This is a genomic window from Clostridium beijerinckii (assembly GCF_008705175.1).
Classification (GTDB): Bacteria; Bacillota; Clostridia; order Clostridiales; family Clostridiaceae; genus Clostridium; species Clostridium beijerinckii.
Genome location: NZ_CP043998.1, coordinates 4,477,501 through 4,592,843, shown reverse-complemented (window position 1 = coordinate 4,592,843; position 115,343 = coordinate 4,477,501). Strand labels below are relative to the sequence as shown.

Below are 115,343 nucleotides of genomic sequence, written 5' to 3'. Positions count from 1 at the left end.
GATGAGAAAAGACTAAGAGAATTAGTGATTAAAGCCATACAATTGCTTCAAGCCGAAAGCTCTATACAGAATTTGTTTATTCCCCGAAAGAAACTGTATGTGATATTTACTGAAGAGTGGAATAACAAGTATTCATCTCTATTTGAAGAATTAGATAAGCGAAACGAATATGAAGTTTATGCAGTATTACCAGATGGAATATATAATGATTTTCACCTAAGTAATTTGAAAAAATTTAGTGTATGTAAATCCGTAATAAGTAGAAAGAATGCTGACTTTGATGAATCATCAGAATATCTCACGGTATTTCCAGTAGTTCCTAGAGAAATCGTAGTTAAAACAGCATTATGTATTGATGATATTTTTGAAAGTAGATGGATTTTTAAAAGTATGGAAAAGGGACAAAGAATTATTTTACTCAGTTCAGGACTTGAAAAATTTACTGGCAAAGAGCCACCTAGTTATATTAATAAGATATTAAATTATTACAAGACTTTGTTGGAATTTAATATTGAAATAACAAAGGATATTTTTCAAATTGAAGAATATGAAAATAAATTTAGTGAAAATAGTTCCGTGGTCTATGAAAGTACAGAATATAATGAGGTTTTAAATAATAAAGATGGCAAAAGAATAATTACTGTTCAGGAAATAGAGAGATATAAGAATGATAAAAAATTATTCTTATATTCAGGAGATATAATAACTGAGTTAGCTAAGGATAAGGCAAAAAATTTAAACATTCAAATTATTAGAAGAAGTTAGAGTATATTCAAAGGTATCGTTTAGTATAATAAAGATTTTCATAGAATGCGAGATTACTCGTATTTTATGAAAATTGTAAAAAGATGCACACATTAATAAAGATTAAAGTGAGGTGACAAGATGAAAGAAGCATTAGGTTTAGTTGAAACAATAGGTTTATCAACTGCTATTTTAGCTGCAGATGCTATGGCGAAAACGGCTAATGTTAATATAATTGACCTTGAAAATACTAAGGGATCCGGGTACATGACGATAAAAGTTTCAGGAGATGTTGGAGCGGTAACAGCTGCAGTTACAGCAGGAAGACAAGTTGCTGTTGAAAACAACGCATTTGTTTCATCTAAAGTAATTCCAAGACCTTCTAATAATATAGAAAGCGCTTTTTGTCAGCCTAAAAAGGAAGAAGATACTTCTTCTATCACAGAGAATAATATAACTGAAGAAAGTAATGTAAGTGAAGAAAATAATGTTATTGAGGAAAATAATACTGTTGAAAACAAAGAAGATTTAGAAAATCACGTAGTTGTATTAGAAGAGGCTTTAACTGAGAAAGTTGAAAAGCTGGAAGATAAACAGGAAGGAAATACTTCTCAAAGTGAAGAGACAGTAGTTGAAAATAATGAAGACATCAATCAATCTGAAGAAGATGGTATTCAACTTAAGCAATCTGATATAGAAATTTCTCAATCTCAGTCAGAAGAAAAGAGAACTAGAAAAACTAGCAGTAGAAAAAAAGGAAAATAATAAATAGCACTTTTTAAGCTGTTAAAGGAAAGGACTGTGATTATTATGTATATGGCAAAAGTTGTTGGTAATGTTGTAGCTACAAGAAAAGATGATTCATTGGTTGGATATAAGTTAATGATTGTAAAGAGAATAGATGTAAAAGAGAATTTTATTGGCAACGAAGAAGTTGCAGCAGATTATGTCGGAGCAGGTATAGGGGATTATGTATTACTTTGTAAAGGGTCAGCTGTACGTGTAGAGAAACAAAAGGTTGCTATTGATATGGCTATTATTGGAATCATAGATACAATTGATGTCTAAAAATTCATTTATTCCATAATCAAGAGAGGAGGTTAACATGGATATAAATTATAAATTTTTTAATAACGAAGAATTAAAAAGTGGTGTTTTTTCTTCAGTGAACGATGCAGTTTTAGCAGCGGTAGGTGCATATAATCAATATAGCAAATTTACTTTGAATGAAAGACAAGAGATTATTGATTCTATTAAGGAAAAGCTTTTATCTAGGGTTGAGGAAATAGCTTATATGACAGTTGAAGAGACTGGAATGGGGAATGTGCATGACAAAATTGAGAAACTTATTCTAGCGATTAAAAAAACACCAGGAATAGAAGACTTAATTACTGAAGTGAGAACAGGAGATAATGGGATGACATTATATGAACTATCATCTTATGGTGTTATCTGCGCTATACATCCATGTACTAATCCATGTGCCACATTAATTAGTAATACAATAGGGATGCTGGCAGCAGGAAATGGAGTTGTTCATTGCCCACATCCAAGAGCAATAAAAGTGTCAAAATATGTTACGGAGATAATCAGTATTGCAATAAGAGAAAGATGTGGAATAGATAATTTAGTTGTAACCTTAAATGAAAATTCAATTACTTGTACTAATGAAATTATGACTCATCCAGATATTTCAATGGTGGTTACGACAGGTGGTAATAATGTATTGCGGCAAGCAATGGCATCTGGCAAAAAAGTTATTGGAGCTGGACCTGGTAATCCTACGACTATTGTTGATGAAACTGGTGACATTAAAAAGGCTGCAAGAGATATTGTAAGGGGAGCTTCTTTTGATAATAATATAATGTGCATTTCAGAAAAAAGCATAGTAGCTGTTTCAAGTATTGCTGATTTATTAGTAGAAGAGCTTGTTAGAAATAATGTATACTACGTAGATAATGATGAGGAAATGCTTAAACTCACAGTAGCTACATTAACAAGCGACATGACCTTAAATAAGACTCTTGAAGGTAAAAGTGCAAATGAGATTTTAAAGGCTGCAGGAATTGTATGCGAGAGAGATATTAAGCTTATTGTAGTTAATACTATAAAGCAGCATCCATTTGCAACAGTTGAAATGCTTATGCCACTTGTACCATTAATAAGAGTAAAGAATTTTGAAATAGCCTTGGATACAGCACTTGAAATAGAACAAGGATTCAGGCACACAGCAACAATTCATTCTCAATCAATTGAAAGATTAAATGTAGCAGCAAAAGTAATGCAGACGGCAGTATTTGTTAAAAATGGTGCTTCACTCGTAGGAATTGGATGTAATGGTGAAGGTGATACCAGCTTTACAATTGCTACAATCACAGGAGAAGGCACTACTACAGCAAGGCATTTTGCAAGAAGAAGGCGATGTTCCCTAACAAATGGTTTTTCAATTAGGTAGGAAAGGAGAGGAAGTTTTGAAAAGTGTGTATATTAAAACAAAAATATATTCAGGAGAAAATTCTCTGAAGCGCCTAGAGAAATTTAAAAATACAGACATCTGTGTGGTATGTGATCAATTTCTTGTGAAAAACGGCAGCGTAAAAGGTCTATTGAGTTTTATTAATGACAGTAATAATGTTTCTGTTTTTGATGAGGTTATTCCAGACCCGCCACTAAATGTAATTGGAAAAGGTGTTGCTCTTATTAAGAAAAATAATCCTAGCATAGTTATTGCGTATGGTGGAGGCTCTGCTATAGATACAGCAAAGGGAATTATTTATTTCGCAAAACAGCAAAACTTTATCGATAAAGTTAATTTTATAGCAATTCCAACTACAAGTGGAACTGGATCTGAGGTAACGTCAGCGACAGTAGTTACTGATACTGAGACAAAAACAAAGCATATTATTTTTGATGATGTGATGCTACCAGATGAAGCGATCTTAGATGCCAATCTAACAGTTTCTGTTCCAGCAGACATTACTGCAAATACAGGAATAGACGTTTTAACTCACGCAATAGAAGCATATGTTGCAAAAGATGCAAATGTATATTCAGATGCATTAGCTGAAAAAGCTGTTGAATTGGTCATTGAATCTTTAGTACAGTGCTATAAACAAGGTAATGACATCGCAGCAAGGAAAAAAATGCATGAAGCATCTAATTTGGCAGGTATGGCTTTTAATATAGCGGGTCTTGGTATAAATCATAGCATTGCTCATCAATTAGGAGGTAGATTTCATATTCCACACGGACTTGCCAATTCAATCTTGGTGAATATTGTAATAGATTATAACTGTGAAGATCATGAGATTTTAAAGAAATACGCTAAATTAGTTTATAAAACTGGTATGGTGGAAAAAGCACAAAGTGATGAATTTGCAGTTGAAGTTTTAAAAACATATATTAAAACACTGACGAAGATTATGAACATGCCTCAAAACTTAAAAGAGTGTGGTGTAGATAAAAATGAATTTGACAATGTAAAATCAATTATAGCTGAAAATGCACTAAAGGATGGATGTACACAAGCAAATAGAAGAGAAATTACAAAATTTGGTATGGAAAGACTGATTCAATTAGTGTACTAACCTAATCTTAGTATGATAGAATATATTTAGAAAAATATATTCTTGTGATGTATGAAGGAGTGGGTTAAATGCATGAATTCCATGATAGAACAAAAGGTGAAATCGTTGACAGCAATACGCAGATTGATGAGAATTTAATTAATAAATTTAATATAATCAATTTATTCGGCAAAGAAACATTAGAAGATATCCAGGAAAAGATATCTAGAGCAACAGGCCTTGCATTTGTTACTGTTGATTATAAAGGTGAACCAATTACCAAAATGACTTCTTTCACAGAATTTTGTAGCGAGATTAGAAAAAATAAGAAAGCAGAATGTGTCTGTAAGTCTTCCGATGCTTTTGGTGGAATTCAGGCAGCAGTTACACAAAAGAATTGTGTATATTTTTGCCCTTGTGGATTACTTGAAATTGCAATACCTATAATCGTTAGAGGCCATTACCTAGGTGGCTTTATTGGCGGACAAGTGAGATGCTTAGATGCACCTTCAGGAGTAAGTAAACTTGAAAATGTAATAAAACATTCTCAAAATTATAGGGAAGATAAGCATATGTTAAGTTTGTTTGAGTCTGTTCAATTATATGATTATGAAAAATTTATGAGTGTTGCGGAATTAATTTCTCTTATTATAAATCAATTGGGAGAGAAAGAAGCATATAGATTAATGCAAAAAAACTCATTAAAAAAGGAAGTTGAGGAATTAAATAATTCTAGAAAAGAACTTGAAATAGAAAATGCATTGAAAAAAAATGAACTTATAAATCTCAGAGCTCAATTAAACCCACATTTTTTAATCAATGTTTTGAATTCGATTTCTAATTTAGCAGCTATTGAAGATTCACCTAAGACAAATGAGATGATTGTAATGTTTGCAGATTATTTAAAGCAGAGTTTAGGTAGTCAAAAGAGCTATACAAATTTATCAGATGAATTCGAAAATATTGAAAAATATTTGAAGATTCAGAAAGTTAAGTATGGAGATTTGCTTCAATATTCAATTAACATGAATGAAAAAATGCATTATCAAAGAATCCCAAGCCATATTATTATGCCATTTGTGGAATATGCTGTTTTTTATGGAATTGCAACAAAGAATAACGGTGGAAAAGTAGCGGTAACTTCTTATTATGAAGGTAAGGATGTTGTTATATGTATTTCTGACAATGGATCTGGATTTAGTGATGAGGCAATAGCTAAGAAATTCAAGATATATAAAGGTGGTTATGAGGGAGAATCTATTCAGATAAGCATCTCCAATGCAAGAGAAAAGCTCATAACATTATTTGGTGAAAAGTATGATACTTTTATTGAAAATACTGAAGGAGAAGGTACAAGGAGTATTATAAGATTTCCAATAAAATTTGAAGAAAGGAATGTCTAGATATGTATGGAGTATTAATTGCGGATGATGAACCACTAATGAGAGCATCTTTAAAGGTTATGATATCTAAAGTTGAAGGATTTGAGGTCTTATATTCTGTTGGTAGCGGTGAGCAGGCAGTTGAGATATGTAAAAATAATAAAATAGATATTGTTTTTATGGATATCATGATGCCTGGTGAATCAGGGATAGAATCTAGTAAAAAGATATACACCATTAATCCAAGTACCACTATTTTTATTGTATCATCTTATAACAGTTTTGATTTTGCAATTGAAGCTTTAAAAACTAAAGTTAAAGAGTATATATCAAAACCTGTATCCTTTTCTCAAATAGAAAAATTATTGAGCAATTATAAAGATGAGAATCAGAATGTTAAAAGTGAGATAGAAGGGAATAAGTATGACAGTCTACTTTTAATAATTAAAGAAAAAAATTACAAAAAAATGTATTATGAAATTCCTAAGATAATAGATGAGATATGTTCTTCTAAAAAGTCTGATACAAAGTTACTAAGAGAAGAATTTATGCAAATAGGAGAAAATCTTATTAATTCTGTCCAACTGCTAAACAAAAAGCCCAAAAAGCTTAATGAGCTATTTCCGATGGAAGAAGATTTAGGCAATGAGAAAAGATTTTTAGAATTTTGGTTATTCAAGGTTATGAATTATGTTTTTCAACAAAATAGCATAAAAAAGTATTCAATATTAAATGATGTGTTTAGTTATATTGAAAATAATATTGAAGAAGAGATTGGATTAAATGAGATAATTAATAATTGTTCAGTAAGCCAAGGTTATTTAAGTAGAATTTTTAAAAGGCAGTTTAACATAAGTGTTATGGAATATTTGCATATGAGAAAGATTAATATGGCGAAAAGTTATTTTTGTTTTACTGATTTAAGTATTACGGATGTTGCATTTAAACTTGGATATAATGAGAGCAGTTATTTTAGCAAAGTGTTTAAGAAGTATGAAAATACAACGGTTTATAAATATAAAAAAATGTTGTAGAATCAGAAAATCAAGGTAGGTGGTAAAATATGAGCGAATATTTTGTTACATCAGAATCTGTAACAGAAGGACATCCTGATAAAATTTGCGATCAGATATCGGATGGAATCTTAGATGCGTATTTAGCACAGGATAATAATTCAAGAGTTGCAGTAGAAACAATGGTCTCAAAGAATACAATTATGATAGCAGGAGAGGTTACTTCAAATGCAAAGGTAAATATTGTTGAGGTTGCAAGAGAGGTTGTAAAAAATATTGGTTATACGAAAGAAGAATATGGTTTTGATTATAAGACCTGCCTAGTGTTTACAAATATCAATAAACAGTCTCCAGATATTGCTTTAGGTGTTGACAAAATAGAAGAAAACAGGAAGATTACTAAAGCAATATTAGGAGCTGGTGATCAAGGAATTATGTACGGGTATGCCTTTAATGAGACTGATAATTATATGCCATTAACGTGTGATCTAGCTAATAAACTTACAATGAGGTTATCTAAACTTAGAAAAAGTGAAGGAATTCCTTGGATTCGTCCTGATGGTAAATCTCAGGTTACAATGAAATATGATAGTAATGGGAATCCAATTAACATTTCAAGCATAGTAATTTCAATTCAACATGATCCGGATATTGACTATGATTATATGAAAAATGTTATTGAATATGAGGTTATTCGTAATGTTATTGATAGCAAGTGGATTAAATATGATACGAAGATACATATTAATCCTACCGGAAGATTTGTTATAGGTGGTCCTGCAGGCGATACTGGTTTAACGGGACGAAAAATTATGGTAGATACTTATGGTGGAATTGGAAGACATGGTGGTGGAGCCTTTTCAGGAAAAGACCCCACAAAAGTAGATAGATCAGCAGCATATATGGCAAGGTATGTGGCAAAAAATATAGTTGCTGCAAAGCTGGCTGACAAGGTTGAATTATCCTTAAGCTATGTAATTGGAGAAGCTGAACCAGAAGCAATAACTATTAATACATTTGGAACTGAGAAAATAGATATTAAAGATATAAGAAAAATAATTAAAGAGACTTTTTCTTTTTCGGTTGCTAACATCTTAGAGCAACTTGATTTAAAGAAACCACAATTTTTTAATACAGCCGCCTATGGTCATTTTGGGCGTGAAAATAAAAATTTTAAATGGGAAAAAACTGATAAAATGGAACTTTTAAGAAAGAAGGCAATGCAATGTGTTTTGGAAAATTTTAAATAGTATTTAAGGAGTTTGATGTTATGAATATCTATGCATTAATAGCAGCATTTGGTGGAGGAGCTTTAGGAGCACTTCTTGGATCAATACCTGCTTTTATTTTAACGGGAATTTTAGCAGTTGTTGGAGGAATTTTAGGATTAGCAGGTATTGCTGAACCAACGGTTGGAAATATTACTTTTGGTTCTTTTTTAGGTCCTCATATTGCATTTGCAGCAGGAGTAGCGGCAGCAGCATTTGCTGGGAATAAAAGAAAAACATTGAGCAATGCAAACGATGTATTAACACCATTATATTCAATTAATGATTATACAGTAATACTCGTTGGAGGCCTATTCGGAGTTATAGGTTTCTTATGTCACTATGTTTATGGTGCAGTATTGAACTTTAAAACAGACCTTCCTGCTATTTCTGTTTTCACCGTTTTGATGATTTCGAGATTAGTATTTGGTAAGACAGGTCCGGTTGGTAAGTATACTGGGTCAGGCAAAAGAGATTGGCTTCCTGATACAAAAACATTAGTTAATCATATTGTGCTTGGATTAACAGTTGGAATTGTTGTAAGCGGTATTGCTATATCAATGGTTAATTCGGGTGTATCGCCTAAAGTTATGTCTATGTATCCTATCGTTTGCTTTGGAATTAGTGCAACTTCATTGATTTTCTTGCAGACTGGTTTTGGAGTTCCGGTAACACATCATATCACTTTACCAGCTGCAGCGGCTACAGTTATGACAGGAAATATATTTATAGGTGTTTGCGCAGGAATTGCCTGTGCAATAGCTTGGTTAATTGCAGGAAAAGTTATTAACAGTTATTGTGATACTTATATAGACCCACCAGCTACAGTAATATTTATTTCAATGTTTATTATTAATGCGATGTTCATTTAGATTTATATGTTAAAAAATAAGGAGGAATTTATTATGAATAATGAAGCTTTAGGAATGGTTGAAACAAAAGGCTTAGTTAGTGCAATAGAAGCAGCTGATGCAATGACAAAGGCAGCGAATGTTATGCTTGTTGGATATGAAAAAATTGGATCAGGGCTTGTAACTGTAATGGTTCGCGGGGATGTTGGAGCAGTAAAAGCGGCTGTAGATGCTGGAGTTGCAGCTGCAAGAAATGTTGGCGAAGTGATTTCGCAACATGTTATTCCAAGACCACATATTGATACAGAAAAGATATTACCAAAAACTTTATAGAGTTTTTATAGGATATCTAGAGAGTGAGTTGATAAAATGCATAGCGAAGATGTAGTAAAGTTAATTACTAAAATAGTTGTAGATAAAATCAAAGCATTAGAGAATTATAAAATTCCTATTGGCGTATCAAATAGGCATGTGCACCTAAGTCAAAAGGATTTAGATATTCTATATGGTCTAGGATATAGCTTAACTAAAAAAATTGATTTGAAACAACCAGGACAATTTGCAGCTAATGAAACTGTAACTATTAGAGGTCCTAAAGGTGAATTTGAAAATGTCCGTATTTTAGGGCCTATAAGAAGTGAAAGTCAGGTTGAAGTTTCAATGACAGATAGTTTTAGGTTGGGGGTAAAACCTCCAATTAAAGAATCAGGACAACTAGAAAATACTCCAGGACTTGAAATTATAGGACCTAAAGGGAGTGTGAAAATTCCAAACGGAACAATCATTGCTTTAAGACATATTCATATGACACCTGAATATGCTGAGAAAATGGGAGTGAAAGATAAGGAAATTGTTGAAGTGGAAACTATGGGCGAAAGACATGGTATCTTAGGTAATGTTTTAATAAGGGTTTCTGATAAGTCTTCTCTTGAAATGCATGTAGATGTTGATGAAGCTAATGCTTGTGCTTTAAAAAATGATGACTTTGTTATCCTGCATAGGAAGTAAGCAGTTAGTTACAAATTAATTATGATAGGAGAGATAAGAATGTTAATAAATAGCGACATATTAACAGAATTCTCCAATTTGATTGCTGAAAATAGAAGTAATTCATTTGAAGGAGAGCTTAAAACGGGAGTAGACCTAGGAACGGCCAATATTGTTGTATCAGTTGTGGATTCTAATAATAATCCTATTGCAGGAGCTACTTACCCTTCTACTGTTGTTAAAGATGGAATTGTAGTAGATTTTGTAGGCGCTATAAATATAGTTAAAAGTTTAAAAGCTGAGGTTGAAGAAATAATTGGTAGAGAGCTTCTAACAGCAGCAACTGCTGTACCACCAGGAATTATTTCCGGTAATGTAAAGTGTATATCCAATGTTGTAGAAGCAGCAGGATTTGAAGTTATAAATGTTGTGGATGAGCCAACAGCGGCAGCTAGGGTGATAGACATTAAGGACGGTGCAGTTGTTGATGTTGGAGGTGGAACAACAGGAATTAGTATATTGAAGGATGGACAAGTAATTTTTACGGCTGATGAAGCAACTGGGGGTACACATATGACACTTGTACTTGCAGGATATTATGGAATATCAATTAAGGAAGCAGAAGAATTAAAGAAAGATCCTAAGAAAGACAAAGATATATTTCCAATTATTAAACCTGTAGTTCAAAAGATGGCGTCAATAGTAAAACGATATTTAAATGGTTATGATGTTTCGGAAATTTATGTTGTTGGAGGAGCTTCATCCTTTGAAGAATTTAACGATGTTTTTGAAAAAGAAATAGGTATTAAAACCATAAAGTTTAATGAGCCTTTATTAGTAACGCCTTTAGGCATTGCAATGAACTGTAATAGAGGATGAAAATTTTAAAAAGAGGTGTATATAAATGGATGTAGATGTAGTATTAGTTGAAAAACTTGTTAGGCAAGCAATAGAGGAAGTGAAAAATAAAAACTTATTAAATTTGGATAAATTTGAGTCTGTAAAAAATTACGGTATTTTTGGAACTATGGATGCGGCAGTTGAAGCATCATTTGTAGCACAAAAACAATTATTAAATGCTTCTATGAAGGACAAACAAAAATATGTGGATACTATAAAAGCTACTATCTTGAAGAAAGAAAATTTAGAATTGATTTCAAGAATGTCTGTTGAAGAAACAGAAATCGGTAAATATGAACATAAGTTAATTAAAAATAGAGTAGCAGCTGAAAAAACACCGGGAATAGAAGATTTAACTACAGAGGCTATGACAGGAGATAATGGACTTACTTTGGTTGAATATTGTCCATTTGGAGTAATTGGTGCTATTACTCCTACTACAAATCCTACTGAAACTATTATTTGTAATTCTATTTCTATGATTGCGGGCGGGAATACAGTAGTGTTTAGTCCACACCCAAGAGCAAAAAATGTTTCAATAAAATTAGTAACTATGTTAAATAAAGCATTAGAAGAGGCAGGGGCTCCTGATAATCTTATAGCAACAGTTAAGGAACCTTCTATTGAAAATACAAATATTATGATGGAGCATCCAAAAATCCGAATGCTCGTAGCAACTGGTGGACCAGCCATAGTTAATAAGGTTATGTCTACGGGGAAAAAAGCTATTGGAGCGGGGGCAGGAAATCCTCCTGTTGTTGTTGATGAAACTGCTGATATAGAAAAAGCTGCTATTGATATTGTTAATGGATGCAGTTTTGATAATAATGTCCCTTGTATAGCTGAAAAAGAAGTCTTTGCGGTTGATCAAATATGTGATTATTTAATACATTACATGAAACTGAATGGAGCTTATGAAATTAAAGATAGAGACTTGATTCAAAAACTTTTAGATTTAGTTACAAATGAAAATGGCGGACCTAAGGTTTCTTTTGTAGGAAAGAGTGCACCATATATCTTAAATAAGCTTGGTATTTCAGTAGATGAGAATATTAAAGTAATTATAATGGAAGTAGAGAAAAATCATCATTTCGTTTTGGAAGAAATGATGATGCCTATTCTACCTATTGTAAGAACAAAAGATGTAGATGAGGCTATTGAATGTGCTTACGTTGCTGAGCATGGAAATAGACATACAGCTATAATGCATTCAAAGAATGTTGACAAGCTCACTAAAATGGCAAGACTTTTAGAAACAACTATTTTTGTTAAAAATTCACCATCTTATGCTGGAATAGGTGTTGGTGGGGAAGGAACTACAACATTTACTATTGCAGGTCCTACTGGTGAAGGTTTAACAACAGCTAGGTCTTTCTGCAGAAAACGCAGATGTGTTATGGTAGATGCATTTAATATAAGATAATCTAGTCAATTATGATAATATATTTCCCTTTATACTTTGTCACTATGTTTATCTAGTAGATTACTATTGGAAAACATACTTCATTGTTTAATGGGAAATATTTATCATATTATGGAATTAATATTTTCTCTCATATATCTTAAAGAAAAAATTTGCGATAAAGAGAAGATGTGTGCAGGCGGTACTTTTTCAATGAAATAGAATTGGAGTAGAGAAGTTATGGAAAAAAGCTTTATTGATTTAATAAAAGATGCTGGAATAATTGGAGCCGGTGGAGCTGGTTTTCCAACACATGTGAAATTAAATGCAAAAGTTAAAACCGTAATAGTGAATGGTGCAGAATGTGAACCATTGCTAAAGGTAGACCAACAATTGATGGATAAGAAAGCAGATGAAATTCTTTACGCATTAAACAAAGTTGTTGATGAGACCGAAAGTGAGGTAGGGATAATTGCGCTAAAAGGGAAATATAAAAGCGCAATAAATACCTTGAATTCAAAAATCAAAGATTATCCTAAATTACAACTGTTTATGTTGGAAAATTTTTATCCTGCTGGAGATGAGCAAATTCTTGTATATGAAGTTACAAATAAGATTGTGCCAGAGGGTGGAATACCTCTAAATGTAGGAGTCATAGTAATTAATGTAGAGACACTATTGAATGTGTATAATGCAATTAATGGTATTCCTGTCACTGAAAAATATTTAACCATCACTGGCGAGGTTAAGAATCCAATAACAGTTAAAGTACCTATAGGAATTTCTATTGAAGAAGCAATTGAAATTGCAGGCGGCAGATCTATAAAAGATTTTTGCGTTATAGATGGTGGACCAATGATGGGAAAAATAGTAGAGGATATTCAAAGTCCAATCAAAAAAAATACAAAGGGGCTAATAGTGCTTAAAAAGGAGCATAAAATAGTACAATCTAAAATAAAGAGTATACAAGCTACCATAAGAGATGCAAGAATAGCGTGTTGTCAGTGTTCCTTATGTACGGAAGTATGTCCGAGACATTTGCTAGGGCACAAAATTGAACCATCTAAAATAATGAGAATTGCTAGTTATGGTAAGACTTGTAGTACAGAAATCTCACCTACAAACACTTTTCTTTGTAGCGAATGTGCTATTTGTGAACAAGCATGTATTATGGGATTACAACCTTGGAGGTTAAATAAATTCTTTAAAGGGGAATTAAGCAAAAATGGTATAAGAAATCCTCATAATAGGATACCCGAAAAGGCTGATGAATTTAGAAGGTATAGAAAATTTCCTGTTGAGAGATTAAAGCAAAGGCTTGACATAAATAAATATAATTCAGATTCACTTTTAGAAGAGAAAGAATACGATTTTCAAAAAGTTACAATATTACGATCACAACATATAGGGGCAAAAGCTGAACCTATAGTTAAAATTGGAGATAAAGTTCAAAAAGGTGATTTGATAGGAGAAATTTCAGATGGGAAGCTAGGAGCTAAGATCCATGCAAGCATAGATGGAATTATAAAAGAAATAACAGATGAAAGTATAGTTATAGTTAAATAATATATTCATTATTAATCTATGAAAGGGGAAGAGAAAGCAATGAGAAGGTCTATTGGATTACTTGAATATAAAAGTATTGCAAAGGGAATGGAAGCATGTGATGAAATGCTTAAATCTTCAAATGTCAAATTAGTTTTAGCTTCACCAGTATGTCCTGGGAAATACATAGTGATATTATCTGGAGATGTAGGGGCAGTTGAAAATGCTGTTAAGGTAGGGATTAATATTGGAGGCAGTTATCTTATAAGTGATTATTTGATAGCAAATGTTCATGAAAATGTATTCCCTGCGATTACAGGAACAATTGATATTGGAAAAATCGATTCGTTGGGAATTGTTGAAACTATATCAGCAGTAGCTTCTATAATTGCAGGCGACGTAGCATTGAAAGCTGCAAATATAGATTTATTAGAAATAAGAATTGCAAAAGGGCTTTGTGGAAAAGGATATATGTTAATGACTGGAGAAGTGTCCGCCGTAAAATCTGCAGTTGAAGCTTGCGAAAGTAGACTTATAGAAACTGGTGAAATCATAAGTACAGTTACAATACCATCACCAAGCAAGGAATTGATTTCAAGCTTGCTTTAGGAATAGGAGTGAATATAAAGTAAAGATATATGCTTATCTATTTACTACTTTTTATATAAAGAGATAGTCTGTATTTACTTGGCTTAATAATGCATTGCATAATCTTCATAAAGTTTATTAGACTATCCCATAAACGGATTTGTGATTTTCCACCATATCTCAATTTATTCGTTAGAAATTTGTTTTACTACCTACAATAAATGCACCTAATTTCTTATCTTTTGAGCTGATTGCTTGCATTATAATGCAATCATCCTCTATATCCATAACTAAATAGTAGTATACAGAGATTAGAACAACTACTATTCCTTGCTTACCTTTATATTTGTCTATAAGCTTTTCGCTACTACCAGTTATTGATTAATTTTTACATCCCAGGCTTGCTAATCCTTCTATAATTAAAGTTAAATATATAGTTTTATTTTTCATTGATTGAGTAGCATAAATCTAAACAAGCGTATCTTTTAACAATAATCCCTTATCAATAAATTAGTATCAATATTAGCATATTATTAAAAGGATGTTTTGATATATTAAAAAATTGTAGGTTTTATGCGTTTAAAGATTATATATAGTCATAATACTGAGAAACAATAATAAAATATTATCAGCATGCAATTTATAAGCGTTTTTAGAAGGGAGGAATTTTATGATTTATAATATTTTAATTGGAGGAGCAGCTGGGCTAGGAATGGAGACCATTTCCTCTATATTAGAGAAAGTTTTAAAAAGAAAAGGATTTGAAATATTTACTATACAGGACTATATGTCAAGGGTAAGAGGCGGACATAATTTTTTTCAAATACGCTTTGGAAATGAGCAAATAAATTCTCATTGGGATGATATTGATGGAATAATCGCTTTAGACAAAGAAACAATTGATCTTCACATCGGCAGATTAAAGGAAGATGGGTTTATAATTGCTGACGAGCAAATTAAGCTTGAGGATAAAAGATTCTTTGGCCTTACTCTTAAAGCTTTGGCTAAAAGCATTGGAAATCCAAAAGTATATGGTAGCATAGCTTTGGGCGTTTTTGTAAAGTTATTTAATTTGGATTTAAGTGGCATTAAGGAAGTATTAGCAGAAAAGTTCAAAGAGGAAATTGCCAATAAAAATTTCAATGCATTTGAAGAAGGATACAAGCTAGTTGCACCAAAGTATCAAATTCAACCTAAGAACAATGATGAGAGTATTTTAATTGGAGGAAATGATGCTATTGCTCTTGGGGCTATTGCAGCAGGATGTAAGTTTTATTCTGCTTATCCAATGACACCATCTACAAGTATAATGAATTATCTTGCCTCAAAAATGAATGAAGCAGAAATTGTAGTTGAACAGGCTGAAGATGAAATTGCTTCAATAAATATGGCTATTGGAGCCTCTTATGCAGGTGTTAGAGCAATGACAGGATCGTCTGGAGGAGGATTTGCGCTAATGGTAGAGGCGGTAGGCTTATCCGGAATGCTTGAGGTACCTCTTGTAATAGCAGAGATACAAAGGCCTGGGCCTACTACAGGTTTACCAACACGAACAGAGCAAGCAGATTTGAAATTTGTTATAGCCTCATCACCAGGGGAAATACCTAAAATGGTAATAGCATTAAGGGAACCAGAAGATGCATTTTATCAAACTATAAGAGCATTTAATCTTGCTGATAAGTATCAAATACCAGTTATTTTACTTGGAGATCAGTTTTTAGCTGATAGTATAAGAACTGTAAAGCCTTTTAATTTTAATAAGATTAAAGTAGAAAGGTATTTAAAAGATGATGAATATATAAATGCTAAAGATTATAAGCGTTATGAATTAACAAAGACAGGTGTTTCGCCACGTATAACTCCAGGTAAAATACCAGGATTAACAGTATTGGTAGATAGTGATGAACATGATGAATATGGACATATTACTGAATCAGGTGAAGTAAGAAATAAAATGAATGATAAGAGACTAAGGAAAATGGAATATTTAAAAGAAGAACTTTTAGAACCTGAATTCATCGGTGAAGAAAATGCAGATACTTTACTTTTAGCATGGGGATCATTATATAGTCCGGTTAAGGAAGCTATAGAACTTCTTAATGGACGTTCAGGAAATAATAATAAATACTGCTCATTAGTATTTGGAGATGTCTGGCCTTTACCTGAGAAAAATCTTAGGAAGTATGCAAAAAAAGTAAAAAATATAATAAACATAGAGCAAAATGCGACAGGACAACTAGCAGGACTTATTAGAGAATATACAGGCATTGAATGCAATAGCAGTATCTTAAAATATGATGGAAGACCTATTTCATCTCAAGAAATATACAGTAAGCTAATTGGAGGTGAGCAATAATGAATAATGAAATATTTCTAACATCAGAAACAGCTTGGTGTCCAGGATGTGGGGATCATAATATTCTTGATGCTCTAAAGCAAGCACTTATAGATTTAGGTAAGGCTCCACACGAAGTGCTTATTGTTGGTGGAATAGGTCAAGCTGCTAAAACACCTCAATATATAAATACTAATGGATTTTGTGGCCTTCATGGAAGATCATTACCACCTGCAGTTGCAGCAAAGATTGTAAATAAAAGATTAACTGTAATAGTAAATACAGGAGAAGGGGATTCTTATGGAGAAGGAGGAAATCACTTTATTCATAATATTAGGCGTAATGTAGATATAACACATTTTGTTCACGATAACCAAATATATGGGTTAACAAAAGGACAAGCATCACCTACAACTGACATCGGACATGTAACAGATGTTCAGCCAAATGGGTCAAATAACATTCCTATGAATCCAGTAGCGCTTGCAATAACGCTTGGTGCCGGTTTTGTTGCTAGAGCATTTAGTGGAGATAAGGAGCATTTGAAGAAAGTTATGATTGAAGCTATTAATCATAAAGGATACGCTCTTGTTGATATTTTACAGCCATGTGTGTCATTTAATAAAGTTAATACATTCCAATGGTATAATAAAAGAGTTTATAAACTTGGAAAAGAATACGATCCAAGCAATAAATTGAAGGCTATTGAAAAATCAATGGAATGGGGAGATAAGATTCCTTTGGGAATTTTATATAAAGAAGAGAAATCCAACTTCCATGACAAAGTTAGCTTTTTAAAAAATGGAGAATCACTTGTTGAAAGTGAAATTAAAATAGATAAGATCAAGGAATTTATGAAAGATTTTATATAAAAATAGTATAGGAAAAAATTAATAATCAAAAGTAATTACATTTTAGTAATCAAGGCCCGATTTTTATTAGATTGGGCCTTTTAAATACGAATGATCGTTATAAATAACATATATTTTTTTAAGCAGATAATTTCTAATGAAATCTGAGTTTCTATTTTAATAAATGTTATATTTTTATATTACATTTATCGAAATAGATGTAAATGAAAGTATATTATTCAGGCTTTAAATAAAAACTTATAGAGTAAGATATGCTATAATTATGATAATAAAACTTAAGGAAAAATGTGGAGGAAAGCAAAATGAATACAGATACATTAAGAAAATATGCAGAGCTAGTTGTTAAGAAAGGCATAAATTTACAAGATAAGCAACAATTGCTTATAAATTCACCAATAGAATGTGCAGAGTTTGCTAGACTGATAGCAGAAGAAGCTTATGAAGCTGGTGCTATTAATGTTATAGTTGATTACAATGATGAAGAACTTGCCTTGATAAAATACAATAAGGCTCCTATGGAGAGTTTTAAAAGGGAGCCAAAACATGCTGTATTATCAAGAGAGCAACTTATAAAGGAGAAAACTGCATTTATAAGTATTTCTGCTAGAGATCCAGAGCTATTAAGCGGAGTAGATCCTAATAAGATTTCCACTTTAGCAAAAACAGCAAATAGAGCTATGAAAGATGTTAGCGCTGCCATGATGAGTAATGAAGTTCAATGGTGTGTTGTTTCAATACCTACAAAGGGATGGGCAAGAAAAGTATTCCCTGATTTATCAGAAGCAGATGCAGTAGAAAATCTTTGGGACTCAATTTTTAGTATAGTAAGAGCTGATAAGGAATCACCTATTGAAGCGTGGAATGAACATTTAGAAAAATTAAAAAATAGAAAAGATTATTTAAATGAAAAGAATTTTAAATATCTTTATTATAAATCAGAAGGCACAGACTTAACTGTAGAACTTCCAGAAGGACATCTATGGTTAAGTGGTGAAGAGAATTCTAGAGATGGTATTAACTTTGTTGCTAATATACCGACAGAAGAGGTATTCACTCTTCCAAAGAGAGATGGAGTAAACGGCTATGTAACTAGTAAAAAGCCACTGAACTATGGAGGAAATTTGATTGATAACTTTAAGTTGACATTAAAAGATGGTAAGATAGTTGACTTTACTGCAGAAAAAGGAGAAGAAATATTAAAAGGATTACTAGATACAGATGAAGGGGCTAGATATTTAGGTGAAGTTGCTCTAGTTGGTTATAACTCACCTATATCAAATTCGGGACTAATTTTCTTTAATACATTATTTGATGAAAATGCATCATGTCATTTTGCTTTTGGAAAAGCGTATCCAACTTGCCTAAAAGATGGTGACAATATGTCGGAAGAAGAACTAATAAAAAATGGAGCTAATGATTCGTTAACTCATGTAGATTTTATGGTAGGATCAGAGGAGCTTGAAATAATAGGTGAGACTGCTGAGGGAGAAAAAATCCAAGTATTTAAAAACGGTGATTGGGTTATATAATTATATTATCTATATAGATTATTAATGCAAAAAATTGACAAGAAGTTAATTTATATAAATAAAGATATGCATTTATTTAGTTTGGCGAAGATTCAGTGTTTTGTTATTCTATTGAAAAAATCAAAGTTGTTAAATTTGGGCCTAATAATTAAAAAGACTGTTAAATATCTAATAAATTTTGATATTTAACAGTCTTTTTAATTATTGGGGATTTTATATTAATTTATAAAAGTTGCTATTTATACAAAATGGGCATAAAAAAATACCATTGACTTTCCATATAGCCGATGATAGAATTAATTATTAGAAATATATTTAGATTATCTATATATAATAATCATAACATATTTAAAAAGAGAAGTCAATACTTAAAAATAAAAAAGTTTGGATGGTGTTATTTATGAAAAATTATCTTATGTCTATTTCTGATTCTATAATAAGTAAACAAACTTTTGAAGAGATTTTGCAGTGTAATGAGGAAACAGTGGAATATGGATTAAAGCTGAGTGAAGAAAATGTTAAAGAGATAGTTGAGATAAGAAGCGAAGCTTTAAGTAAGAATGGCAGAGTTGAATTTGGTGGAGGTATAATAAAACAAATAATATCAACCTTTTGCGATTCGCCATATATTTCTCAATATAATTATATTGAAACTATAGAGGAGCTAATAGAAACATTTTATTATTATAAAAATGAAACTATGGAAGAAATAGGTGACATTGAATTAATTAATTTAATGAAAGGCTATTTCGATAATGAATGCCAAGGATCTTTAGAGCTACTTAGATATAAGTATTTGGATACTATAGCTCATAATATTAAATATGGGGTTTCTGATTATTTAAATGTGGATGGAGATGAAGAGCTATAGTGGATAATTATATTATTGACAGAAATGATACCATTGAAAATTTATTAAGTAAGGAACATTATTTTCAATCGTTACTACAAGTACTTCATTCAAATGATATATTAAATAATAAAGAACTAGAAAATATTCAAGTTCAAATATTAGATATTTTAAGAGAAACTGCAAATTATTATACAAAAGCTGAAAGCTATTCGGTAAGAGTTGAAGTTGCAGAGCAAATAATGTTATCAATTTATTATACTATAGGTAGCGTTCTAAAAGGCAAAACATCAATAAAGGAAAAGATTACGTTAATAAAAGAAAATGCAATGAAATATTTGTTTTCTGAAGGGGAAAAAGTTTTAAAGATTAAAATAGAAGAAAGTAAAGAACTATTAAAGAACGTGCAAAAAAGTAAATTAAAAACAAGTAATTATGCGTATATAGATACTATAGATTACGGGATTCCATTATTTTTTATAGAATATGATAGTAGGTTTGCGGCTCATGAAACTCAGGGATCTATAGATTATCCATTAGCTATAGATGAGATGGAGTTAGTAGGAATAGAATATATAAACGAATATTTAAAAAAAATAGACTTTGAAAATCAATTTTGTTCCCACTTTGATAGCTATGAAATTGAAAATTTGCTTAAAAGTTTTGATAAAAATTCAGATCATATATTAATAAATATCTTTGAATTGGTTCTGACTAATTATTTAGGATGTATGCTATTAGGGAAAGGAGGTATAACTCTAGATATAACAGATATTGAAAGACGTTATCTTAAAAATAAATTAGGAGAACTGAAAGAAGCGGAATTTAATGAAGTAATATCTAGGATAGTTGAAGATATTTTCAAGGAGTTTACTATAAATGATATAAATTTTATTAATTATATAAATAAAACCATTTACAAGATTATGCCAAATATTAAGAAGAATATTGAAATTAATAAATTGGAAAATACATTTATTACATTTAAAAATGCAAATGAAAATTTAATTAGATATGAAGATGGAGAAAGTCTAGAGAACAGCAGATTTAAGGATATAACTGAAGAAATCAGAGATTGTGATAAAGTTGAGAATAAGATACAAATTATAAGGGAGGAAATTCACAGTCTTAGGGATTTAGTAGATGTTCTTGGCTCTGATTGTATATTTGATTATGAATTCATTGAGATATTTAAGGCCTTAGATGATTTTGAAATATCATTGTTACTTAAGAATATTCCAAGCGATTCAGTTATGGATGCGGATTATGGAACTGAAAGTGAGAAGGAGTGGCATGAAAAGCTTAAGGAATATCTTGACACGATTAATGAAGAGAAAAAAAGTAAAATAATTACTGAATCCTTGAATATTATATTGTAATACTAGTTTAGGCATATATAGGCAGTGATCTATGTCCCAGGTTTATATCACGAAATATATGCTGACTAAAAATAAGAGCTACGTATAATATGATTATTATTTGGAACTATTGCTGATAAAAATAATGTGGATTATTATGTTATTATAAAGATATTTCTGTTAGAATAAAACATTAAATATAAGGAGTAGAGAAATATATGAGATTAATAATGAATGCAGATGATTTTGGTATTTCAAAAGCAATTAATTTAGGTATAATTGAAGGATTCAAAAATGGAATAGTAACATCTACCACATTAATGTGTAATATGGAGACAACGGAACATGCGGTTAATTTGGCAAAAGAAAATTCTAAATTAGGTGTAGGAATTCACCTGGTTCTTACCGCAGGCAGACCTTTATCAAAGAACGTGAAAACCTTAGTTGATAATGAAGGGAATTTTTTAAAATATGATAAGATGGTTGAGTCAGCGTGTATTGAAGATATAAGAATAGAATTTAGAAACCAATTTGAAAAGTTTTTATCTTTTGGGATAGTTCCAACACATATAGATACACATCATCATGTACATTCTATTGAGAGTGTTTTTGAGGTAGTTGCTGAGTTAGCAAAGGAGCATAATATACCAATTAGACATATTAAGGCGATTGGAGAAGAAAAGTATGAAAGCATTAAAACAACAACTAAGTTTGTTGATAGTTTCTATAATCTTTCTATGATTGAACCTCAAATGTTAATAAACCTTTTGGAAGATAATATTAATGTAGATTCTTTAGAAATTATGTGCCACCCAGGATATCTTGATTCTAAGATTATTAGTAGTAGTTCATATGCATATCCAAGAGTAAAGGAATTAGAAACATTAACTAATAAAGAAGTAATACAGTTTATTAATGAAAAAAACATCGAATTAATAAATTTTAAAGATATATAACTAAAAATTATTGTTATATATAAAGCAAAACATTTAAAGGTGCCAATTACTAGGAAATAGTAGTTAGGGCTTTTCGTAAAGATATTGTTAGAATATTGATAAATAGTATTTTACAATTACGGTGCTCTATATTTAATAAAAACACAACTGTACTAGTACAGTTGTGTTTTTATATTATTGAATAGAAGATTATATTGAGTTACGATATAGAAAACAGATCTGTTAGAATTTTATGAAAATAAGAGAAAATACAATTTTTATATAAAGAATAGAAGAGGAAATTTCTTATAAGAGTATCTAAATAAATTGCTTAAAGAATAAAAAATAAGTATACCAAATATGAACAAATGCTTAAATTATTAAATCAAAATTTAAAAATGATTATGCTTATATTTTATATAGGTTGTTGAATAACTAATTTTTACAAATGGTTATTTAAGAAAATATTCTTAGAAATTATATATTCCAAGGATATTTTCTAGTTTTTATTCCTTGCTGCTTTTTGTTAAATTCATCTATTAAGTACGCTAATAAGACCCATTTTATATGACGTTCGTATCGGGCTTGCCCATAAAGCCTTGGGTTTTCTAAGTTATATAATCCCTTTAATACAGAGAATAATTGCTCTATTTTCAATCTGTTTTTATATAATTTTGATCCAATAGGAGATTGAATAAACAAAGCATTTTCATATCGTTTATCAGTAAATGACTCAATACTTTTAGCCTTACGCATATTTATATCAGTTAACAAATTAAATTCTAAGCTAGAAGCAATTTCAAACCATTCTAATGAATCATATGCTGCATCTGCAAGTATTAAAAATGGATTATAAATTTTAGCTTCATATAGTAAATCTGAGACTTGATTATCATAAACATTAGCTGTTGTTAAATAAAAAACTAGAGGAATTATAATATCACTAACTGCTGCAATACAGTGTAATTTATAACCTTTATAATATCCAAGGCGGGTACCCTTACCGGATTTAGCTTCGCTATCGTATTTTGAACTTCTTAAAGCAGTTCCATCTATTGCACACAGTCTAGTTTCAGGATTGATAAGTTCAACAAGCATAGCATAAATACCATAATATATATGTTTCTCTAAAATTTTAGTTCTTAATGAGAATGTAGAATAATCTGGTACTTGATTGAGTTGAATTATAGACTGAAACACATAGTCTTGCTTTATACGATATTCAAGCTCTCTTAAACTGAAAATACTACTTTTAACGCCATATAATATACATGCAACTATTTGTTCATCTGAATACTTACGTGGTCGCCCTTTAGTACTTTTAATATTCGAATTTAATTTAGCAAATGCAATTTTAACAGCTTCAAAAATTTTATAATGGTCATTTTCACTTTTAATATTTGATGATATAATCATATTTGAGTCATTCCTTATGTGATATATTTGGGTTTTTCGCGAAATTATTATATCACAAAGGGATGACTTATTTATTTTTTACAAATTCTGTTTATTCAACAACCTATTATAATATATAGGAGGATATCTGATGGAAAAAGGAATTAAAATAGTAACAATTGGTGGGGGATCGAGCTATACTCCAGAATTAGTGGAAGGATTTATAAAAAGGTATAATGAACTTCCGGTAAGGGAATTATGGCTAGTTGATATTGAAAGCGGAAAAGAAAAATTAGATATTGTAGGGAAATTAGCTAAAAGAATGGTTAAAAAAGCTGGCGTGCCTATGGAAATTCATTTGACTTTAGACAGAAGAGAAGCATTAAAGGATGCGGATTTTGTAACTACACAATTAAGAGTTGGTCTGTTAGATGCTAGGATTCAGGATGAAAGAATACCATTAAGCCATGGCGTAATAGGACAAGAAACAAATGGTGCAGGAGGTATGTTTAAAGCATTAAGAACAATACCTGTGATTTTAGATATAGATAAAGATATGTCAGAGCTATGTCCAAATGCATGGCTTATAAATTTTACAAATCCTGCAGGAATGGTAACAGAGGCTCTTCTTAGGTATGGAAAAAATAAAAAAGTTATTGGATTATGTAATGTTCCAATTGGTATGGAAAAAGCAGTAGCGGACATGCTTGAAGTAGATCATAACAGAATTACTATGGATTTCATGGGATTGAATCATATGGTATTTGGTAGAGAAATTTATTTAGATGGTGAAAAAATTACTGATAAAGTAGTAGACTCACTAGCAGAAGGTAAACTGGGGTCAATTGTAAAAAATATTCAAGATTTAGAGTGGAATCCAGAATTTATTAAAGCTCTTAGAATGATGCCATGCCCTTATCATAGGTATTACTTTCAAACAGCAGATATGCTTGAAGAAGAGTTAAAAGAATTTTCTAAGGGAGAAACTAGAGCAGAAGTAGTTAAGAGATTAGAAAATGATTTATTTGAACTATACAAAGATGAAAATTTAGATATTAAGCCACCGCAATTAGAAAAAAGAGGTGGAGCATATTATTCAGATGCAGCTTGCAGATTAATTAACTCTATTTATAACAACAAGGGAGATATTCAACCAGTTAATACTAAAAACAATGGGGCTATTGAAGGAATAGAGAATGACTCAGCAGTCGAAATTTCATGTATTATAACCAAGGATGGACCTAAACCTATTGCTATGGGGAAATTACCAGTAAGTGTAAATGGATTGGTTCAAACAATAAAATCATTTGAACGTCTAGTGGTTGAAGCAGCAGTTGAAGGGGATTATCATAAAGCACTTCTTGCATTAACTATTAATCCATTAATTCCATCAGAGAAAATGGCAAAAATATTATTGGATGAATTACTAGAGGCACATAAAGATTATTTACCACAATTTGCTTAATATAATAAAAGATTTAAGGGAGAGAATATAACCCTTAGATCTTTTATTATTGTATTTGTGATAATTTTAATATTTCATCATAAATAATATTTAATGCTAATTTCAAATCAGCAGAATTAATTCTAGCGATACTAAGTCTTAGACTATTGTCAAAATTCTCTGTATTATAGTATGATGCTGAATTATGGGCTAGAAAGATATTTTTGCTTTTTAAGTTGTCTAATAATTTATTACAGCTGATATGAGGAGCTAATCTTATAGTAGAATAATAACCAGAACTTCCGCCAAGTATCTTAACTAAATTTGAGTCCCAAGTAGAAGTTATTTTCCTAAATAATTTTAAAGTGTCCTTTAAATTGTTAGAAAGAATAGTTACATGCTTATTATATATAGAGCTTTTTATATATGATTCAAGTGTTGCTTGAGACACCAATGAGGGCATGTAATATGAAAAATAATATGAGTATCTCATCCATTCCCTAAAGCCATTAATTAAATCATCAGGAATTATAGCTACACCAATTCTTATATAAGGTATTGTCTTTGAAAAGCTTCTAAGGTATATACAATTCCTAAAATCCGAGTAATAGTAAAGAGGTGAATATCTTGACAAGGTGCTTAAATCTGAAAAATAATCATCTTCGATAATATATACATTGTAAGTATGGGCAAGCTTCATTATTGCTTTTCTTTGATTTAATGAATAATAAGTGCCTAAAGGGTTATGATTTCTAGGAATCGTATAAAAGAATTTAATATTTTGGGTTTTAAATATTTTTTCAAGTTTATATAAATTAATTCCATTCTCATCTCTTTTTATAGTTTTAACTTTCATATTCTCATACTTTAAAAAGTTTATATAATAAGTATAAGATGGATCCTCGATAAGTATAGTATCATTGCCGTTTGGAAATTCCATCTTTGAAAAAAGAGTTAATACTTGTAGAATACCTTGAGATAGAATTAAATTTTTGCTTTTAGAATATATATCATCCTTCATAAGTAAATCAGTTAACAGTTCACGTAGAGAAGGAAGTCCTTCTAAATCCATATTTAGAGACATGTTGCCATGGAGCTCTAAGGCTGAGTTTAGACAATGCTGAATGTCCTTTAGTGGGATATTGCTAACTAAAGAGTTACCAGTCGATAGGTCATAAATATTAGTTTGATTTGTATTAAATCGTACAAGGTTATCAGCAACGTAAAATCCACTCTGAGGTGAAGAGTAAACTATATGTTCATTGCATAGGTTATCGTAGGCTTTAATCACAGTTCCTTTACTGCATTTGTATTCTTTGCAGAGGGATGTAATTGATGGTAGTTTAGCACCTTGAGGCATTTGATCAAGTATTATTTTTTGTTTTATATCACATGAAATTTGTTCGTATATCTTCAACAATTTAATCCCCCCCTTAAATTTTTATAAAATTAGTTTAACATATATAAAAAATTTTATAAATAATCTCTAAATGACTATTCGAAAGCATAATATATAATTTCTATTTGAAAATATTACATGATAAGTTCACTTAAAAATAATTTGAGTACTTATAGGACGAAAAATAATGTGATGTTGTATTTAATGTTAATAATTATATATATTAATACATTTATTTGTATTAAGTTTAAAAATTCGATATTTTAATGAAAGAATATGTTATAATTTTCTTGTTAAAATGGAGAATATTTAAATAAAATATTGAAGTTGGAAATAAGATAATGTAGACAATATATAGTAAAAAATAATCATTAAATTATATATAGTTAATAAGTAGGATGATTTGTTTAAAAACAAACTATTTAGTATTAGTAGCTTAGGAGAAAGCAATGGAAAAGAATTCAGTTGGATATACCAAAGTTATAAAAACGATAAGAAAAAGATATATGTTAGCATTGTGCATAATTATTTTGGCATTATCACTAAGTCAAATAATAGTGCAATATAATATAAATAATGAAATGAGCTATTCTCGGATAATCAATAAAGATTAAAAATAATAGAAGATTCAGATGGTAAAACATATAAACTAGAAATAAGTTTTGCATCAACTAGCTATAAGCTGAGTGAAGCAGATAATTTAGAGGAGCTGTTAAGGAAAGCTGATTATAAAATGTATGAAAATAAAAAGTTGAAAAGAGTTTCTAGGTAATGAAATATATGCCTCTTATAATCTCAATGAAGGAGGTATATATTTCATTATAAATCTGGAACACGTGTGCAAAAAGCGTTATTTAGTTAAGATACATATGAAAGGCAAGCTACATGCAAAAGTGAAGATTATATAATGAATAAGAATCTAAGCATGGTAGGAGAAAGTAAAAATGATAAAATATTTACAATCTAAAACTCTTAAAATGGCATTATCAGCTACAATAGCAATTATTATATCAAATTATGTTGGTTTACAATTTGGAGTGACTTCAGGAATTATTGCAATCCTAAGTATTCAAGATACAAAAAAAGAATCTTTATTAGTTGCAGGGAGAAGAATAATTGCTTCTGCATTAGCCATTCTTTTGTCGTTTATGCTATATTTATTACTTGGAAATAACCCAATCATATTCGGATTATTTTTAATTATATTTATACAAACAACAATAATTTTAAAAATAGAGGAAGGAATGGTAGTTGGATCTGTATTATCAACACATTTACTTACAAGCACAAATATAAATATTTCATGGATTATAAACGAAGCACAATTAACTGTAATAGGAATTGGAGTAGCAATGATGTTTAATTTATATACCGCATCATTGGAAGAACAATTTGAAAAAAACAAAGAAAGAATAGAAGATTATTATAGAGCTATATTATCAGATATGGCAGTAAGCCTTGTTACTCAAGCTGTACCAATTTATGAAAAGCAAATATCAGTGAGCGTTGAGGAATTAATTAATAAGTCTAAATTTATGGCGCAGATAATAAATAATAACCATTTATTTAAAAAAAATGATTATTATTTGAGTTATATAGAGATGAGAATAATACAGCTAGATACAATGAAAAGAATGAAGAGGCATTTCTCGAGATTTTATATGACTTATGATCAAACTAGAATATTATCAGAATTTACAAATGAAGTTGCAATGAATCTTAAGGAAGATAATGATTGTGTAGAGCTTATAGATAAACTAAATTTGCTTAGGAAAGATTATGAAAAAATGGATTTGCCTAAAAATCGAAACGAATTTGAAAATAGAGCGTTATTATTTCAGTTTTTGAATGATTTAGAAGATTTCCTAGTTATTAAGAAAGAATTCAAGGAATCTTTTCAAAATAAGTAGAAATTATAAATATAACTTACTAAAATTAGTTTTAATGCCATTAATGGTAAAAATATTGGTATAAATATTGAAATTTATCAAAAATAAGTGTAAAATTATGCATATCATATGCATTGATAATAGCACACTTGCCGAAAGGTAGGGCCGCAAAGCTATGGGTCTAAAGAAATTCATTTTCAATGATTGCCAGGTTGCCAAAATGTAGTTATATAAACATTAGTCATTTGTTTATTTTTGGTGCCTATTAATAATTAATAGGTACCTTTTTATTTTGATACAAAATCATTGAAATATGTGTATATGGTAACAATTTAAATAAAGAAAGGTTAGGTGTAGTAAATGAAAAAGTATCAACTGTCTTTGGACAAAGCAAAAAAGGAGATTAATATAAGGATATGGGGAATGTTTGAACCAAACGATGCCAATAGTTTTGTTGAAGATTTTAGAAAAGAACTATCTCCTATACAAACTTCAGAATATGTATTGAATTTTGACGCAAGAGAGTTAAACGTTTCAAGACAAGAGATGTTACCAATGTTAGAAGGATGTTTTCAAATGTACAAGGCTTGCAAGTTTGTAAAGGTTATAGCAAATGTTGGTAGCAATATTACTTTAAAGATGCAATTATCAAGAATAAGTAGGAACACTGGATTGGTAATTGAAATAATTTAAAATGATACATAATTTATAATATTAAATTGAATTACATTAGCTAGGAGATTATTATGGGAATAAGACTAAGTTGTATTGATGTTTGTCATGCATCAGAAGTTGTTTCAAATGATATTTATTTAAAACATTTTGAAAAACAAGATAAAGATGTAGAACATTTATTAGTAGATATAATGGGTAGAGATAAACGATTTATGTTTAATGAACAGGAGACAACTTTATCTCTAGCAGTAAAAGTAGCAAAATCAGTATTAGATAAGGCTAACTTGACAGGTAGTGATATAGATGTACTAGTTTATTCATCTATATTATCGGAATATGTAGCACCAGCAACATCTATTTTAATACATAAGGAATTAAATGCAGGAAGAAATGTAATGTGTTTTGATATGAATGCTAATTGTGCTGGCATGACTGTTGCATTAGAAAATATGTCAAATTATTTAGAATCGTCGAAGCGAGCTAAAAGAGCATTAATTATTGGTTGTGATGATGTTGATTCATTAGCTGACCCAAATAATGAGCTTTGCTATGGAAATTATGGACATGCTGCATGTGCAATAATTTTAGAAAAAGTTGAAGAAGAGTGTGGGATAGTTGATGCAGAATATTATATAAACACAGAGGAAAGTCATAACATTATGTATCCAAGTGAAGGATTCTCTAATTTTTTCAAATCAAAAGATGTAAGCGAACTTTATTTGAAATGGTTGCCATTTGATGGTGGGGCATGTGTTTATCCCGCAGCAGAGATTGCTAAAAAGATGCTGAAGAAAAATGGCTTAGAAAATGAAGATATTAAGATGTTTTGCTTTTCTCAGTTTGCGTTTATAAATATAAAAAATATAATACAACTTTTAGATATAGGAGAAGATAAGAGTATCTATATAGGAAATAAATATGGATATACTGGAACTACTAGCCCTTTCATAGCATTGTATGAATCGATAAAGGAAGGTAAAGTTAAAAGAGGGGACTATGTAATTTTCTGGACTATTGGATCTGGTTCTCAGAGTATAGTTATGTTATATAAATATTAATATTAGAAAACGCACTTCATAAATATAACCTTCTGTAGTAAAATCTATAGAAGGTTATATTTATGAGTTTGATGCTATCATATGAAATGCAAGTAAATATACTTCGGATAAATATATATTAGAATATCACTAATTTAAGAATAAATGCTTATAAAGAATTTAATGAAGTAGAAATATATATGTAGATAGTGTTAGAACTTAAAAAATACTATATTAATTAAAGAATAACAGGGGAGATGGTTTGATAATGTACGATTATCCACTATATAGGCCTCCAAGTGAAAGTAATAGTCTTATAATACAAGTAACTTTAGGGTGTTCTCATAATAAATGTAATTTTTGTAATATGTATAAATCTAAAAAATTTACAATAAAATCTTTGGAAGATATTAAAGCAGACGTAAATTACTTTAGAGAAATGTATTCTTATGTAGAAAAAATATTTTTGGCAGATGGTGATGCTTTAATCATTCCAACGGAAAAATTAAAAGAAATATTAACGCTTATAAGAAATACATTTTCTGAATGCAGGAGAGTAACGCTTTATGGGTCACCAAAATCAATATTAGGTAAAACTCATCAAGAGTTGAAAGAACTTAAAGATTTAGGTTTATATATGATATATATGGGCGTTGAAAGTGGAAGCGATGAGGTTTTAAACGATATAAATAAAGGAGTGAGTAGTAACGAGATAATTGATGCTGCTAGAATAGTTAAAAATGCTGATATCTTACTATCAGTAACAGTTATAGCTGGAGTTGGTGGCATTGAAAAGAGCGATATTCATGCAATCAAAACAGGCAAATTAATAAGCGATATGGCTCCAAATTATTTAGGCGTATTAACTCTTATGGTTGAAGAAGAAACGGATTTGTATAATAAAATATTAAAGAAAGAATTTAAACTTCTAAGTGATAGAGAAATATTAAATGAGATAGGGATATTAATACAACATATTAATGTCAATGAATCAGTTACATTTAGATGCAATCACGCATCAAATTATGTTTCTCTAAGAGGAAGTTTACCAGAAGATAAAGAAAAATTGCTTAATCAAATTAACTACGATTTAAAAACTAATCAAATAAAACAAGAGGAATATAGAAGATTGTAAGCAAACAATTGAAGTTAATAATCCAGCATTCGATGTTATTGGGATAAAATCTATTGATGGAGCAGGAGAGTTTAGAAGTGATACAGATGGTAGAATGCAGAACTTTAAGGCAGCGATTAAACAGTTAAAGGATATAGGGCATACTCAGTATATAAAAAATATCGATGAGAGTGATATTAGAATAATTGGAGCTGTAGTGGTTGGAAGTCCAAAAGAACTAAAGGCAATCGAGAACAATCCTATTATAGAACATGCTGTCTTAGGTACTGTGGTTGATAAATATTAATTAAAGGGAAAAATTTAATTTTAGTAGTAATAGTGTAATAGTTGATTATAAAAGTAACTTTTGGTTCTAGACTGAAAGTTACTTTTTTATTCTATATGAATTCATATTGTAATGAAATCTGTGGACATTGTGTTCCTTGTGGGTGCAAGTTATGGAAAAGGCTGATTCACATTTTTAAGAATGTATATATTTTTCAAGCTAAGGTTAATATAGTAAATGATTTTATGAAATTAAAATATTAAGTATATTACAGGGAGAGCAAAGTATGAGCATGTTTAGAACAAAGTTAATTGATAATATTATAGGGCTTGTTGAAAAATGTTACTACATTATATTAATAGTTATATTGTTAATTGCATCCTTTAATATATTTTACAATTTAGGTGTCATTCCTATATATAGCTGGGATGAGGCACGACATGGTGTTAGCGCTTATGAGATGATAAAAAATAGCAATTATATAGTAAATACATATGCTTATAAAAATGATTATTGGAATTTGAAACCACCAATAAGCTTTTGGGCAATAGCTATGGGATATAAAATTGCAGGATTTAATGCTTTAGGACTAAGAGTATTTTCTGCATTTGCAGCAATAATAACTATAGTACTTGTAGCAATTTTTAGTTTCAATATATATGGGAGATTGACATCTCTGATTGCGACAATTGTTTTAACAACAACAATACCATTTATTACAGAGCATTGTGCAAGAACCGGAGATGCAGATGCCATATACGTTTTATTTTTTACAATATCAGTAATGTCTTTAATTTTAATGGAAAGGAGTACTAAATGGCTATATGTATTTGGATTATCATTTTCAGCAGCTTTTTTAAGTAAAAGTTTTCATGCAGGTAATATCTTTTTTATAGGAATATTATATTTAATATTTAGTAAAAATTTATTTAAATTAACATTAAAGCAAATTCTGGCATTAGTATTAAGTGCATCTTTTCCGATTCTTATATGGGCAATCTTGAGATATTCCAATGACGGAATAGCTTTTTTTAAGACTATGATAGAATTTGATTTGATGGCAAGAACATCAAGACCTTTAGAAGGACATATTGGAGGAAAGTGTTACTATATTGAACATTTGCAATGGTCATATTTTTACTGGAATCTTGTATTTGTAGGTGTTAGCATGGCATATTTAACTATAGCCCATAGATATATTACGGATAGGAAACTAATAAATTGTAATTTAATAATATGGCTGTCGATGATTATTCCGTTTATATTATATACTATTTCAAAAACGAAAATTTCATGGTATGTTTTACCGATATATCCTGCCGCAGCAATATGGATAGGATATGCATCAGGTTTTATATTAAAAGAGCGTAATAGAAATTTTGCTACACAAATAGTATTGGTTGCTATGATTATATTATCGATATATAAAAGTGAAGAAGTTATAGTAACTAGAATTTTAAATCCAAAAGAGGACTTGAGTCAAGAGCTTATTAAGGAAATCGGAAACTTGCCAGAATATTATGGAGAAAAAATATATGTAAATCATTTTGAGCAAAGCTATTGGCTGGATAGTGAGCTTTATGCAGATTTGACTCCGCTAGAAGGTGGTATAGAAGGATTTTTGAAAGATAATGAAGATAAAACATTATTGTTTATTAAAAAAGAAGATTTCGACTCACTTGGAAATGAAAAAGATAATTTAAAAGTTATACTTGAAAATGATGAGGCCTATATTTTTGCAAAATAATATAATTATGGTTTTTGTTGACGAAATTCATTACGAATTATACAATAGAAAAAGTGTTTTATTTAATATTATATATATAAAATTTAAAATTGAGTCAGGAGATGACTAGCATGAATGAATCAACGCAAAAGAATAAGGAAACTGTTATTCCTAAAGGTTTAAAAAAAGAAATAGGACTTATTGAAGCTATTACTATAGTTATAGGTGTAGTTATAGGGTCAGGAATTTTCTTTAAGGCGTCATCAGTATTTAAAAATGCAGGTACCCCAACTCTGGGAATAATGGCTTGGCTGATTGGTGGATGTATAACTATAGCTTCAGCTTTAACCGTTGCTGAAATTGCAGTAGCAATTCCTAAGACAGGTGGAGTTTTTGTTTATATTAAGGAATTATATAGTGAAAAATGGGCATTTTTATTTGGTTGGATGCAGACTTTAATCTATGTGCCAGGGGTGGCAGCTGCATTATCAATAGTTTTTGTTACTCAAGCAACGTATTTTATTCCAGATCTAACACCAATGATGCAGAAAATATTCGCTATATGCATTCTATTTTTTGTAATGGCTTTAAATGTTCTATCATCAAGACTTGGTGGGAAGGTTCAAGTAATTTCTACAATTGGTAAGCTTGTTCCAATAATTTTTATTGTTATATTTGGATTAATAAATGGTACAGCTCATGATTTCTCGACAACTGTATTTGCTTCAAATACATCAGGAGCAGCAGGATTCGGAGCTGCAATACTGGGGACTCTATGGGCTTACGACGGATGGATTAGCGTAGGAAATATGGCTGGGGAGCTTAAAAATCCAGAAAAAGATCTCCCAAAGTCAATAATAATGGGATTAATAGCAATAATAATAGTGTATATATTAATTAATGTAGCAATAATAAATATAATGCCAGTTAACGATGTAATACTTTCTTCCAAGCCAGCTTCAGATGCAGCGGTAATATTGTTTGGAAATATGGGAGCTGCCTTAATCGCAGTAGGCATAATGATTTCTATTTTTGGAGCGTTAAATGGATATCTAATGACAGGGGTTAGAATACCTTTTGCTATGGCTCAGGATAATCTTTTCCCTTTTCCTAAATTTTTTGGGAAAATCAATGAAAAATTTGAGACTCCTATAAATACATTTGCTTTTGAAGTATTACTAGCAAGTTTATATGTATTAAGTGGATCTTTTGACAAACTTACAAACTTGGCTGTGTTTGTAATGTGGATATTTTTTGTTATGTGCGTATGTGGGATTTTTATATTGAGACGTAAACATAAAGAATTAAAAACTTCATACAAAGTTCCTTTATATCCAATTGTTCCATTGATCGGAATAGTTGGTGGGTTGTACATATTAATAAGTACTTTTATAACAGATTCATTAAGTGCAATATATGGAATAGGAATAACTTTAATAGGTCTTCCGGTTTATTTTTATATAAGAAAAAAATATAAAAGAGATTAATATTATATAGCAATACAGACTAAGTAATTAAAATCAATCGCTTAGTCTGTATTTTTTATCCTTAATTATGTAAGAAACAATTATATTTTTATGATTAAGCACCTTTAGTAATATTTTCATTAATGGTATTGGTCCATTTTCCACAGCGATCTCCAAAGCATCCTATTATTATACTATCATCTTCTATTCGTACAACTTCGCACCTATTAGAGCAGCCTTCACATTCAAAGCTAGTGGATATAAAACTAGAATCAGCAATATCAAAGCCTCTAAAGTTAGTAGCGCCGGTCTTGTCAACAGTTTCTTTAGCAATAATTGCGGCACCTATGGCGCCCATAACATTATAATGTTCAGGAATGTATACTTCACATCCTAAAGCTTTTTCAAAAGATGCCTTCATACCCTTGTTAGCTGCTACACCACCTTGAAAGAATATTTTAGGGCATATTTCTTTTCCTTTCCCAATATCATTGAGATAATTTCTAACAAGGGCTTCGCATAACCCGTTTATAATATCAGGCTCATTATAACCAAGCTGTTGTTTGTGTATCATATCAGACTCGGCAAAAACTGCACATCTTCCAGCTATTCTTAGTGGAGTTGTTGATTTTAAAGCATAATCTCCGAACTCTTCTATTGGAATTCCTAATCTTTCAGCTTGCCTATCAAGGAATGATCCAGTTCCAGCTGCACAGACATTGTTCATCGCAAAGTCTATAGCAACTCCATCTTTTAATATTATTATTTTTGAATCCTGTCCCCCTATTTCTAAAATTGTCTTAACATCGTTATCTATAGCAAGTGCAGCACATGCGTGAGCTGTTATCTCATTTTTTACTGCATCTGCTCCAAGGATAGAGGATGCGATTTGTCTTCCACTACCTGTAGTACCAACAGCTTTAATTTGTTCATCATCATATTTCTCTTTCAAGATTTTAAACCCCTGTTGGATCGCATTTATTGGCTTTCCTTTTGTTCTTAAATATAGTTTATCTACGACATTCAGATTATTATCTAAAAGAACAATGTCAGTACTTACTGAGCCAACATCAACACCTAAATAATACATTTTTGCTTTCTCCTTTCCAATAGATCTAGGAATGCTTCTATTCTTGTAATATATCCTGTTTCACCCGTCATTTCGTCAACTACAAGAGTTAAAATAGGGAAATTCTTATCTTTAGATATGGAAGGAAGCACAGCTTTGCAAACAATTTCTGGCATACATCCCATAGGGAATATTTGTATGGCACCATCAAAGCCATCATGTGCCGCCATTACTGCTTCTCCAATGCATTCTCGTGCGTGTCCTCCAATATATAATGGAAGATATTCTTTAGAAGCTTTTCGTATGTCTAAAGAATTCATTCCAACAACTGACATAATAGAGTTTTTAGCCCACCAACTTGGCGTAAGTTTTCTTTGGGTTGAAACTCCATATTCCATAAGTTTATCCTCAATAAAAAGGTTCGAAAATGGCTCTATTATTGTATAGATTTCTCCTATTATTGCTACTTTTATTGGATTCCTATCACTACATACCTCTAGGGAATCTAGTCTTTTATCATATTTGTTTAGTATTTTTATCATATCATTAGGACTATTACTATTTTCGGCATCAATTTTACAATTGCTTAAGAGTTTTTTACATTCATTTTTATTTTTTTCATACCCTGCTAAGTAATGTGCTTTTGCCTCTATTTTATCTATTAGATTTAAAACTTTAAATCCTATGCGTAATGCATTTAGCTTTTGCGGCATATTTTTATCGCTGCTAGATGAGATGGAAGATATCCTATTTAGAAATTCTTTTGGGCCTATTTCTGACGGTTTATCTAATACAATAAAATTTAAATTATGTCCTAATTTTTTTAGAGTGTTTATTTGGAGTTCGCAATATTCTCCATATCTGCAAGGTCCGCAGCTTCCAGTAATTATTATTGTATCTGCGCCTTGTTCGATTCCCTGTATGTAATTTCCCATCATAAGTTTAAATGGGAGGCACATATCATCTGGAGAATACATAGATCCTATTTCTAATGATTTTTTACTGTTGAATTCCGGAATTATATAGTCTATACCAAGAGTATCAAACACTGCTTTAGTAACCAGATATGTATTTCCTAAATGAGGCGTCATAATTTTCATAACATTACTTCCTTTCTAACATGTCGACAAAGGCTTCTATTCTTGTGTCAAATCCAGATTCTCCAGTATGTTCATCAACTTTTAATACTAAGAAAGGAAAATCTTTCACTTTTTGTTTTATAAGATCTATAACAACAGAATCAATACCACAAGCAAACGAAGATATGTATACTATACCGTTAATTTTTTTATTTTCTGCTAAGTATGTAGATGCCCCATAAGCATTTTTTGCAAATGTCCAGAAAGGTCTTTTAAATAATTCAGTTGTTTTGTCAGCAATAGAGGCTTCGTCTATAAATTCTTCCGTTATAATACCAACACCTAATTTATTTAATTTTTTCACTAAATTCATATTCACAAATTTATCATAAATATTGTAAGGATGGCCAATTAGAGCTATATTTAATTTATATCCATCGCTTTTAATTCCTATTTCATATTCATCTTGTGCTATTAAAGCTTTATCATAAGCATCCCGAATTCTTTTTTTGTTTGTTGTTATTAGGCTTCCAGTTGAAACTATCCATTTATATAATTTTTCTTTTGACGTTGCATAAATAGGAACCATAGTAACTTTTGGCATATTGGGAATGCTATTTATGATCATTTCAGGTAAGCCGCAAAATTTTGGACAGATAAATTCATGTTCACTTAATTGCATAATTCTAGGGATAACCATTAAATCACAGTTATCTTTTATTGCATTTACATGACCGTGAAAAATTTTAATAGGCAAACATGCTTCATTTACACAATTCTTTACACCTTCATCTAATATTGTTTTGTTTGTATCTGGTGATCTAACAATATCTGCACCAAGTTCAGAAAAGAACTTCTCAAGGAAAGCAGAATATTTGTAATTTAATAATCCATTGGGAATTCCAACCTTCATATACATTTCACTCCTATAAAATTCATACTCATTATTATATTTTTTTCAAAATTACTAGAATTATTCATAAAAATTGTATTAATTTATATTTTACTTTAAAGTTTTACATTAAATTATTAAAATACCATTTTATCTAATATTAAAAACAAGAAAGTGCTTTTAGATATATCTATATAAATTGTTGTAGATGGTATTTTTTTATAGTATACTTACTTGGAAATTTATATATTTTTAAGGGATCTATAATAACTTTTGAGTTCTTGACCTCTTAAGTCCATATTTTAAGATCTATGTACAAGGAAGGAAATGACATAAATATGAAAAATAAATCACATATAATTCCATACTTTACTGCTATAATAACTAATTTTATTTTTGGATTAAGCTTCTTGTTTTCGAAACAAGCATTAAGTGTAGCTACACCTATGGAATTGCTTTCGTTTAGATTCTTAGCAGCTTTGCTAATAATGACAATTTTAATATTTTTAAAAGTAATAAAGGTAAATTATAAAAATAAGCCTATGAAATGGCTTGTTATTTTGGCTGTTATAGAGCCCATAGTTTACTTTATCTTTGAAACTTATGGAATTAAGAAAACATCTTCGTCTTTAGGTGGACTTATGATTGCTCTTATACCTATAGTTGTAACAGTTTTAGCTGTATATCTATTAAAAGAAAAACCATCTGTAAAGCAAGTTATAAGTATAATACTTTCTGTATCAGGTGTAGTACTTATAATTCTTATGGAAAACTCTAACGATGCAGGAGGGAGCACTCTATTAGGAATTATCCTTCTAGGAGGAGCCGTGTTTTCAGCTGCATTATTTAATATAATAGCAAGAAAAATATCACAACAATTTACAGCGATTGAAGTAACATACTTTATGATGCTTGTCGGAGCTATATTTTTTAATATCGTTTCAATTACTAATCACGTAATAAATGGAAATTTATCAGAATATTTTCTACCATTAAGAAGCATAAATTTTATAGTATCTATATTATATCTTGGAATATTATCTTCAGTTGTAGCATATTTTTTGGCTAATTATACGCTTTCTAAAATGGAAGCATCTAGATCAGCCGTATTTGCTAATATATCAACTATAGTATCTATCGGAGCTGGTGTGCTCGTATTACATGAAAACTTCCAATTATACCATGTAATAGGATCAGTGATGATTCTAGTGGGTGTATGGGGAACAAATTATTATCAAAAAAAGCTTGATTTAGAAGAGTTTACACCAACTGTTGGTTCTTTTGAACAATAAGCTATATGAATGCATTAGTCTTCTTTCTAATGCATTAAAGTTAAAATTTTCAAATTCTTCTTTAATTATGTAAACTATTCTGGTAATATTTACTATAGAGGGGGGATGAGAAAGTTGGATAATTTTAAGGTGAAATTAGTTACTTTCGTACTTGGTTTTGCAATAGTGTCAAGTTTGGCTCCAGCAATACGTGTACAAGCATCAACATTAACACAAAGCACTTTAAGCAACCAGGCAATGACCGCTATAGCTAACCTTGATAAAAAGAAAAAGACAATAGTGGTTGATCCAGGTCATAACTACGGTGGTGATCTAGGAGCTGCATCTACAATTAAAGGCATAACGTATAAAGAAGTAGATTTAAATATGCAGGTTGCATCTAAGTTAAAAACGGAATTAGAGAAAAGAGGATATAATGTTGTAATGACTAGATATCCTAAGGAAGTACAAACGATAGGGACCAATCAGAGTCTTAAAGATAGAATTACAATTGCCAATACAGCAAATGCAAGTTTATTTGTAAGTATACACCATAATGCTGTAAAGGATGCTCCAGATGCAAAAGGGGTAGAAGTTTATTATAGTTCGGCAGAGCAAAGTCAAAGTTTTAAAGGTGGGGTATCTCCTAACAAGTTAACGATAAGTAAGAACGTAGCAACAGTTATTGATAAAAACATTGTTAAGAATTTTAATTTTAATGATAGAGGTGCAAAGGATAGCAGACTATTCATAAAAAGCACAAATATGCCATCAATAATTGTGGAAGCAGGATTTATAACTAACGAGGAAGAGGCGAAAAGGTGCTCGGACCCAGTGAGTCAGCAAAAATTAGCAGAAAACATTGCTGAATCTATAAAAACTGTTATATAAATATAATAATGCAAATAAAGAACATGTTTTGGTATTAAGTTGATAAATACTTATATGAAACATGTTCTTTTTAATGTGAATAAACTAATATATAGTTTTTAGATATATTGTTGTAATTTTATTTTGAATTATAAATGAAGATATTCTATAATTAAGCTTCATTCGCAGAATATAAAAGATCATTTAGCATTTTTTCGGTGAATGTTCCATTACTTAAGGTAGTGAATCTTCCTATAGGAATATTTTTAAAGTAATTTATAAGCTTTTCTTGCGCATTTGTATCAGAAGTTATGGATTGAGCAGCGCTGCTTAATAAAGGTTCTACAATTGCCTTAGTTTTTGGATTAATGAGAAAATCTTGTGCGAGTGTATCTCTAGTATAATTAGTCTTAGGTAGATATGGTGACTGAACATAAATGTTTTTAGATAAAGGAAGATCTCTAGAAGATTTACCAATTAAAATTTCATAAGGACCGCTTTCAATTACCCAGCTATTTGTGTTTATATCATAGTGAGAAAAATCTTTTGTATCAATCAAAAAACTCACCTCTTTTTCTTCATCTGGAAAAAGAGATACTTTTGTAAAGGCTTTTAATTCTTTTTCAGGTCTTAAAATGTTACTATCAGTATTCTTTATATATAACTGTACAATTTCTTTACCAAAATATTTTCCAGTATTTTTTACTTTAAGTTTAATTTCTAATGTATCATTATCAGTTAATATATCTTTATCAAGAGTTAAGTTGCTATATTTAAAAGTAGTATAGGACAATCCGAATCCAAAAGGAAATTCAACATTTATATTTTTTTTATCATAATATCTATAGCCTACAAAAGGCCCTTCTTTATACTGTAAATTATTTTCTGAATCTATATAATCTAAATATGTTGGAGTGTCTGACAATTGTATAGGGAAAGTAGTTGGTAATTTACCGGATGGATTAGCGATACCAAATAGGATTTCTGCAAGAGCACCTCCACCTGCTTGTCCTAGAAGCCAGGTTTCTAAAATAGAATCAGCATATTTGGCCCAAGATGATATAGTAACTGGAGATCCATTGCTAAGTACTACAATTAAATTTTTCTGGACTTTACCTATTTCCTTAATTAATTTCACTTGATCAGTGGGGAGATCTAGATTTACCTTGTCAGCATATTCTTTATCATAGTATTGTGGAGTTCCTACAAATAATATAACTATATCCGCGGTACGTGCAGTTTTTCTTGCATCTGCAAGAAGTGTGTTATTATCATCTTCTGAATTTTTAGAAGTATTATAACCTTTTTCATAATATATTTTGACGGAACTTCCGACGAGTTTTACTATTTCATCATAGGCATTTTCAAACATTATAGGTATGACATTAGAATTACCATCACCTTGACATCTTGTTTCTTTTGCATATTTTCCAATTATGGCTAATTTCCTATTTTTCAACCTATCTTTTTTTAAAGGTAAAAGATTACGTTTATTTTTCAAAAGGACAATGCTATCTTCAGCAACTTCTCTTGCTAAATCATTATGCTTTTCTTTGTCATAAATAGTGCATTCACATTCTTTTACAGGTTTAATAACTTTAGATATAGTATTTAATATATTTTCAATAGCATTATCAAGGATTGATGAATCTAAAGTACCACTAAGTACAGCTTCTATAATTTGTTTTGTATTATTAAGTGAGTTTGGAAATTCTAAGTCTAATCCAGCCTGTAATGAATTTATTATTGAATTTACTGCATATAAGTCTGATAAAACCAATCCGTCAAAATTCCATCTATTTCTTAAAATATCGATTAACAAATAGTCATTTTCGGTACAAGGTATTCCATTTATTTTATTGTAAGCAACCATTACAGCGAAGGGATTAGAATTTTTTATTACCCGTTCAAAGTTTGATAAATAAATTTCATTTAAAGTTTGTTCATCAATTATGTTATTAATATTTTGTCTATGTGATTCCTGGTTATTTCCAATGTAATATTTAACACATGCGCCAATGCCCTCACTTTGGATTCCATTTATAAAAGCTGCACCCATTTCACCACTTAGAACTGGATCTTCTGAAAAATATTGAAAATTTCTTCCGCTTAATGGAGAACGTTGAATATTTACAGCAGGACCAAAGAGAATATTAACATTTTCAGCTAAGCATTCTTCACCAATAGCTTTTCCGACAGAATAAGCAAGATTAACATCCCAAGTTGCGGCCAAGGCAGTAGGCGTTGGAAAACATGTAGTTGGAACAGGGTCATAAAAATCACAGTCTATTTTTGATAATCCATAGGGACCATTCGCAAAAGTTATTGAAGGAATTCCGAATCTTTCAATTTCTTTAGTTTCCCAAAGGTTTTTTCCAGAACAGAGAGAGGCTTTCTCTTCTAAGGTCATTTCATTGATTAATTTCTTTATATCCACTCAGATACCACCTTATCTTTCTTAATAGTATTAATTTATACATTTGAAATTAAATTGCAACATATTTTAAGGAAAATTTAGCTCTCATTATTATATATTTAAAGTAAATAATATATATTACCTTTAACTTTTTTTGTTATTAATGTATGATATAGTTGTGAATGTAATTGTTTTTTAAGGAGGTAAGAATGGAAAAGAAGGCAGTTTTTTTTGATATAGATGGGACACTATATAATCATGAAGTTGGTGTGCCAAAGAGTACAATAAAAGGTATTAGGCAGCTAAGGGAGAATGGGCATCTTGCTTTTATATCAACTGGAAGGGCAAGAGCAATGATTTCACAAGATCTAATTGATATTGGGTTTGATGGAATACTCGCATCTTGTGGTTGTTATGTAGAATATGATGGAAACGTAGTTTATAACATAGATTTGGAAAAGCAAATAGCGGATAATGCAATAAGTGCTTTAAAAAATAATAAAGTATTTTGCATTCTAGAAGGACAAGATTATTTATATATGGATGAGGAGGAATTTATCGATGATAAAAGATCTTCAATAATGATGTTTAAAAATAAATATAGGGAAAAAATAAAGCCAATAACAGGAAATGAACATAGTTTCAATAAAATTACATGCAGAACATATGAGAATAGTAATTTTAAAGAAGCATATTCAATAATAGAAAAGGATTTTGACTGCATATGTCATAGTTCAGAATTTATTGAATTAGTACCAAAAGGATTTTCTAAGGTAAAGGGAATAGAGGCGATTATAGAGCGTTTAGAAATTGATATTGAAAATACATATGCATTTGGTGATAGTTTAAATGATATAGATATGCTAACATATGTTAAATATGGAGTTGCAATGGGAAACAGTAGTCCTGAGATTCTTGATGTTGTAAAATATAAAACAGATAATATTGAAAATGATGGTATTTATAAAGGATTAAAACAGTTTAAATTAATATAGTAATATAATTAATAACTGAGTATGATATTGAAATTATGTCACTAGTAATTTTAGCAGTACTAATATAAATTATATATTTTTCACTGTATATAAATTTATTTAGAATTAAAATATAAGTAAAATTAGTTGAGAGTTATCAGCCAAATATAAACAACTATCCAATTAGAGGGCAATTGGATAGTTGTTTTATTATTTATACTGGCTTATTTTACACTTTATGTTTGATTTGATAAAAAATAATATTATGCTAAAAAAATATTGTAAATATGAAACATTGGTATAGTAAGAATATACAAATATGCTTAATTTTTAGAACAAACAGACAGAATAATACAAGCATTGACTTTTAAAGATAAATCATTTAAATTATAATCAGATAGTTGTTTACATAATACAACCAATTTATGCAAGTATTTCACCTATAAACGTTTGCAAATAAAATATGCTTGCAATTATTTTTAATATAATTTATAAAAGGCTATTATTTAAATGGATTGGAAGGATTTTGTAGTAATATAGATTGAAATATTATTATCTTAATGAAGTTATGATGAAACTGGAGGGGATTATTTATGAAAAGAATACTTGTAGTTGATGATGCTGCATTTATGAGGTTATCTTTAAAAACAATGCTTGAAAAAAATGGTTATGAAGTTGTTGGGGAAGCAGAAAATGGTCGTAAAGCTGTTGAAATGTATAAAATGCTAAACCCTGAACTTGTGACAATGGATATTACGATGCCTGATATGGATGGCATTGAGGCATTAACTGAAATAATGAAATTTGATTCAAAGGCTAAGGTAATTATGTTAAGTGCTATGGGGCAAGAAACCAAAATTAGGGAAGCTGTAATTCAAGGTGCTAAAGGTTTCGTAGTAAAACCATTTAAAGAAGATTATCTTGTTAAAGCATTAAGCAAGTTTTAAGAGTGTTTACTAAGGAGGACAAGCATGGATACTAGAGAACCGATGCTAGAAATGTTTATATTCGAAACATTTGATATGATAGAACAACTTCAGCAACTCATTATTGATAGTGAAAAGAATAAGAGACTAGAAACAGAAGCTATAAATGAAATATTTAGAATAATGCACACAATTAAAGGTTCTTCTGGGATGATGATGTTTGATAACATTTCTAATCTTTCTCACACTATAGAAGATTTATTCTATTTTATTAGAGAATCAAAGCCAGGGAAAATAGATTATTCAAAACTTACAGATTTAGTTTTAGAAGGAAGCGATTTAATAAAAATAGAAACAGAAAAAATAAATAATAATAAAGACACAGATGGAGATTTTACTTTATTTATAGAGAAAGTTAAGGGGTTTTTAAAACTCCTTAAAACATACGATGAAAATTCAGAAGATTCGGGAAATGGCGGGTCAGATGAATTAGTAAGTGAGGAAGATGTAGAACAAAAATATTACTTAAGCACTGATAGGGTAAATTCGAACCTTAATTTATTTAGTGCTACTTTGTTTTTTGATGAAGAATGTGATATGGAGAATATAAGATGCTTTACTGTTGTGCATCAGCTTAAAGAGATTTCTGAAGTTTCATATTATTATCCTGAAGATATTATTGAAAATAATGATACGTGTGAAATTATAAAGAAGCAGGGATTTAAAATATTTTTCAAGACAAATCAAAGTATTGAGGATATTAGAACACTTTTGATGGAAAATGCTTTTTTGAATAATGTTGATATAAACAAATTTTATAGTGAAATTGAATTCAGTGAGCAATTTAGTAAGAAGAACGAAAAACCACAAGAGGATATTATAAAGTCAATTAATAATATAGTTAATGATACAAATGACAATGAGAAAGTAGCTTCTAAAAGCTTATCGTATAAACAAAGTTTAATTAGCGTAGATGTAAATAAATTAGATAAGTTAATGGATTTAGTAGGAGAATTAGTTATTTCAGAAGCGATGGTAACTAAAAATCCAGAAATATCTGAATTGCAATTGGATAGTTTTAATAAGGCAGCGAGGCAGCATAGAAAAAGGCTTTCTGATCTTCAAGATGTTGTTATGTCAATAAGAATGGTATCACTTGCCCCGACATTAACTAAAATGAATAGAATAGTTAGAGATATGTGTAAGAAATTGAATAAGGAAGTAGAACTTGAAATAATAGGACAAGAGACAGAAGTAGATAAAAATATAATTGAGCATATAGGTGATCCATTAATGCATATAGTAAGAAATTCAATGGACCATGGAATAGAAACCAAGGAAGAGAGGTTAGCAAATGGGAAACCTTCAATTGGAAAAATAACTATTGAGGCTAAAAACACTGGTGGAGAAGTTTGGATTATTATAAAAGATAATGGTAAAGGCCTTAATAAAGATAAGATATTAAAAAAGGCAAAAGATAATGGACTACTAAAAGTAAAGGAAAACGATTTGACAGATAGAGAGATATATTCAATGATTTTTCTACCTGGTTTCTCAACCAAGGAAAATGTTACAGAATTTTCAGGACGTGGGGTTGGAATGGATGTGGTTACAAAGGAGATTGAAAAAATCAGGGGGATTGTGACAGTCGATAGTATACCTGGTGAAGAAACAACAACTTCTATAAAAATTCCATTAACTCTTGCGATTATTGATGGGATGACAATAAAGGTAGGAAAATCAGTTTTTACTATTCCTGTTACTTCAATAAGGCAATCATTCATTATAAAAAAGGAAGATATTATAAGAGATATAGATAATAATGAAATGATATTAATAAGAGGAGAATGCTATTCTATATTAAAGATTCATGAGTTCTATAATATAAAAACTAATGTAGTAAATATAGAAGATGGTATTGTAATTATGGTTGAAGATCAAGGTAAAGCAAAATGTATTTTCGCAGATGAACTTATTGGAGAGCAACAAGTTGTTATTAAGGCACTTCCAGAATATATAAAAAAGGTGAAAGCAATAAGTGGTTGTTCATTATTGGGAGATGCAACTATAAGCTTAATATTAGATATATCTGAAATTGTTAACTTATAAAATTGCGTTATGGGAGGATTAGAATGTCAGAGTTAGTGGATGTAATGATTGAAAATGAAGAAGATACTCAAAAGGATAAATATCTAATATTTTCGATCGGTCAAGAGTGCTATGGAATTGATATTAAATATGTAATAGAAATAATAGGAGTTGAGCCAATAACAGAGGTGCCGGAATTACCTAAGTATATTAAAGGTGTAATAAATCTAAGAGGAAAAATAATACCAGTGATGGATGTCAGGATTAAACTGAAAAAAGAGGAAAAAGAATATGACGATAGGACATGCATTATTGTAGTTGAAATTGAAAATATAGATATCGGTTTAATAATAGATAAAGTTATAGAGGTTGCCAATATTGATGAAAGTAATATTTCTCCTCCTCCAAAAGTAAATTTAGAGAAGCACAATTCAAATAGTTATATAAAGGGTATTGGAAAGATTCAGAATGAAGTAAGGCTTCTTATAGATTGTAATAGGCTTTTAGAAGATGATGAAATAGAAGAATTAAAGAATGGAGAAAATTAATAATTGTAAGAGCATATTAAGTAAGTTTAAATCAAATTACGTTCAGATAAAATTTGAAGAAGATGAGAGGTAAAGAATATGAAGTGGTTTTTGAATTTAAAGATAAGGAGTAAAATTTTAACGGCGTTTTTAGGAATTGTTATATTAATGGGAATTGTAGGATCGGTGGGGATTTTTAATTTACAAAAAATCAGTAAATTAGATAGCGATCTATATGAAGACAACACAAAAGCTATTAGTTTTGCCAGTACTATACAGGTAAATTTACAAAAAAATAAAGTATTGTGTAGAACTTTGTTAATTGAAACTGATACATATAAAAATAATGAAAGTAAGAATATAATATCTAAAAATGATGAAGAAATAGATAAAGCTATGGAAGAGCTTAAGCTCACCCTTAAAGATCAAGAATTAGTTAATGAATATAATAATTTAAAAGTAAATATGGATAAATACAGACCACTTAGAGATAAATTTATTGATTTAGCGTTGCAAAATAAAGATACAGAGGCTGTAGGTATCATGAATGGTGATGCAGGCATATTCTCTAGTAATATTGATAATTCAGCTACCAAACTTATTGAGCTAAAAGAAGCAGAAGGTAAAGTGAAGGCTGACATTAATTCAAAAGCTGCGAGTAGTGCAATTATTATAATGCTTGTAGTAATTTCTATGGGAATAGTTATTGCCTTAGTATTTGGAATTATAATATCGGGATTAATTAGTAGACCGATAAATAAAGTATTAACTATTCTTGGTGAAATGAGTAAAGGGCATCTTGGTGAAAGAGTGGACATATCAACTAACGATGAAATAGGACAAATGGCTAAGGTTATGGACTCGTTTTCTAACACATTACAGAATGATGTTATAGGGGCTATGAATAAAATAGCTAAAGGTAACATGGATATTAATATAGTTGCGAAAGATGAAAAAGATGAAATAGCTCCTGCATTAAATAAGGTTGTAGAAAATGTAAGGATGCTAGTGACAGATGTAAATATGTTATCAAATTCGGCAATAGAAGGAAAGTTTGAAACAAGAGCTGATGCAGGAAAACATGAAGGAGATTTCAGAAAAGTAATAGATGGAGTAAATGGAACTTTAGATACTGTAGTAGATAAGGCTGTTTGGTATGAGGCTATTATAGATGCTATACCTTTCCCAATTCATGTTACAGACAATGATATGAATTGGACGTATATGAACAAGTCATTTGAAAATTTAATGATTAATCAAGGTGTCATTAGAGATCGAAAATCTGGTTACGGGTTGGCGTGTAGTCATGCGGGGGCTAATATATGTAATACTGAAAAATGTGGTATAAAACAGCTACATAAGGGAAAATCAGAAAGTTTCTTTGAATGGTGTGGCATGAGCAATAAGCAAGATACGTCTTACTTAAAGAATAAAAATGGTGAGAATGTAGGATATGTGGAAGTTGTAACTGATTTAACACCTATTATTAGGGTAAGCGATTATACAAAGGGTGAAGTTAAGAGACTTGAGGGAAATCTAAAGCTTTTGGCATGTGGAAATACTAATTTTGACTTAAAAATTAAAGAAGCAGATCAATTTACTAATGAAGTTAGCAGACAATTTGAAGGAATATCTAATAGTTTAAAAGATGTTAAGAGTGCAATAGATAATCTTATATTTGATGCTAAAATGCTGTCAAATGCTGCGATAGAAGGAAAATTAGATATAAGAGCAGATGAAACAAAACACAGTGGAGACTTTAAACAGGTTGTAGAGGGTGTAAATCAATTGATTGGAGCTATGGTAGAACCAATTAAGGAAGTTACAAGTGTTATGAGTGAAATATCTAAAGGGAACCTTGATGTTCCAGTAAGTGAAAATTATAAAGGGGAGTTTGGAATTCTAGCTAAAGCTGTTAATGAGACTGAAAATGGATTAAAACGTGTTGTTGGAGAGATTTCTGATATAATAGGAAAAATTTCACAAGGTAATCTCAATATTGAAAATGCAAAAGAGTTTCATGGTAATTTTAATAGCATATCAATTTCTCTAAATACAATAATAGATTCATTAAATTCAGTTCTTAGTGAAATAAATAATGTGTCAGAACAAGTTTATACAGGTGCGAGTCAGGTTTCAGACGGTAGCCAGTTATTATCACAGGGAGCTACAGAGCAAGCAAGTGCGATAGAACAATTGACATCGTCAATAACCGAAATTGCAGCACAAACTAAGGAAAATGCTTTTAATGCGAATCAGGCTAAGGAGTTAGCTCTTGAAGTAAAAGTAAATGCAGAACAAGGAAGTAGGCATATGAATGAAATGCTTAAATCTATGAGTGAAATAAATGAATCTTCAGCCAATATTTCTAAAATTATAAAGGTAATAGATGAAATAGCATTTCAGACCAATATACTTGCGCTAAATGCAGCAGTTGAGGCCGCAAGGGCAGGACAACATGGAAAAGGCTTTGCAGTAGTTGCTGAAGAAGTTAGGAATCTAGCAGCTAGGAGTGCAAATGCAGCGAAAGAAACAACAGCTCTTATTGAAGGTTCCATAAAGAAATCGGAAAATGGAACTGAAATTGCTAATAACACAGCAAAAGCTTTATACGAAATAGTTGATGGGGTATCTAAAGCAGCGACTCTCGTATCAGAAATAGCGGCATCTTCAGATGAACAGGCTACTGGAATATCACAAGTAAATTTAGGAATAGAGCAAGTATCACAAGTTGTTCAAACAAACTCAGCAACGGCGGAAGAAAGTGCGGCAGCTAGTGAGGAACTTTCAAGTCAATCAGAATTGCTTAAAGATTTAGTTTCTAGTTTTAAACTTAAAAATGATAGCTCGAGAGGAAGAGTAAGCAAAAATAGTAAGAACTATATATTGAGACAATCGTATGATATTGGAGACAACTCGCTAGATAAAGAAGTGGCAGTTACTTCAAATAAAAAAAGAATAAAACTAAGTGATAGTGAATTTGGTAAATACTAATCTACAAAGATAAAGGTAGGAAGAGAAAATTAAGAGAAATTTTTGTTTTGCTTCCTACCTTAATTATATAGAATGAGATAAGATAAGCGGTTTATTCCTCTAAAATAAGGATAGTATTAAAAGGAGTTAATATATCTAAAGGGAAAGGTTGGGGAATATTGTGGGGAATGAAAGAGAAAATGTGTATAAGTTTGACCGAGCACTGACAAAAGAAGAACTTTTCAAACTTAAAGAAGCAGCAGAGGCAGCCAATAGAGCTAAAAGTGAGTTTCTAGCAAATATGAGTCACGAAATAAGAACTCCATTGAATGGAATAATAGGTATGACAGATTTGACGCTTTCAACTAATCTTACAGAAGAGCAGAAAGAAAATCTGAGTATTGTAAAAAGTTGTGCTCATTCGTTATTATCATTAATAAATAATATTTTAGATTTGTCAAAAATTGAAGCAGAGAAAGTCTTGATTGAGAATGTGAATTTTAATATACAAGTTCTTATTAAAAATGTAATATATACTAACTTGCCAAAGGCTAATGAAAAGTATATACAACTTCACTATACGATTGATGAGAATATTCCGCAAGTTTTAGTTGGAGATGTATATAGACTTGAGCAAGTATTAAACAATTTAGTTTCTAATGCTGTAAAATTCACAGAATCTGGATTTGTAATTATAAAAGTAAGAAAGATAAACAAAAGTAAAAATGAATATGAAATTCAGTTTGTGGTCGAAGATGTAGGGATTGGAATTAGCAGAGATGAGATGCAACACCTTTTTAAGAGTTTTAGTCAGGTTGATGGATCTATAACAAGAAAATATGGAGGAACGGGACTTGGACTTTCTATCTCCAAAAAACTTGTAGAATTAATGGGTGGGAATATAGAAGTAGAGAGTGAAAAAGGAGTTGGAAGTAAATTTTACTTTGCCATTAAATTAGATAAGGCAATGGATGATATTGGAGAATTAGATCATCAAAAAATAAATGATGAAAATTCTAAGAGTGAAAAAATTCTCGTAGTAGAAGATGATAAGATCAATCAGATAGTGATTAAAAAAGTGTTGAAAGAGCTGGGATATATTAATATAAAGATTGCATCAAATGGAGTTGAAGCTTTGAAGTTTATTGAAAATTACAGATTTGATTTAATTCTAATGGATGTACAATTGCCTGAATTAGATGGAAGTGAAACTGTTAGGATAATTAGAAAAAATGAAATAAAAACAGGAGGGCATATTCCTATTGTAGCGATGACAGCCTATGCTTTGAAGGGAGATCGAGAAAGATTTTTATCACAAGGCATGGATGACTATATTTCAAAACCAATAGATATAAATAAACTTAAAAAAATTTTAGAAAGGACTCTAAAGAACATCGACTTAGAGGCAAAAAGCACCATTCAACTATTCTTAAGAAATACTACATATAATAATAGTTTTATTATAGTTGATAAAGAGATTAAGGAGACGTTGTTAAAATGGTTATATAGCATGGAGAGATATTTTATTGAAGAAAAAACGCTAGAAGATTACATTAAGATTGAAAATATAGCTCATGAAATAAAAGAATATTGTGAAGAAAACAGTCTGAATAATATTAAGATTTTAGCATTTAAAATTGAACTTGCGGCAAGAAAGAAAGATGAGTTGGGAATTAAAAATAACTACGAGAAAATTATAAATAGTGTATAAGTTTTATACTATATATTTTATAAGGGGGATTAACAGTGAAAATTTTAATAGTAGAAGATGATCTTTCAAGTAGAAAGCTTTTGTTTAAATTTATGTCTAAGTATGGTGAGTGCGATATCACACTTGATGGAATGGAAGGATTAGATGCCTATTTAATTGCATTAGATGAAGGCGAACCTTATGATTTGGTGTGCTTAGATATAATGATGCCAAAGGTAGATGGAGTGAAGGTTCTAAAGACTATTCGAGAAATAGAAAAGCAAAAAGATATTGAGAATAATAAAAAAGTTAAAATAATAATGACAACAGCTCTAAATGATGCGGACTTAGTCAAAAGCATTTTTAACAATGGTTGTGAAGTATATGCGACAAAGCCTATTGATATAAAAAAAATGGATCTTGTAATGGAAAAATTGAACTTTAAAAAGATAGAATAAGGCTTTTAAATGCATTAAGTATATTATTCAATGAGAAGTATAAAATATATCATAAACAAATAATTAATAATATATATATTCAATGATAAATCTAATAAAACTTTTATCACACTAAGTGATAGCTAATTACAGAATGTAGAGATTTAATTGCAAAATAGATATTATAGAATGATTGTATTTTTGAAGAAAAATTCTTTATTTTTTTTAGATAAAGATATATAATGTTATTAGTTAATAATTATTATTTGTAAGTAAAAATTATTGAAATATTTCAGGAGGATATGATATGAAGGTTATTGTAATTGGATGCACACATGCAGGAACAGCTGCTATTGTTAATTTAAAGGAATTATACCCAGATAGTGATGTCATAGTTTATGAAAGAAACGATAATATATCATTTCTTTCTTGTGGAATTGCGTTAAGTATAGGAGGAATAGTTACTGAAACAGAAAAATTATTTTATAATTCACCAGATAATTTGAGCTCTTTAGGAGTTAAAACAAAGATGAAACATGATGTTTTAGATATCGACTTTGATAATAAAATTGTTAAAGTTAAGAATTTAGAAAATGATGAGATATTTGAAGATAGTTATGAGAAGTTAGTTTTAACATTAGGGTCTTGGCCAATAATACCTAAATTTGAAGGCGGAAATTTACAAAATATTTTATTATGTAAAAACTATAATCATGCAAAAGAAATTGAAGCTAGACGCAGTGATGCAAAGAATGTAGTTGTAATTGGTGGCGGATACATCGGTGTGGAACTTGCAGAAGCTTTCAAAATTCAGAATAAAAATGTTACATTAATAGATGCTGAAGAGAGAATAATGTCTAAGTACTTGGACAAAGAATTTACTGATATTGCAGAAAGGGAATTTAGAGATCATGGAATAAACCTAGTTTTAGGGGAAAAAGTTAAATTGTTCAAGGGAGATAATGATAAAGTTTCACATGTAGTAACTGATAATAATGAATATGAGGCAGACTTAGTTATATTATGTATTGGGTTTGCACCAAGCACTGCTCTTGTAAAAGGTAAATTGGAGACACTTCAAAATGGTGCAATTATGATTGATGAATATATGCAAACAAGTAGAAAAGATGTATTCGCAGCAGGAGATTGCTGTGTTGTTAAGTTCAATCCGGCTGATGATACACGATATATACCTTTGGCAACAAATGCAGTGAGAATGGGAACTTTAATTGCTCATAATATAGTTGAACCTAAATTAAAGTATATGGGAACACAAGGCACATCAGGAATTAAGATATATGAAAAATGCATTGCATCTACAGGATTAACTGAAGAAGTTGCAAAAAATACAACATCATTTAATGTAGGAGCAGTTTCTGTTACAGATAATTATAGACCAGAGTTTATGCCTACTTACGAAGAAGCATTATTAAAATTAGTTTATGATAAAGATAGTAGAAGAATACTTGGAGGTCAAATAATTTCGAATTTAGATTTAACACAATTTATGAACACATTGTCAGTAGTAATTCAAAATAAAATGACTATAGAAGAACTTGCAATGACAGATTTTTTCTTCCAACCACATTTTAATAAACCTTGGAGTTTACTAAATATAGCTGCTTTGCAGGCATTAAAAAATATATAGGAAAAATTCTTATAATAGGTGTTAAATAAAAAAATCATTGGCCATAATTTTGTGGCAATGATTTTTTTACTTTAAGTAGATACTAATTATCCAAAAGTCTTATATTTTTTCCTATTATCGCAATGCCCTTTTTTATATTTTCGTCACTTACTCGACCAAATCCAATTCTAAAAGTATCATAGCCTTTTAAGCTTTTTTTTCTATGGCTAATAGGCTTGTTATCATCTGTTTTAGTATGAAATTCTACATTATCATTGGAATTTTCATAAAAAATATCACCAGGCATAAATAATACATTATCTTTATAGCAGAGTTCTAGAAGAGTTCTTGCATTTATGTTGTTCTTTAGCTTTATGAATACATGAAGGCCACCCTCACCAGTTATATATTCATATGGAATATATTTTTCAACCATATCGAGTACAAGATTGTATTTATCTCTATAATATTTTCTTACATTTTTAACATATCTGTTGAAAGCACCACTTTTTAAATAATAGAAAAATGCGCTTTGATCTAAAAAAGAAGAATGAATATTTCTTCCACGTTTTACACTTTCTAAGGTTTCTATAAGCTTATCATCTGCGAATATCCACCCTATTCTAAGACCTGGAAACAGTATTTTAGAAAGACTTCCTATATATATGACTCCATTACCAGTTCCGCATAGTGATGCTATTGGATCAATTGGGGAGCTTGAGTAGAGTAATTCTTCATTAAAGCCATCTTCTATTATAGGAACAGAATATTTTCTAAAAAGTTTATATATTTCCTTTCTTCTTTCAGTTTTAGTTACGATTCCAGTTGGATTATTGTAAGACGGGATCAAATATCCGAACTTTGGATTATATTTATTTAAAGCATTTTCAAGAGATATTAAGTCTAGACCTTCTTTATCCATTTTTACTTGAACTATCTTTAATCCATAGCTTTTCATAATTTTTAAAGCTGTATTATGTGTTGGCTCTTCGCATAAAATAATATCACCATTATTTGTTAGCGAACTAATTACTATATCAAAGGCTTCGGTAAATCCATTAGTTACTAAGATATCTTTGTTATTAGTATCAACTCTTTTATCTCTCATATAATCTAAAAAATAATCTATTAATGGCTTATATCCTTTAGCATAACCGTAATTTAATAGATTGGCTTCTTCGTAAGTCCAAGCATCTAACAGAGATCTTTTAAAATCATCAAGATTAAAGAGATGACTTTCAGGAGAAATGGATTTGAATGATATCATTCCCTTTTTATACGGCAATTCACTTTTTATAATATCAAACTTTTTTAAGGTAGTTCCATAATTGTTAATCCTTTTAGAAAAATCTACATTATATTCATAACTTTCATTTTCACTTTCTATGGAGATAAAAGTACCTATCCCTCTTTTTGTTGTTATTACTCCTATGCTTTCTAATTCTTCATAGGCTGAAATTACAGAATTTCTACTTATATTCAAAAACTTACTTACTTCCCTTGTAGATGGAAGCTTACTATCTTTCTTTAATTCACCGTTTTTAATGCCTTGTTTTATATGTCTTTCAATTTGAATATAAATAGGCTCATCTTTATTTATATTAAGATTAGAAAATATCAATACTGAATCACCTCACTACTTTAGATAAGTAACAACAAATCTAATAAGAAAATACTTAATGTTTAAATTATATTGTTAATACTAATATCTAATGAATTTTATAAATGCAATTAAACTGTATAGAATTAATTTATTTCAATTATTTTAGATTTACCATACTATTTCTTTTGTGTCAATAAAATGGTGCGATGGTTATTAAAAATAAAGATATGAAGATATTAAATAATAATATATATTAACTAGTAATATATTTACTGACTAAAGGAAATAAGTGTATAATTATATTATACAATAACGTGAAATATGATAAATGGCATGAAATACTGTTATAGAAAAAGAGAAAAGGAGGTAATGTGTTTATGAAAGGGACCGTTGTATCAACATGGATGAAGACAAATAGAAAGTTGTTTGGAGACTCAATTGTCAACGAAGCAATGGATTATATAGGTTGGGGAACAACAAAAATATTTTCACCTATTGAAAATGTAGACGATGGAGAAGTTAAGAAAATAATATCATACATAGCTAAATCTCAAAATATAGAGGTAGGAACTCTTTGGAGAAAAATTGGACAAGATAATATAAAAGCTTTTAGCCATGATTATCCAGCATTTTTCAAACATGACAATGTATATTCATTTTTAAAGTCGATGTTTGATGTACATGTAGTGATGACAAAAAAGTTTGCAGGAGCGAAGCCACCTTTGGTATCTATAGAACCAATATCGAGTAGGGAAGCTATCTTTAGCTATAATTCTTCTAGAGGAATGTTTGACTATTTTTTAGGTATGCTTCAAGGGACTTGCGAACACTTTAACGAAAAAGTGGATATAAAAGAAATATCAAGAACGAGCAGTGAGCTTAAATTAAAACTTACTTTTGAAAGAGACGTATATTACAATAAAAAATACTTTTTTAATAGAGTTTTTTCTTTGGGTATTATAAAAAGTTTTGGGGCAAAGGCAGGAGTATTTTCATTCGTAATATCGGCTATAGTTTTTTTGATAATGTTAGGAATAAATGATATTACAAAGGTTTTAATAGGAAGCTTAGTATCCGGTTTAGCTACATTTGTAGGTGTTTCTTTAATGATGTCACCTATAGGAAAAATAAAAGAGGAAATAGAACGAATAATTAAAAATGAATACAATATTGATGGAAAAATTACCACTAATGATTTCTTTGAAGAAATTTATGATTTACTTAAGGAACATAAAAAAGTAATTCAGGCAGATTTCGTTGGATTTAAAGGTGTTACAGATGAAATGAATACTTTTGTAAATACAATAAACAAGATTTCTGATTCGATGAATCATACTTCAACAGAAATAAGTGGCGTTGTTGAACAGGTTGCGAATGGGGCTGTTACACAAGCTCAGAATACAGATAAAGCTGTACAAGCACTTAATGGAAACATCGAAGCCTTAAGGAATATAGTTGAAAACGAGAATGAAAATAAATCAGAACTTGAAGATGCCATGCTTAAAATTAATAATAGCTATGAAAATGTTGAAAATGCAAGTAAAAATATTTTGAAATCTTTACAGAGTTTTAATGAAGTTAAAGAGAAGGGAACACAGCTTGAAGGAAGGGCTAAAGATATAAATAATATTGTATCTATAGTATCAGGAATAGCAGAACAAACTAATTTATTAGCATTGAATGCATCCATAGAAGCAGCTAGGGCAGGAGAACAAGGGAAGGGGTTTGCTGTTGTTGCAGAATCAATAAGAAAACTTGCTGAACAGTCCAAAGAGGCAGTACTTGATATTAACTCTAATTTAGCTCAATTTGTTAAAGAAATAGGTTTCTTAGTGGATCACATAGATGTTCAATATAATGTATTAGAAAAAGAAACCAATAACTTAGACGTCGTACGAAATATTAGCTATGAAGCTAATCAATCAGTACAGAGTGTAGCAACTTCTATGATTGAGACTATAAGCAAGTTAAATATTGAAGCTGATTCTATATCTGATGTATATGATAGTATAGAGGCGTTAGCAGCCATTGCGGAAGAAAATTCAGCATCATCGGAAGAAGTAAGTGCTAGTGTAATAAATTATACAAATGAGATAAAAAAACTTATAGATAATATATCTGATTTTAAAGGTATTACAAAAACCTTTAAAAATGATCTAGAGAAATATAAAATTTAAATTCATGATATATATAAATACTTACTAAAAGAAAATCATTTACTTTTAGTAGGTATTTTTATTAAATATTAATTGAACAACTTGGTTGTAAATTAAGAGTAGCTCCAAATTTTTGAGAAGCTGTTATAAAGCATATTAGAGCAATAAGCTCTGAAATTTCTTTTTCAGAAAGTTCATTATTTAAAGGGATGAAATCCTCATCGCTAACTACAGAATTTTTTGAAAATGAATTTGCAAATTTGGTAGCTGCTAAAATCTTTGAATCGTTTATGTTATTGAATGGCTTACCTTTAGCCATACAATATTCACAGCCATTATTAAATGCCAAAGTACGTCTTACCTGTTCTTTTAATTCAGAAGTGAATGTATTGGTAGAGAAAAGAAGATTCTCTAAATCGGACCACTTTAACATAATATCTTTATTGTGTCCTAATAGTTTTTGAAATGGTGTATTTCCTTCTTTTGAAAAATTGATTCTTGCCATAATAAATCTCCTTTTATATAATATTAACAATTAATATTATATAGGAGTTATAGTATTATTTACATTCTAGATGACATATAATACTAATGATAAGGTTATATTTGGAACAAAAAATATACTAGGAGCGTTACATATGAAATTTGATGAAATAGATATATCAATATTATCAGAGTTGCAAAAAAATAGTAGGTTATCAATAAGAGAATTATCTAAGCGTATAAATTTATCACCTCCCTCCGTTACAGAGAGAGTGAACAGACTTCAAGATAGTGGTATTATAGAAGGCTATACAATTAGAATAAATAAGAAAAAGCTGGGATTATCAATTGATTGTATAATGAAGATTACAATGAAGAACGGAGAATATAACAAATTTAAAAATTTTATTAAAAATCATAAACGAAGTGAATGGGGATATAGGATAGCAGGGGATGGATGTTTCTTAGTAAAATTATCTGTAAAGAATTTAGAAGAGATAGAAGAGTTTATAAATGATATATCAGAATATTCACTGACAACAACAATTATTGCATTTTCAGAAGTAGAAATAGATAATAACATAAATAAGTTTATGGAACATATATAAATAAATAGTTATTAATAAATATGCATGAACTTACATATGAAGTTTTAATAATAGCTAGGAGATACAGTATGTATATAGCAAATAATAATATTATTCAAAAAGGGTTTAGTGGATTTTCTTTGAAGATAATCGCATTAGTATTAATGACAATGGATCATATGCATGAATTCTTGGCATCGACTGGAATTCCAATTTGGTTTAATTGGCTTGGGAGATTATCGGCTCCACTTTTTTTCTTTACAATGGCAGAAGGCTTTTTTTATACAGGGAATAGAAAAACTTATGTTAAAAGATTATATTTATTTTCAATAGTAATGTCTTTAGGAAAATTTATTTCATGGAAGATATCAGTTGATGATCCATCATATTTTCCAGTGAGTAATAATATATTCGAGACATTCTTTTTGATAGCATTAAATATATTACTAATTGAATATTTAAGAGATGAAAGCAAAGATTTGTATAGGAAAATTTATATTATTTTTTTAGCGATAATGTTTGAAGTTGTATTACCAATAAGTACTTATTCAATATTTTCAAAAAACATAGCTGGAATTATTATATCCTTTTTACCTTGTCCATTGCTTTGTGAAGGAAGTGTTTCATTTGTTGCTCTCGGAATAATATTTTTTTATTTAAGAAATGACAGAAAAAAAATGATGATTGTTTATGCAATTTTTTCAGTATCGTTTTTTCCATTTGCGAGTTTTTCATTTAAGAATATATTTTATGGTTACAATCAGTGGATTATGATTTTCGCTATACCGCTAATGATGCTTTATAATGGAAAAAAGGGACGTGGATTAAAATATTTATTTTATTTTTATTATCCTATCCATATATTCATATTATTTTTATTTGGAGGAATTACACATATAAACTGAAGTTAAATAATGGCTTATGAAAATGCAAAATGGAGATCGTGTTCAAAAGAATAGGATCTTCATTTTGTTTTTTTATTTCTAGGATATGCTTTTTTTATATTTGCATAGTACATAAGCTAATATGTCTAAAAAGATATTTATTGATGCTATGTGAAAAAGTTATTTAGGACAATTAAAATACTCGTTAAAAAAAACACAAAGTATTCTTAATTTACTAAACATAAATTAAACTTACTTAATATTTTAAATTTTCAGACAAAATGATATTATCTAGTTACACCAAACAACAGCAAAATATTAAATATCAAATGTAAATGTTTAAATATAGAGGGGATGTTTTAAATGAATTATTTTGAAGAAAGTTTAAAATTACATGAAGAAAAACAAGGAAAGATTTCAATCACATCTAAGGTTAAGGTTGAAACAAGAGATGATTTAAGTCTTGCATACACACCAGGAGTTGCAGAACCATGCAGAAAAATTCATGAGAATCAGGAAAACGTCTACAAATATACATCGAAAGGAAATCTGGTAGCAGTAGTAACAGATGGAAGTGCAGTGTTAGGACTAGGAGATATAGGGCCAATGGCAGGAATGCCTGTAATGGAAGGAAAGTCAATTTTATTTAAAGAATTTGCAGATGTTGATGCTTTCCCTATATTAGTAGATTCTAACGATGTTGATGAGATAGTTAATACAGTTAGATTGATAGCGCCAACATTTGGTGGAATAAACTTAGAAGATATTGGAGCACCAAGGTGCTTTGAAGTTGAAGAAAAATTAAAGAAAGTAGTTGATATACCTGTATTTCATGACGATCAACACGGAACAGCAATAGTTGTTCTTGCTGGTGTTATAAATGCACTTAAAGTAGTAGATAAGAAGCTTGAAGATATAAAAGTAGTAGTAAATGGAGCAGGGGCTGCAGGAACTGCAATAGCTAAGCTTTTATTATCATCAGGAGTAAAAAACTTAGTTGCTTGCGATAAAGTAGGTATTTTATATAGAGGCATGGAAAAAATTGATGATGCTAAAGATGCTTTAGCAGAAATAACAAATCCAGATAATATAAAAGGAAGCCTTGCAGATGCTTTAATTGGTGCTGACGTATTTGTTGGCGTGTCTGCTCCAGGAATATTGAAGCCTGAAATGGTTAAAGCAATGAATAAAGACGCAATAATTTTTGCAATGGCAAATCCAACACCGGAAATTATGCCAGATGAAGCAAAAGCAGCTGGAGCTAGAGTTATAGGAACAGGGCGTTCAGATTTTCCAAATCAAGTGAACAATGTTCTCGCTTTCCCAGGTATTTTTAGAGGTGCCTTAGATGTTAGAGCAAAAGAAATAAATGAGGAAATGAAACTTGCTGCAGCATATGCCATAGCTGGATACATTAAAGATGAAGATTTAAGTGAAAATAATGTAATTCCAAGTGCTTTAGATAAAAATGTTGCTACAAAGGTAGCAGAAGAAATTGCAAATGCTGCAAGAGAAAGTGGGGTTGCGAGAAAATAGCTGGATTCGATTTGTACATGTTATTAGAAAGTAAGAAATTAGAATTACTATATTTGTGACATGTACAAATTCTAAATAAAATACGATTATAACTAATTATATCTAACAAAATTATAAATTAGGATGGATTGTTTAAGTAGAAGTTTATCGCAAGATATATGTAAAGGTTTAAAAATAAAAAACAAGATTTTAGGAGGTATATATATATGCAAATCCCAATTAAGAAAACACTTGATAAAATACCGGGTGGTATGATGCTTGTTCCACTTTTTTTAGGAGTACTAGTTAACACTTTTTGTCCGCAATTTCTTAAAATTGGTGGATATACAACAGCACTATTTAGTTCGACGGCATCATCAACAATTCTGGCTTGCTTTATGTTTTTAATTGGCTCACAAATTAATTTCAAATTAGCACCTAAAGCACTAAAAAAAGGTGCGCTGTTAATATCTGGAAAATTCATAGTGGGTGCTGGTATCGGTATAATTGTAGGAAAAGTTTTTGGACCAGCTGGTGTATTAGGTTTATCACCACTAGCGATTCTTTCAGCACTAACAAATTGCAACGGTGGGTTATATGCATCTCTAGCTTCACAATATGGTGATGAAACAGATGTAGGTGCTTATGCTCTATTATCTTTAAAAGATGGTCCATTTTTCACTTTGGTTGCATTAGGTGCATCAGGGCTTGCTCAAATTCCATTTATGTCACTTGTTGCAGTGTTAATTCCAATAGGAATAGGAATGATTTTAGGAAACGTCGACCCTGATATGAGAAAGTTTCTTGGAAGCAGTAAGTTGTTATTAATTCCATTCTTCTCATTCCCATTAGGTGCAGGAATGAATCTTGATACAATTGTAAAAGCTGGAGGTCCTGGTATATTATTAGGAGTGATAGCTGCATTTACTGGAATAGGGGCATATATACTTTTAAAATTATTTAGAGAAGAACCTATAATTGGACTTGCAACAGGATCAACAGCAGGAAATGCCGTAGCCACACCAGCAGCTGTTGCAGCGGCAGATCCAACATTGGCTGCAATAGCAACAATAGCAACAGCACAAGTTGCAGCGGCATGCGTAGTATCTGCTATTGTTTGTCCATTCATTGTTTCTTATGTGTTTAAAATGCTTAGAGCAAATAAAGAAAAGAAATTGAGCAGAGAAGCAGTAGTACAATAAATAATTATTAGTATTGGGTTAAGAGCTATAGTATGAATTAATAAAATTAATTTTAATATTGAAAAATACTTGCTAAAGCTGATACCTACAGAGTATAATTTAAAAACAGGTTTTGTATCTGTGTTGATAATAATAACAATAGATGCAAATACTATAATTAAATATAACGTAGGGGAGGAAAATGTGTGAGTCATAAATTATTAATTATAAACCCAGGTTCCACATCAACTAAAATAGCAGTATATGAAGGTGAAAAGGAAATTTTTGAGGAAACACTTAGACATTCATCAGAAGAGATAGGAAAGTTTAAGTACGTAGTCGATCAACAAAGCTTTAGAACAGATGTTATATTAAAAATACTAGAAGACAATAAAATAAATATAACTGAAATGGATGCAATAGTTGGAAGAGGTGGACTTTTAAAGCCTATAGTTAGTGGTACCTACAGTGTAAACGATAATATGTTAAAAGATTTAAAAGAAAATGTTCAAGGAGAGCATGCATCTAATCTTGGTGCTATAATTGCCAATGAAATTGCGAGGTCTATTAATAAACCTGCTTTTATAGTAGATCCAGTAGTTGTAGATGAAATGGAAGATATAGCAAGACTTTCAGGAGTGCCAGAACTTCCAAGAAAAAGTATATTTCATGCATTAAATCAAAAGGCAGTGGCTAAGAGGTATGCGCAAGAAAATATGAAGAACTATGAGGATATAAATGTTATAGTTGCTCATATGGGAGGCGGTGTTTCAGTAGGCGCACATAAAAATGGAAGAATAATTGATGTAAATAATGCTCTTGATGGAGAAGGCGCATTTTCACCAGAAAGAAGTGGTGGTATACCATCTGGTGATTTAGCTAGAATGTGTTTTAGCGGAAAATATACTTTAGAAGAAATATTGAAGAAGATAACTGGAAAAGGCGGCTTTGTAGCATATCTTGATACAAACGATGGGAGAATAGTTAGACAACTTGCATCAGAAGGAGACATGAAGGCAAAGTTAGTTTATGAAGCTATGGGATATCAAGTAGCAAAAGATATAGGTGCAGCAGCTGCGGTTTTATGTGGAAAAGTAGATGCGATAATTTTAACTGGAGGCATTGCCTACGAAAAAATGATGGTAGACATCATAAAAGAAAAAGTGGAATTTATTGCTCCAATAACTGTTTATCCAGGTGAAGATGAAATGCTTGCTTTAGCTCAAGGTGCACTAAGAGTTTTAAACGGGCAAGAAGAAGTTAAAGAATATAAATAGACTTCTGTATATACTAAAGATTAGAAAGTAGTTGAAAAGATAGCATTAGTATTACTATAATTATTGAGTATTAGTTTATTGGCTTTAATAAATCATGAATTAAGAGCGGATTCCTAGGGATACGCTCTTAACTTTTTGTGGGAAATTGCTTTGATAAATAGCAAGTAAACGTATTACTAAGGAAGTTGTACTATTTTGTAATAAGGAATTATTTATATATAATGTAAGTGAACTAAAATTTAGAATTAGATAGAGGAGATAAAATGAAGCTAAAAGGTAAAATAATATCTCTTGTAATAGCTATCCTTGTAATTTCAATTGGAAGTATAACAATACTTTCTTTTATTGAAATGAAAAAGTTATTAAGAGATCAAATAGATAAAAATATGTTGAATATAGCGGATTCATTTGCATCAACCTATGAAGTTAAAGAATATTTGAAAGGAAATAAGGCAATTCCGATTGATCTGTTAAATAGTGAGATAGAGAAGGCCCGTATAAAGACAAATGTAGAGTTTATCGTAATTATGGATATGAATGGCATAAGATATTCTCACCCAGATAAAAGTAAAATAGGGGAAAGATTTGCTGGTGGAGATGAAGATAGGGTATTAAGCACAGGAGAGCAATATATATCAACAGGAAGTGGTACACTTGGTATTTCTGTAAGAGCATTTGCACCTATTTATGATGATAGTAATAAGCAGATAGGTGCAGTTGCTGTTGGTATGTTGTATAATAAATTTGATAACGAAGTCTATACGAAAATGTATAAATTTATTCCTATAATATTAATGGGATTAATATTGGGTATATCGGGAGCTATAGCTCTATCTTATAATATAAAGAAGTCAATATTTGGACTTGAACCAGAAGAAATAGCCTTGGCTTTAAAGCAAAAAGAAACTGTAATTGAAAATATAAAGGAAGGTATAATAGCTTTAGATAATAATGGATGCATAACGCTATTTAACGGGCAAGCTAGTAAAGTTTTACATTTGAAAGAAAATGATATAGGGAAGCCGATTACTGATTTTACCTACGAAAGTATGGCTCTAAAAGTTTTAAACAGTGGGAAATCTATGACTAATATTGAGATAAAAGTTCGTCCTGGAGTAAACGTTATGTGTAAATACAGTATTATAAGAGGATTTAAAAAACAAATTCTTGGATTAGTTGTAACATTTGAAGATTTAAGTGAAGTTAGAAAAATGGCTGAGGAGTTAACTGGTATAAAGAAAATGGCATGGTCACTTAGAGCACAAAATCATGAATTTATGAATAAACTTCACACAATCTCAGGACTTATACAACTCGAAGAATATGATGAAGTAATTAAGTTTGTTAATGTAATAGTGGAAAGTAAAAAGAATATAACTACTATAATATCTGATAAAATAAAAAATGTATCTTTGGCAGCGTTAATACTATCTAAATATAGTAAGTGTGAAGAAGCTAGAATCAATTTGATAATAGATGATGACTCAAGAGTAATTAAATTACCACAATATATGACATCAGAAGAGTTAGGATCTGTTGTAGGAAATCTAATAGAAAATTCTATTGATGCAGTTAAAAATGATGGGACTGGTGAAATATATATGAAAATTTTTGAGGAAGATGATCAAATGAAAATTATGGTAAAGGATAATGGCTGTGGGATACCAGAGAATATCAGAAATTCTATTTACAACATTGGAATCACAAGTAAAGAAGGGGAACGAGGATTTGGGATGTATATAGTGAAAAAGATCATTGATGAAGCTAAAGGAGCTATTAAATTTAAAGTTGATGATGGTACTGAATGGGAGATATCTATACCTATGAGGAGGAGTTAAATATATGATTAAAACTATGATTGTTGAAGATGATCCGATGGTAAGACAAATTAATTCTAAGTTTTTGAAAAAAATAGAGGGATTTTCACTGGAAAAAGCAGTTGCAAACCTTTCTGAAGCAAAAGAATTTTTGATGCAGAAGCAGGTAGATTTAATTTTATTAGATATTTTTCTTCCTAATGAAAATGGCATAGATTTGCTAAAGTGGTTAAGGCAAAATGAAATATTATCTGATGTTATATTAATTACTGCTGATAAGAGTGTAGAGAGAGTAAAGGATGCTTTTAGATATGGAGTTGTAGACTATTTGATAAAACCCTTTACATTTGAAAGGTTTAACGAATCTCTCAATATTTTTAGAGAAAGATTAAATAGCTTTGAAAATAGCCAGACTATGGAACAAAGCGATCTAGATAAGTTTATTTTGAGTAATAAAAATAAGAAAACAAACAATAGTGAAACAAAACCAAATCTAGAAAAGGGCTTGAACAAGTATACTTATAATTCAATTGCTAATGAGCTTAATAATACTAAAGAAGAGTATTTTACTACTGAGGACTTATCAGAAAAGTTAGGCATTGCAAAAGTTACTGTAAGGAAATACCTTGACTATATGAGCAAACAAGGCGAACTGGAGAAAATCATAGAGTATGGAAAGATTGGAAGGCCATTGTATAAATATAAAATAAAAGGTCTATAATGTTACGGTTTATGAATTCACGGATACTCTAAAAATTAGTAATAGAGTATCCTTTTTATATTGAACTAAAAAAAGTTTTCTACTAGCTGCATTTATTTCAGAAATTGTTTCGTTTTTCCCATCATGTATGCAACTTTAATCATTGACTTTTCATCTTTAGTCAGTTCTCTATTATACATTTTTTCAAATTGCTTTAATAAAGCTTCAGTATCAATTACTTCTTTGGGTTCTGTAGTTCTTTTTGCTGGTGAAGGAACGTAAGTTTCAGGCTTCATGTATTTGTTATAAATACGCTTAAAAATTTCAGAAGTATAGTAAGCATCATTAAGTGCATCATGAAATTCACCATAAATTGGTATATTTAAAATCTCAACAGCATTTCTTAAACCAATTCTAGAATTTTTGGGTGCTTTAAGATATTTTGAAGCATACTTCTGAATGTCAATATATTTTGAAATATATGAAGTAGATAGATTATAAAATCCCAAGTTTCTGTAGAGTTCCTTAATGTCACCAACTCCCCATACACAGAGTAGTACGTCATCATCTCCAATAAATTCTAAAAAAGCTTCATGGACATTAATAAAGTTTTTGCAAGAAGAAACTTTATCACAAGTTATTTTAGTTAAATTCTCAACATATGGATGAATGGTTTTATATAGAGTTGGTTTGACTAAGGAATTGAATGTAGACACTTTTTGGAAATTGTTATCTAGTTTTATAGCACCAATTTGAATTATTTCAAAAGGAATAAGTGGTATGTTAGTATCAGCATTAAATTTTGAAAAATTAATATTATTGCAATCTTCAGAGGCATTACTTTTTTGGTTAAATTCTAAATCATATATTACATAATACATACTTTCACCTGCTTTTTGGTTAAGAATAAGAATACTATTTATATTATAGCCAATGAAGATGTGAATAATATAGGCATAATAAAAAAGATTCAAAAATTTTTGAACCTTTTCAATATATTTATAATAATAATTTATATTTATCAAAGAACTTTATCTATTATTCCATAAGATAAAGCCTCTTGAGCAGACATAAAATAATCTCGTTCCATATCTCTTTCAATTTCCTCTATTGGCTTTTTGGTTTTTTCACTATATATTTTATTTATTTTATTTTTTGTCTTTAGCAGCCATTCAGTATGAATCCTAATATCTGTAGCTTGACCTTGAAAACCTCCATGTACAGATGGCTGATGGATTAGAATCTCACTATTTGGAAGAGCATATCTTTTTCCAGGTGCGCCTGCTGCAAGTAAAAACGATCCCATACTTGCAGCTAATCCTAAACATATTGTTGATACGTCAGGCTTTATATATTGCATTGTATCATATATTGCCATTCCGGCTGTAATAGAACCACCGGGGCTATTTATATAAAAGTGAATATCAGCATCTGGATTTTCTGATTCAAGAAATAGTAATTGTGAAGTAATTATACTTGCGGTAGAATCGCTTACTTGATCGCTTAGCATAATTATTCTTTCTTTTAGCAATCTAGAATAGATATCATAAGAACGTTCTCCTCGACTTGTTTGTTCAATAACCATTGGTACATAGCTCATAAAGATTCACTCCTTAAAAAATGTTTTTGATGAATTCTAAGCAGCCATAGAAAGGTAAGTTGTAGAATTCTTTCTTGAATGTATTGTTGTTAAATTTATTTTGTTTTTCCTAAATTCCTTAGGGGGGATTCCATAAAGCCTTTTGAAAGCCTTAGTAAATGATTCCTGATTACTAAATTGATATTTTAGCGCTATATCTATAATCTTATTTTCTGTAGTTAATAGTTCATTTGCAGCTTCCTCTAATCTTTTTTTACGAATATATTCAGCAACAGGTTCTCCAACCACTGAATGAAAAACCCTATGAAAGTGGTATTTGGATAAAAAGGCCTTATCTGCAAGTTCCTTTAGTTGTATTTTCTTATTTAGATTATTTTCTATATATTCAATGGACTTTTTTATACAAGCTTCATAATTCATGTAAGGCGCTCACCTCATTTAATCTTTTCCTATATTATATAGCAACATTTTATTTAAATCCTGTCTTTTTTTGCTCATTAAATATTTAAGAAACGATCAGAGTCAAGAGTTTATGTTCATTTTTAAATGATAGTTTTCAGTTGCTATGAAAAATTTAAATAATTAATAAACTAGATATAGTAATAATAAAAGAAGATAAAAAGTAATTATAACTATAGAAATGAATAATATGGAGAAATTTATGGGAAAGTCAAAGAAAGCCAATAGAATTGAAGAGGATAATATAATACAAATAAACAAGAAAAAATGTATTGGATGTACTGCATGCGCTTTTACGTGTGCTCAAGAAACTAAGATGGCGATATTAAAGGAAGTAGATTCAGGAAGGAAAACTGTGGATACTAAAAGTGGAGGATTTGGGGCTTCTGGATGTCTATATTGTGGACAATGTACACTTGCCTGTCCAACAGAAGCGATTGATGTAAGAAATGACGTAGATTTAGTTAAAGAAGCCTTAAGTAGTGGGAAATATTTAGTTTTAACGGCCTCTCCAGCAGTCAAAGCAACACTAGGAGAAGAATTTAATCTTCCAATAGGTACTTATGTTGGAGGAAAAATAGCTCCATCCGCAAAGAAATTAGGTTTTCAAAAAGTATTTAATACTGAATTTGGGAATGATATGACAGTTGTAGAGGAAAGTAGTGAATTCATTAAAAGAATTGCTAATAAAGAAAAACTTCCTATGTTTACGTCTTTCTGTCCTTCTTTCATACGTTACGCTGAAATATATCATCCAGAAATACTGGATAATATATCTACAGCGAAATCTCCTCAGCAGATGATGGGAGCAGGAATAAAAACATATTTTGCAGATGTTTATAATATTTTGCCTACCAATATAGTTGTTGTATCTGTACAACCATGTAGTGCTAAAAAATATGAGGCTGATAAAGAGGATATGGGGAGAGATGGTTACAAAGATATTGATATTGTTCTAACTGTAAAAGAATATGCAAATCTCTTAAAAGAGAAAGGCATAGATATAACTGCTATACCAGACGAAAAACCGGATGATTTTATGGGGGAATATACTGGGGCAGCAGCTCTTTTTGGTATGAGTCAAGGAGCAATGCAAGCAATTTTTAGAACCGTGATGAGTTATTTAAAGAACGATATATCTGAGGCTGAAAATATGATATTAAAACCAGTAGAAGGATATAAGGGAATAGAAGAAGTATCGGTTATTTTAGGTAATAAGAATTGTAAAGTAGCAGTGGTAAATGGTCTAAAAGAAATTGAAAAATTTTTAGTCAGTAACAAATGGAAGGAATATTATTTCATTGAAGTAGTGGCATGTAACGGAGGGTGCATAAATGGAGGAGGGACTCCTAGAATAGGTGCAAAGTCTCAAATTAATGAAAATCTATGCATATCGTGTGGTACTTGTATACAAAATTGCCCTGTTAATGCGATACAATATAATGTTAGAGGGAGGGCAGAGGTTAAAGAAGAAGAGTGTGTTGGCTGTAAATTATGTAATAACGTCTGCAGAGCTAAAGCTGTACAGGTAAAATGTTATAATAAATCCTCAAATGAGTTGTTAGGAAAAGATTATAAAATATTGAGAGCAGATATTCTAAGGAATATTGATAAAAAATCAATAAAAAGAGTGTCAGACGAAAATGAAAATCTTGAAAATATGTATAAGAGCTATATAGGAGATCCTAATAGCACAAGGGCAGAATCTTTGTTTCATAACAGCTATATTGATAAATCCAATGAATTTAGAAATAATAATACAAAAAAGAGACGAAGGCACTAACTGGATAAAGGAGAATGAATGACGAAAAACAAATAAGAAATATATTAAAATATATGGCGTTTATTGTTGAAATATGTTAATATATAGTCATACAAAAGATATAAACCCTCTCCCATTTATACCCACGGATAAGATAGACTATTCTTAAAAGGCTAGTCTATCTTATTTTTTTTGACATTTTACTTTATAGCTAAATTTTTATTATAGAATTCTTAATGAATTTATAAGTATGCTTTTTTATTAAAATTTAATTTAATAATATATATTTATGTTGTTATAGCGTTTATCAAATCAATGATTATTATATTAGGGTTTACTAACGATGATATAAATAACATAAAGATAATATTATGGTAAAATAAATATGCAAAGTTAGTGAAAAAAATATATTATAGTTTATGTTATAATTTATTAATTCATATCAGTAGTGATTTTGTTATTATATGCTTTTAGTGGAGGGAAATAACAATGAATAGTGAAAAAATCCAATATTATATTAATAAGATATCTGAATTTTTGGCAGTTAGAGATATTAACACGTTAAATCCTAAGGAACTAGAAAGAAAATTTGGATTAAAAAGAGTTGATGTATTAGTCTTATTAGGGAATTCTATACCTTATACAGTACAGTGTGCTGTGAATGCATGGAAGAATAATATATGTGATAAGATTTTAATTAGTGGGGGGATTGGACATTCTACCCAAATACTAAGAGATGAAATAAGGAGAAGTTCAGAGTTTAATTCGATTGAAGTAGATGGTAGGCCGGAAGCTGATATATTTTTTGATATAATGACTAAAATTTATGGTGTTAACTCAGATAAAATTATTATAGAAAATAAATCTACGAATTGTGGAGATAATGCTAAAAAGACAATAGAATTATTATGGAAATTAAATATAGAATATGAATCTTTAATTTTGATTCAAGATCCTACTATGCAGCTTAGAACTTTTGCTTCATTTTCTAAGTATACATATAATAATATTAAGTTAATAAACTATGCTCCGTTTATTCCTAAGATTGATATAAATCTAAAATTAAGTAATATTGGAATTAATGGAATCTGGGAAGATAAAAGGTATTTGGAACTTTTGATGGGAGAGATATCAAGATTAAGAGATAATGAAAATGGATATGGACCTAATGGAAAGAAATTTATAGTCCATGTTGATATACCAAGAGAAATAGAAGAAGCATACAATAGTCTAAAGACACTGATTAATAATGAAGATTTTTACCGTAGATGTTGATTTTAGCAATTAAAATAAAATACATAATATATGGAAAGAGAGTTGTAAGTTTATGAATGATATTTTAAATGAGACCATGCTGCTTTGCCCTGTTTGTAAGGAAAAGTTAGTCAAGGATATTTCAAATAAGATGTACAGATGTAGTAACAAACATACATATGATATAGCAAAAGAAGGGTATGTAAATTTGTTAATAAGCAATCAGAAAAGAAGTAAGAATCCTGGTGATTCAAAAGAAATGGTTTTATCAAGAATAGATTTTTTATCTAGAGGATATTATAAAGCACTGTCTGATAAAATAAATGAAATAATAGTTGATGGGATGTCAGATAAAATCAGCAACAAATTGAATATTGTAGATCTAGGATGTGGCGAAGGGTATTACTTAACAAACCTAAAAGATTATATGAATAAGAAAAATATTGAGGCTAATTATTATGGCTTAGATGTTTCTAAAGAAGCTGTAAAATACGCAAGTAAACTAAACAAAGATTGTATTTGGGCGGTTGGAAACAATTTTAACATACCACTTGGGGATAAAACAGTGGATTGTATTATTTCAGTATTTAGTCCTATAGATATTGATGAGTGTAATAGAGTTTTAAAGGATGATGGAATATTTGTTAGAGTGTTACCTAGAACTAATCATTTAATACAACTTAGGAATATTATTTACTCTGAGGTTCATTTAAATGATAAAGTTTATAAAGCAAATGCAGAAGAAAATGATTATATAGAGGAAGCTAATGTAACATTCGATATAACATTAAATAAAGAAGAATTATTGAGCTTATTAAAGATGACACCTCATTATTGGAAGTCTACACCAGAGAATAAAGAGAAGTTAGAAGATTATGAATCCTTAGTTATAACTATAGATATGAGAATAGGTATATTTAAAAAGAAAATTTAATTGAGTAAAACTTAATCTAAATTTAATGTAAGCTTATATAGGCAGTGTTTGTCTTAGGAGTTTTATAACTAATATATTAAATTGATCCTTTTGTAGGCAAAGATATAGAAACTGTACAAAATAGGTATTATAATATATATTAATGTGCATAATAATTTACTTATAATTCATAATTATTAGTTTTATTATGATGCATATTATTATTTGAAAATTAAAAAAGTAAATTTGATCACGGAGGAAACATGCCAGAAACAGTATTACTTACATTTTTTTTAGCAAAAATTAGAGGATACAAAATATGTCCGTTATTTAAATCATGGGCTATTTATCCCCTAATTGTATTTGAAATATTCACGTTTGTTGGACAAGTTGCTACTTTTTCTGGCAATTATGTGATTATAAGAACCATAGGGAGATTGACACCTATTTATTTAATTACATATTTGTTTTTAATATTAAAATATGAATTATACATAAGTTCGATAATTGGATCGCTTTTTATGATTTTAGGCGGCGCATTAAACGATATTGCAATAAAAACTAATTGTGGATTTATGCCAGTTTACCAATCATTATCACGCCTTACAGGACGTTCATTAGAGAATTTTCAAGGAATGAATGATATTCATATATTAGGAGATTCACAAACTAAATTAAAGATATTAACTGACTTTATAGACTTAGGATACACTATTCTTAGCGTAGGTGATATATTTATAAGAGTATTTGTGTTTATAGTAATTTATAGTGCTTTAAAGAAAATTAATAATCAAGGGAGAAAAGAAGATGTTGAGATTAACAGTATTTGAATTTATATTTAGGTTAGTTCCAGAAGCATTTGTATTGATACTAGCAATGATAGCGTTATCTAATGTAAAACTTAATTCAAAAAGATATATAATTTCGAGTTTATTATTAGCAGTATGCGAATATGGAATACGACTTCTGCCTATAAATTATGGAGTGCCAACCATACTTGATATATTTGTAATGATTATTATTATGTGGAGTATAAATAAAGCAGATGTGGTTTTGTCTATAAAGTCATCATTAATAACAACTATAGTTTTATTTATGTGTGAAGGATTAAATATGCTACTATTAAACATTGCGTTTAGAAATAGTTTGGATGTTATAATGCTAAATCCAGTATTAAAAGAAATATATGGGTTACCATCTCTAGTATGTTTTGCAATTATAACATTAATTTATTATTTAAAAAAAGGAATGCTTAGAGATGTTTAAAATTGAGAATATATGCAAAAAATTTTCTGGTTATATTGCACGTGAATTAAATCTTAATGATGATAGAAGATCAGTAATAAACTATGGAATATTTGCTTTTGCCCAAATTATGATTTGCATAGCATTAGTTATGATATTTGGAATTGTTTTCAATGCAATGATTGAAGCACTTATCGTATCATTTACAACAAGTATGCTAAGGAAAAGCTCAGGGGGAGCTCATGCAAGTTCACCTGAAAAATGTGCGATTATAGGAACTGTTGTTAGTGTAGGAATGGGAATAATAGCGAAATATGCACATTTTGATTTGATTTTGATTATAGTGGTAGGAAGCATAATATTTGCATGGTCGTATTATATTATATATAAATTAGCTCCTGTTGATAGTGTGGCAAAACCAATTAAAAGTTATAAAATGAAAAAAAGGCTAAAAAAAGTGTCTATCATAACGTTGAGCGTTTACTTAACTATTGTATTAATTTTTATTTTGTCATATTTGCTAACAAAGAATCTTACTTTATTAACATATTCTTTGTGTATTTATATAGGCTTGTCGTGGCAGATTTTTTCTTTAACTAAAACTGGACATTTAGCATTGAGGTAGTTCGGACATTAAAAAACTAGGTTACTTAATTTAAAGGAGGTGAAGTTAATGAAACGAAAAATTTTAATGGTAGTAGCAACAGCAGCAACACTTATCGCATCAATTGTTTCTACTTCTGCATGTATATGGGGACATTATCAGCCAGAAGAGCCTAAGTGCTTAAGAGAAGAATAATTTACAAAGTGAGACCGGCATATTGGGTCTCACTGTAACTATTTATGAGGGATATGATATGAAGCGTGTAAAAGATGACAAAAAAAAACAAGTTAATGATATAATATCTGTAGTAAAATTATCTTCACTTTTATTCGTGGGTATAATTTTATGTAGAGAGTTTATTAAAAATACTAACTCGCAAGTATGGGAAATTAGTTACTATTATCAATATGTATTTCTTTGTGCTCCATTAATGATAATAACTTTAGTTTACTGCGCATGGACATTTTCAATAAAAAATAAGATTAGATGGAGGCATGGAACTATATTCAATAAAATCGAAATAGCAGTATTTATAATAGTGTTTTCGATAATTGTATTTATATGTGGAGTAAATGAAAGCCAATATAAATTTTTGTATTTGTTTATAATAATAACAACAACAATTCAATATGGAATGAAACAAGGTATTATAGTTTCCTGTATTTCATCTCTAATTATTTTAGCTATGGATATATTTATGGAACCTAATGTAATAGTAAATACATATTTTGAAAATGATTTAATCTTAGCAGGAGTATTTATTTTGACTGCATGGCCCCTGGGATTCTATGTAAAGATAGAAGCAGAACATATTAAAAAGTTAGAGGAGTTAATAAATATTGATGGACTTACTGAACTTTATAATCATAGATACTTCTGTGACTCGTTAGCAGAGAAAGTTAAGAATGGAGATAGGAATAGCAAACCTGTATCCATGATTTTTATAGATATAGATTATTTTAAGCAATATAACGATACTCATGGCCATCAAAAAGGTGATTACGTTCTTAGAAGAATTGGTGAAATTATTAAAAGTAACATAGGAGAGGAAGATATTGCAGCAAGATATGGGGGGGAAGAATTCTCAATAATACTGCCTGATGCAAATGAGGAAGAAGCAATTCAGGTGGCAGAAAATTTAAGAAAAAAAATAGAGTGTGCACGTTTTTATGGTGAAGAAAGTCAGCCTAAAGGGAAAGTTACAGTTTCAATAGGTGTATCAGTTTATCCATATAAAGCGAGAAATGATATAGAATTAATAAAAAGCGCAGATGATGCACTATACAGAGCAAAATTTTTCAATAAGAATAGGGTCGAAGCATATACATCAATTCTAGATGAAATCAAAAAAAATATAGATGAAAAAGATATTGAACTTGTCGCTTCGATAAAAACCTTGATTAGTGTTATTAATGCTAAAGATAGATATACTTATGGTCATGTAGAAAGAGTTGTAGTGTATAGTAGAATGATTGCTGATAAACTCAAATTAAGCAAAAGAGAAAAAGAAATTTTAATTTATGGCGCTTACATGCATGATATTGGCAAGATTAACATCAATAAAGAAGTGTTAATGAAAAAAATGAGATTAACAGATGAAGAATGGGAATTATTAAAGCAACATCCTGCTAATGGAGTTGAAATTATAAAATCTGTAGATTCACTTAAAGATATCATACCTTTAATCATAAGCCATCATGAAAGGTATGATGGAAACGGATATCCTAATAAACTAAAGGGCAAAGAAATACCTTATCTAGCAAGAATTCTGACAGTTGTGGATAGTTTTGATGCAATGACATCAAATAGACCATATAATACTAGAAAAACTTATGAGGAAGCTGCAGAGGAACTTGAAAAATGCAGCGGGACACAATTTGATCCTGAGATTTCGGCAGCTTTCATTGAAATAGTGAGAAAGAATGATGGAGAGGCTTTTATAGAAGGCGTAAGCGATATAGGAGAAATACACATATAAATAAATCATAAATATCTATTTTAATCAAATTGCATGTTAATATTAGTTTTAGAAACTTAATAGTAGTAATTCACCTATTTGCTGTAAAAGAATAAGCTGTTTTTAGAAAGAAAGTTTATTAATGGAGGCAATTTGTATGGGTTACTATATTAAAGTAGAACCAGATGTTAAAGTTTATGTAGAAGATCTTAATGAAGAAGGAAGAAATACAATTGTATTTTTACATGGTTGGCCAGGAAGTCATAAATTATTTGAATACCAGTTTAATATCCTTCCTAAAATGGGATATAGGTGTATTGGGATAGATCAAAGAGGGTTTGGCGAATCAGATAAACCATGCAGGGGGTATGACTACGATAGATTAGCAGATGATGTTAGAAGAGTTGTGGAAGTGCTTAATTTAAAAAACTTTACATTGTTAGGTCATTCTACAGGTGGAGCAATCGCTATTAGATATATGTCAAGATATGATAATGACAAAGTTTCTAAGTTAGTTCTTTGTGCAGCAGCAGCACCAAGCCTTGTTCAAAGATCTTATTTTCCTCATGGGTTACAGAAACAAGCTGTTATTGATATAATTAAAGGAACATATAATGATCGGCCTAAAATGCTTCAAGATTTTGGAGATATTTTTTTCTATAAGCATATTACAGAGAGTTTTTCAAATTGGTTCTTTCAGCTTGGATTGCAGGCAGCAGGTTGGGCTACAGCAGAAGTTGCTAATACTTGGTTAGGTGAAGAAAGTTTGTTTTCGGATCTTGGAAAAATTAATGTTCCGACATTGATTCTTCATGGTGTTCATGATCAAGTTTGTTTATTTGCTTTGGCTAAAGCTCAAAAGCAAATCATTAAGAATTCCAGAATTATACCATTCACTGATAGTGGACATGGATTATTCTACGATGAAAAAGAAAAATTTAATGAAGAGCTAACAAAATTCATTGAACAGTAATATTCATGAGAGGTAAGTGAATGTTATTAAGTGATATTTTGATTTTGAGTTGAAGATAGGAATATGGCATAGAAATTATATTTTTTATAAGGTTACAAATTCTAAAGAATATATATTGTTTAGAATAGTACCTTATATTTTCTTTTATGATGATTAATATAACGTAAGTAAACTTGACTAATTCTTATTTTATTGGTAAGTTAAATAAATGGTTACTAAATTAATCTGTATATATATAGTAAAAGCAGAAATATTAATTATAATCTAGGAAGGATGATATGCTTTGGAAGAAAGTACTAAAATAGAAGAAAAAGGTAAGAAGAAAAGTGATTTTGTTAAAGATTGGATAATACCAATATTTTGTGCTTTAGTAATAGCGTTTTTACTAAGACAGTTTGTATTTTTTAATGTATATGTGCCAACAGGATCAATGATTCCAACTATAAATTTAAATGATAAAATTTTAGTAACAAGAATACATAACTTTGATAATCTAAAAAGAGGAAACGTAATTGTATTTTATTCAGATGAACTTAAAGAAACTTTAGTAAAGAGATTAATAGGTTTGCCAGGAGATAAGATAGATATAAAAAATGGGATAGTATTTGTAAATGGAGAAAAATTGGAAGAAGATTATGTGAAAAATAAGGATGATTATAATGGATCGTTCGAAGTACCACAAGGAAAGTATTTTTTCTTAGGAGATAACAGACCTGTATCATTAGATGCAAGGTATTGGAAAGAACACTATATAGACAGCTCTAAAATAGAAGGAAAGGCTCAGTTTATATTTTATCCTTTTAAAGATTTTGGAATGCTAAAATAATTTAAGAAAACCACTCGAGAGAGTGGTTTTAACTTATACTTATAAAATTAGCAGCTATTTCTCCATTACCGATTATTGATACTATATCACCTTTAACCATAGGACCTAAGTTAATCGTTTCATTGACTGTATCGAATCTCTTAAAAAATTTTATATCTCCATCAGGATCTATAACAATTAAACTTGTAATGTTATTAGGAGTTATAAGTTTTGCAGTATAATTTTCCTTGCTGCTTTCAGAAATTTTATATATACCTTGCTTGTAAGTATTTGCTATTGTAATCGTTGCATTAGCATTGCTTATAGTAAAGATAAAAAATATTAAGAGAGTTGCTAAGAAGTTTTTTATTTTCATTATTTATACCTCGCTTTAATGCAGTTATAATTTTTTAAACGCAGCCAATAAAATACTGGCTGCGTCTTTAATTAAGTTAATTAGAGGAATAGAGATTAATGCATTAAATATATTTTGCAAAATCGTTATTTATTATACTTAAATATTAAATTTATAAAAATATAATAAAAACAATAGAATATTTTGTCGGATTATGTTAATATATAAGTGTACAAAAGAGTATGTCTCAAATTATATAAAACCTTAATAATCTCATAATCTCTTATAAATATAGATGCGGCTAAGTTGGGCCGCATCTTTTTTTGTACCTTCTTAATAAATACTAATGTCATGGTATAGTTTATAAGAAATTTTAATTTAACATTCACTAAAAATTATTTATATTATATTATCATAAGAAAAGTGGATTTTAAGGTCGGTATTTCATAATATGTGTTATAAAATAATATTGAAGGAAGTATATAATGTTAAAAGCAATTTTAAAGCCAGTGGAGAAGATTCTTACTAACAGATTTAATAAACCTGGATTGAAGGAGGAATTATCAAAACATTCAGATTATATTTCAAAAGCACGAGAAATTTGGGATATGATTGATGAGGAATTTGGAATTTCAAGTACAATTGAGAATGTACTAAAATTAAAAATAGACAAGTTTGATAATACTTTAATATCTAAATTTCCAGAATTAAAAAAAGAGGATATTGAGGAATTAAAACAAAATATACTTGAGAATTTAAATCTAGGCAAAGATTTTACATTTGGTAATGCAAAAGTAATTAAGGAATTGAATGATATTAATTCTAAGTTACAAGAGGAAAATGAGAAACTAAAAAGTGAATTAAGGAGATTTGAATCACTACTTACTTCAAGTAGTAATTCAAATTTAAATGAAGCAGAAACAGTTGCTAATAAAGATGAAAAATAATAAGTTTATAACTTAATTAAGAGTAGCCATTTGGCTACTCTTAATATCATATGAATGAGTGTATTAATAATTTCAAATTTATTCATTCTTTATATTCTCTGTAAGGCATTTCTACTACAAAGTCGGTTTCGTTGAACTTATAGTTCGTATTACTAAGCGGTGGTCTATTATAAATTAAATTCATTCCAACTTTATAAAGAGCTTCTGCCATCTCAGATGGATCTTGGATAACAGTACCGAGCATAGAACCTTTTTTAATTAATTCTCTAGCCTCTGGTATTGCATCAACACCAACAACTGGTATTGATTTATTACCTATATTATAACCATATTTTTGCAAAGCATTAATGGCTCCTATAGCTAAAGTATCATTATTTGCAATTATAGCTTCAATTTTATCACCATACTTTAGAAACGTCGACTCCATAATCATTTGAGCAGCTTCTTTAGTTCCTTCTGAAGATATTCTGGAAAGTTCCTCTGTTTTTATTCCAGATTTATTAATTGTTGATATAGAATACCTTGTTCTTGCAGTAGTTAGTGTGCTATTGTTTTTTTCTGTTAACATAATATATTGAAGAATATTGTCTTTGTTTTTATCCATAGCTGCTTTATTGCTTTTCCATGCATTAACGATTAAATCTCCTTGTAGAATTCCGGATTGTTCAGCTGATGTAGCTATTACAAGAGCTTTGGGATAGGATTTTATTGAAGTTGTTACAAATGGAACTATATTGAATAAAAGTACAGGAATATTTTTTGACTTTATTTTGTTAATAAATGAGTCTATATTATTTGCATCTAAATTAACTAAGTTAGCTAATAAAAGATCAAAATCTGTTGAAAGTGTTGAAGTTATAAGTTCGTTTTGTATGTCTGTATTATTCTTCCCATCAAGAAATATAAATTCTAGATTGTTAGCGTTTTCTTTTTGGATTCTTTCTAAGTTATCTTTAATCAAAGAAATATAAGCATCATTAAATGAAGAGAGAAGTACTACTATTTTTATAGTTTTTTCTGATTTAATTTGTGCGTTTGCATATATATTATTTTTTACTATATTTAATGATGTAACGATAAATAATGTTAATATAGTAGTAAAAATTATTATTTTTTTTAATACCTTCATTTGAAGCCTCCGGGTTCTTAATATAATTAATAGTTTTATGTTGTGTTTTAGTAAAAAAAATATACTCTATTTTGTTAATGCAATTTATTAGATATGATCTGTAAGAAGTGTATATGATATTAGTTATATAATTTTTATTTAATAAAAGAATTTTTGCTTTCTATAAAATATAAAAAAATTTCTGTAGGATCTAGGTTTAATTCTTTCGATAATTTTAAAATAAAATTAATATTAGGATTGCAAAGGGAGGGATGTTTTTCTAACTTAGATAAATAACTTTTGCTGATTCCTAATTTTTTTGCCAATTTCGACTGAGTTAAATTTAATTCTCTTCTTTTTCTCTTTAACATACTTATCACCTCATTTTATAGCTTCCGAAAAAAGTCGAAAGTTTCCTGGTAGTAAACAATATTTGTTATATAATGTAATTATTAATGGCTTTAAATACAATATATAGCTAAAAAGTATTTTATTGGAGGTACGGTATGGACAAAAAGAAAGAAATTGAAGAATTAAGGGATGAATTAAATAAAATAATTAGTGAAAGGCTGGACTATAATAAAATTTTAAAGTTAAGTCAGAAGTTGGATATTTATATAGTTGAAGCTATGAAAACAGATGTTGAAGGTATAGATAAAGAGTAGATAAAAATGAACTTAAATGGACAAACTCGATAAAAAGTCATTCCTCATAAGTGTATACAGATTTTGTTTTAGTGAGAAAAATAGTAGGGTTTAATTAATTGGAGAATGGAGAATATAAAATAAAATGAATTATTAATTGTTTATACTCTAACTTATTAAACAATATATGTTATAATGTTAATTAGTATTTAAAATAGTATTATATAGTAGTATACATACAATAAATTGGGAGGGAAACTATCAATATATGATTATAATATTAAATGTTATTATTGTAATTTTGCTTGTATTTATGAATGGTTTTTTTGTAGCAACAGAATTTGCAATGGTAAAGGTAAGAAAATCAAGGATAGAAACATTGGCAATGGAAGGGAACAGAAATGCAAAACATACATTAAAAGTTGTTAAAGATTTGAATTCGTATTTATCTGCATGTCAATTAGGAATAACTTTAGCGTCATTAGGACTTGGTTGGGTTGGAGAACCAGCATTTGCAGAGATGTTAAGACCTTTAATAAATCTATTTAATTTGCCGGAAATAACATTGCATTCAATTTCAGTGGTTTTAGGATTTTCAATTATAACTGGTCTTCATATTGTACTTGGAGAATTGGCACCTAAATCATTGGCAATTATAAACACGGAAAATATTGCAATGTATACAGCTTTGCCGCTTATAGCTTTTTATAGATTGACTTATCCGATAATGTGGACTTTTAACCATAGTACTAATTTGGTTTTAAAGATATTTGGAATTTCACAAATTAATGAGCAAGAAGCAGCTCATACGGATGAGGAAATAAAGCTTTTAGTTGAAGATAGCTATAAACATGGATTAATAGACCAAACGGAATTAACTTTTGTAGATAACATATTTGACTTTTCGGAAAAAACAGTAAGGGATATTATGATACCGCGTACTGATATGGCATGTATTTTTATTGAAGATACTTTTGATGAAATTATAAATTATGCTTTAGAGGAACAGCTGACTAGATATCCTGTATGTAGAGATAGTAAAGATAATGTAATTGGATTCATACATATTAAGGACTTATATAAACTTAAATTTGAAGGCAATGATAACATAGAAGGAATTATTAGAGAAATTAAATTTGTTCCCGAATCATTATCAATTAGTGAATTGTTTAAAACTTTCAAAAAGGAAAAAGCTCAAATGGCAATAATTATAGATGAGTTTGGTGGTACAGCAGGGCTTGTGACTACCGAAGATATCTTAGAAGAAATTGTTGGTGAAATTCAAGATGAATTTGATGATGACGGAGAAGAGGAAATAAGAGAGACTGATAATGGTAGCTATGTAGTTGATGGTAAAGTTTTAATCGGAGATATCAACGAACTTTTAGATACTAATATTGAAGCTGAAAATATTGATACTATTGGTGGATGGATTTACTCTCAATTGAAGTCATATCCAAAACCTAAAGAAAAGATAAATTATGACAAGTATGAATTTATAATTTTAAAATGCGATAGAAAAAGAATAAATCAAGTATTAATTAAAAATTTAAGTGAATAATTTAAAACGGTGCTTTTAGATATTTCTACATATCTGAGTGCTGTTTTTTTATTTGTTTGCTAAATTTTTCTTACATACGTTCAATAAGGCATAGGTATAAAAATATTCGTAACCAGAGCTGCATATCATCTTGTTTTCAAAGAATTAAAGCTATAAATTTATTTAAGGTTAAATTAAGAATTCAAGATGATTTTTATTCAGCAGTGAATAGGAAATGGTTAAATTTGTGAAAGAGTTTCAAGAAATAAATTGGATAAATATAATGTGTTCAAATCGTTTGGATATATTGAATGAAAGATAAAGACACCGCTAATGGTGCTTTATCTTTTATTGAATTATATTTTTGTGGATGATTTAAGAAAATCAGAATGCAATCGTTTTATATGACTTAAAAAGTATATATATGCAGTATCAAATATAAAACAGAAAATTCCTAAAGTAATGATTAATCCACTATGCAAAATAATGCTAGATGAGATTGTAGCTGCTAAGGTACCAATACATTTATTAATAGCTATAGTTAAACTTTGTCCCTTTATATCGGGTCTACCGACAAGCATTATTATGAATGATATAGACATTATGAGGTTTTGGATAAAAGCGGAATAGAATTTAGCTAAATCACCAAATTCTATGATAAAGAAATATTGGATAACAAAAGACATTATAAATATAATCAAAGTCCATGGCCAGAAGTATTCTTTATTTGTATGTTTTGGGAAATAGCGCTTCCCATATAATAGGTAAGTTAAGATGACTAAAATGTCTAAGCATAGCCAAATTAAAGTGATATAAGTTGTAATATTTAATATATTATCTTTTAAATCGAAATAAGAATTGACACTTTCCCAAGCAAAATTAAGAGCTAATGCAATAAATGGAATTCCGCAAGCTTTATATCTAAAACCTAAATGAATTAATTTTACATAAACAATCGACCAACAAAATCCACAAGCTAATAACAAAAATAATACCATAAAATTGCTCCCTTATAATTATAAAAGTTAATTACATTGTTAATATATGATATTCAGAAGCTAAGAAAACTAGACTCGTATTTATTAATTTAAATTAGTAAATACGAGTCTAGTTTTCTCTTTTTAGATCTTCTATTGGCTGATATACATATAGCTCACAGTAATTGTCTTTGGACCTTGAATTGTCTATATATTCAAACCTGAAGGTGGCAGCAAATTTATAGCCAGACTTAAAAATCCATTTTCTATATAACTGGACTAATAAACGGCCTAAATGTCTTCCGTTAAGATCGTCAGGGCGAAAGAATCCAACAAAACGGAACACTACATATTTATGAGCTGGTATAGAAATACTAATCATTCCTTCAGGTATAGTATTTATATCAGAAACTTGGACACTTGGAATGTAATATATGAAGTCATCACTACCCCAATCTGTAAAACCAAAGTATTCATGTGGGTTTATCAAATTATTAATTTTATGCTTATGATTATAGAAGAAATCTCGACCATATGAATTTGCGCTTTTATCACCAGATTTGCTTAATATCTTATGCTTTATCCCAATCAAATTGAATTTTTGTTTAAAGACAAATTGAGGATTATATGTAATAGAATTACCTATGGATAAGATATCATTGCAATTAATTTTTTCTTTAAGTATTAAACTCAAAGAAATCTTATCGGATCTAATTTTAAGAGGCGTATGTCCAAAACATTTTTTAAATGCTCTAATATATGATTGTTCATAATCAAAACCGTACTCAAGAGCAATATCTATAATTCGCATAGTTGTATTAATTAATTCGTTAAGGCTAGATGTTAATTTTCGACCTTGAACATATTCCATAATAGATTCGCCGGTTAAAGATTTAAAGATTCTGTGTAGATAATATTTTGATATTCCTGTATGTAGTGAGATGTCAGCCAAAGAAATCTTATTATAGAGGTTATCTTCAATATAATCTACAGTTTCAATAATAGTTTCTTTTAAGTCTTTCATATTTTAAACACCTTTTCTAAAAAATAGTTATTGAGATAAATGAAAAATAATAAGGCAATAATTTTATGTAATATATTTGATGCTGAACAAAATTAAATATATCAATTTATTCATTTTGGAAATATATCGGACATTAAAAAAGCAATATCTGTTCATTTTAATTAACAATTTACATATAAAATCATATTGAAAGATGATTTTAAATTGTTTAGATTTATTATATCGATTAAAAGTTATAAAGTAAATACTTTGTAAATTAGAAAGAATTATACTGTATTGGTTACGGAAAGTAGGAGGTTTAGTATGAGTAGAAGAGTAGTTATTACAGGGATTGGAGCAGTTACATCACTTGGAATTGGAGCAGATAAGCTTTGGGACTCAATAAAGGATGGAAAGTCTGGAATTAGTATGATTGAGGGAATAGATGTTTCTGATTTACCTACCAAAGTTGCATCTCAAGTAAAAGATTTTGATCCAAGTAGCTTTATTGATAAAAAAGAAGTTAAAAGAATGGATAGATTTGCACAATTTGCTCTAGCATCAGCTCAAATGGCTATGGAAGATTCGGCACTTAATTTGGAAAAAATAAATAAAGAACGTATGGGAGTAATAATTGGTAGCGGCATAGGAGGAATTGGGACTTTAGAAAGTCAGTATGATGAATTGAAAGAAAGAGGTCCTAGAAGAGTAAGTCCGTTTTTAGTACCAATGATGATAGCTAATATGGCTTCAGGACTTGTTGCTATAAAATTTGGAGCTAAAGGTTATAATGAATGTACTGTTACAGCGTGTGCAACTTCAACAAATGCAGTTGGGAACGCATTTAAAGTAATTCAAAGAAATGATGCAGATATAATGATTGCTGGTGGAGCAGAGGCTTGTGTAACGAAACTAACTTTAGCGGGTTTTTGTGCAATTAAAGCTATGACAACAAATCATGATCCGGCTACTGCATCTAGGCCGTTTGATTCAGAAAGAAATGGATTTGTACTTGGAGAAGGTTCGGGTGTTCTTATACTTGAAGAATATGAGCATGCTTTAAATAGAGGAGCTAATATAATTGCCGAAATAGTTGGATATGGGTGCACTAATGATGCGTTCCATATAACTGCTCCGGCTGAAGGAGGGGAGGGGGCTGCAAGATGTATGAAAATTGCGCTTGGAGACGCAAAGATTACACCTTCCGATATAGGATATATAAACGCTCATGGAACATCAACAAAAGCAAATGACAAAAATGAAACTATGGCTGTAAAATCTGTTTTTGGGAAACATGCGTATGAACTTGCTATAAGCTCAACAAAATCAATGACGGGTCATCTGTTAGGAGCTTCAGGTGCTATAGAGGCGATTATAACAGCATGTGCTCTAAGAGAAGGATTTATCCCTCCAACAATAAATTACAAAAATCAAGATCCTGATTGTGATTTAAACTATGTACCTAATGAAGGAAAGAATCTGGAATTTACTTATGCTTTGAGTAATTCCTTCGGTTTTGGGGGACACAATGCAACTTTAGTTTTAAAGGCATTTAATTAGTTTAAGTGATATAACGGGTTGAGTTAGCTTGTCTTATTTAAAGAAGCTCTAGTAGCGACTTTTACATTAAAATTGTTGATAGTTCATTATTTTTGTGAGATTTTACAAATGCATAAGAAAATATGGATTATTTTGTTATAATATGATAATGTAGACATAAGCAAAACAATTCAAACATAATAATCTGAAAAACAGAATTAAAGATAGGTAGAGCGTTGCTCGACCTATCTTTAATTCTTTAAGAAAACTAGATTTAAGACTAGAGATATTAGGTCAGAGTTTTAAAGAACACAACCATATATGCTATAGTCTATAATGATATTATAGAGTATGGAGTTATACTGCTTTTTGAGTGACATGCTATGATTAAGCTAATTTTAGATAGCTATATATTTAAACTCGGATGATTGGAAAATTTTCTGTGAGCGTAAATTGCAAATATGCTTAAAAAAATTAACCCTAATAATCCTTCCCCATTAATAATTTTTACATTACCAATAATAAATCCATAAGAAACATTATTATAAGAGTAGCCAAGTGTGGCTATGTTTATATTATTCCATAATATGTGCATTATACTTGGTAAAATTACATTTGGTGACATTGTATAAAGATAAGTAAAGCAATAGTTCAACGCAAAAATAGCTGCACATTGCAAAACTACATATGTAACTGCGTTAGGTAAACCAAAATGCATATTTAGAATAAAGAATGCTGGAACATAGTATAATGACCAAATGATACCCATTATAAAATTTGTTCTTTTAATACTATATCTTTTTAAAAGACGAGGTAAAAGGTAACCTCTCCAACCATACTCTTCAAATAATCCAGCTATAAAAAGTGTTAAAGAGATCAAAGTAATCTTTATAGAATCGAGAAATATGTACGATATATTTTCTGATAATACACCTTGTTTAGTTAAATATGCAGATGACCCGCATAGAAAGATCACAATTAATGGAAATGCAATAGCGAAAATTAAGCCCTTCAATGTGATTTTGTAAGTAAAGGGATTTAGTAATACTTTTAATGACCTTGATTCCATTAATATCGAAATTATAGCAGCGAAAGCTGGAATAACCATTATAATAGTTAAGGCTCCAATAAAACCTTTCGGTAAAAGTATTATACTTATAAAATAAGTTAATAAAAAAGTGATTGATAGGAATATTTTTTCGTATTTCATTTTTAAGCTCCTTTTAAAAACATAATTGTTTTAGTTCTTCGATATAATTATATTTTGTTTCGTAAAATAAATAACTTTGATTAATTATTATATCATATAGTTTAGAATATTATGTGGCAATGTTGGAATATTATATGAAAAACATGAAATGTTGCATTAGAAACTATATTTTTTGAGTTTTATTATTAAGAAGCAAAAATTTTTTATAGTCAATGCACTAATGGTTATTGAATATATATGATAAAAAGGGTATATTTAACAATTAAGTGGATAGTGTTATTATAAATATGGGATCATAAAAGAAGTCATTCTAAAGATGTACCATATTAGTCCGTGTGAATTGGACATTATAAAAAAGGAGAGAGCTATGAAGAAAAAAGTGATAATAATAAATGGAACTATGGGGGTTGGAAAAAGTGCAACCTGTAGAGAGTTAAATAAAAAGTTAAAAAATTCAGTATGGCTTGATGGGGATTGGTGCTGGATGATAAATCCTTTCGTAGTTAATGAGGAAAATAAGAAAATGGTTATAAATAATATAAATTATTTACTGAGAAGCTTTCTTACTAATTCATCATTAGAATATATTATTTTTAATTGGGTTATACATATGGAAGAAATTTTTGATGATATATTAGAACCGTTAAATGATTTGAATTTTGAGATTATCAAGATAACTTTAATTTGTGATGAAGATGCTCTAAAGAAGAGAATTTTAGGAGATGTAAAGTTAAAGTTAAGGGATGAAGAGTGCGTAAGTAGAAGTGTTGGACGTCTTGATTTATATAAAGAAATGTCAACTAAAAAGATTGATACAAGCAACATTTCTGTATTGGAAACTGTAGATAAAATAATGAAAATTATTTAAAAATAAATATTATTTATTTTTGATGACATGGAATATATTTAGGGAAAAAAATGTATACTGTGTAGATACCCCATTAACTAATACTTAACTTTCTTATATTAATATTTTATAGGTGGATTATCCACCTATATTTTTTTGTAAAACTATAAAATTTAAATATAGATAAATAATGTTAAAATTATTATAATAATTATGAATAAAATGTAAAAAACAAGGCTTTTGATTAACAATATTTTTAATAATACTATGATATTTTGAAAAAATATATAGGGGGTAGTCCTTTGTAGAGTCAAGGTTTAGAGCATATAAGGGCGGACGGTAGAGTAAAAATAAGTAAAACAGAGGAAGTTACAGCTATTTTCTTTTTAAAGAGAATCTCTAAGGAAAAACATGTTGAATAATGTCGAAAAGATGATAGTATTAAGGCATGGACTTCGTTGAAAGAGTAAACAAGTGAAGCAATTAATAAAGAAAATGTTTACTTTAAAAATTCAGAAGACAAATAAAAAAACAAAGGAGAAAAACTAATGAAGAAAGCTTTTTTAAGAAAGATAGTGACGGCTGTTATTGCTGCTACAACAATGACTAGTATTGCACCATTAGGAGTATCTGCAGCGACTACTAATTCAATGTCTAACAATTATTACAATGTATTCTCTAATGGAGGATTACAAACTGGTTGGGTTAATAACAATGGTCAATGGTCATACTTTGATAATAGTGGAGCAATGCAAACTGGTGTTATTAAAGTTAATGGTGAGACTTATTGCCTAAATCAGAATGGTATAATGGAGATTGGAAAGGTTTTAATAAACAATAGAATATATACAACTTCTCAAAGTGGACAAGTTATAGGGACTAAAGCTCCATCAAGTGATAAGGTATTCGATTCTGGAAATAACGTAGTACAAGATAATAATAAAACATCTACAGTAAAACCTTCAAATACGACAAGTACAACAGGAGGTACAACTGGAACTGTAACAACAACTAAACCCGCAACAGGAAGTACGACTGGTACTGTAACTACAAAACCTACAACAGGAAATACAAATAGTACTGGCACAACAACAACTGGAAATACAACAAATTCAGGAAGTACAACAAATACTTCTACAAGTACAAGCTCGCTAGATGTTCAGGGGTTACCTAAGTTACCAACTAATTATTCTGTAACTGTACAAGCTGCTGCTGAACAAAAGATTCTTGAATTAATGAATGCAAAAAGAACAGAAGCGGGTTTAAAACCGTTAACATTAGATAATACTTTATTACAAGTAGCTAGATATAAGAGTAATGATATGATCCAAAATAATTTCTTCGACCATACAAATCCAGATGGAACAAAGTGGACAAATTGGTTGCAAGCAGTAGGCTATAGATACACTACAACAGGTGAAAATATAGCATACAACACATATGATGCTGTTGAATTATTTACTCAATGGTGGAACTCACCAGGTCATAGAGCAAACATGATGAATTCTTCATATACTAAAGTTGGTGTAGGAGTTCTTTATGGAAATGGTAAATACATGGGAACACAAGAATTCTCAAACTAGTAAGCCATAATAATTACATGTGGCTTATCGAAATAAAGGACAATTATTTTTATGAAAGTCCTTTATTTCTAGTTTTTGATATTTGGTTTAATCATAGAGCTTAATTTAATTATACATAATCAATGGAATTGAAATGAAGAGAATATACCCTAAAAGGTAATGTCTAAAAGACTGTGCCGTTTAGGGTATATTTTTTATCTTAATTAGTACATATGTATATAATTTTAGGTTATCCTTATTATAGAATGTGATTATAATATCTAGTAAAAAGTGCGATGTTTATAGCTAATTTCGAGAGAATTTTAGCATAATATTTTAATGAATTTTTTGCAATTAAATAGAGAATTTATTTGGGATTTTTCGATAAATTAAAATATGCATTATATAAGAAGTATTGTTAAGTTTTTTATAATAATTAATTTTATTTCTCGTATAAGTATTGAAATAATAAATCTATATTTAGAATTGAAGTAAACTAAATATTAAAATAAAATTAGAGTGTAGAAATTTGATTGCGCTATGGTTATATAAAAAAATAAAATGTAAGGAGGAAGTTTTATGGCTTTTGGTAAAGATTTTTTATGGGGTGGTGCTGTTGCAGCTCATCAAGTTGAAGGTGGTTGGAATAAAGGAGGGAAAGGTCCCAGTGTTGCAGATGTAATGACCGCAGGAGCTCATGGAGTACCAAGAAGGATAACAGATGGAGTGATTAAGGGAGAAAATTATCCTAACCATGAAGCTATTGATTTTTATGGACATTATAAAGAAGATATTGCACTCTTTGCAGAAATCGGTTTTAAATGCTTTAGAACAAGTATTGCGTGGACGAGGATTTTCCCTAAAGGTGATGAATTTGAGCCTAATGAAGAAGGTTTGAAATTTTATGACAATATGTTTGATGAATTATTGAAGTATGGAATCCAACCCGTTATTACGTTAAGTCACTTTGAAATGCCTTATCATTTGGTCAAGAAGTATGGAGGGTGGAGTAATCGAGAAGTTATTGGATTTTTTGTACGTTATGCAACTACTGTAATGGAGCGCTATAAGAACAAAGTTAAGTATTGGATGACTTTTAATGAAATTAATAATCAGAAAAATACTATAAATTCTATATTTGCATGGACTTGTTCAGGAATCCAGTTTAAAGAAGGTGAAAATAGAGAAGAGGTAATGTATCAGGCTGTTCATCATGAATTAGTTGCTAGTGCATTAGTAGTTAAGAAAGGGCACGAAATAAATCCTGACTTTCAAATTGGATGTATGTGTTCATTTGTTCCTATATATCCTTTCTCCTGCAATCCAGATGATATGATGCTTCAAGTTGAATCGATGCATGATCGTTATTTGTTTGCTGATGTACATTGCAGAGGTCATTATCCTTCTTATGCATTAAAAGAATGGAGTAGAAAAGGGTATGATATCAAGATGGAACTAGAAGATGCTAAAATTTTAGCTGAGGGGACTGTAGATTATTTAGGGTTTAGTTATTATATGTCTGATGTAGTTAAATCAGGAGTTAATGAAGTTGATAATGATTCGGTAAATGGAGGGTCAAGTGCAAGTGTTAGGAATCCACACGTAAAAGCTTCGGATTGGGGATGGCAAATTGATCCTGTTGGGTTGAGATATTCTTTAAATTTATTATATGAAAGATATGAACTTCCATTATTTATAGTAGAAAATGGATTTGGTGCTATTGATGTTAAGGATGCAGATGGTTCATGTAATGATAATTATAGAATAGATTATTTAAGGGCGCATATAAAAGAAATGAAAAAAGCAATTGAATTAGATGGTGTTGATTTGCTAGGATACACTCCGTGGGGATGTATTGATTGTATTTCATTTACTACAGGAGAAATGAAAAAACGTTATGGATTTATATATGTGGATAAAGATAATGAAGGAAATGGAACGTTAGAGAGATCGAAGAAGAAATCATTTGATTGGTATAAGAAAGTAATTTCATCTAATGGCGAAGAAGTTTAAATAATAGGCATAATTAGGAATGATGAAGTTTAAAATTCTGAATATATATTAATAGGTGGAATTAGAGTGGTAGTTGTAACTACATCTATTATTTAACAGAAGCAAAATATTTTTATTGTATATATTAATAATTCATATAGAATATCCTTTATAAATTTCTTTAGGTTGTTGAATAACTAATTTTTACAAATGGTTATTTAAGAAAATATTCTTAGAAATTATATATTCCAAGGATATTTTCTAGTTTTTATTCCTTGCTGCTTTTTGTTAAATTCATCTATTAAGTACGCTAATAAGACCCATTTTATATGACGTTCGTATCGGGCTTGCCCATAAAGCCTTGGGTTTTCTAAGTTATATAATCCCTTTAATACAGAGAATAATTGCTCTATTTTCAATCTGTTTTTATATAATTTTGATCCAATAGGAGATTGAATAAACAAAGCATTTTCATATCGTTTATCAGTAAATGACTCAATACTTTTAGCCTTACGCATATTTATATCAGTTAACAAATTAAATTCTAAGCTAGAAGCAATTTCAAACCATTCTAATGAATCATATGCTGCATCTGCAAGTATTAAAAATGGATTATAAATTTTAGCTTCATATAGTAAATCTGAGACTTGATTATCATAAACATTAGCTGTTGTTAAATAAAAAACTAGAGGAATTATAATATCACTAACTGCTGCAATACAGTGTAATTTATAACCTTTATAATATCCAAGGCGGGTACCCTTACCGGATTTAGCTTCGCTATCGTATTTTGAACTTCTTAAAGCAGTTCCATCTATTGCACACAGTCTAGTTTCAGGATTGATAAGTTCAACAAGCATAGCATAAATACCATAATATATATGTTTCTCTAAAATTTTAGTTCTTAATGAGAATGTAGAATAATCTGGTACTTGATTGAGTTGAATTATAGACTGAAACACATAGTCTTGCTTTATACGATATTCAAGCTCTCTTAAACTGAAAATACTACTTTTAACGCCATATAATATACATGCAACTATTTGTTCATCTGAATACTTACGTGGTCGCCCTTTAGTACTTTTAATATTCGAATTTAATTTAGCAAATGCAATTTTAACAGCTTCAAAAATTTTATAATGGTCATTTTCACTTTTAATATTTGATGATATAATCATATTTGAGTCATTCCTTATGTGATATATTTGGGTTTTTCGCGAAATTATTATATCACAAAGGGATGACTTATTTATTTTTTACAAATTCTGTTTATTCAACAACCTATTCTTATATTAAGACGCTCACAAAATATAAATCAATTAGGAAGATTTTATTTGTTGTGAATGCAAACTTATTCCTAGAATGAAATAGAACTAAAGAATGAAGCCTAAAAATTCAAAATAATTTAAGTTAAGTAAATTTAGGAGTAGAAATACACAAAATACTGTGGTAAAATATTACTTATTTTGTTGCATATGCTAATGATAACGGATAACTTAGGAGGATACTATTATGGAAGATAGAAGGCACCTTGAGTGCATAGAAGAGACTTCTTATATATTATTAAAAAATCATAAAGTTTTTAAGGTGAGTCAACAGTTTGCAGAAATTACGGAATATACAACTGCTGACTTGCTTGGAAAAAGTATCAAAGAGATATTTAAAATTCTAAGAGTCGGCCCAAGCGTTGATGTAAAAAACATCGCTAAAAAGGCCGACTATTTTTTATTTACTAAATCTCTTGAATTTAGATCAATTTCAATGGAAATAATTAATAGAAAAGATACTCAATTATTTATTATAAGAGAAAATCCCAATTCAAGACTTGAAGTTAAACATGCATACTTATCAGAATTATGTAAATCAAACTTTGTGGGAGTAGCAGTTTATAGTGTTCCTGACATGATACTTATTAAAGCAAATCAGGAATATTTAGATTTCTTAGAACCTCCATTTAACCAATCATATTATAGTATAGGGCAAAGCATAGAGAAGATTATATTAGGATGGAGCGGAAGCAAAGTAGAAAAATTTTGGAAGGAAGCTATATTTACAGGAAAAGCAGTTCAAGTAAAAGAATATGAACATATTGGATATGAAAGGGGAATTACATATTGGGATTCCATAATTGTTCCAGTTGCAGAAGGTGGAAGTATCAAATATGTGGTAAGTAATACATCTGAAGTTACAGAAACGGTACTTAATAGAAAGAAAGTTGAAGAACAAATGGATGCCATTAACATTCAAAACAAAGAAATGGAGGCTATATTTGAAAGTATTCCAAATGGAGTATTCGTTAGATCAAAAGAAGGAGATATACTTCAGCAAAATGAGATATCGAGAAAATTGATTGAATACCCTAATGAGGAAAAGACTTCACATGGAAAAAATAGTGAAGCTAAATATTTTAATGAATCAGGAAAAGAAATTGACATTGAAGATATGCCATCGTTTCGCGCTTTGAAAGGTGAGAAAATTAAAAATCAACGTATTACAGTTATAGATAATTGTAAAGAAAGTGTTTTAGATATGAGTTCTTCACCTATTTATGATAAAGAAAATACTGTGTTGATGTCAGTTACTGCATTTGATGATATTACAGAACTTGTAAGTAATGAGAAAAAAATTAGAAATAATAGAGAGCAATTAAAAGCGATTATAGATAACATGTCTGATGGAGTTGTAGCTATAGGAAAATGCGGCAATCTGGTTATGCTTAATAAAGCAGCAGAGAAACATTTTAATGTCATAAAAATAATTGAAGGAAGAAATAAAAACGATAGTGAAATAAAATATTTTGATATTAATATGAAGGAATTGAAGGAGGGGAGTCTTCCGTCAGATAGGATTTTAAGAGGAGAAATAATTACTGAATATAGAATAATTATAAAGAGATATAGCGAAAATATATATATGTGTATAAGTGGTAATCCTGTATATGATGATAGTGGTAATTTCTTATTTGGAATGATGTGTATGAAAGATATAACGGAAAAAGTTAAACAGGAAAGAATCATAAAATCTCAACATGATTCAGTTTTGCAGGCGGAATTTGAAAGGAATGAAGCATTAGAAAAAACAATAGCTATGAAGGATGAATTTCTTTCCATAATATCGCATGAATTCAGAACACCACTAAATGTAATTAATTCAGCAGTACAAGCTATGGAGTATATTTGCTTTAATGAGTTATCAAATAATACTAAAAAATATTTGGGGATGATAAAACTTAATGCATTTAGGCAATTAAGGCTAGTAAACAATATTCTTGATATAACCAGTTCAAATTTGAAGAGTACCAAAATAAATAGAAAGAACATAGATATTGTGTTTTTTATAGACGTGATTGTTGAAGCTGTAAGATCATATGCTAGTAAAAAAGAAATTGGTTTAATATTAGAAACATCATATAAAGAATTTATGGTCGCTATTGATAATGAAAAATTCGAAAGGATACTTTTAAATCTGCTATCTAATGCTATTAAATTTACTTCTGATAATAAGAAAATAACTGTACGATTTAATGCTTTAAAAGAAAATATATTTATAGAAGTAAGCGATGAAGGTATAGGTATTTCAAGTGATAAAATAGATACAATTTTTGAGCAGTTTGGGCAGGTAGATAGTTCTCTATCTCGTCAAGTGGAGGGGACAGGATTAGGATTATCATTAGTTAAGAAATTTGTTGAGGAACTAGGTGGGAGAATTTTTGTAAATAGTAAAGTTGGTAAAGGAAGTGCTTTTATAGTAATGCTGCCAAATGAAAAGGTTACCGAAACGTATGATTACAGATCATCAAAAGAGTTTTTTTACAATCACATTTTAGAATCAACTAGGGTGGAATTTTCTGATATTTATCTATGATCATAAAAGAATTGCAGTAAAATTAATGGAGGAGATTTTTATGTTTATGTATGCATTTTCTATTATAATTGTTGTTGTATCAAATATGATTTATCATATTTGCTCAAAGTCAGTTCCGGAGAAGGCTAACCCTTTCTCTTCTTTATTCATTACTTATTTAACTGGAGTAATTGTAGCCGCTATAGCATTTAAATTTTATAAATCAGATAAAGGATTTTTTGAATCCTTTGATGATCTGAATTGGTCGAGTATATTACTAGGGTTTGCTATTGTTGGTCTTGAGTTTGGATATATAATGGTATATAGGTCCGGCTGGGATATAAGTATAGGATCTCTAGTATCTAATATTCTTCTTGCACTTATACTAATTCCAGTAGGTATAATTTTTTATAAGGAAGGATTTAATATAAATAAATTAATAGGAATAATATTATGCATTCTTGGACTAATATTTATAAATAAAAAGTAAGAATCAATCACTACAATTTCGTAGTGATTGATTTTTTTTAGCTGATTAATATTTGTATAAATTAGTATGATTTAATTGTAGTGCTTATTCATATTAAAATTCATAAATATATTTTATATATTTGATCAAAATTTTAATATGCTAAGGTTATAATTTCAAAAAAGTAATCATATTAAAATACTATGAATTGAAATTTGAAAAATATATTTCTAGAATTTGCGTTGGAAAATATTTTAATAATATCAATACTTTAAGTTATATGAATCAAAATCAAGCTATGAAAGAGAGGAATATTTATGATTCGGAGAAAAAATAAAATATTGGCTGGTATGCTTTCAATGCTATTATCTATATTGCTATTAAACGGTTGTGGAAGTACATCTGCAGAAATACCAACTAATTCATCAGCTGATAATCAATCATCAAGCGGTGAATCTGTATTAAGATATGCTGTAGAATCTTCACCTAAAGGTTTGTTTAGCCCATTATTATCAAATACAACGTATGATAATAATGTAAATAGCTTGGTATATTCACCATTGATTTTATTGGATGAGAATAATGATTTTAAGCCTGGACTTGCAGATAAATATGAATTTTCAGGTGATAATCTTACTGTGACATTCAATTTAAGAAAAGATGTCAAATGGCATGATGGAGAAGATTTTACAGCAGATGATGTTGCATTTACATTTACTAGCATGGCTGATCAAAAGTACACAGGATCAAGATTCAATGAAATTTCCAAAATAGTTGGTGCGCAGGATTATCATGATGGTAAAGCAGATTCTATAAGTGGAATTAAGGTTATTGATAAATATACCATAAGCTTTACATATTCTAAAGTTTATGCGCCAGCATTATCAAATTTTTCACAACGTGGAATTATTCCGAAGCATATTTGGAGTAAAGTAAATGTTGCTGATTGGGATAAGCAAAGTGATTTGCTTAATAAGCCTGTAGGAACCGGACCATATAAGCTTATAGATTTTAAACCAGACCAATATGTTGAATTAGCTAAAAACGATAGTTATTTTGGAGGAGCTCCCCAAATAGATAAATTTATTTTTAAGGTTGCTAATACAGAAACAGAGCTTTCGGAGTTAGCAAAAGGGGATCTTGATATTGTTGAACTTTCAAGCACAAAAGAAGAAGATTTAAAGATGTTAAAAGATGCAGGTATAAAAATAGAGGAGAAACCAAGTGCGAATTATCAATTTATGACTATGAATAGCAATAGAGATTTCTTTAAAGATAAAAGAGTACGTCAAGCAATCACCTATGCGATAAACAGAAAAGGCATAGTTGATAGTTTACTAGGTGAACATGGACAAGTAATAAATGCACCTATATCTCTAGCTGGATGGGCTTATCCTAAGTCAGGACTTAATACCTATGATTATAATGCAGATAAGGCTAAAGAATTACTAAAAGAAGCTGGATGGATTGAAAATAATGGAGTTCTTGAAAAGGATGGTAAGAAATTTGAAGTGGATTTAATGGTTCCGACAGGAAATAAGGTTCGTGAACAAAGTGCTCCAATTATTCAGCAAAATTTAAAGGATGTAGGTATTATAGTAAATATCAGTACTATGGATGTTGCTTCTGCTATGGCAAAAACTAAAGGACAAGGAGATTATGACATGGGATTATTAGGATTTACCTTAGAAGTTGATCCAGGTGATGCCGATCGTTATTGGTCTTCAAGCATTGCAAATAATTCTCAATTTAATTTTTCGAATTTTATAAATGCTAAAAGTGATGAATTTATAGAAAAGGCTGCAACTACTATTGATCGTAATGAACGTAAAGAAGTTTATGCAAAATGGGGACAATTATTGAATGATGAAGCACCATATGTATTTTTATATTCACAAAATGCTATTCGTGCTCATAATCCCAAATTGCAAGGATATAAGTACTCAGCATATTCTGTATTTCCAGACATACAAAACTGGACGATTTCAAAATAGTAAGTTACTGCGCAAAAGCGATATAGAAGTGAAATATAAAAATTGAAAATTTGATGTATTGGTTAGGGTAAAAGCCCTAACCGATATGATTTTATAGGAGGAGGTGATCGTTCTGCAAAAATATGTATTTAGACGCTTAATACAAACAATACCTGTATTGATTGGAATTTCTATAATTGTTTTTATGCTTGTAAAGCTGCAACCAGGAGATCCATTTTCATCTATGATGGATCCTAATCTTTCACAAGAAATGAAAGAAAAAATGTTGGAACAATTGGGATACAATGATCCCGTATTAATTCAGTATTTTAAGTGGCTAATGCAAGCTTTACAGGGGAATCTTGGATATTCTATTCAATTTAAACAGCCGGTTCTAAATGTTATAGGCAGCCGGCTGGGCAATACAGTTATCTTATCTATATGCTCAATGATTCTTAGTATTTTAATAGCGATTCCATGTGGAGTTATAAGCGCCACAAAACAGTTTACTAAAACTGACTACATTGTCACAGTATTTGCATTTATAGGATTATCTATTCCATCCTTTTTCTTTGGTATGATTTTGATTAAAGTGTTTTCTGTAAATCTAGGATGGCTTCCTATATCGGGTATGGTGACTACAGGCGTTAATTTAACTGGCTTATCATTTGTAATAGATGTTGCAAAGCATATGTTATTGCCGATGATAGTTCTTGCACTAATGAATACGGCTAGTTTAATGCGTTATACACGTTCTGATATGATTGAAATTTTAAAAACAGATTATATACGTACAGCACGTTCAAAAGGAGTTAGGAAGAGGAATGTTATATACCAGCATGCCTTAAAAAATGAATTACTGACTTTAATTACAGTAGTAACTATGCAGATACCATCATTATTATCAGGCGCTCTTCTTACAGAGACAATTTTTGTTTGGCCAGGGATTGGAAGGCTGAACTACAATGCTGTTATTAGCAGGGATTATCCACTTATTATGGGCATAGTTATGATGGTTGCAATAATAAGTTTATTTACGAATTTATTGGCAGATATACTTTATGCAGCCGTAGATAAACGTATAGAATTTGATTAAGGGAGGAAAGGTGTGTTAAAACATGTGATTTTAGCTAGGTTTCTAAAGAATAAGCTGGCCGCAATTGGTTTTTGTCTTTTAATTATATTTGTATTAGCAGCGATTTTTGCACCATTTTTGTCAGGTTATGGGAGAGACACGATAGATTTAATGAATATAGAAAGTCAACCAAGTTTAAGGCATTTATTTGGAACAGATGAACTTGGAAGAGATGTATTTACTAGATTATTATATGGTGGACGCATTTCATTGGGGATTGCAGTAAGTGCAACTGTTTTGCAGTTGTTAATAGGAGTTACGTTAGGCTGCATCAGCGGATTTTATGGAGGCTGGATTGATAATGCAATCATGCGTATAGTCGATACAATTATGTGTTTTCCTTTCTTTGTGATAGCAATTACAGTTGCTGCGCTAGCTGGACCTAGTGTTTGGAACGTAATTTTGATTATAGGTCTTTTACAATGGACGGGAGTTGCTAGAATTGTAAGAGCTGAAATTCTTTCTATTAAACAAAGTGAATTTATTGAAGCTGCACGAGCTATGGGGCTTAACAGTTTTGAGATTATTATTAATCATTTGCTACCCAATACATTATCACCGGTTATAGTGAATGCTACGTTAGCTGTTGCACAAGGGATTTTAATGGAAGCTGGTTTAAGCTTCCTAGGATTAGGAGTAAAACAGCCCGAGCCAAGCTGGGGGAATATATTATCAGCAGCTCAAAGTATGCGTGTATTGCAATATGAATGGTGGCTTTGGATTCCCGCAGGAGTATTGGTATTCTTATCAGTTCTATCAATTAATTTTGTAGGGGATGGACTTAGGGATGCTCTTGATCCCAAAATGAATATATAGGAGGGGGGCAAATATGGATAAACAAATTCTCTGTATTAATAATCTATCTGTTAGTTTCGGGGAAGGAAAAGATAAAGTAATAGCTGTAGATGATGTAAGCTTTGCTTTTGAAAATGGCAGAATACTAGGAATTATAGGGGAATCTGGTTGTGGTAAGAGTACTTTAGCTTTATCTATCATGGGATTGTTACCAGATAAGATAAGTAATATTGAAAATGGAGAAATATTATTTAATGGAAATGATTTAAGTAAGTTTACAGAAAAACAATTTGAATATATTCGTGGAAATGAAATTTCTATGATATTTCAGGAACCAATGACTTCACTAAATCCAGTATTTAAAATAGGAAGGCAAATAGCAGAGCCGCTAAAGATACATAAAAGTTTGTATGGGAGAGCGCTTAAGGAGAAGGTAATTGAGATTCTTAGAGCAGTCCATATTCCAAATCCAGAAAAAGTTTATAATTCTTATCCACACAACTTGAGTGGAGGGATGCGTCAGAGAGTAATGATTGCAATGGCTCTAAGCTGTGAACCAGAAATATTAATCGCAGATGAACCTACAACAGCGCTAGATGTAACTATTCAGGCTCAAATTCTATTTCTATTAAAAGAATTAAATAATAAAGTTAAAACATCTATTTTGTTTATTACCCATGATTTATCGGTAGTTGCTGAAGTCTGTGATGAAGTTATGGTATTGTACGGAGGAAAGGTGGTTGAGCAATGTAATGTATATGAGTTGTTCGATAATGCTAAACATCCTTATACTCTTGGATTATTGGATTCGCAACCACATAGATGTGAAAGTGGAAAACCTCTAAAAAGTATTGAAGGAATAGTGCCATCTTTATCAGATATGCCCTCAGGGTGCCGATTTAGTAATAGATGCTCTAAAAAGTTTTGCATAAAATGCGAAGGCGAGATTCCACCATTATTTAATATTAGAGATAATCATAAAGTAGCATGTTGGTTATATGAGGAGGGAAAGGATTTTGATTGACACTATTTTAGAAGTAGATCGGATTAGAAAGAAATATGTAATTGAAAAAAGCTTTTTGGGAAGAGAAAAGATTGTTTTAGATGCGGTAAATGATATTTCATTCTCAATAAAAAAGGGAGAATGTTTTGCTTTGGTAGGAGAATCAGGATGTGGAAAGTCTACAACAGCCAGAACTATATTGAAATTAATAGATGCTGATGGTGGAAAAGTAATATTTGAAGATAAGACTTTATTTGATGTCGAAAATAAGAAATCAATTAGTAACAAGGAAATGTGTAGATTAAGAAAAGATATGCAGATTATTTTTCAAGATCCATTTGCTAGTTTAGATAAAAGAATGAAAGTTGGACAAATTATAGCAGAAGGAATTAAGAAACATAGATTGATACATGGGAAAGATGCATTTAATATAGCAGAAGAATACTTAAGGATTTGCGGTATGGATAAAGAAGCTATAAATCGATATCCTCATGAATTTAGTGGTGGTCAACGTCAACGAATAGGAATTGCTAGAGCTTTGGCTGTTCAGCCTAAATTTGTGGTTGCAGACGAACCAGTAGCTTCATTAGATGTTTCTATTCAAGCACAGATTATAAATTTACTGAATGAATTAAAAACACGATATCTACTAACTTTTCTGTTTATATCTCATGACTTAGGCGTTGTAAAATATTTCTGTGATAGAATTGCAGTTATGTATTTAGGGAACATTGTTGAGCTGGCTGAAAAAAAAGATTTATTTGATAATCCAATGCATCCATATACAAAAATGTTACTTGAATCTATGCCGGTTAGTCATCCAAAATTGAGGAAGCAGAGGCTTAGTATAAAAGAATCAGAGATGACATTGAAAGATAGAGAAAATGGGTGTAAATTTTGTAATCGCTGCCTATATGCATATGAGCGATGCAAAAATGAAATTCCTGTTTTTAAAGAAATTGAAGGTGATCATTTTATTGCATGCCATTTATATGATTGATTGGTAAACTTAATATATTAATCCATTAATTTTATGAATTATTACACCATTTGAAATAGAGGAATTTGAATATTTTTGTGGAAATATAGAATTTATGAAATATATTAAATTTAAAGAAAAAGTTTTTTATACTAATATGCTGAATTTTCTTGGTTTACAGAATGAAAACGCTGCTTAAACATAAAAATTAGCAATAATATATTCAGATTATTATACAAGAGAGTGAGGTGTAAAATAGGAAGATACAAGCTAAATCATAAGTATCTATCCTATTAAGTGAATGAGTGAAACAGGTATATGTGGTTGGTTATCAAGAGATGGAAACTTTTATGAATGTGGTGAATCTAAACATAATCTTTTAGCATCCAGGTTAGAAAAAGAATTGGGATTAGAAATGTTTGATGAAGAGAAATCAATTTATCTTCATGATACAGCATTGCTAGAGACTCTTGGGTTTATTAAATTTACTCAATCTACCTATGGATTAGTAGGAGATAATTATGACAATCAATTTATGTTATTCTTTGGAAAAAGATTTTCTTATGAACAGCGAAAATGGATGGAAGAAAATATATTAAAGATGTCATCATATCAAAGATCAGAGTGCAGGCAAAGATTAATTTTGGGGTACTAAAATAATCATATAACTATGTACATATTCTTAATGTGCATATGAATGTTATAGAAATTATATATTGGGAATTTGAAATGCATAATTTTTAACTATGCGTGGTTTATTTAAATATTCGGGATATATCTAAAAATAAATAAACATAAAAATAGAGCTAGTATCATAGATGTTAGAATACTAGCTCTATTTTCTAATTAACATTATTTAATTGCAATTTTATAATATTGAAAAATAAACATTTAAACCTGTATAGTAAAATATAAATACAATGACTAGATTTTTTGTGTAAAACTGTTTTGTAACATATTTGAAAAAAAGATGAAGTAATATACAATTATGTTATAAGTATTGAAGGGAGGAATAAAATGAAAAGTCTAAGATTAAGAAATATCATTATTTGTACATTGGTTGCAGCTTCGATCACAGCGCTAACCCCAATAGGAGTTTCGGCAGAGTGGAAGTCTAATTATAAAGGCTGGTGGTATACAGAAGGTAATTCGTATGCCACTGGATGGAGAAAGATAGATGGCTTTTGGTATTATTTCTACCAAAATGGATATATGGCACAGAACACTACTATTGATGGATATTACTTGAATTCCAGAGGAGTGTGGATTGACTCTGTAAATACATTAATAGGACAAGAAATATTAAAGAATGTCAGTATTCAAAATCCATCATTTTATATAGAGTGTCCAAGTAGTGGTGTGGATATTAGCAACCTAGAAAATATTATTAAAGATGATATAAGCAAGCTAAAAATAACTAACTCTTATGAAATGTTTAATGTATCTGATTACGATGTAACCATGACAAGTGATGGATCAGATACTATTGGAATACAGATTAAATGCAATTATAAAATGACTGCAGGAATGGAAGCAGATTTGGATTCGAAAGTGAGATCCATAGTCGCACAGATTGCTCCAGATAGCATGAGTCAGCCAGAGAAAGAACGTGCGATACATGATTGGATAATAAATAATACAAAATATGATCAATCTTTAACTATATATGATCCTTATAATACTTTAATTAAACATACTGGAGTCTGCGAGGGATATTCTCTTTTGGCTCAAAAAATGTTTACTATTGCAGGAATTAAATCAATGGTTGTAGAGGGTACTGCTGATGGACAGGCTCATGCATGGAACTTGGTTTATATAAATAACAAATGGCGTCATGTGGACTGTACGTGGGATGATCCTGTATCTAATTACGGTGATGTTATACAATATGACTATTATAACTTAACAGACCAAGAAATAAGTGCAGATCATTCATGGGACACCTCGGTTTATCCAAATGCTAATTAGGTATACAATTCAATTTAAATGAAAATATATATTATGCAATATAAAATACTAAATGTTTATGGTAGTCCTGGTTTAGGTAGTTTATTTTTGCATAATATATTTTAAACAATCTAAAAATCATTAAGTGAATAAGTAAATTCTTGATCTTTGATAATTTCTGAAAATACAAGGCTTCAATCTTTTTGTCAAAAAAAGTAGTGCGAGATTAAAGTCATTAATAATGAATTTACTCTTGCAATCAAGAAGTTAGTTTTTCATTTTACAAAAATCTAAAAATGTAATATTGACTTAAAGTTAACTTTAAGTGTTAAAGTAAAGTTATAAAAACAAAGGAGTTGAGAGAATGAAATATCAAGCATCAAAAAATAGATATAATGAGATGAAGTATAGTAAATGTGGGGAAAGTGGTTTAAAGCTTCCTATGATATCCTTTGGCCTTTGGCATAATTTTGGGAGCAATGCAGATTATAATAACATGAAAGAATTATGTTTTACTGCTTTTGATAATGGAATAACTCATTTTGATTTAGCAAATAACTATGGGCCAGTTCCAGGAAGTGCAGAAGAAAATTTTGGGCGTATTTTAAGAGAGGAATTAGCATTATATCGTGATGAATTATTGATTAGCACAAAAGCAGGTTATAAGATGTGGGAAGGGCCTTATGGAGACTTTGGAAGCCGTAAATATATATTAGCGAGTTTGGATCAGAGCTTAAAGCGTATGGGATTGGAATATGTAGATATATTCTATCACCATCGAATGGATCCTGATACTCCATTAGAAGAATCTATGATGGCTCTTGATACAGCTGTAAAAAGTGGAAAAGCACTTTACGCAGGAATTTCAAATTATAATGGAGAGACAATGGAAAAGGCAGCTGCGATTTTAAATGAATTAAAATGTCCATTTGTAATTAATCAAAATAGATATTCTATATTTGATAGAACTATTGAAAATAACGGACTTAAAAGAGCAGCAAAAGAAAACGGAAAAGGAATTATAGCGTTTAGTCCATTAGCCCAAGGGACATTAACAGATAAGTATTTAAATGGAATTCCAGACGATAGCCGGATAAAGGTGGATGGAAGATTTTTAAAGCAAGATATATTGACAGAGAAGAAGTTAGAGCAAATTAGGAGATTAAACAATATTGCTTTAAATAGAGGGCAAACTCTTGCTCAAATGGCGCTTAGCTGGGTACTAAAAGATTCAGAAGTAACAAGTGTACTTATTGGAGCATCAAAACCGTCTCAAATTATTGAAAATGTGGGAATAGTTCATAAGATTGGATTCACAGATGAAGAGTTAAGGATGATTGATGAAATAAGTGCTAACTAGGCTAGGGATAAAAAATTAAGTTTTATGTATACATTTTCTTTTTCTTTCTATTCTAAAAATAGTAATTTTGGCGTATAATGTATCTTAGAAATTTCTAGTATAAGGAGAGAAACTATGAAATATTCTATACAAGAAGCAGCTAGAATTACAGGACTAACAGCATCTACCTTAAGATATTATGAATCTGAAGGATTATTGCCTAATATTAAAAGGGCTGAAAATAGACATAGATATTATGATGAGTCAAATCTAGAGTGGATAGCAGTAATTAATTGTCTAAAGAACACGAATATGCCCATTGAGCAGATAAAAGAATTCGTTGTTTTAAATAGCCAAGGTGATGGTACATTATATAAAAGGTTGGAGTTAATATTAAAGCACAGGGAAAATGTTCAAAAAAAGATAGATGAATTAAATAAATACATGGAACATATTAATTACAAGGTTGACTATTTCACCATGGCGTGTGAATTAGGGACTGAAAAGGAGCTTAAAAAAGAGCGATATCCAAATCATTTCTATATAGAAGAAGATGAATAATGAGAGTTAAGAAAAAATATTTAGTGATACATAAAATATCAAATTAGCGTTTATATAAGTGAAAATATTTAAAAAGTTTAGTATTTTTTTATACTAGACTTTTTGTTATATAATTTCTAAATTCAATGGAAAATAAAAATTGATTTTGTGTAGTTAGTTATATAAAAATAGTAGAATTTAAGGTGATCATCAATATGAAATATAAACTAAATGTATGCAAATAGCTTGATAAGAAACGGAGAGTAAGGGTAGTGAAATCTTATTAAGAAACAAGAAACTCTTATGTATCGAAAATAAAAAAGCGTATTTCAGAAAGAAGCAGCAACAAAGGAATTGATGGATAAAATAATAAAAAAGCAAATGGGTAAATAATTAGGAACTCTAGAAATAGGGTTCTTTTTGTGGCTGTTTTAAAATTATGATAAAAATACTTAAGAATTCTGATTAAAATGAAAAAAATGTTGCAACTTTATTAAAAATGTATTACTATATAACAGTAAAATCTAAAAGTTCAGATGAAGATAGCGGGAGAGTAATGGCTATGGTCATTCACCGAAGAAGTAAATCTTTCAGGTACCTATTTAATTAGAGATGACCGCTATTGGATGAAACCTTGGAGAGACTCGAAAAGAGCACCGAAGGAGAAAGCTGTAAAGGCGAAACTCTCAGGTAAAAGGACAGGGGACAGATAACATATCTTATCAAAGTAATATATTATAGATTACTTCATTTAGATCTTATCTATTCCCATTTATATCTCAAATCACAAAATATTTAGATTAGTAAAGGGCTTTTTAGTACATGCCTTTTAACTAAGATGGAGGGATAAAATGGATCAATTAAAATCAGAAAATCAAAACTTATCAAGAGGACTAAAAAATCGTCATGTCCAATTACTCGCAATTGGAGGAGCAATCGGTACTGGATTATTCCTTGGTTCAGGAAGGTCTATTCACTTAGCGGGACCATCTATATTGTTTGCGTATATGATAACAGGAATAATTTGTTTTTTTATTATGCGTGCCCTTGGGGAATTATTACTTTCTAATTTAAACTATCATTCATTTGTAGACTTTGTATATGATTATTTAGGAGAGAGAGCAGCATTTATTACTGGATGGACCTACTGGTTCTGTTGGATTTCACTTGCGATGGCAGATGTAACTGCTGCAGGTCTTTATATACAATACTGGTTCCCGAATGTAGCTCAATGGGTTCCAAGTCTTATAATTCTTATAGTTTTATTGATTATGAACCTTACAGCAGTAAAGTTATTCGGCGAAATGGAGTTCTGGTTTGCTTTAATTAAAGTTGTTGCAATTTTAGCGCTAATTATAATCGGTATATTTATGGTTATTAAAGGATTTTCTACAGATGCTGGCGCAGCTAGCTTCACAAATCTTTGGAGTCATGGAGGATTGTTCCCGAAGGGTGCAACTGGATTTATTCTTTCATTCCAAATGGTTGTATTTGCTTTTACCGGAATCGAGTTAGTAGGACTTACGGCTGGTGAAACAGAAGATCCAGAACGAGTTATTCCAAGGGCTATTAATAATATTCCAATTAGAATTATTATTTTCTATGTTGGAGCACTATTTATTATTATGAGCATATATCCATGGACTTCAATTAATCCAGATAAAAGTCCATTTGTACAAGTGTTTTCAGCAGTAGGAATTGCAGCGGCAGCGAGTATTGTAAATTTCGTTGTATTAACATCAGCTGCTTCTGCATGTAACAGCGGTATTTTTAGCACAAGCCGTATGGTTTACTCTCTTGCAAAAGAAGGTAATGCACCAGAGTCAATGAATAAATTAACGTCTAATCAAGTACCTGCTAATGCTACAATCTTCTCAGCAATTATTATCTTGATTTCAGTTATTTTAAATTATATTATGCCAGAAGGAGTATTTGTTCTAATTACAAGTATATCAACATTTTGTTTTATCTTTATTTGGGCAATTATTGTTGTTTGCCATTTGAAATATCGTAAAACTAATCCAGAACTTGCAGCTTCGAACAAATTCAAGATGCCACTTTACCCAATGATGAATTATATAATTCTAGCGTTTTTAGCTTTTGTTATAATTACATTAGCATTTAATAATGAAACTCGTGTGGCTCTATTTGTAACGCCAGTATGGTTTATTATGCTTTGGTTGATCCATAAGGGGATTAAATCAAAAGCGGAAACAAAAGAAGTTGTTAAAAGAAATTTAGCATAAGATTTTAACACTCAAATAACTCTGTTAAATGATTGTAGATTTTGATGTGATGAATGTTTTTAATACGTATGCTCACATTTTTAAAGTATGAATTTAAGAAATATTTAAGATAAAAGATAATAAACCACTTTATTCTAGATTAATCAGAATAAAGTGGTTTATTATATTGTTAACAATATATCTAAGTATTAATTAGTCTTGATACTGAGATAATTGTTGGCATGCAGAATTAAGAGAATTTATTGCTTGTTGAATTTTATTTTTATTATCTTGTTTTTCTGCAGAGCTAAGAGCTTGTTGTAATGAGCTAATAGTATCTTTGCATGAAGATACGCTTTGATCAACATATTGTTTAGCTTTTCCTGGCATATTTAGCACCTCCTATATAAATCATTCAAAGTTAGTATGAGCATAACTTAATTAAATATACGAAATTAAGAGAAGGAATTTGTATTGTAAATATTGGATATTTTGATTATGTAATACAAAGGGGAATAGTTTTTTATTAATCTTAAGCTGCTTCTAAAATATAAACTTTAGTTATTAAAAGTAATCTGAATTATCTTAGCGTATTCAGTTATATAATTTTTATATTATTTAGAACTGAAAAAGTATAAAAAAGTATACAAAAGTATAATATACAACACATGAAAATAACTTTAGAATAATAAATGTAACTTAATACATAGGGGGATAAAAATGTTAAAAAGTATATTAAGAACATTAGCCGCTTTAACTATATTTACTATTATTCCAGTTATTTCATATGCTAATGATTCAACAAATGCATCGGAAATAAATTGGATTGAAGGGCCAAAGAATGTTGATGTAGGAACTGACTTAGCAAAGTTAGATTTGCCTAGTGAATACGTTTTTGCGAATGGAAAAGATGCAAAGGAATTAATGAAAGAAATGGATAATTCAGTTACCGGCATGGAACAGGGAATAGTTTTATCAAAAGATAATAATGAAAATTGGTATGTTTTATTTGAATTTGATAATATGGGATATGTCAAAGACAATGATGCAGGAAAAATAAATGCTGATCAGTTATTGTCCGATATAAAAAATGGAACTGAAGAGGATAATAAGGAAAGAATGAAGAATGGAAAATCTACATTAGATATAATTGGATGGGATGAAAAACCACATTATGATCCAAATACCAATAATTTAGTATGGTCAGTATTATGTAATAGTAGTGGCGAACAGATAGTTAATTATAATGTAAGAGTTTTAGGGCGTGGTGGAGTGACTGAAGTCACACTGGTTGCAAGTAAGGATGAAATGTTGGCGGTTAAACCTAAACTGGAAAATATTCTTAAGAATTATGCTTATAAAGAAGGAAAAAGATACTCAGATTACATGAAAGGCGATAAGGTAGCAGAAGCAGGATTAGCAGCACTAATTGTTGGAGGCACAGCATCTAAGATAGGTTTGCTTGCTAAAATACTAATAATATTTAAGAAGGTATGGATATTTGTTTTGGCTGCTATAGGAGGTCTATTTGGTAAAGTAATAAAGGTATTTAAGAAAAAGCCATATAGATATGATGAAACTGAATTGAATTCAAATAAAATTGTATTTAAAGAAAATTCTGAGGCAGATATAAAAAGCTGATATATTTTTTAAAATAATTTGTATGAGCTTTATTAGTTGCAAATATTCCAATATAAACTAAAGGTACATGTGAAAGCTTACTAAAAGCAACTTCCTCACATGTACATTTTTGTTGTATATGGAAAAAATTTATTGTAGTTATTCAGAATATAAATAAGGATTTGTTATAGGAAATGAGTAGAAATAAAAGCCATAAGTAAATTTATGTAAATTCACTTATGGCCATTAAATAAAGAATATAGCAGTATAACTCACACTAATATAGATAACTTAGTATCTAATTATAATCTTTCGACCATAATTAAACAGTGCAATACCTATATTAATATTTTGTTCGACTAAATAAGATACTTACACGACCATATATAATCTTTTGACTATATATGATTATTACACTACCAAATATAATCTTAGCTTGACTTTATAAGATAAGTTGGAATCCTATTATAATAAAATTAATCTACTATAATAAAACTTTTCCTAACCATATAAAATCTCATCTAATGTTAATACAAGTCTTTTGACTTGTATTAAATTCTGATAAACAAATATATTGTTTTTTGAACATATTGTTTGCTTAACTGTTATATCCTTTATGATATTAGCATATCCTAAAGGAAGTATTTGATACTATGAAATTCATGGTAGTGCTATATAAATTTTCATTGATAAAATAATTAACTAGTAATTTTAAAAAAATTTCTAGTGATATAGTGATTAGTTAAAAGTTTTTGGGTGCAATATGTAGACTTAATGACTACAAAATTGTAGTCATTAAGAATTGAAATTTAAATGTAAAATTATAAGGCGTTTTTATAATTTTATATTTAATACTATTTTTTATTATGTTCTTGTAAACTAGTTAAAGGCACTTCGCGTGAATTTTTTGGATTTTTAAAAAAATGGATATTAGCAGTTTCTGTATTAGTATTTACGCTTTCGATGTAAATTGGAGTTCCATTAAGTGTTACATTTGCCATTACTGATGATGAAACAATTTCCTGTGCTCTTTCTTTATCCATAATAAATCTCTCCTTTATGATTTTATGATTAGCTATATATTTGACATGGGAAAATTATAATATTCAATAAAAAATAAAAGTTCACAGTTTCTTAACAAGTTTTAATAAATTTTATTTTTACATCAAAAGATTGTGTGAAAAAATATTTTATTAGATAAAATACGCTTATTATAAAAAATATAATATGGTATTATGGGAGTAGATGAAATAATTAGTAGAAAAGTAGAAGGTGATAGACTTGATAGATTTTGATTATAGAGGATTAACGGGAGATATCATTACAAAAGAGGAATTTAGTTATGAAGAAGAACGAAAAGCTTGGAATAGGGCTATAGAAAAATATCCATTAGCAATTGTATATTGCCATACTAATGATGATATCATCAATGCAATAACTTGGGCCAAATTGCATTCAGTAGAAATTAGAATAAGGTCAGGCAGACATCACTATGAGGGATATTCAACAGGAAATGATGTTTTGGTTATTGATATTAGCAAAATGAATGCAATTAGTGTAGATGAAGAAATAGGAATAGTAAAGATACAAGGCGGAGTTAGGAATAGGGAACTTTACGAGGTTTTAGGAGAACTGGGCTATCCATTTCCAGGAGGAGGATGTCCAACTGTTGGAGTTTCGGGACTAACTTTAGGTGGCGGATGGGGTTATTCAAATAGATTGCTTGGATTAGCCTCTGATAACTTACTTGAAATTGAATTGATAGACTATAAGGGGGAAAGAATAGTTGCTACAGATAAATCTAATACAGACTTGTTTTGGGCTTTAAGAGGTGCTGGTGGAGGAAATTTTGGAGTAGTTACTAGCATGATATTTAAACTTCCTGAAAAAATTAAGATGGCGACTTTAATAGATATCGATTATATAGGTGCTGGTGATCATGAGATATTAGATATATTTGAGATTTGGACACATTTATATATGAATTTAGATAAAAGAGTTAATTTAAAGATGGGGATATATAATTCAGAAATAAAAGGAAGAGGAGTCAGAATTACAGGAATAGTATATGGTTCCAGAGAAGAGGCAGAAGTAATTTTAGGCGACTTTAAGAATATTTCTAAAAAGGGAGTATTTGATTTTAACTATATTTCAGTTTTAGATGTAAATAGAAGGATTCAAGATGGTCATCCTCCATATGAAAAATATAAATCAGCAGGAAGATTCGTATATAAAGATTATAGTAGAAGTGAAGTGAAAAAAATTATAGAACTTGTTGAAGAGAGGGCTAAAGGTGCAGTATATGCAGCTGTTTCCCTATATGGATTAGGTGGAGCAATTATGGAAAAAGATAAAAATGATACAGCTTTTTACTATAGAGATGCGAAATTTATAATGGGGTTTCAATCTGTTTGGGAAGAGGCTGAGTATGCACTTATGAATATAGAATGGGTTAAAGAAAAGCTTAAATACATAAATAGTATCACAACAGGTTCATATATTAATTTTCCGTGCGCAGATATTGAGGGTTATGAAAAAGAGTATTATGGAGAAAATTTAGAGAAATTAAGAGAAGTTAAATTGAAATATGATCCGTATGAGGTGTTTAAATTTCCTCAAGGAATACGAATTGGAAACGGGCAAAATTTAAATTAAGAAAATTATTTATAATAAAATATTATTTGGAAGCGAAAAAAGGCTATGTATAAGAGATGATTGTTTTAAACTTATACATAGTCTTAAGTTTTTTATATTACTTTTAAAATGAAGATATTCAATAATTTTGTGTAAGCTTAAAAATATTTAAGAAAATATTTTACCAGTAAGACTTTATATTGAATTATATTACATAATTTGCTAAGATTTATACATAGAAATAAATCAAATTTTAAATACAAATGTAAAGTTATTCTGGTTTTAATGGGAAGATATTACTGTTTGAACATTAGTGTATTATTGTGTAATATTTTAGGAGGTAATTATTTGGTTAATTTTGAGATGGAGATTAAAAAAATAAATCCAATCAATATAAAGGAAATGGAATTGAATAGATATAAGATCGATAATGACATTAAGAAATCCATTATTCTATATAATTCAGCAATAGGAGAAATAAAAAAGAGCAACTTTGAGTTGGCTGTAAATGATTTGAAAAAAGCTTTATCCTATAATAAGGGGTTTTCAGATGCAATTAAGCTTATTGGATTGTGCTATGTTAGTATGAAGCAATATAGAAATGCAGAAAAGATCTTTAAGAAACTCAAAAAATACGCGATATATGATAGTTTAGCAAATGATTATATACAAAGTCTAAAAATAGAATCATCCAGAGGAAGAAATGTAAATAATATGGATGTTATAAATCATATTAATAGTGATATATGGAATGAGTACTCTAAAAAAACAAAGCGCTCGACAGGGAAAATAATTATGGTTATATTAAGTACAGTAATCATTATGGGTGGTATTGTAATGAATTATTTTTATCCAAATTTTATTCAGGTGGCAATAGCGAAGGTTCCTATCGAAACTCAAGAATTTTTACATAAGCTTAGTATAAATAATAAACTAATAGTAAAGCAAGAGGAAGTCGATAACGATCAGAACAAAGTAGATGATTTGTTAGAAGAGAACATGGTAAATATTGAAAATAGTGAGAAAGCTAAAATAGATTCAGAAGATCAGAAAGTAAAAAGCGATAGCTATAAAAATAATATTTTGAGCATGTTAGATGAGGCTGAGAAATCAATTAGAGACGGAAAATATGAAATTGCTGTTGAGGATTTAATAAATGTGAAGAATGAAAATCTCGATGATGATATGAAAGCGAAGTTTGATAAATTATGGCAAGATTTAAAAATAAGAGGACTCTGGCCTATATACAATGATGGAAATAAGCTATATAAACAAAAAAAATATGCGGAAGCACTTCCTAAATTAAAAATGGCTTCACAAATCGATTCTGATATAGATATTATGCCTTGGTTGATGTATCAAATAGGGACATGCTATAAAGAGACAAATGATTATTCAAATGCTCTTATATATTTTAGGCAAGTAAAAGATAAATATCCTAAAACTGAGTATGCTTCATATGCAGATTATAGTATGAAGGAAATGGGAAATTAGAAATGTTTCTTTCTGAAAAAATAGCTATATTTATGTAATTAATTTTAAAAAATTTAATAAGAATAATTATAATTGAAACGTGCTGCATTAGATTAAATAGTCTATACAGCACGTTTTATCACTGTCTTTAAAGAATAATAAATAAAGATTACACAAAAGTGGGATAATTGTATATAATTATATAATATTGTATTATATAGGTAGAGGCGTTTTAATAATCTATTAAAAAATAAGATTAAGGGAAATTAGCCTTTAAACCTCATGATTATATGAGACAGTATTATTGACATATTTTTTAGATTGTATATGGATTGGAGAGTGGTACTTTTGTATTCTATTATTATAGTAGAGGATGATTCTATACAAAGAGACATTTTAAAGAGAATGATATTATCTGTATGTGACTTTGTAAAAATTTATGAGGCTGATAGCGAAATGTCAGCATTAGAAATAATTTTAAATAATGATATTAATATGTTTTTAATAGACATTAGTTTAAAACAATCTTCAGGATTGGATCTTGCTATGAAGATTAGAAGTATATCTAAATACGAATTTAGGCAAATCATTTTTTTAACAACACACATGGAATATATAACTCAAGCATTTAAACAAACTCATTGCTATGATTATATTGTAAAACCATATGATAAAAATGATGTACAAGCTATGCTGAATAAGATTATTCTTAATGAAACAAGTGACTTGAATAATAAAGCTGATAATTATAGTGAGGAGAAAGACAAAGAAGTTGTAATCACTTTAAAAAATGGCGTGTACGTTGGAATAAAGGTAAATGATATTATATTTATAGAAGTTGATGGTAAAAACTGTGATATTAATACTTACAATGGCGTTTATACTGCATATAACATAAGTTTAAAAAAAATATTGCAGCTAGTTGACTGCAATTATATAGTTCAAAGCCATAGAGCTTTTGCAATAAACACGAATTATATATACAAGATAGAAAAACTAGACGTTAAACTTAGTGAAGTATATTTTAATGAATGCAGCAAGACAGCATTTTTAGGATACAAATTTAAAAATAGCATTATGTCTGAATTTAAAAAAGGAAAAGTGATAATATGTTAAGTTCAGCGATTATAAATGGAATGAATACATTTAATATAATTTATTTATGGGCAACATTAACCAAGAAAAATAATGATATATTGAAATTGGCTTTAAGTGTATTGATTGCTTCAATATTAGTTACAGGTATTGAAGTATTACAATTAAACTTTATGTTAGAATATATAGCAGTTATTATAAGCATTAAAATTATATATAAGGCAGATTTTAAACAAGTTATACTAGGATTTTTTTTAGTGTTGATTGCAGTAATGAGTTTAGAATTAATATTCGCGGCCCTTATTGATAAGTTTATCTACGATAATATAGTCACGGAAATTTGTGTGGAAGGAATAATATTGGTAGGAGAAATTATATTCTCAAAGATAAATTTATTAAATGAAAATTTTATTTTTGAGAATAAGGATAATATAGTTTTCATTTATTCTATTCTAATATGCAGTATATATGCTATGCTTTTTAAAATTAGTTGGTATTATGATAACATAGTAATTTTAAACAATTTATTTCTTTCATCTTTAATATTTGGCATATTGGCTTTATCTCAAGTTTTGATATACTTGTATTTTATTAAGGTGACAAGAGAAAAAGAATCATTAAAAATTTCAAATGAGTATAATGCTGTTATCGATGAAATAGTTCAAGAAATAAAACAAAGACAGCATGATTTTGTTAATTATAAAAATTCAATAAGAGGAATGGTGGAAGTTTTAAGTGAAAAAGATTTAAAGGAAGCTATTAGAACTTATATGAAAGACGAAGATATATATGATAGTAAAATAAATGAACTTATATATATTGATAATGTAGTTGTTAGATCTATAATATATAGAAACATGTGCAGGGCAAAAAAGCATAATATTGTTTTTAAATATGAAATAGAAAATAATGTTTTAGATAATATATTAAGCTATAATGAATTTTCTAATATATTAAATAATTTGCTAAATAATGCTTTTGATGAGGTGACAAAAAAAGATTGTTCAATAAAATGTATTGAAATAAAGATTTTTAATGAAAATAAAGAATCTCATCTAATAGTCAAGAATCAAGTGGTAAATCCTAGTGACATTAACTTAGATGAGATTTTTACAAGAGGCTATTCTACTAAAAATACAGATACAAGAGGTTATGGTTTATATAATGTACAACAAATAGTTAATTTACATAAGGGATACATTAAAATTAATATCCAATGTAATGAAATTATTTTTGATATTTATTTTAATAATTCTTCAGGATAATCTGGTTCACCCCATACGCCTGCACAGCTTGATTTAGATGCTAAGTTAAATAACTTAAGAAGTATAGCTGAAAAAATGTTTATAGATTTTTGCATTTGAAACCACTCCTTTCGT

Annotated in this window: 104 protein-coding genes and 2 riboswitches (2 of these 106 only partly in view); of the genes, 82 read left to right on the top strand and 22 right to left on the bottom strand. The window is 29.6% G+C overall.

The features are described 5' to 3' along the window. The 21 genes from F3K33_RS20760 to chbG all read left to right on the top strand — a co-directional run. Positions 1–765, top strand: partial view of a hypothetical protein gene (locus F3K33_RS20760; RefSeq protein ID WP_012060214.1) — the 3' portion only. Its footprint begins 9 nt before the window's first position; only the last 765 of its 774 coding nucleotides appear in the window; its start codon lies off the left edge, out of view; it ends in the stop codon at positions 763–765. 120 nt (positions 766–885) lie between these two features. After that, positions 886–1,509, top strand: a complete 624-nt coding sequence (locus F3K33_RS27010; protein ID WP_023973066.1) for a BMC domain-containing protein — start codon at positions 886–888, stop codon at positions 1,507–1,509. Between the two features lie 45 nt (positions 1,510–1,554). Further along, positions 1,555–1,812, top strand: coding sequence for a EutN/CcmL family microcompartment protein (locus F3K33_RS20750; protein ID WP_012060212.1), 258 nt, complete (start codon positions 1,555–1,557; stop codon positions 1,810–1,812). Between the two features lie 37 nt (positions 1,813–1,849). Next, positions 1,850–3,199: an aldehyde dehydrogenase family protein gene (locus F3K33_RS20745; protein ID WP_023973065.1), complete on the top strand. Its 1,350-nt coding sequence runs from the start codon at positions 1,850–1,852 to the stop codon at positions 3,197–3,199. Positions 3,200–3,224: 25 nt separating this feature from the next. After that, positions 3,225–4,331, top strand: coding sequence for a 1-propanol dehydrogenase PduQ (locus F3K33_RS20740; RefSeq protein WP_236892364.1), 1,107 nt, complete (start codon positions 3,225–3,227; stop codon positions 4,329–4,331). Positions 4,332–4,399: 68 nt separating this feature from the next. Beyond that, the gene (locus F3K33_RS20735; RefSeq protein WP_012060209.1) at positions 4,400–5,713 is read left to right on the top strand and encodes a sensor histidine kinase; all 1,314 of its coding nucleotides are present in this window, start codon (positions 4,400–4,402) and stop codon (positions 5,711–5,713) included. 2 nt (positions 5,714–5,715) lie between these two features. Beyond that, positions 5,716–6,726, top strand: a complete 1,011-nt coding sequence (locus F3K33_RS20730) for a response regulator (protein WP_039771815.1) — start codon at positions 5,716–5,718, stop codon at positions 6,724–6,726. A gap of 29 nt (positions 6,727–6,755) precedes the next feature. Next, a complete protein-coding gene (metK, locus tag F3K33_RS20725; RefSeq protein WP_012060207.1) occupies positions 6,756–7,955 on the top strand; it encodes a methionine adenosyltransferase in 1,200 nt (399 codons plus the stop codon). Between the two features lie 20 nt (positions 7,956–7,975). After that, positions 7,976–8,845, top strand: coding sequence for a DUF7973 family transport facilitator (locus F3K33_RS20720; RefSeq protein WP_039771813.1), 870 nt, complete (start codon positions 7,976–7,978; stop codon positions 8,843–8,845). A 33-nt stretch (positions 8,846–8,878) separates the two neighbouring features. Next, positions 8,879–9,157, top strand: a complete 279-nt coding sequence (gene pduA / locus F3K33_RS20715) for a propanediol utilization microcompartment protein PduA (RefSeq protein ID WP_012060205.1) — start codon at positions 8,879–8,881, stop codon at positions 9,155–9,157. A 36-nt stretch (positions 9,158–9,193) separates the two neighbouring features. Then, positions 9,194–9,832 carry a phosphate propanoyltransferase gene (locus F3K33_RS20710; RefSeq protein ID WP_012060204.1) on the top strand — a complete coding sequence of 213 codons (639 nt, stop codon included), beginning with the start codon at positions 9,194–9,196 and terminating at the stop codon, positions 9,830–9,832. Between the two features lie 39 nt (positions 9,833–9,871). Further along, positions 9,872–10,690 (top strand): ethanolamine utilization protein EutJ, encoded by an 819-nt coding sequence (gene eutJ, locus F3K33_RS20705; RefSeq protein WP_023973060.1) that lies wholly within the window; start codon positions 9,872–9,874, stop codon positions 10,688–10,690. Between the two features lie 25 nt (positions 10,691–10,715). Further along, complete coding sequence (locus F3K33_RS20700; RefSeq protein WP_039771811.1) at positions 10,716–12,134, top strand: aldehyde dehydrogenase family protein; 1,419 nt, start codon at positions 10,716–10,718, stop codon at positions 12,132–12,134. 219 nt (positions 12,135–12,353) lie between these two features. Beyond that, entirely contained in the window at positions 12,354–13,679 is a 1,326-nt protein-coding gene (locus F3K33_RS20695) for a 4Fe-4S dicluster domain-containing protein (protein ID WP_039771809.1), read from the top strand. 39 nt (positions 13,680–13,718) lie between these two features. Further along, complete coding sequence (locus tag F3K33_RS20690; RefSeq protein ID WP_039771807.1) at positions 13,719–14,267, top strand: BMC domain-containing protein; 549 nt, start codon at positions 13,719–13,721, stop codon at positions 14,265–14,267. Between the two features lie 649 nt (positions 14,268–14,916). Then, complete coding sequence (locus tag F3K33_RS20685) at positions 14,917–16,602, top strand: 2-oxoacid:acceptor oxidoreductase subunit alpha (RefSeq protein ID WP_039771805.1); 1,686 nt, start codon at positions 14,917–14,919, stop codon at positions 16,600–16,602. Further along, positions 16,602–17,453, top strand: a complete 852-nt coding sequence (locus F3K33_RS20680) for a 2-oxoacid:ferredoxin oxidoreductase subunit beta (RefSeq protein WP_012060198.1) — start codon at positions 16,602–16,604, stop codon at positions 17,451–17,453. The genes F3K33_RS20685 and F3K33_RS20680 overlap by 1 nt, the downstream gene beginning before the upstream one ends. Before the next feature lie 302 nt (positions 17,454–17,755). Then, positions 17,756–18,982, top strand: coding sequence for an aminopeptidase (locus F3K33_RS20675; protein WP_039771803.1), 1,227 nt, complete (start codon positions 17,756–17,758; stop codon positions 18,980–18,982). 400 nt (positions 18,983–19,382) lie between these two features. Beyond that, positions 19,383–19,853, top strand: a complete 471-nt coding sequence (locus F3K33_RS20670; protein ID WP_012060196.1) for a DUF6323 family protein — start codon at positions 19,383–19,385, stop codon at positions 19,851–19,853. Then, positions 19,853–21,211 (top strand): DUF6179 domain-containing protein, encoded by a 1,359-nt coding sequence (locus F3K33_RS20665; protein WP_039771801.1) that lies wholly within the window; start codon positions 19,853–19,855, stop codon positions 21,209–21,211. Before F3K33_RS20670 ends, F3K33_RS20665 begins: the two co-directional genes overlap by 1 nt. A 197-nt stretch (positions 21,212–21,408) precedes the next feature. Beyond that, positions 21,409–22,146 (top strand): chitin disaccharide deacetylase, encoded by a 738-nt coding sequence (gene chbG / locus F3K33_RS20660; protein WP_039771799.1) that lies wholly within the window; start codon positions 21,409–21,411, stop codon positions 22,144–22,146. Positions 22,147–22,602: 456 nt separating this feature from the next. On the opposite strand, the gene F3K33_RS20655 is transcribed toward chbG, so the two are convergent. Then, a complete protein-coding gene (locus F3K33_RS20655) occupies positions 22,603–23,541 on the bottom strand; it encodes a transposase (RefSeq protein ID WP_054249135.1) in 939 nt (312 codons plus the stop codon). Positions 23,542–23,671: 130 nt separating this feature from the next. Here F3K33_RS20655 and F3K33_RS20650 point away from each other — a divergent pair, with 130 nt between their 5' ends. Next, a complete protein-coding gene (locus F3K33_RS20650) occupies positions 23,672–24,985 on the top strand; it encodes a 6-phospho-beta-glucosidase (protein ID WP_039772054.1) in 1,314 nt (437 codons plus the stop codon). 46 nt (positions 24,986–25,031) lie between these two features. Here F3K33_RS20650 and F3K33_RS20645 read toward each other — a convergent pair whose 3' ends face one another. Then, entirely contained in the window at positions 25,032–26,381 is a 1,350-nt protein-coding gene (locus F3K33_RS20645) for an aminotransferase-like domain-containing protein (RefSeq protein ID WP_243141346.1), read from the bottom strand. A 431-nt stretch (positions 26,382–26,812) separates the two neighbouring features. Here F3K33_RS20645 and F3K33_RS26510 point away from each other — a divergent pair, with 431 nt between their 5' ends. The 8 genes from F3K33_RS26510 (at position 26,813) to F3K33_RS20610 (ending at position 34,577) form a co-directional block, all read left to right on the top strand. After that, on the top strand, positions 26,813–26,977 hold the full coding sequence (locus F3K33_RS26510) for a hypothetical protein (RefSeq protein ID WP_167514427.1): 165 nt from the start codon (positions 26,813–26,815) through the stop codon (positions 26,975–26,977). Between the two features lie 330 nt (positions 26,978–27,307). Continuing rightward, positions 27,308–28,273, top strand: coding sequence for an aromatic acid exporter family protein (locus tag F3K33_RS20640; protein WP_012060191.1), 966 nt, complete (start codon positions 27,308–27,310; stop codon positions 28,271–28,273). Between the two features lie 111 nt (positions 28,274–28,384). Next, positions 28,385–28,472, top strand: a riboswitch (cyclic di-GMP riboswitch). A gap of 140 nt (positions 28,473–28,612) precedes the next feature. Beyond that, the gene (locus F3K33_RS20635) at positions 28,613–28,945 is read left to right on the top strand and encodes a hypothetical protein (RefSeq protein ID WP_012060190.1); all 333 of its coding nucleotides are present in this window, start codon (positions 28,613–28,615) and stop codon (positions 28,943–28,945) included. 53 nt (positions 28,946–28,998) lie between these two features. Next, positions 28,999–29,985, top strand: a complete 987-nt coding sequence (locus F3K33_RS20630; RefSeq protein WP_039772050.1) for a 3-oxoacyl-[acyl-carrier-protein] synthase III C-terminal domain-containing protein — start codon at positions 28,999–29,001, stop codon at positions 29,983–29,985. Between the two features lie 247 nt (positions 29,986–30,232). Further along, complete coding sequence (locus F3K33_RS20625; protein WP_039772047.1) at positions 30,233–31,099, top strand: radical SAM protein; 867 nt, start codon at positions 30,233–30,235, stop codon at positions 31,097–31,099. A gap of 94 nt (positions 31,100–31,193) precedes the next feature. Further along, a complete protein-coding gene (locus tag F3K33_RS20620) occupies positions 31,194–31,385 on the top strand; it encodes an anti sigma factor C-terminal domain-containing protein (RefSeq protein WP_039772045.1) in 192 nt (63 codons plus the stop codon). Positions 31,386–31,650: 265 nt separating this feature from the next. Continuing rightward, complete coding sequence (locus F3K33_RS20615; RefSeq protein WP_039772043.1) at positions 31,651–33,111, top strand: ArnT family glycosyltransferase; 1,461 nt, start codon at positions 31,651–31,653, stop codon at positions 33,109–33,111. 110 nt (positions 33,112–33,221) lie between these two features. Beyond that, on the top strand, positions 33,222–34,577 hold the full coding sequence (locus tag F3K33_RS20610) for an APC family permease (protein ID WP_012060185.1): 1,356 nt from the start codon (positions 33,222–33,224) through the stop codon (positions 34,575–34,577). Between the two features lie 94 nt (positions 34,578–34,671). Here F3K33_RS20610 and F3K33_RS20605 read toward each other — a convergent pair whose 3' ends face one another. From F3K33_RS20605 to F3K33_RS20595, 3 genes are read right to left on the bottom strand one after another with little or no spacing between them, the layout of a single operon-like run. Then, positions 34,672–35,646: an acyl-CoA dehydratase activase gene (locus F3K33_RS20605; protein WP_012060184.1), complete on the bottom strand. Its 975-nt coding sequence runs from the start codon at positions 35,644–35,646 to the stop codon at positions 34,672–34,674. Then, the gene (locus tag F3K33_RS20600; RefSeq protein ID WP_023973047.1) at positions 35,634–36,725 is read right to left on the bottom strand and encodes an acyl-CoA dehydratase activase-related protein; all 1,092 of its coding nucleotides are present in this window, start codon (positions 36,723–36,725) and stop codon (positions 35,634–35,636) included. Before F3K33_RS20600 ends, F3K33_RS20605 begins: the two co-directional genes overlap by 13 nt. Before the next feature lie 4 nt (positions 36,726–36,729). Then, entirely contained in the window at positions 36,730–37,617 is an 888-nt protein-coding gene (locus F3K33_RS20595) for an acyl-CoA dehydratase activase-related protein (protein WP_023973046.1), read from the bottom strand. Between the two features lie 317 nt (positions 37,618–37,934). On the opposite strand from F3K33_RS20595, the gene F3K33_RS20590 reads away from it, so the two are divergent. Both F3K33_RS20590 and F3K33_RS20585 read left to right on the top strand, forming a co-directional pair. Next, a complete protein-coding gene (locus F3K33_RS20590) occupies positions 37,935–38,888 on the top strand; it encodes a DMT family transporter (protein WP_039772041.1) in 954 nt (317 codons plus the stop codon). A 105-nt stretch (positions 38,889–38,993) separates the two neighbouring features. Next, entirely contained in the window at positions 38,994–39,758 is a 765-nt protein-coding gene (locus F3K33_RS20585; RefSeq protein ID WP_039772040.1) for an N-acetylmuramoyl-L-alanine amidase, read from the top strand. A gap of 151 nt (positions 39,759–39,909) precedes the next feature. Here the strand turns inward: F3K33_RS20585 and F3K33_RS20580 are convergent, their stop codons facing one another. After that, on the bottom strand, positions 39,910–42,174 hold the full coding sequence (locus F3K33_RS20580) for a glycoside hydrolase family 3 C-terminal domain-containing protein (RefSeq protein ID WP_039772038.1): 2,265 nt from the start codon (positions 42,172–42,174) through the stop codon (positions 39,910–39,912). A 188-nt stretch (positions 42,175–42,362) separates the two neighbouring features. Here F3K33_RS20580 and F3K33_RS20575 point away from each other — a divergent pair, with 188 nt between their 5' ends. From F3K33_RS20575 to F3K33_RS20540, 8 genes are all read left to right on the top strand, one after another. Beyond that, positions 42,363–43,148, top strand: a complete 786-nt coding sequence (locus tag F3K33_RS20575) for a Cof-type HAD-IIB family hydrolase (RefSeq protein WP_039772036.1) — start codon at positions 42,363–42,365, stop codon at positions 43,146–43,148. A gap of 572 nt (positions 43,149–43,720) precedes the next feature. Then, positions 43,721–44,074, top strand: a complete 354-nt coding sequence (locus F3K33_RS20570) for a response regulator (RefSeq protein WP_012060177.1) — start codon at positions 43,721–43,723, stop codon at positions 44,072–44,074. A gap of 24 nt (positions 44,075–44,098) precedes the next feature. Beyond that, complete coding sequence (locus tag F3K33_RS20565) at positions 44,099–46,162, top strand: chemotaxis protein CheA (RefSeq protein ID WP_023973041.1); 2,064 nt, start codon at positions 44,099–44,101, stop codon at positions 46,160–46,162. A 23-nt stretch (positions 46,163–46,185) separates the two neighbouring features. Then, positions 46,186–46,689, top strand: coding sequence for a chemotaxis protein CheW (locus tag F3K33_RS20560; protein ID WP_012060175.1), 504 nt, complete (start codon positions 46,186–46,188; stop codon positions 46,687–46,689). 78 nt (positions 46,690–46,767) lie between these two features. Continuing rightward, positions 46,768–49,662: a methyl-accepting chemotaxis protein gene (locus F3K33_RS20555; RefSeq protein WP_023973040.1), complete on the top strand. Its 2,895-nt coding sequence runs from the start codon at positions 46,768–46,770 to the stop codon at positions 49,660–49,662. 160 nt (positions 49,663–49,822) lie between these two features. Further along, a complete protein-coding gene (locus F3K33_RS20550) occupies positions 49,823–51,352 on the top strand; it encodes an ATP-binding protein (RefSeq protein ID WP_039772034.1) in 1,530 nt (509 codons plus the stop codon). 35 nt (positions 51,353–51,387) lie between these two features. Next, entirely contained in the window at positions 51,388–51,789 is a 402-nt protein-coding gene (locus tag F3K33_RS20545; RefSeq protein WP_023973038.1) for a response regulator, read from the top strand. A 286-nt stretch (positions 51,790–52,075) separates the two neighbouring features. Then, a complete protein-coding gene (locus F3K33_RS20540; RefSeq protein ID WP_039772032.1) occupies positions 52,076–53,416 on the top strand; it encodes an FAD-dependent oxidoreductase in 1,341 nt (446 codons plus the stop codon). Positions 53,417–53,498: 82 nt separating this feature from the next. On the opposite strand, the gene F3K33_RS20535 is transcribed toward F3K33_RS20540, so the two are convergent. Further along, positions 53,499–55,016: an aminotransferase-like domain-containing protein gene (locus F3K33_RS20535; RefSeq protein WP_023973037.1), complete on the bottom strand. Its 1,518-nt coding sequence runs from the start codon at positions 55,014–55,016 to the stop codon at positions 53,499–53,501. A 359-nt stretch (positions 55,017–55,375) separates the two neighbouring features. Here F3K33_RS20535 and F3K33_RS20530 point away from each other — a divergent pair, with 359 nt between their 5' ends. Beyond that, complete coding sequence (locus F3K33_RS20530) at positions 55,376–57,175, top strand: heme NO-binding domain-containing protein (RefSeq protein WP_023973036.1); 1,800 nt, start codon at positions 55,376–55,378, stop codon at positions 57,173–57,175. Between the two features lie 61 nt (positions 57,176–57,236). Here F3K33_RS20530 and F3K33_RS20525 read toward each other — a convergent pair whose 3' ends face one another. After that, positions 57,237–57,659, bottom strand: a complete 423-nt coding sequence (locus tag F3K33_RS20525; protein WP_023973035.1) for a carboxymuconolactone decarboxylase family protein — start codon at positions 57,657–57,659, stop codon at positions 57,237–57,239. A 133-nt stretch (positions 57,660–57,792) separates the two neighbouring features. On the opposite strand from F3K33_RS20525, the gene F3K33_RS20520 reads away from it, so the two are divergent. The 7 genes from F3K33_RS20520 (at position 57,793) to F3K33_RS20490 (ending at position 65,619) form a co-directional block, all read left to right on the top strand. Further along, positions 57,793–58,245 carry an Lrp/AsnC family transcriptional regulator gene (locus tag F3K33_RS20520; RefSeq protein ID WP_023973034.1) on the top strand — a complete coding sequence of 151 codons (453 nt, stop codon included), beginning with the start codon at positions 57,793–57,795 and terminating at the stop codon, positions 58,243–58,245. A gap of 68 nt (positions 58,246–58,313) precedes the next feature. Beyond that, positions 58,314–59,129 (top strand): TraX family protein, encoded by an 816-nt coding sequence (locus tag F3K33_RS20515; protein WP_039772030.1) that lies wholly within the window; start codon positions 58,314–58,316, stop codon positions 59,127–59,129. A 342-nt stretch (positions 59,130–59,471) separates the two neighbouring features. Next, on the top strand, positions 59,472–60,644 hold the full coding sequence (locus tag F3K33_RS20510) for an NAD(P)-dependent malic enzyme (RefSeq protein WP_023973032.1): 1,173 nt from the start codon (positions 59,472–59,474) through the stop codon (positions 60,642–60,644). Between the two features lie 206 nt (positions 60,645–60,850). Next, positions 60,851–61,825 (top strand): 2-keto-3-deoxygluconate permease, encoded by a 975-nt coding sequence (locus F3K33_RS20505; RefSeq protein WP_031275504.1) that lies wholly within the window; start codon positions 60,851–60,853, stop codon positions 61,823–61,825. A gap of 185 nt (positions 61,826–62,010) precedes the next feature. Then, positions 62,011–63,081: a butyrate kinase gene (gene buk, locus F3K33_RS20500; protein WP_023973030.1), complete on the top strand. Its 1,071-nt coding sequence runs from the start codon at positions 62,011–62,013 to the stop codon at positions 63,079–63,081. Between the two features lie 263 nt (positions 63,082–63,344). Then, a complete protein-coding gene (locus F3K33_RS20495) occupies positions 63,345–64,919 on the top strand; it encodes an ATP-binding protein (RefSeq protein ID WP_023973029.1) in 1,575 nt (524 codons plus the stop codon). Positions 64,920–64,923: 4 nt separating this feature from the next. Beyond that, positions 64,924–65,619: a response regulator gene (locus tag F3K33_RS20490; protein ID WP_012060161.1), complete on the top strand. Its 696-nt coding sequence runs from the start codon at positions 64,924–64,926 to the stop codon at positions 65,617–65,619. Positions 65,620–65,711: 92 nt separating this feature from the next. Here F3K33_RS20490 and F3K33_RS20485 read toward each other — a convergent pair whose 3' ends face one another. From F3K33_RS20485 to F3K33_RS20475, 3 genes are all read right to left on the bottom strand, one after another. Beyond that, on the bottom strand, positions 65,712–66,479 hold the full coding sequence (locus F3K33_RS20485; protein ID WP_039772056.1) for a 3'-5' exonuclease: 768 nt from the start codon (positions 66,477–66,479) through the stop codon (positions 65,712–65,714). A gap of 140 nt (positions 66,480–66,619) precedes the next feature. Continuing rightward, positions 66,620–67,198 (bottom strand): ATP-dependent Clp endopeptidase proteolytic subunit ClpP, encoded by a 579-nt coding sequence (gene clpP / locus F3K33_RS20480; RefSeq protein ID WP_023973027.1) that lies wholly within the window; start codon positions 67,196–67,198, stop codon positions 66,620–66,622. A gap of 36 nt (positions 67,199–67,234) precedes the next feature. After that, complete coding sequence (locus F3K33_RS20475) at positions 67,235–67,618, bottom strand: helix-turn-helix transcriptional regulator (RefSeq protein WP_023973026.1); 384 nt, start codon at positions 67,616–67,618, stop codon at positions 67,235–67,237. Between the two features lie 241 nt (positions 67,619–67,859). Here F3K33_RS20475 and F3K33_RS20470 point away from each other — a divergent pair, with 241 nt between their 5' ends. From F3K33_RS20470 to lepB, 10 genes are all read left to right on the top strand, one after another. After that, the gene (locus tag F3K33_RS20470; RefSeq protein WP_243141345.1) at positions 67,860–69,440 is read left to right on the top strand and encodes a [Fe-Fe] hydrogenase large subunit C-terminal domain-containing protein; all 1,581 of its coding nucleotides are present in this window, start codon (positions 67,860–67,862) and stop codon (positions 69,438–69,440) included. A gap of 468 nt (positions 69,441–69,908) precedes the next feature. Then, complete coding sequence (locus tag F3K33_RS20465; RefSeq protein ID WP_039772026.1) at positions 69,909–70,694, top strand: YdcF family protein; 786 nt, start codon at positions 69,909–69,911, stop codon at positions 70,692–70,694. 52 nt (positions 70,695–70,746) lie between these two features. Continuing rightward, positions 70,747–71,607: a putative RNA methyltransferase gene (locus F3K33_RS20460; RefSeq protein WP_023973023.1), complete on the top strand. Its 861-nt coding sequence runs from the start codon at positions 70,747–70,749 to the stop codon at positions 71,605–71,607. 242 nt (positions 71,608–71,849) lie between these two features. Then, complete coding sequence (locus F3K33_RS20455; protein WP_023973022.1) at positions 71,850–72,416, top strand: DUF5317 family protein; 567 nt, start codon at positions 71,850–71,852, stop codon at positions 72,414–72,416. Then, positions 72,394–72,852 carry a hypothetical protein gene (locus F3K33_RS20450; protein ID WP_039772024.1) on the top strand — a complete coding sequence of 153 codons (459 nt, stop codon included), beginning with the start codon at positions 72,394–72,396 and terminating at the stop codon, positions 72,850–72,852. The genes F3K33_RS20455 and F3K33_RS20450 overlap by 23 nt, the downstream gene beginning before the upstream one ends. Beyond that, the gene (locus F3K33_RS20445) at positions 72,845–73,456 is read left to right on the top strand and encodes an accessory gene regulator ArgB-like protein (protein WP_039772022.1); all 612 of its coding nucleotides are present in this window, start codon (positions 72,845–72,847) and stop codon (positions 73,454–73,456) included. Before F3K33_RS20450 ends, F3K33_RS20445 begins: the two co-directional genes overlap by 8 nt. A 48-nt stretch (positions 73,457–73,504) precedes the next feature. After that, on the top strand, positions 73,505–73,630 hold the full coding sequence (locus F3K33_RS20440) for a cyclic lactone autoinducer peptide (protein ID WP_039772020.1): 126 nt from the start codon (positions 73,505–73,507) through the stop codon (positions 73,628–73,630). A gap of 58 nt (positions 73,631–73,688) precedes the next feature. Further along, a complete protein-coding gene (locus F3K33_RS20435; protein ID WP_039772018.1) occupies positions 73,689–75,413 on the top strand; it encodes a bifunctional diguanylate cyclase/phosphohydrolase in 1,725 nt (574 codons plus the stop codon). A 136-nt stretch (positions 75,414–75,549) separates the two neighbouring features. Next, positions 75,550–76,365 carry an alpha/beta fold hydrolase gene (locus F3K33_RS20430; protein ID WP_039772016.1) on the top strand — a complete coding sequence of 272 codons (816 nt, stop codon included), beginning with the start codon at positions 75,550–75,552 and terminating at the stop codon, positions 76,363–76,365. Positions 76,366–76,648: 283 nt separating this feature from the next. Continuing rightward, the gene (gene lepB / locus F3K33_RS20425) at positions 76,649–77,191 is read left to right on the top strand and encodes a signal peptidase I (protein WP_023973016.1); all 543 of its coding nucleotides are present in this window, start codon (positions 76,649–76,651) and stop codon (positions 77,189–77,191) included. Positions 77,192–77,219: 28 nt separating this feature from the next. On the opposite strand, the gene F3K33_RS20420 is transcribed toward lepB, so the two are convergent. Next, positions 77,220–77,546 (bottom strand): hypothetical protein, encoded by a 327-nt coding sequence (locus F3K33_RS20420; protein ID WP_023973015.1) that lies wholly within the window; start codon positions 77,544–77,546, stop codon positions 77,220–77,222. Positions 77,547–78,010: 464 nt separating this feature from the next. Here F3K33_RS20420 and F3K33_RS20415 point away from each other — a divergent pair, with 464 nt between their 5' ends. Continuing rightward, the gene (locus tag F3K33_RS20415) at positions 78,011–78,472 is read left to right on the top strand and encodes a hypothetical protein (RefSeq protein WP_023973014.1); all 462 of its coding nucleotides are present in this window, start codon (positions 78,011–78,013) and stop codon (positions 78,470–78,472) included. Between the two features lie 82 nt (positions 78,473–78,554). On the opposite strand, the gene F3K33_RS20410 is transcribed toward F3K33_RS20415, so the two are convergent. Continuing rightward, positions 78,555–79,601 (bottom strand): substrate-binding domain-containing protein, encoded by a 1,047-nt coding sequence (locus F3K33_RS20410; RefSeq protein ID WP_039772844.1) that lies wholly within the window; start codon positions 79,599–79,601, stop codon positions 78,555–78,557. 134 nt (positions 79,602–79,735) lie between these two features. Then, on the bottom strand, positions 79,736–79,951 hold the full coding sequence (locus F3K33_RS20405; RefSeq protein ID WP_023973012.1) for a type II toxin-antitoxin system RelB family anti-toxin: 216 nt from the start codon (positions 79,949–79,951) through the stop codon (positions 79,736–79,738). 135 nt (positions 79,952–80,086) lie between these two features. On the opposite strand from F3K33_RS20405, the gene F3K33_RS20400 reads away from it, so the two are divergent. Next, positions 80,087–80,245, top strand: a complete 159-nt coding sequence (locus F3K33_RS20400; RefSeq protein ID WP_017208982.1) for an aspartyl-phosphate phosphatase Spo0E family protein — start codon at positions 80,087–80,089, stop codon at positions 80,243–80,245. A 247-nt stretch (positions 80,246–80,492) separates the two neighbouring features. Continuing rightward, a complete protein-coding gene (locus F3K33_RS20395) occupies positions 80,493–81,785 on the top strand; it encodes a hemolysin family protein (protein WP_017208981.1) in 1,293 nt (430 codons plus the stop codon). Positions 81,786–82,120: 335 nt separating this feature from the next. On the opposite strand, the gene F3K33_RS20390 is transcribed toward F3K33_RS20395, so the two are convergent. Both F3K33_RS20390 and F3K33_RS20385 read right to left on the bottom strand, forming a co-directional pair. Next, the gene (locus F3K33_RS20390) at positions 82,121–82,762 is read right to left on the bottom strand and encodes a transmembrane-type terpene cyclase (protein WP_039772843.1); all 642 of its coding nucleotides are present in this window, start codon (positions 82,760–82,762) and stop codon (positions 82,121–82,123) included. Positions 82,763–82,871: 109 nt separating this feature from the next. Next, a complete protein-coding gene (locus F3K33_RS20385) occupies positions 82,872–83,765 on the bottom strand; it encodes an AraC family transcriptional regulator (RefSeq protein ID WP_023973011.1) in 894 nt (297 codons plus the stop codon). A 303-nt stretch (positions 83,766–84,068) separates the two neighbouring features. Between F3K33_RS20385 and fabF the strand changes: the two genes are divergently transcribed. Next, entirely contained in the window at positions 84,069–85,304 is a 1,236-nt protein-coding gene (gene fabF / locus F3K33_RS20380) for a beta-ketoacyl-ACP synthase II (protein ID WP_039772842.1), read from the top strand. A 385-nt stretch (positions 85,305–85,689) separates the two neighbouring features. Here fabF and F3K33_RS20375 read toward each other — a convergent pair whose 3' ends face one another. Next, positions 85,690–86,493, bottom strand: coding sequence for a CPBP family intramembrane glutamic endopeptidase (locus F3K33_RS20375; protein WP_039772841.1), 804 nt, complete (start codon positions 86,491–86,493; stop codon positions 85,690–85,692). A gap of 367 nt (positions 86,494–86,860) precedes the next feature. Between F3K33_RS20375 and F3K33_RS20370 the strand changes: the two genes are divergently transcribed. The 3 genes from F3K33_RS20370 to F3K33_RS20360 all read left to right on the top strand — a co-directional run bounded on the left by F3K33_RS20370 (position 86,861) and on the right by F3K33_RS20360 (position 90,915). Beyond that, positions 86,861–87,361, top strand: a complete 501-nt coding sequence (locus F3K33_RS20370) for an ATP-binding protein (protein ID WP_039772840.1) — start codon at positions 86,861–86,863, stop codon at positions 87,359–87,361. Between the two features lie 527 nt (positions 87,362–87,888). Then, complete coding sequence (locus F3K33_RS20365; protein WP_039772839.1) at positions 87,889–88,923, top strand: CAP domain-containing protein; 1,035 nt, start codon at positions 87,889–87,891, stop codon at positions 88,921–88,923. A 558-nt stretch (positions 88,924–89,481) separates the two neighbouring features. Then, positions 89,482–90,915, top strand: a complete 1,434-nt coding sequence (locus F3K33_RS20360; protein WP_039772836.1) for a 6-phospho-beta-glucosidase — start codon at positions 89,482–89,484, stop codon at positions 90,913–90,915. A 218-nt stretch (positions 90,916–91,133) separates the two neighbouring features. Here F3K33_RS20360 and F3K33_RS20355 read toward each other — a convergent pair whose 3' ends face one another. Further along, positions 91,134–92,072: a transposase gene (locus F3K33_RS20355; RefSeq protein WP_054249135.1), complete on the bottom strand. Its 939-nt coding sequence runs from the start codon at positions 92,070–92,072 to the stop codon at positions 91,134–91,136. Positions 92,073–92,406: 334 nt separating this feature from the next. Here F3K33_RS20355 and F3K33_RS20350 point away from each other — a divergent pair, with 334 nt between their 5' ends. From F3K33_RS20350 to F3K33_RS20295, 12 genes are all read left to right on the top strand, one after another. Further along, positions 92,407–94,758: a sensor histidine kinase gene (locus F3K33_RS20350; RefSeq protein ID WP_039771346.1), complete on the top strand. Its 2,352-nt coding sequence runs from the start codon at positions 92,407–92,409 to the stop codon at positions 94,756–94,758. A 40-nt stretch (positions 94,759–94,798) separates the two neighbouring features. Beyond that, positions 94,799–95,227, top strand: coding sequence for an EamA family transporter (locus F3K33_RS20345; protein WP_039771343.1), 429 nt, complete (start codon positions 94,799–94,801; stop codon positions 95,225–95,227). Positions 95,228–95,523: 296 nt separating this feature from the next. Continuing rightward, positions 95,524–97,200, top strand: a complete 1,677-nt coding sequence (locus F3K33_RS20340; RefSeq protein WP_039771340.1) for a peptide-binding protein — start codon at positions 95,524–95,526, stop codon at positions 97,198–97,200. Positions 97,201–97,303: 103 nt separating this feature from the next. Then, entirely contained in the window at positions 97,304–98,275 is a 972-nt protein-coding gene (locus F3K33_RS20335) for an ABC transporter permease (protein ID WP_039771338.1), read from the top strand. A 12-nt stretch (positions 98,276–98,287) separates the two neighbouring features. Further along, positions 98,288–99,130 carry an oligopeptide ABC transporter permease gene (gene opp4C / locus F3K33_RS20330; protein ID WP_023973003.1) on the top strand — a complete coding sequence of 281 codons (843 nt, stop codon included), beginning with the start codon at positions 98,288–98,290 and terminating at the stop codon, positions 99,128–99,130. 13 nt (positions 99,131–99,143) lie between these two features. Next, positions 99,144–100,133, top strand: coding sequence for an ABC transporter ATP-binding protein (locus tag F3K33_RS20325; protein WP_039771336.1), 990 nt, complete (start codon positions 99,144–99,146; stop codon positions 100,131–100,133). Further along, positions 100,126–101,112, top strand: a complete 987-nt coding sequence (locus tag F3K33_RS20320; RefSeq protein ID WP_039771334.1) for an ABC transporter ATP-binding protein — start codon at positions 100,126–100,128, stop codon at positions 101,110–101,112. Before F3K33_RS20325 ends, F3K33_RS20320 begins: the two co-directional genes overlap by 8 nt. A 280-nt stretch (positions 101,113–101,392) precedes the next feature. Continuing rightward, positions 101,393–101,746: a hypothetical protein gene (locus tag F3K33_RS20315; RefSeq protein ID WP_023973001.1), complete on the top strand. Its 354-nt coding sequence runs from the start codon at positions 101,393–101,395 to the stop codon at positions 101,744–101,746. Between the two features lie 362 nt (positions 101,747–102,108). Continuing rightward, positions 102,109–103,059 carry a transglutaminase domain-containing protein gene (locus tag F3K33_RS20310; protein ID WP_039771332.1) on the top strand — a complete coding sequence of 317 codons (951 nt, stop codon included), beginning with the start codon at positions 102,109–102,111 and terminating at the stop codon, positions 103,057–103,059. A 343-nt stretch (positions 103,060–103,402) separates the two neighbouring features. Further along, positions 103,403–104,398: an L-glyceraldehyde 3-phosphate reductase gene (mgrA, locus tag F3K33_RS20305; protein ID WP_023972999.1), complete on the top strand. Its 996-nt coding sequence runs from the start codon at positions 103,403–103,405 to the stop codon at positions 104,396–104,398. Between the two features lie 114 nt (positions 104,399–104,512). Then, entirely contained in the window at positions 104,513–104,938 is a 426-nt protein-coding gene (locus F3K33_RS20300; protein WP_023972998.1) for a MerR family transcriptional regulator, read from the top strand. Positions 104,939–105,541: 603 nt separating this feature from the next. Next, a riboswitch (glycine riboswitch) is annotated at positions 105,542–105,629 on the top strand. Positions 105,630–105,768: 139 nt separating this feature from the next. Next, positions 105,769–107,163, top strand: a complete 1,395-nt coding sequence (locus F3K33_RS20295) for an amino acid permease (protein WP_023972997.1) — start codon at positions 105,769–105,771, stop codon at positions 107,161–107,163. Positions 107,164–107,355: 192 nt separating this feature from the next. Here the strand turns inward: F3K33_RS20295 and F3K33_RS26505 are convergent, their stop codons facing one another. Next, entirely contained in the window at positions 107,356–107,532 is a 177-nt protein-coding gene (locus F3K33_RS26505) for a hypothetical protein (RefSeq protein ID WP_023972996.1), read from the bottom strand. Between the two features lie 330 nt (positions 107,533–107,862). Here F3K33_RS26505 and F3K33_RS20290 point away from each other — a divergent pair, with 330 nt between their 5' ends. After that, positions 107,863–108,783 carry a DUF2167 domain-containing protein gene (locus tag F3K33_RS20290; protein ID WP_039771330.1) on the top strand — a complete coding sequence of 307 codons (921 nt, stop codon included), beginning with the start codon at positions 107,863–107,865 and terminating at the stop codon, positions 108,781–108,783. 833 nt (positions 108,784–109,616) lie between these two features. On the opposite strand, the gene F3K33_RS20285 is transcribed toward F3K33_RS20290, so the two are convergent. After that, complete coding sequence (locus tag F3K33_RS20285; RefSeq protein WP_017208958.1) at positions 109,617–109,805, bottom strand: H-type small acid-soluble spore protein; 189 nt, start codon at positions 109,803–109,805, stop codon at positions 109,617–109,619. Between the two features lie 238 nt (positions 109,806–110,043). Here F3K33_RS20285 and F3K33_RS20280 point away from each other — a divergent pair, with 238 nt between their 5' ends. From F3K33_RS20280 to F3K33_RS20265, 4 genes are all read left to right on the top strand, one after another. After that, positions 110,044–111,417 carry an FAD-binding oxidoreductase gene (locus F3K33_RS20280; protein WP_039771328.1) on the top strand — a complete coding sequence of 458 codons (1,374 nt, stop codon included), beginning with the start codon at positions 110,044–110,046 and terminating at the stop codon, positions 111,415–111,417. A gap of 327 nt (positions 111,418–111,744) precedes the next feature. Continuing rightward, the gene (locus F3K33_RS20275) at positions 111,745–112,890 is read left to right on the top strand and encodes a tetratricopeptide repeat protein (RefSeq protein ID WP_023972993.1); all 1,146 of its coding nucleotides are present in this window, start codon (positions 111,745–111,747) and stop codon (positions 112,888–112,890) included. 327 nt (positions 112,891–113,217) lie between these two features. Beyond that, positions 113,218–113,985, top strand: a complete 768-nt coding sequence (locus F3K33_RS20270; protein WP_023972992.1) for a LytR/AlgR family response regulator transcription factor — start codon at positions 113,218–113,220, stop codon at positions 113,983–113,985. Further along, positions 113,979–115,229 carry a sensor histidine kinase gene (locus tag F3K33_RS20265; RefSeq protein WP_039771326.1) on the top strand — a complete coding sequence of 417 codons (1,251 nt, stop codon included), beginning with the start codon at positions 113,979–113,981 and terminating at the stop codon, positions 115,227–115,229. The genes F3K33_RS20270 and F3K33_RS20265 overlap by 7 nt, the downstream gene beginning before the upstream one ends. Here the strand turns inward: F3K33_RS20265 and F3K33_RS20260 are convergent. Together F3K33_RS20260 and F3K33_RS20255 are read right to left on the bottom strand one after the other, a co-directional pair. Beyond that, positions 115,205–115,324: an AgrD family cyclic lactone autoinducer peptide gene (locus F3K33_RS20260; RefSeq protein ID WP_085953365.1), complete on the bottom strand. Its 120-nt coding sequence runs from the start codon at positions 115,322–115,324 to the stop codon at positions 115,205–115,207. The two genes, F3K33_RS20265 and F3K33_RS20260, sit on opposite strands and share 25 nt — an antisense overlap. Continuing rightward, a protein-coding gene (locus F3K33_RS20255) for an accessory gene regulator B family protein (protein ID WP_039771324.1) crosses the window boundary here: on the bottom strand, positions 115,284–115,343 show its 3' end. It continues 543 nt past the right edge of the window; only the last 60 of its 603 coding nucleotides appear in the window; its start codon lies off the right edge, out of view; it ends in the stop codon at positions 115,284–115,286. Before F3K33_RS20255 ends, F3K33_RS20260 begins: the two co-directional genes overlap by 41 nt.

Excerpts from the sequence above, each read along its gene's own strand:
- F3K33_RS20615 (WP_039772043.1), top strand. The coding sequence starts at position 31,651 with ATGAGCATGTTTAGAACAAAGTTAATTGATAATATTATAGGGCTTGTT.
- F3K33_RS20600 (WP_023973047.1), bottom strand. The coding sequence starts at position 36,725 with ATGAAAATTATGACGCCTCATTTAGGAAATACATATCTGGTTACTAAA.
- F3K33_RS20675 (WP_039771803.1), top strand. The coding sequence starts at position 17,756 with ATGAATACAGATACATTAAGAAAATATGCAGAGCTAGTTGTTAAGAAA.
- F3K33_RS20515 (WP_039772030.1), top strand. The coding sequence starts at position 58,314 with ATGTATATAGCAAATAATAATATTATTCAAAAAGGGTTTAGTGGATTT.
- F3K33_RS20750 (WP_012060212.1), top strand. The coding sequence starts at position 1,555 with ATGTATATGGCAAAAGTTGTTGGTAATGTTGTAGCTACAAGAAAAGAT.
- F3K33_RS20490 (WP_012060161.1), top strand. The coding sequence starts at position 64,924 with ATGATTAAAACTATGATTGTTGAAGATGATCCGATGGTAAGACAAATT.
- F3K33_RS20430 (WP_039772016.1), top strand. The coding sequence starts at position 75,550 with ATGGGTTACTATATTAAAGTAGAACCAGATGTTAAAGTTTATGTAGAA.
- F3K33_RS20385 (WP_023973011.1), bottom strand. The coding sequence starts at position 83,765 with ATGAAAGACTTAAAAGAAACTATTATTGAAACTGTAGATTATATTGAA.
- F3K33_RS20735 (WP_012060209.1), top strand. The coding sequence starts at position 4,400 with ATGCATGAATTCCATGATAGAACAAAAGGTGAAATCGTTGACAGCAAT.
- F3K33_RS20360 (WP_039772836.1), top strand. The coding sequence starts at position 89,482 with ATGGCTTTTGGTAAAGATTTTTTATGGGGTGGTGCTGTTGCAGCTCAT.
- F3K33_RS20520 (WP_023973034.1), top strand. The coding sequence starts at position 57,793 with ATGAAATTTGATGAAATAGATATATCAATATTATCAGAGTTGCAAAAA.
- F3K33_RS20455 (WP_023973022.1), top strand. The coding sequence starts at position 71,850 with ATGCCAGAAACAGTATTACTTACATTTTTTTTAGCAAAAATTAGAGGA.
- F3K33_RS20260 (WP_085953365.1), bottom strand. The coding sequence starts at position 115,324 with ATGCAAAAATCTATAAACATTTTTTCAGCTATACTTCTTAAGTTATTT.
- F3K33_RS20395 (WP_017208981.1), top strand. The coding sequence starts at position 80,493 with ATGATTATAATATTAAATGTTATTATTGTAATTTTGCTTGTATTTATG.
- F3K33_RS20605 (WP_012060184.1), bottom strand. The coding sequence starts at position 35,646 with ATGTATTATTTAGGTGTTGATGTTGGCTCAGTAAGTACTGACATTGTT.
- F3K33_RS20590 (WP_039772041.1), top strand. The coding sequence starts at position 37,935 with ATGAAAAATAAATCACATATAATTCCATACTTTACTGCTATAATAACT.
- F3K33_RS20295 (WP_023972997.1), top strand. The coding sequence starts at position 105,769 with ATGGATCAATTAAAATCAGAAAATCAAAACTTATCAAGAGGACTAAAA.
- F3K33_RS20475 (WP_023973026.1), bottom strand. The coding sequence starts at position 67,618 with ATGAATTATGAAGCTTGTATAAAAAAGTCCATTGAATATATAGAAAAT.
- clpP (WP_023973027.1), bottom strand. The coding sequence starts at position 67,198 with ATGAGCTATGTACCAATGGTTATTGAACAAACAAGTCGAGGAGAACGT.
- F3K33_RS20460 (WP_023973023.1), top strand. The coding sequence starts at position 70,747 with ATGAATGATATTTTAAATGAGACCATGCTGCTTTGCCCTGTTTGTAAG.
- eutJ (WP_023973060.1), top strand. The coding sequence starts at position 9,872 with ATGTTAATAAATAGCGACATATTAACAGAATTCTCCAATTTGATTGCT.
- F3K33_RS20345 (WP_039771343.1), top strand. The coding sequence starts at position 94,799 with ATGTTTATGTATGCATTTTCTATTATAATTGTTGTTGTATCAAATATG.
- F3K33_RS20620 (WP_039772045.1), top strand. The coding sequence starts at position 31,194 with ATGCAGAACTTTAAGGCAGCGATTAAACAGTTAAAGGATATAGGGCAT.
- F3K33_RS20695 (WP_039771809.1), top strand. The coding sequence starts at position 12,354 with ATGGAAAAAAGCTTTATTGATTTAATAAAAGATGCTGGAATAATTGGA.
- F3K33_RS20635 (WP_012060190.1), top strand. The coding sequence starts at position 28,613 with ATGAAAAAGTATCAACTGTCTTTGGACAAAGCAAAAAAGGAGATTAAT.
- F3K33_RS20525 (WP_023973035.1), bottom strand. The coding sequence starts at position 57,659 with ATGGCAAGAATCAATTTTTCAAAAGAAGGAAATACACCATTTCAAAAA.
- F3K33_RS20685 (WP_039771805.1), top strand. The coding sequence starts at position 14,917 with ATGATTTATAATATTTTAATTGGAGGAGCAGCTGGGCTAGGAATGGAG.
- F3K33_RS20390 (WP_039772843.1), bottom strand. The coding sequence starts at position 82,762 with ATGGTATTATTTTTGTTATTAGCTTGTGGATTTTGTTGGTCGATTGTT.
- F3K33_RS20505 (WP_031275504.1), top strand. The coding sequence starts at position 60,851 with ATGCAAATCCCAATTAAGAAAACACTTGATAAAATACCGGGTGGTATG.
- F3K33_RS20585 (WP_039772040.1), top strand. The coding sequence starts at position 38,994 with ATGAGAAAGTTGGATAATTTTAAGGTGAAATTAGTTACTTTCGTACTT.
- F3K33_RS20290 (WP_039771330.1), top strand. The coding sequence starts at position 107,863 with ATGTTAAAAAGTATATTAAGAACATTAGCCGCTTTAACTATATTTACT.
- F3K33_RS20355 (WP_054249135.1), bottom strand. The coding sequence starts at position 92,072 with ATGATTATATCATCAAATATTAAAAGTGAAAATGACCATTATAAAATT.
- F3K33_RS20415 (WP_023973014.1), top strand. The coding sequence starts at position 78,011 with ATGTTAAAAGCAATTTTAAAGCCAGTGGAGAAGATTCTTACTAACAGA.
- F3K33_RS20565 (WP_023973041.1), top strand. The coding sequence starts at position 44,099 with ATGGATACTAGAGAACCGATGCTAGAAATGTTTATATTCGAAACATTT.
- F3K33_RS20420 (WP_023973015.1), bottom strand. The coding sequence starts at position 77,546 with ATGAAAATAAAAAACTTCTTAGCAACTCTCTTAATATTTTTTATCTTT.
- F3K33_RS20350 (WP_039771346.1), top strand. The coding sequence starts at position 92,407 with ATGGAAGATAGAAGGCACCTTGAGTGCATAGAAGAGACTTCTTATATA.
- F3K33_RS20610 (WP_012060185.1), top strand. The coding sequence starts at position 33,222 with ATGAATGAATCAACGCAAAAGAATAAGGAAACTGTTATTCCTAAAGGT.
- metK (WP_012060207.1), top strand. The coding sequence starts at position 6,756 with ATGAGCGAATATTTTGTTACATCAGAATCTGTAACAGAAGGACATCCT.
- F3K33_RS20690 (WP_039771807.1), top strand. The coding sequence starts at position 13,719 with ATGAGAAGGTCTATTGGATTACTTGAATATAAAAGTATTGCAAAGGGA.
- F3K33_RS26505 (WP_023972996.1), bottom strand. The coding sequence starts at position 107,532 with ATGCCAGGAAAAGCTAAACAATATGTTGATCAAAGCGTATCTTCATGC.
- F3K33_RS20400 (WP_017208982.1), top strand. The coding sequence starts at position 80,087 with ATGGACAAAAAGAAAGAAATTGAAGAATTAAGGGATGAATTAAATAAA.
- F3K33_RS20700 (WP_039771811.1), top strand. The coding sequence starts at position 10,716 with ATGGATGTAGATGTAGTATTAGTTGAAAAACTTGTTAGGCAAGCAATA.
- F3K33_RS20650 (WP_039772054.1), top strand. The coding sequence starts at position 23,672 with ATGGAAAAAGGAATTAAAATAGTAACAATTGGTGGGGGATCGAGCTAT.
- fabF (WP_039772842.1), top strand. The coding sequence starts at position 84,069 with ATGAGTAGAAGAGTAGTTATTACAGGGATTGGAGCAGTTACATCACTT.
- F3K33_RS20410 (WP_039772844.1), bottom strand. The coding sequence starts at position 79,601 with ATGAAGGTATTAAAAAAAATAATAATTTTTACTACTATATTAACATTA.
- F3K33_RS20670 (WP_012060196.1), top strand. The coding sequence starts at position 19,383 with ATGAAAAATTATCTTATGTCTATTTCTGATTCTATAATAAGTAAACAA.
- F3K33_RS20365 (WP_039772839.1), top strand. The coding sequence starts at position 87,889 with ATGAAGAAAGCTTTTTTAAGAAAGATAGTGACGGCTGTTATTGCTGCT.
- chbG (WP_039771799.1), top strand. The coding sequence starts at position 21,409 with ATGAGATTAATAATGAATGCAGATGATTTTGGTATTTCAAAAGCAATT.
- F3K33_RS20285 (WP_017208958.1), bottom strand. The coding sequence starts at position 109,805 with ATGGATAAAGAAAGAGCACAGGAAATTGTTTCATCATCAGTAATGGCA.
- F3K33_RS20405 (WP_023973012.1), bottom strand. The coding sequence starts at position 79,951 with ATGTTAAAGAGAAAAAGAAGAGAATTAAATTTAACTCAGTCGAAATTG.
- F3K33_RS20440 (WP_039772020.1), top strand. The coding sequence starts at position 73,505 with ATGAAACGAAAAATTTTAATGGTAGTAGCAACAGCAGCAACACTTATC.
- F3K33_RS20630 (WP_039772050.1), top strand. The coding sequence starts at position 28,999 with ATGGGAATAAGACTAAGTTGTATTGATGTTTGTCATGCATCAGAAGTT.
- mgrA (WP_023972999.1), top strand. The coding sequence starts at position 103,403 with ATGAAATATCAAGCATCAAAAAATAGATATAATGAGATGAAGTATAGT.
- F3K33_RS20375 (WP_039772841.1), bottom strand. The coding sequence starts at position 86,493 with ATGAAATACGAAAAAATATTCCTATCAATCACTTTTTTATTAACTTAT.
- F3K33_RS20495 (WP_023973029.1), top strand. The coding sequence starts at position 63,345 with ATGAAGCTAAAAGGTAAAATAATATCTCTTGTAATAGCTATCCTTGTA.
- F3K33_RS20450 (WP_039772024.1), top strand. The coding sequence starts at position 72,394 with ATGTTGAGATTAACAGTATTTGAATTTATATTTAGGTTAGTTCCAGAA.
- F3K33_RS20745 (WP_023973065.1), top strand. The coding sequence starts at position 1,850 with ATGGATATAAATTATAAATTTTTTAATAACGAAGAATTAAAAAGTGGT.
- F3K33_RS20370 (WP_039772840.1), top strand. The coding sequence starts at position 86,861 with ATGAAGAAAAAAGTGATAATAATAAATGGAACTATGGGGGTTGGAAAA.
- F3K33_RS26510 (WP_167514427.1), top strand. The coding sequence starts at position 26,813 with ATGGAAAAGAATTCAGTTGGATATACCAAAGTTATAAAAACGATAAGA.
- F3K33_RS20575 (WP_039772036.1), top strand. The coding sequence starts at position 42,363 with ATGGAAAAGAAGGCAGTTTTTTTTGATATAGATGGGACACTATATAAT.
- F3K33_RS20655 (WP_054249135.1), bottom strand. The coding sequence starts at position 23,541 with ATGATTATATCATCAAATATTAAAAGTGAAAATGACCATTATAAAATT.
- F3K33_RS20445 (WP_039772022.1), top strand. The coding sequence starts at position 72,845 with ATGTTTAAAATTGAGAATATATGCAAAAAATTTTCTGGTTATATTGCA.
- F3K33_RS20310 (WP_039771332.1), top strand. The coding sequence starts at position 102,109 with ATGAAAAGTCTAAGATTAAGAAATATCATTATTTGTACATTGGTTGCA.
- F3K33_RS20720 (WP_039771813.1), top strand. The coding sequence starts at position 7,976 with ATGAATATCTATGCATTAATAGCAGCATTTGGTGGAGGAGCTTTAGGA.
- F3K33_RS20555 (WP_023973040.1), top strand. The coding sequence starts at position 46,768 with ATGAAGTGGTTTTTGAATTTAAAGATAAGGAGTAAAATTTTAACGGCG.
- F3K33_RS20340 (WP_039771340.1), top strand. The coding sequence starts at position 95,524 with ATGATTCGGAGAAAAAATAAAATATTGGCTGGTATGCTTTCAATGCTA.
- F3K33_RS20435 (WP_039772018.1), top strand. The coding sequence starts at position 73,689 with ATGAAGCGTGTAAAAGATGACAAAAAAAAACAAGTTAATGATATAATA.
- F3K33_RS20595 (WP_023973046.1), bottom strand. The coding sequence starts at position 37,617 with ATGAAGGTTGGAATTCCCAATGGATTATTAAATTACAAATATTCTGCT.
- F3K33_RS20730 (WP_039771815.1), top strand. The coding sequence starts at position 5,716 with ATGTATGGAGTATTAATTGCGGATGATGAACCACTAATGAGAGCATCT.
- F3K33_RS20510 (WP_023973032.1), top strand. The coding sequence starts at position 59,472 with ATGAATTATTTTGAAGAAAGTTTAAAATTACATGAAGAAAAACAAGGA.
- F3K33_RS20485 (WP_039772056.1), bottom strand. The coding sequence starts at position 66,479 with ATGTATTATGTAATATATGATTTAGAATTTAACCAAAAAAGTAATGCC.
- F3K33_RS20570 (WP_012060177.1), top strand. The coding sequence starts at position 43,721 with ATGAAAAGAATACTTGTAGTTGATGATGCTGCATTTATGAGGTTATCT.
- F3K33_RS20315 (WP_023973001.1), top strand. The coding sequence starts at position 101,393 with ATGAGTGAAACAGGTATATGTGGTTGGTTATCAAGAGATGGAAACTTT.
- F3K33_RS20300 (WP_023972998.1), top strand. The coding sequence starts at position 104,513 with ATGAAATATTCTATACAAGAAGCAGCTAGAATTACAGGACTAACAGCA.
- F3K33_RS20325 (WP_039771336.1), top strand. The coding sequence starts at position 99,144 with ATGGATAAACAAATTCTCTGTATTAATAATCTATCTGTTAGTTTCGGG.
- F3K33_RS20625 (WP_039772047.1), top strand. The coding sequence starts at position 30,233 with ATGTACGATTATCCACTATATAGGCCTCCAAGTGAAAGTAATAGTCTT.
- pduA (WP_012060205.1), top strand. The coding sequence starts at position 8,879 with ATGAATAATGAAGCTTTAGGAATGGTTGAAACAAAAGGCTTAGTTAGT.
- F3K33_RS20470 (WP_243141345.1), top strand. The coding sequence starts at position 67,860 with ATGGGAAAGTCAAAGAAAGCCAATAGAATTGAAGAGGATAATATAATA.
- F3K33_RS20265 (WP_039771326.1), top strand. The coding sequence starts at position 113,979 with ATGTTAAGTTCAGCGATTATAAATGGAATGAATACATTTAATATAATT.
- F3K33_RS20640 (WP_012060191.1), top strand. The coding sequence starts at position 27,308 with ATGATAAAATATTTACAATCTAAAACTCTTAAAATGGCATTATCAGCT.
- F3K33_RS20465 (WP_039772026.1), top strand. The coding sequence starts at position 69,909 with ATGAATAGTGAAAAAATCCAATATTATATTAATAAGATATCTGAATTT.
- F3K33_RS20560 (WP_012060175.1), top strand. The coding sequence starts at position 46,186 with ATGTCAGAGTTAGTGGATGTAATGATTGAAAATGAAGAAGATACTCAA.
- F3K33_RS27010 (WP_023973066.1), top strand. The coding sequence starts at position 886 with ATGAAAGAAGCATTAGGTTTAGTTGAAACAATAGGTTTATCAACTGCT.
- F3K33_RS20680 (WP_012060198.1), top strand. The coding sequence starts at position 16,602 with ATGAATAATGAAATATTTCTAACATCAGAAACAGCTTGGTGTCCAGGA.
- F3K33_RS20530 (WP_023973036.1), top strand. The coding sequence starts at position 55,376 with ATGAAAGGGACCGTTGTATCAACATGGATGAAGACAAATAGAAAGTTG.
- F3K33_RS20710 (WP_012060204.1), top strand. The coding sequence starts at position 9,194 with ATGCATAGCGAAGATGTAGTAAAGTTAATTACTAAAATAGTTGTAGAT.
- F3K33_RS20540 (WP_039772032.1), top strand. The coding sequence starts at position 52,076 with ATGAAGGTTATTGTAATTGGATGCACACATGCAGGAACAGCTGCTATT.